The 115,343-nt window shown below is 60.8% G+C and carries 88 protein-coding genes, 2 tRNA genes, 1 pseudogene and 1 riboswitch (1 of these 92 only partly in view); of the genes and pseudogenes, 35 read left to right on the top strand and 56 right to left on the bottom strand.

The genetic code is table 11. The features are described 5' to 3' along the window. Positions 1-924, bottom strand: the 5' portion of a protein-coding gene (locus tag RQ593_RS01205) for a metalloregulator ArsR/SmtB family transcription factor (protein ID WP_311449592.1). Its footprint begins 402 nt before the window's first position; 924 of the gene's 1,326 nt are visible here — the first part of the coding sequence; it begins with the start codon at positions 922-924; its stop codon lies off the left edge, out of view. 434 nt (positions 925-1,358) lie between these two features. On the opposite strand from RQ593_RS01205, the gene RQ593_RS01200 reads away from it, so the two are divergent. Next, a complete protein-coding gene (locus tag RQ593_RS01200; RefSeq protein WP_311449591.1) occupies positions 1,359-2,978 on the top strand; it encodes a potassium transporter TrkG in 1,620 nt (539 codons plus the stop codon). Continuing rightward, complete coding sequence (locus tag RQ593_RS01195) at positions 2,971-3,633, top strand: TrkA family potassium uptake protein (RefSeq protein WP_060824354.1); 663 nt, start codon at positions 2,971-2,973, stop codon at positions 3,631-3,633. The genes RQ593_RS01200 and RQ593_RS01195 overlap by 8 nt, the downstream gene beginning before the upstream one ends. A gap of 190 nt (positions 3,634-3,823) precedes the next feature. Here RQ593_RS01195 and proC read toward each other — a convergent pair whose 3' ends face one another. Continuing rightward, a complete protein-coding gene (proC, locus tag RQ593_RS01190) occupies positions 3,824-4,669 on the bottom strand; it encodes a pyrroline-5-carboxylate reductase (RefSeq protein ID WP_303979783.1) in 846 nt (281 codons plus the stop codon). A gap of 322 nt (positions 4,670-4,991) precedes the next feature. Between proC and RQ593_RS01185 the strand changes: the two genes are divergently transcribed. Beyond that, a complete protein-coding gene (locus tag RQ593_RS01185) occupies positions 4,992-6,389 on the top strand; it encodes a chloride channel protein (RefSeq protein ID WP_311449590.1) in 1,398 nt (465 codons plus the stop codon). Between the two features lie 76 nt (positions 6,390-6,465). Here RQ593_RS01185 and RQ593_RS01180 read toward each other — a convergent pair whose 3' ends face one another. From RQ593_RS01180 to RQ593_RS01160, 5 genes are all read right to left on the bottom strand, one after another. Then, the gene (locus tag RQ593_RS01180; RefSeq protein ID WP_311449589.1) at positions 6,466-7,014 is read right to left on the bottom strand and encodes a DUF6609 family protein; all 549 of its coding nucleotides are present in this window, start codon (positions 7,012-7,014) and stop codon (positions 6,466-6,468) included. A gap of 408 nt (positions 7,015-7,422) precedes the next feature. Next, a complete protein-coding gene (locus RQ593_RS01175) occupies positions 7,423-9,024 on the bottom strand; it encodes a hypothetical protein (protein ID WP_070688638.1) in 1,602 nt (533 codons plus the stop codon). 111 nt (positions 9,025-9,135) lie between these two features. Continuing rightward, positions 9,136-10,107, bottom strand: a complete 972-nt coding sequence (locus RQ593_RS01170) for a Ppx/GppA family phosphatase (protein ID WP_311449588.1) — start codon at positions 10,105-10,107, stop codon at positions 9,136-9,138. A gap of 267 nt (positions 10,108-10,374) precedes the next feature. Beyond that, positions 10,375-13,191, bottom strand: coding sequence for a type I DNA topoisomerase (gene topA / locus RQ593_RS01165; protein ID WP_311449587.1), 2,817 nt, complete (start codon positions 13,189-13,191; stop codon positions 10,375-10,377). Between the two features lie 341 nt (positions 13,192-13,532). Continuing rightward, the gene (locus RQ593_RS01160) at positions 13,533-13,991 is read right to left on the bottom strand and encodes a pyridoxamine 5'-phosphate oxidase family protein (protein WP_311449586.1); all 459 of its coding nucleotides are present in this window, start codon (positions 13,989-13,991) and stop codon (positions 13,533-13,535) included. A gap of 144 nt (positions 13,992-14,135) precedes the next feature. Between RQ593_RS01160 and RQ593_RS01155 the strand changes: the two genes are divergently transcribed. After that, positions 14,136-15,887, top strand: coding sequence for a methyltransferase (locus tag RQ593_RS01155; RefSeq protein WP_311449585.1), 1,752 nt, complete (start codon positions 14,136-14,138; stop codon positions 15,885-15,887). Positions 15,888-15,889: 2 nt separating this feature from the next. Then, positions 15,890-16,393 carry a pyrimidine dimer DNA glycosylase/endonuclease V gene (locus RQ593_RS01150; RefSeq protein WP_311449584.1) on the top strand — a complete coding sequence of 168 codons (504 nt, stop codon included), beginning with the start codon at positions 15,890-15,892 and terminating at the stop codon, positions 16,391-16,393. A 235-nt stretch (positions 16,394-16,628) separates the two neighbouring features. Here RQ593_RS01150 and RQ593_RS01145 read toward each other — a convergent pair. The 6 genes and pseudogenes from RQ593_RS01145 to RQ593_RS01120 all read right to left on the bottom strand — a co-directional run. Then, positions 16,629-16,715, bottom strand: a pseudogene (locus tag RQ593_RS01145) (luciferase); the annotation flags it as partial. Between the two features lie 38 nt (positions 16,716-16,753). Beyond that, positions 16,754-17,404: a cation diffusion facilitator family transporter gene (locus tag RQ593_RS01140; protein WP_005508275.1), complete on the bottom strand. Its 651-nt coding sequence runs from the start codon at positions 17,402-17,404 to the stop codon at positions 16,754-16,756. Further along, positions 17,401-17,760, bottom strand: a complete 360-nt coding sequence (locus RQ593_RS01135; protein ID WP_311449583.1) for a metalloregulator ArsR/SmtB family transcription factor — start codon at positions 17,758-17,760, stop codon at positions 17,401-17,403. Before RQ593_RS01135 ends, RQ593_RS01140 begins: the two co-directional genes overlap by 4 nt. A 195-nt stretch (positions 17,761-17,955) precedes the next feature. After that, positions 17,956-19,044: an LLM class flavin-dependent oxidoreductase gene (locus RQ593_RS01130; RefSeq protein WP_049358941.1), complete on the bottom strand. Its 1,089-nt coding sequence runs from the start codon at positions 19,042-19,044 to the stop codon at positions 17,956-17,958. Between the two features lie 315 nt (positions 19,045-19,359). Next, a complete protein-coding gene (locus RQ593_RS01125; RefSeq protein ID WP_296548107.1) occupies positions 19,360-19,857 on the bottom strand; it encodes a GyrI-like domain-containing protein in 498 nt (165 codons plus the stop codon). After that, entirely contained in the window at positions 19,857-20,768 is a 912-nt protein-coding gene (locus RQ593_RS01120) for a rhodanese-related sulfurtransferase (RefSeq protein WP_005504694.1), read from the bottom strand. The genes RQ593_RS01125 and RQ593_RS01120 overlap by 1 nt, the downstream gene beginning before the upstream one ends. Positions 20,769-20,979: 211 nt before the next feature. Between RQ593_RS01120 and RQ593_RS01115 the strand changes: the two genes are divergently transcribed. Next, the gene (locus RQ593_RS01115) at positions 20,980-23,739 is read left to right on the top strand and encodes a DEAD/DEAH box helicase (RefSeq protein WP_311449582.1); all 2,760 of its coding nucleotides are present in this window, start codon (positions 20,980-20,982) and stop codon (positions 23,737-23,739) included. A gap of 51 nt (positions 23,740-23,790) precedes the next feature. Here RQ593_RS01115 and RQ593_RS01110 read toward each other — a convergent pair whose 3' ends face one another. The 5 genes from RQ593_RS01110 to RQ593_RS01090 form a co-directional block, all read right to left on the bottom strand. Then, on the bottom strand, positions 23,791-24,423 hold the full coding sequence (locus RQ593_RS01110) for an Rv3654c family TadE-like protein (protein ID WP_311449581.1): 633 nt from the start codon (positions 24,421-24,423) through the stop codon (positions 23,791-23,793). Then, entirely contained in the window at positions 24,410-24,925 is a 516-nt protein-coding gene (locus tag RQ593_RS01105; RefSeq protein ID WP_311449580.1) for a TadE family type IV pilus minor pilin, read from the bottom strand. Before RQ593_RS01105 ends, RQ593_RS01110 begins: the two co-directional genes overlap by 14 nt. Before the next feature lie 81 nt (positions 24,926-25,006). Continuing rightward, entirely contained in the window at positions 25,007-25,648 is a 642-nt protein-coding gene (locus tag RQ593_RS01100; RefSeq protein WP_311449579.1) for a DUF4244 domain-containing protein, read from the bottom strand. A 128-nt stretch (positions 25,649-25,776) separates the two neighbouring features. Next, positions 25,777-27,003, bottom strand: coding sequence for a type II secretion system F family protein (locus RQ593_RS01095; protein ID WP_311449578.1), 1,227 nt, complete (start codon positions 27,001-27,003; stop codon positions 25,777-25,779). Positions 27,004-27,044: 41 nt separating this feature from the next. Then, positions 27,045-28,658 (bottom strand): ATPase, T2SS/T4P/T4SS family, encoded by a 1,614-nt coding sequence (locus tag RQ593_RS01090; RefSeq protein WP_311449577.1) that lies wholly within the window; start codon positions 28,656-28,658, stop codon positions 27,045-27,047. A gap of 220 nt (positions 28,659-28,878) precedes the next feature. Between RQ593_RS01090 and RQ593_RS01085 the strand changes: the two genes are divergently transcribed. Beyond that, positions 28,879-30,885 (top strand): bifunctional 3'-5' exonuclease/DNA polymerase, encoded by a 2,007-nt coding sequence (locus tag RQ593_RS01085; RefSeq protein WP_311449576.1) that lies wholly within the window; start codon positions 28,879-28,881, stop codon positions 30,883-30,885. Between the two features lie 138 nt (positions 30,886-31,023). Here RQ593_RS01085 and RQ593_RS01080 read toward each other — a convergent pair whose 3' ends face one another. Next, entirely contained in the window at positions 31,024-31,788 is a 765-nt protein-coding gene (locus RQ593_RS01080) for a CoA pyrophosphatase (protein ID WP_311449575.1), read from the bottom strand. Between the two features lie 46 nt (positions 31,789-31,834). Then, entirely contained in the window at positions 31,835-32,746 is a 912-nt protein-coding gene (gene nth, locus RQ593_RS01075) for an endonuclease III (RefSeq protein WP_294644974.1), read from the bottom strand. Positions 32,747-32,891: 145 nt separating this feature from the next. Between nth and aroQ the strand changes: the two genes are divergently transcribed. After that, entirely contained in the window at positions 32,892-33,332 is a 441-nt protein-coding gene (aroQ, locus tag RQ593_RS01070; RefSeq protein ID WP_049353885.1) for a type II 3-dehydroquinate dehydratase, read from the top strand. Positions 33,333-33,472: 140 nt separating this feature from the next. Here aroQ and RQ593_RS01065 read toward each other — a convergent pair whose 3' ends face one another. Continuing rightward, on the bottom strand, positions 33,473-34,651 hold the full coding sequence (locus tag RQ593_RS01065) for a MarP family serine protease (protein WP_311449574.1): 1,179 nt from the start codon (positions 34,649-34,651) through the stop codon (positions 33,473-33,475). A 363-nt stretch (positions 34,652-35,014) separates the two neighbouring features. Between RQ593_RS01065 and RQ593_RS01060 the strand changes: the two genes are divergently transcribed. Further along, a complete protein-coding gene (locus RQ593_RS01060; RefSeq protein ID WP_012902921.1) occupies positions 35,015-35,692 on the top strand; it encodes a Crp/Fnr family transcriptional regulator in 678 nt (225 codons plus the stop codon). Positions 35,693-35,806: 114 nt separating this feature from the next. On the opposite strand, the gene RQ593_RS01055 is transcribed toward RQ593_RS01060, so the two are convergent. From RQ593_RS01055 to RQ593_RS01045, 3 genes are all read right to left on the bottom strand, one after another. Beyond that, on the bottom strand, positions 35,807-36,982 hold the full coding sequence (locus tag RQ593_RS01055) for an NUDIX hydrolase (protein ID WP_311449573.1): 1,176 nt from the start codon (positions 36,980-36,982) through the stop codon (positions 35,807-35,809). Continuing rightward, the gene (locus RQ593_RS01050; RefSeq protein WP_049338331.1) at positions 36,975-37,457 is read right to left on the bottom strand and encodes a RidA family protein; all 483 of its coding nucleotides are present in this window, start codon (positions 37,455-37,457) and stop codon (positions 36,975-36,977) included. The genes RQ593_RS01055 and RQ593_RS01050 overlap by 8 nt, the downstream gene beginning before the upstream one ends. Positions 37,458-37,641: 184 nt before the next feature. Next, positions 37,642-37,845, bottom strand: coding sequence for a hypothetical protein (locus RQ593_RS01045; RefSeq protein ID WP_005504647.1), 204 nt, complete (start codon positions 37,843-37,845; stop codon positions 37,642-37,644). A gap of 166 nt (positions 37,846-38,011) precedes the next feature. On the opposite strand from RQ593_RS01045, the gene RQ593_RS01040 reads away from it, so the two are divergent. The 5 genes from RQ593_RS01040 to RQ593_RS01020 all read left to right on the top strand — a co-directional run bounded on the left by RQ593_RS01040 (position 38,012) and on the right by RQ593_RS01020 (position 45,312). After that, positions 38,012-40,156, top strand: coding sequence for a transglycosylase domain-containing protein (locus RQ593_RS01040; protein ID WP_311449572.1), 2,145 nt, complete (start codon positions 38,012-38,014; stop codon positions 40,154-40,156). A gap of 40 nt (positions 40,157-40,196) precedes the next feature. Then, positions 40,197-41,216, top strand: a complete 1,020-nt coding sequence (locus RQ593_RS01035) for a metallophosphoesterase (RefSeq protein ID WP_311449571.1) — start codon at positions 40,197-40,199, stop codon at positions 41,214-41,216. Then, positions 41,216-43,243, top strand: a complete 2,028-nt coding sequence (locus tag RQ593_RS01030; RefSeq protein ID WP_311449570.1) for an ABC transporter ATP-binding protein — start codon at positions 41,216-41,218, stop codon at positions 43,241-43,243. Before RQ593_RS01035 ends, RQ593_RS01030 begins: the two co-directional genes overlap by 1 nt. Next, positions 43,243-45,129, top strand: coding sequence for an ABC transporter ATP-binding protein (locus RQ593_RS01025; RefSeq protein WP_311449569.1), 1,887 nt, complete (start codon positions 43,243-43,245; stop codon positions 45,127-45,129). The genes RQ593_RS01030 and RQ593_RS01025 overlap by 1 nt, the downstream gene beginning before the upstream one ends. 109 nt (positions 45,130-45,238) lie before the next feature. Next, positions 45,239-45,312: transfer RNA gene (locus tag RQ593_RS01020), tRNA-Pro, on the top strand. Between the two features lie 167 nt (positions 45,313-45,479). Here RQ593_RS01020 and RQ593_RS01015 read toward each other — a convergent pair. After that, the gene (locus RQ593_RS01015; protein ID WP_311449568.1) at positions 45,480-46,613 is read right to left on the bottom strand and encodes a hypothetical protein; all 1,134 of its coding nucleotides are present in this window, start codon (positions 46,611-46,613) and stop codon (positions 45,480-45,482) included. A 488-nt stretch (positions 46,614-47,101) separates the two neighbouring features. Between RQ593_RS01015 and RQ593_RS01010 the strand changes: the two genes are divergently transcribed. Together RQ593_RS01010 and RQ593_RS01005 are read left to right on the top strand one after the other, a co-directional pair. Beyond that, a complete protein-coding gene (locus tag RQ593_RS01010; protein ID WP_399525225.1) occupies positions 47,102-48,487 on the top strand; it encodes a cation:proton antiporter in 1,386 nt (461 codons plus the stop codon). A 610-nt stretch (positions 48,488-49,097) separates the two neighbouring features. Further along, positions 49,098-50,657, top strand: a complete 1,560-nt coding sequence (locus RQ593_RS01005; RefSeq protein ID WP_060824325.1) for a molybdopterin-dependent oxidoreductase — start codon at positions 49,098-49,100, stop codon at positions 50,655-50,657. Between the two features lie 253 nt (positions 50,658-50,910). Here the strand turns inward: RQ593_RS01005 and RQ593_RS01000 are convergent, their stop codons facing one another. From RQ593_RS01000 to RQ593_RS00990, 3 genes are read right to left on the bottom strand one after another with little or no spacing between them, the layout of a single operon-like run. Beyond that, the gene (locus RQ593_RS01000) at positions 50,911-51,555 is read right to left on the bottom strand and encodes an LUD domain-containing protein (protein ID WP_311449567.1); all 645 of its coding nucleotides are present in this window, start codon (positions 51,553-51,555) and stop codon (positions 50,911-50,913) included. Continuing rightward, positions 51,555-53,192 (bottom strand): LutB/LldF family L-lactate oxidation iron-sulfur protein, encoded by a 1,638-nt coding sequence (locus tag RQ593_RS00995; RefSeq protein ID WP_311449566.1) that lies wholly within the window; start codon positions 53,190-53,192, stop codon positions 51,555-51,557. The genes RQ593_RS01000 and RQ593_RS00995 overlap by 1 nt, the downstream gene beginning before the upstream one ends. A gap of 16 nt (positions 53,193-53,208) precedes the next feature. After that, positions 53,209-54,003: a (Fe-S)-binding protein gene (locus RQ593_RS00990; protein ID WP_049327463.1), complete on the bottom strand. Its 795-nt coding sequence runs from the start codon at positions 54,001-54,003 to the stop codon at positions 53,209-53,211. 844 nt (positions 54,004-54,847) lie between these two features. Between RQ593_RS00990 and RQ593_RS00985 the strand changes: the two genes are divergently transcribed. Next, positions 54,848-56,521, top strand: a complete 1,674-nt coding sequence (locus tag RQ593_RS00985) for an L-lactate permease (protein WP_311449565.1) — start codon at positions 54,848-54,850, stop codon at positions 56,519-56,521. 234 nt (positions 56,522-56,755) lie between these two features. Then, entirely contained in the window at positions 56,756-57,619 is an 864-nt protein-coding gene (locus RQ593_RS00980; RefSeq protein ID WP_311449564.1) for an FCD domain-containing protein, read from the top strand. A gap of 109 nt (positions 57,620-57,728) precedes the next feature. On the opposite strand, the gene RQ593_RS00975 is transcribed toward RQ593_RS00980, so the two are convergent. From RQ593_RS00975 to RQ593_RS00945, 7 genes are all read right to left on the bottom strand, one after another. Further along, the gene (locus RQ593_RS00975) at positions 57,729-58,886 is read right to left on the bottom strand and encodes an ABC transporter permease (protein WP_311449563.1); all 1,158 of its coding nucleotides are present in this window, start codon (positions 58,884-58,886) and stop codon (positions 57,729-57,731) included. Further along, positions 58,887-59,663 carry an ABC transporter ATP-binding protein gene (locus tag RQ593_RS00970; RefSeq protein WP_311449562.1) on the bottom strand — a complete coding sequence of 259 codons (777 nt, stop codon included), beginning with the start codon at positions 59,661-59,663 and terminating at the stop codon, positions 58,887-58,889. Between the two features lies 1 nt (position 59,664). After that, entirely contained in the window at positions 59,665-60,879 is a 1,215-nt protein-coding gene (locus RQ593_RS00965; RefSeq protein ID WP_311449561.1) for a peptidoglycan-binding domain-containing protein, read from the bottom strand. Positions 60,880-61,075: 196 nt separating this feature from the next. Next, the gene (locus RQ593_RS00960) at positions 61,076-61,978 is read right to left on the bottom strand and encodes an adenylate cyclase (protein ID WP_311449560.1); all 903 of its coding nucleotides are present in this window, start codon (positions 61,976-61,978) and stop codon (positions 61,076-61,078) included. A gap of 322 nt (positions 61,979-62,300) precedes the next feature. After that, a complete protein-coding gene (locus RQ593_RS00955; protein WP_049351957.1) occupies positions 62,301-63,227 on the bottom strand; it encodes a phosphoribosylaminoimidazolesuccinocarboxamide synthase in 927 nt (308 codons plus the stop codon). A gap of 176 nt (positions 63,228-63,403) precedes the next feature. Then, positions 63,404-64,687, bottom strand: coding sequence for a phosphoribosylamine--glycine ligase (purD, locus tag RQ593_RS00950; RefSeq protein WP_049327455.1), 1,284 nt, complete (start codon positions 64,685-64,687; stop codon positions 63,404-63,406). Between the two features lie 151 nt (positions 64,688-64,838). Beyond that, the gene (locus RQ593_RS00945) at positions 64,839-65,180 is read right to left on the bottom strand and encodes a hypothetical protein (protein WP_070819322.1); all 342 of its coding nucleotides are present in this window, start codon (positions 65,178-65,180) and stop codon (positions 64,839-64,841) included. Between the two features lie 571 nt (positions 65,181-65,751). Between RQ593_RS00945 and RQ593_RS00940 the strand changes: the two genes are divergently transcribed. From RQ593_RS00940 to RQ593_RS00920, 5 genes are all read left to right on the top strand, one after another. After that, positions 65,752-66,879: an asparaginase gene (locus RQ593_RS00940; RefSeq protein ID WP_311449559.1), complete on the top strand. Its 1,128-nt coding sequence runs from the start codon at positions 65,752-65,754 to the stop codon at positions 66,877-66,879. Positions 66,880-66,881: 2 nt separating this feature from the next. Next, positions 66,882-67,325, top strand: coding sequence for a sterol carrier family protein (locus tag RQ593_RS00935; protein ID WP_311449558.1), 444 nt, complete (start codon positions 66,882-66,884; stop codon positions 67,323-67,325). A gap of 259 nt (positions 67,326-67,584) precedes the next feature. Beyond that, positions 67,585-69,339 (top strand): amidophosphoribosyltransferase, encoded by a 1,755-nt coding sequence (purF, locus tag RQ593_RS00930; protein WP_311449557.1) that lies wholly within the window; start codon positions 67,585-67,587, stop codon positions 69,337-69,339. Next, positions 69,339-70,484, top strand: a complete 1,146-nt coding sequence (gene purM / locus RQ593_RS00925; protein ID WP_005504604.1) for a phosphoribosylformylglycinamidine cyclo-ligase — start codon at positions 69,339-69,341, stop codon at positions 70,482-70,484. Before purF ends, purM begins: the two co-directional genes overlap by 1 nt. Before the next feature lie 657 nt (positions 70,485-71,141). Further along, positions 71,142-73,058 (top strand): S8 family peptidase, encoded by a 1,917-nt coding sequence (locus tag RQ593_RS00920; RefSeq protein ID WP_311449556.1) that lies wholly within the window; start codon positions 71,142-71,144, stop codon positions 73,056-73,058. A 114-nt stretch (positions 73,059-73,172) separates the two neighbouring features. Here the strand turns inward: RQ593_RS00920 and RQ593_RS00915 are convergent, their stop codons facing one another. Continuing rightward, positions 73,173-75,125, bottom strand: a complete 1,953-nt coding sequence (locus tag RQ593_RS00915) for a S8 family peptidase (RefSeq protein ID WP_311449555.1) — start codon at positions 75,123-75,125, stop codon at positions 73,173-73,175. 612 nt (positions 75,126-75,737) lie between these two features. On the opposite strand from RQ593_RS00915, the gene RQ593_RS00910 reads away from it, so the two are divergent. Further along, positions 75,738-77,456 (top strand): S8 family peptidase, encoded by a 1,719-nt coding sequence (locus RQ593_RS00910; protein ID WP_070832010.1) that lies wholly within the window; start codon positions 75,738-75,740, stop codon positions 77,454-77,456. 220 nt (positions 77,457-77,676) lie between these two features. Here RQ593_RS00910 and RQ593_RS00905 read toward each other — a convergent pair whose 3' ends face one another. From RQ593_RS00905 to clpB, 10 genes are all read right to left on the bottom strand, one after another. Beyond that, positions 77,677-78,873: a bifunctional glycosyltransferase family 2/GtrA family protein gene (locus RQ593_RS00905; protein ID WP_311449554.1), complete on the bottom strand. Its 1,197-nt coding sequence runs from the start codon at positions 78,871-78,873 to the stop codon at positions 77,677-77,679. Continuing rightward, entirely contained in the window at positions 78,870-79,940 is a 1,071-nt protein-coding gene (locus RQ593_RS00900; protein ID WP_311449553.1) for a phosphodiester glycosidase family protein, read from the bottom strand. Before RQ593_RS00900 ends, RQ593_RS00905 begins: the two co-directional genes overlap by 4 nt. A 359-nt stretch (positions 79,941-80,299) precedes the next feature. Further along, on the bottom strand, positions 80,300-80,509 hold the full coding sequence (locus tag RQ593_RS00895) for a DUF3073 domain-containing protein (RefSeq protein WP_005504588.1): 210 nt from the start codon (positions 80,507-80,509) through the stop codon (positions 80,300-80,302). A 351-nt stretch (positions 80,510-80,860) separates the two neighbouring features. Beyond that, a complete protein-coding gene (locus RQ593_RS00890; RefSeq protein WP_311449552.1) occupies positions 80,861-82,597 on the bottom strand; it encodes a carbohydrate-binding domain-containing protein in 1,737 nt (578 codons plus the stop codon). Positions 82,598-82,818: 221 nt separating this feature from the next. Continuing rightward, positions 82,819-83,739, bottom strand: coding sequence for a polyphosphate polymerase domain-containing protein (locus tag RQ593_RS00885; RefSeq protein ID WP_311449551.1), 921 nt, complete (start codon positions 83,737-83,739; stop codon positions 82,819-82,821). 122 nt (positions 83,740-83,861) lie between these two features. Next, the gene (locus RQ593_RS00880) at positions 83,862-84,584 is read right to left on the bottom strand and encodes a DUF4956 domain-containing protein (protein ID WP_303950946.1); all 723 of its coding nucleotides are present in this window, start codon (positions 84,582-84,584) and stop codon (positions 83,862-83,864) included. Positions 84,585-84,899: 315 nt separating this feature from the next. Next, the gene (locus tag RQ593_RS00875; protein ID WP_311449550.1) at positions 84,900-85,958 is read right to left on the bottom strand and encodes an excalibur calcium-binding domain-containing protein; all 1,059 of its coding nucleotides are present in this window, start codon (positions 85,956-85,958) and stop codon (positions 84,900-84,902) included. Positions 85,959-86,273: 315 nt separating this feature from the next. Continuing rightward, positions 86,274-87,491 carry an excalibur calcium-binding domain-containing protein gene (locus tag RQ593_RS00870; protein WP_311449549.1) on the bottom strand — a complete coding sequence of 406 codons (1,218 nt, stop codon included), beginning with the start codon at positions 87,489-87,491 and terminating at the stop codon, positions 86,274-86,276. A gap of 174 nt (positions 87,492-87,665) precedes the next feature. Continuing rightward, on the bottom strand, positions 87,666-88,634 hold the full coding sequence (locus RQ593_RS00865; RefSeq protein WP_311449548.1) for a Sir2 family NAD-dependent protein deacetylase: 969 nt from the start codon (positions 88,632-88,634) through the stop codon (positions 87,666-87,668). 175 nt (positions 88,635-88,809) lie between these two features. Next, a complete protein-coding gene (gene clpB, locus RQ593_RS00860; RefSeq protein ID WP_311449547.1) occupies positions 88,810-91,419 on the bottom strand; it encodes an ATP-dependent chaperone ClpB in 2,610 nt (869 codons plus the stop codon). Between the two features lie 283 nt (positions 91,420-91,702). Here clpB and RQ593_RS00855 point away from each other — a divergent pair, with 283 nt between their 5' ends. From RQ593_RS00855 to RQ593_RS00840, 4 genes are all read left to right on the top strand, one after another. Then, entirely contained in the window at positions 91,703-92,386 is a 684-nt protein-coding gene (locus RQ593_RS00855) for an NAD(P)-binding oxidoreductase (RefSeq protein ID WP_311449546.1), read from the top strand. Between the two features lie 18 nt (positions 92,387-92,404). Continuing rightward, positions 92,405-93,061, top strand: a complete 657-nt coding sequence (locus tag RQ593_RS00850) for an HAD family phosphatase (RefSeq protein WP_311449545.1) — start codon at positions 92,405-92,407, stop codon at positions 93,059-93,061. 310 nt (positions 93,062-93,371) lie between these two features. After that, positions 93,372-93,869 (top strand): DNA starvation/stationary phase protection protein Dps, encoded by a 498-nt coding sequence (gene dps, locus RQ593_RS00845; protein WP_049338363.1) that lies wholly within the window; start codon positions 93,372-93,374, stop codon positions 93,867-93,869. 377 nt (positions 93,870-94,246) lie between these two features. Continuing rightward, positions 94,247-95,407, top strand: a complete 1,161-nt coding sequence (locus tag RQ593_RS00840; protein ID WP_390896013.1) for a VIT1/CCC1 transporter family protein — start codon at positions 94,247-94,249, stop codon at positions 95,405-95,407. A gap of 160 nt (positions 95,408-95,567) precedes the next feature. On the opposite strand, the gene RQ593_RS00835 is transcribed toward RQ593_RS00840, so the two are convergent. The 4 genes from RQ593_RS00835 to RQ593_RS00820 form a co-directional block, all read right to left on the bottom strand. After that, entirely contained in the window at positions 95,568-96,494 is a 927-nt protein-coding gene (locus RQ593_RS00835; RefSeq protein WP_294627812.1) for an amino acid oxidase, read from the bottom strand. A 233-nt stretch (positions 96,495-96,727) separates the two neighbouring features. Then, positions 96,728-97,645 (bottom strand): succinate--CoA ligase subunit alpha, encoded by a 918-nt coding sequence (gene sucD, locus RQ593_RS00830; RefSeq protein ID WP_005504562.1) that lies wholly within the window; start codon positions 97,643-97,645, stop codon positions 96,728-96,730. Between the two features lie 29 nt (positions 97,646-97,674). Then, the gene (sucC, locus tag RQ593_RS00825) at positions 97,675-98,841 is read right to left on the bottom strand and encodes an ADP-forming succinate--CoA ligase subunit beta (RefSeq protein ID WP_005504561.1); all 1,167 of its coding nucleotides are present in this window, start codon (positions 98,839-98,841) and stop codon (positions 97,675-97,677) included. A 459-nt stretch (positions 98,842-99,300) separates the two neighbouring features. Beyond that, on the bottom strand, positions 99,301-102,264 hold the full coding sequence (locus RQ593_RS00820; protein WP_311449544.1) for a UvrD-helicase domain-containing protein: 2,964 nt from the start codon (positions 102,262-102,264) through the stop codon (positions 99,301-99,303). A 144-nt stretch (positions 102,265-102,408) separates the two neighbouring features. Between RQ593_RS00820 and RQ593_RS00815 the strand changes: the two genes are divergently transcribed. Continuing rightward, positions 102,409-103,269: a VOC family protein gene (locus tag RQ593_RS00815; RefSeq protein WP_311449543.1), complete on the top strand. Its 861-nt coding sequence runs from the start codon at positions 102,409-102,411 to the stop codon at positions 103,267-103,269. A gap of 110 nt (positions 103,270-103,379) precedes the next feature. Here the strand turns inward: RQ593_RS00815 and RQ593_RS00810 are convergent. Further along, positions 103,380-103,452, bottom strand: a tRNA-Arg gene (locus RQ593_RS00810). 175 nt (positions 103,453-103,627) lie between these two features. Between RQ593_RS00810 and RQ593_RS00805 the strand changes: the two genes are divergently transcribed. Next, positions 103,628-104,641, top strand: a complete 1,014-nt coding sequence (locus RQ593_RS00805; RefSeq protein WP_311449542.1) for a DUF4031 domain-containing protein — start codon at positions 103,628-103,630, stop codon at positions 104,639-104,641. Positions 104,642-104,808: 167 nt separating this feature from the next. Here RQ593_RS00805 and RQ593_RS00800 read toward each other — a convergent pair whose 3' ends face one another. The 3 genes from RQ593_RS00800 to RQ593_RS00790 all read right to left on the bottom strand — a co-directional run bounded on the left by RQ593_RS00800 (position 104,809) and on the right by RQ593_RS00790 (position 107,933). Next, positions 104,809-105,507, bottom strand: coding sequence for a C40 family peptidase (locus RQ593_RS00800; protein WP_296545177.1), 699 nt, complete (start codon positions 105,505-105,507; stop codon positions 104,809-104,811). Next, a riboswitch (cyclic di-AMP (ydaO/yuaA leader) is annotated at positions 105,508-105,667 on the bottom strand. It abuts the gene before it with no gap. A 604-nt stretch (positions 105,668-106,271) separates the two neighbouring features. After that, positions 106,272-106,976 (bottom strand): metal-dependent transcriptional regulator, encoded by a 705-nt coding sequence (locus RQ593_RS00795; RefSeq protein ID WP_005504532.1) that lies wholly within the window; start codon positions 106,974-106,976, stop codon positions 106,272-106,274. Positions 106,977-107,186: 210 nt separating this feature from the next. Beyond that, complete coding sequence (locus RQ593_RS00790; protein WP_294643879.1) at positions 107,187-107,933, bottom strand: DUF3027 domain-containing protein; 747 nt, start codon at positions 107,931-107,933, stop codon at positions 107,187-107,189. 141 nt (positions 107,934-108,074) lie between these two features. Between RQ593_RS00790 and RQ593_RS00785 the strand changes: the two genes are divergently transcribed. The 4 genes from RQ593_RS00785 (at position 108,075) to RQ593_RS00770 (ending at position 111,221) form a co-directional block, all read left to right on the top strand. Next, the gene (locus tag RQ593_RS00785; protein ID WP_102033530.1) at positions 108,075-108,347 is read left to right on the top strand and encodes a hypothetical protein; all 273 of its coding nucleotides are present in this window, start codon (positions 108,075-108,077) and stop codon (positions 108,345-108,347) included. 76 nt (positions 108,348-108,423) lie between these two features. Continuing rightward, positions 108,424-109,128 carry a response regulator transcription factor gene (locus RQ593_RS00780; RefSeq protein WP_005504528.1) on the top strand — a complete coding sequence of 235 codons (705 nt, stop codon included), beginning with the start codon at positions 108,424-108,426 and terminating at the stop codon, positions 109,126-109,128. Between the two features lies 1 nt (position 109,129). Further along, on the top strand, positions 109,130-110,629 hold the full coding sequence (locus tag RQ593_RS00775) for a sensor histidine kinase (RefSeq protein ID WP_294458811.1): 1,500 nt from the start codon (positions 109,130-109,132) through the stop codon (positions 110,627-110,629). A gap of 301 nt (positions 110,630-110,930) precedes the next feature. Then, a complete protein-coding gene (locus RQ593_RS00770; protein WP_298594507.1) occupies positions 110,931-111,221 on the top strand; it encodes a WXG100 family type VII secretion target in 291 nt (96 codons plus the stop codon). A gap of 219 nt (positions 111,222-111,440) precedes the next feature. Here RQ593_RS00770 and RQ593_RS00765 read toward each other — a convergent pair whose 3' ends face one another. Further along, a complete protein-coding gene (locus RQ593_RS00765; protein WP_311449541.1) occupies positions 111,441-112,817 on the bottom strand; it encodes an RNase H family protein in 1,377 nt (458 codons plus the stop codon). 175 nt (positions 112,818-112,992) lie between these two features. Between RQ593_RS00765 and RQ593_RS00760 the strand changes: the two genes are divergently transcribed. After that, positions 112,993-114,021: a 4'-phosphopantetheinyl transferase superfamily protein gene (locus RQ593_RS00760; RefSeq protein ID WP_311449540.1), complete on the top strand. Its 1,029-nt coding sequence runs from the start codon at positions 112,993-112,995 to the stop codon at positions 114,019-114,021. 156 nt (positions 114,022-114,177) lie between these two features. Here RQ593_RS00760 and RQ593_RS00755 read toward each other — a convergent pair whose 3' ends face one another. Then, entirely contained in the window at positions 114,178-115,281 is a 1,104-nt protein-coding gene (locus RQ593_RS00755) for an isochorismate synthase (protein WP_311449539.1), read from the bottom strand. Between the last annotated feature and the right edge of the window lie 62 nt (positions 115,282-115,343).

Here is a 115,343-nt window from a genome sequence, read left to right as displayed (position 1 = left end):
TTCCTTGACGGACTCAGCGGGTGCAACAGGCTTCTCAGCTGCGCCCTTTTCGTCGGTAGCCTTTTCCTCGGCGATCTTTTCAAGCACAACAGCCTCGGGAATCACAGCGATAGGCTGAATCGAGCCACCCACAACCGCAGCGGGGTCGATACCATAAGGCACCACAGCCGCAGGCTGAGGGAATGCCACCGGCTTCTGCGCTACGACAGGCTTAGCCTCAGCAGGTGCCGCGGGGGTAGCGGGCTGAGCGGGGGGTGCCGACGCCGCGGGGGTCACCCCAGCGTCGTAACCGTAGGATGCGGGAGTGAAGGGACGCATCGGGGTGCTATCCACAGCCTCTTCCTGCGGGGTAGGCTCAGCAGCTCCCACCTTCTCAGCGACAGCTTCGGAAGCGGTGCTATCAGCAGCCTGCTCCGCAGGGCGCGAGTAGATGCGCGCGCTGGGGGTCATGTGCTGTGCGCGGGCGCGCTGAATGCGAGCCTGCTCGATTTCCTCGGGGGTAGGTGCCTCAACGGTGAGAGTCTCAGAGTCGGTCGCCTCGGGCTTCGGAGCGCTCTTTTCGAAGGTCTTCTCGACCGGCTTCTCAGCCGTCGCCTTATCGGAGGCAGATACAGTCACGCCACCGGGCAGTGCCACGGGTACGTGCGCCTCATTGGACTGGCGCGCAATCTGAACGGTCTCGTTAATCCACTCGGTCACGGTGGCGAATACATCCGGGTTCAGGGAGTAGAGGCGACGCTGCCCCTCCACGGTCACGGAGACCACATCTGCATCGCGAAGGACTTTCAGGTGCTTCGAAATGGTCGGCTGGCTCATGCCCAGCTTTTCAACCACTGCACCCACCGTGTGGGTTTGCTCAGCGAGAATACGCACAATTCGGCGGCGAGTTGGATCCGCGATGACAGAAAAAACATCAGAATGCATATAGCGATTATGACATATAAAGTGGCACCTCAAGCTTAGAATGAGGCTGATACAGAAAATACCTTCAAAAATTCTGAAAGACTACTGAGTACTAGCTCAATATGGAGCGCTGAAGGGGAGAAAAGCATGAAGTGCCTATCACATCTCATGGTGGTTTCCTGTATCTCATCCTAGGCATATGCGACCCAGCAAACCCCTCAATACTTATATAACCAATACAGAATATATAGTTTTCGTGGCTCCACCCCACAAAACCAGCCACACGTCTTCTCCGAACTCACATATTTACCCCCGAACCACCAGAGCCTCAACCCCCTCAGCAGGCACCCGGCGCGATACACTAGAAGGCGTTAAACACAGGCTCAAACCGCCACCCAACATACCAACACCCAAACACCCGCTGAAGAACACCCAGACACCGCTGAAGGAGGCGCATGGGACGCATAATCCGCCGCACCCGGCGCCGACACCACCACCCCCAGGGCCAGCTCAACCGCCGCTGGGACACCCTCAGCGGTGCCACCTCCGAACCGCAAAAGCAGCAGGTTCGCCGAAGCCGCCGCGACCGCCTCGAAGCTGAAAAGCTCAGCATCCTCACCAGCGTGCCCGGCATCGATCTTGACCGTCTGCCTACCCTACGTGACCACGAAGACCCCAAGACTCAGCGCAAACGAACCCCACTAGAGTTCAACCAGAAGACTCTCGAACGCTTCCGCGACTTCATTGATTCCTCAGTTCTGGCGTCTCCCTCACGCACCGCAATCGGTGCCTTCTTTCTAGTCATCATCTTCTTCACCATCATGCTGTCCCTGCCGATTTCTTCGGCAGACGGGCAGCGCGTCGCGCTACACCACGCGGTCTTCACCTCAACCAGCGCGGTCACCGTGACCGGTCTGACCACCGTCTCCACAGCAGATCAGTGGTCAACCTTCGGTCAGGCAATGATTCTTCTCGCCTGCCAGGTGGGTGGCCTGGGCACGCTGACCATCACCTCCCTGCTGGCGCTGGCTATCGGCCGCAAAATGGGTCTGCGCACCAAACTCATCGCCCAGGAAGACCTGAATATTAGCCGACTCGGCGAGGTCGGCGGCATCGTCAAAGCGGTGGCGTACGCGTCTTTCTCCATCGAAGCGTTCATTGCAATGCTCCTCACCCCGCGATTCCTCGCGCTCGGTGAAGCACCACACGAGGCCCTGTGGCACGGCATTTTCTACGCCGTCTCTGCCTTCAACAACGCCGGATTCACCCCGCACTCAGACGGTATCGTGCCCTACGGCCACGATCTCTTCCTGCTCGTGCCCATCTGCATCGCGGTGTTCCTCGGCTCGCTCGGCTTCCCCGTGTTCATTGCGATTCAGCGCAACCCTTTCCGCCCATCGCACTGGCAGCTCACCGCAAAACTGACCATAGTCACCACCCTCTTCTTCTTCGGTTTCGGTGCCTTCTTCTGGGGTCTTTTCGAATGGAATAACCCCGCAACCATCGGTTCCTACTCTCCCGGCGATAAAATCCTCAACGCCATTTTTGCCTCCGTGATGATGCGTTCGGGCGGGTTCAACCTGGTTGACATGGACGCCATCACCCCCGTCTCCACGCTGCTGACGGATACGCTCATGTTCATTGGTGGCGGCTCCGGCTCGACCGCAGGCGGCGTGAAGGTCACCACCATCGCCGTGATTGCCCTATCGATTCTTGCCGAGGCGCGAGGTGACCAGAAGGTCGTAGCGTTCAATCGCACCATCCCCGAATCCTCTCTGCGCATTGCCATCTCTGTGATTGTTATGGGTGCTACCGTGGTAGCTGTTGGCGCCGCATCGATTCTTATCATCAGCGGCGCAGATCTCAAAGAAGTCATCTTCGAGGTCATCTCCGCCTTCGCGACCTGCGGCCTCTCGAACGGCCTCTCCGCCAGCCTACCTCCGGCAGGCGTATACGTGCTCAGCGTTCTGATGCTCATTGGTCGTGTGGGTACAACAACCGCCGCAACCGGCCTGGCGATGCGTTCACGCCGCCGCCTCTACAAGTTCCCCGAAGAAAGGCCCACCATTGGCTAGTGCACATAACGCCCCCGTCCTCGTCATCGGCCTGGGACGCTTCGGTTCGGCTGTGGCTGCCCAGCTGCGCCTGCAGAATAAAGAGGTTCTTGCGATTGAGAAGGACCCCGAGCTGGTGCAGAAATGGTCCGGCGTGCTGACCCACGTGGTCTCCGCCGATGCGACCGATATCGACACCCTGCACCAGTTGGGTGCGGACGAGTTCGGCTCCGCTGTGGTGGGTGTGGGCACCTCCGTGGAAGCGTCCGTGCTGATTACCGCGAACCTCGTAGACATTGGCGTGGAGCGTATCTGGGCGAAGGCTATCACTCCCGCGCACGGCAAGATTCTGGAGCGTATTGGCGCGCACCACGTGGTCTACCCGGAGGCGGACGCCGGCCGCCGCGCCGCGCACCTCGTCTCGGGTCGACTGCTGGACTACATTGAGTTTGATGACGACTTCGCAATTGCGAAGATGCGCCCGCCGAAGGAAACCCACGGTTTCACCCTCGCAGAGTCGGATATCCGCTCCAAGTACGGCGTGTCTGTGGTCGGCATTAAGTCCCCCGGTGAGGACTTCACCTACGCGGACGCGACCACCCGCATTCACTCGCGTGACATTCTGATTGTGTCCGGTCAGGTGGATTTGATTGAGCGTTTCGCGGCGCGCCCCTAAGTGCAGTTTTCCTTGCTATCTTGAGGAACCCACGCCTTAGGAGCCCGCGCATAGACATAGAAAAACAGCCTCTTCCCGTTCTGCCGGGAAGAGGCTGTTTTTCTGTAGTTTTACCCAGTTTTCTGTAGTTTCACCTAGTCAGAGCGGCGCTACTGAGCGGCATTAGTCCCCACTGGTTAGTCCCCGCTGATTAGTCCTCGTCAGCGGTGTACAGCTGGCTCATTTCTGCCGAACGCGCTGCGCAGGCGCGCATCGCGTCCTCGGTCAGCTGGAAGAGGCCGCCCTCCACGAAGGTATTCAGCGCACGCTCGGTGGTGCCGTTCGGGCTGGTCACGGCGCGGCGCAGGGCGGGCGCATCCGGGTTGGTATCCAGCAGGAAGCCCGCGCCGGCAACGGTTGCGCTGGCAAGCTTGAGCGCGGTGTCTGCATCCAGGCCGAGCTTCTCGCCGGCGGCGGCCATCGCCTCCGCAAGCAGGAACGCGTATGCCGGGCCAGAACCGGAGACAGCGGTGACCGCATCCATCTGGTCCTCGCGGACCTCAACGACCAGACCGACGGTGCCCAGGACCTCTTCGACGAGCTTCTTCTGCTCGTCCTTCACGGTGTCGGTGGTGGAGATGGCGAGCACGCCCTTGCCCACGGAGGAGGGGGTGTTCGGCATGCAGCGAACAATGGGCTGACCTGCGGGAAGGCACTCGGCGAGGGTTTCGAGGGTCACGCCAGCAGCAACGGACACCACAACAGCATTCGGGGCGAGGGCGGGTGCGATATCGCGGGCGAGTTCGACGATGCCGTAGGGCTTCACGCCGAGTAGCACGACGTCTGCGTGGGCGGTTGCCTTGTGGTTGCCGTCAGCTTCGCCGCCGGTGGTGATGATTTCTACCTTGTCGCCGAGGCGCTGGGCGAGGGCGGCGCGAGATTCTTCGCTACGTACGGTGGCGCGGATGTGGGCGGGGTCGTGGCCTGCAGCGAGCAGACCTGCGGCGATGGAGCCGTTCATGGAGCCGGTGCCGAGAAAAGCAATAGTTGCGGTCATCGTTGATCCTTCCTAATGGGGTGCCTGCGCCCTGCGGGTGCGCGGTGTGCTGTGTGCGGCGGGCGTGTGGAGGCGTACCCTTCCAGCATAGCGGGTGCGGCTACGGGCATGTGACCTGGCTCGTGTTTCATGTGCTTTTCTGGGGTGGCGGCTTCACTCTGCGCACGGCGTTGCTTCTCATCTTTGGCACTCTCGTTCTTTGGCACACCGCTGAGAGGTAAATAAGTGCGGGCGTAGAATTAAATTGGCTTTGTTTGCCCGGTTTTCGCCGGGTATGGAGCCTCCAACACCACACAGCACGCAACACACAAACCCCTTTTCTATGTCTTCTCATACTGAATCTTCTCTAAATAGCCCGCAGAATCCTGCGGGTTCCCGTTCTTTTTCGTTTCGTCTCCTGCTGGGGCTGACCCTTGCCGCGCTGGTCACGGGCGTGTTCAGCGGTCTGGGTGCGATTGCCCTGCACTACGTTCTGGACTTCATGCAGGAGTTGGCGTTCGGTCATTCTGAGGGGCATCACCCGATGGTGACTGACGGTGCTGACCCGGCGCGTCGTGCCCTGGTTTTTGCGGCTCTGGGCCCGTTCGTGGCGCTGGTTTGGTATTACCTGCAGTCGGGTGGTCGGCGCGTGGTGAGCGTGAAGGCGCAGATTGCGGGCGCTACCGAGGAGGACCTTAAGCCTTCGCTGTGGCGGCAGATTTCCCATTCGGTCATTCAGATTGTTGCGGTGGGTGCGGGCTCCCCGGTGGGCAAGGAGGTCGCGCCTCGTGAGCTGGGCGCCCTGGCTGCGGGTCGATGCGCGCGCCTGCTGGAGCGCATTGGTGGCACTCGCCCGGATGGTTCGCTGCTGCTGGGTGATCGCGAGCGTCGCCTGCTGGTGGCGGCGGGCGCGGCGTCCGGTCTGGCGGCGGTGTATCAGGTGCCGATTGGTGGCCTGGTGTACCTTATCGAGGCGATGGCCGCGGGTCTGAGCCTGTGGTCGCTGTATGTGGGTGCGGTGACGGTATGGACGGCTACGGTCACGGCGAATCTGGTGATTTCGAGTGCGCCGACGTACCCGGTGCCGCAGCTTCCGTTGGATGCGACGACGCTGACGGTGGCGGCGTTGACGGGTGTGGTGTTGGCTCCGCTGGCTCTGGGTTTTAGGGCGCTGTCGCAGCGTGCGGAGAAGATTAAGGCGAAGGACCGTTCTCTGTTGTGGCGTATTCCGGTGGCGTTTGTGCTGGTCGCGGTGGTTTCGCTGTGGCTTCCGGAGATTCTGGGTAATGGTCGTCTGCTGACTCAGCACACGTTTAATGTGTCGCTGGATGCGGCTGCGGGCGGTTTGTCTGCGGCGGCTGCCGGGTATGTGTTGGCTCTGTGCGTGGCGAAGGCCGCTGTGGTGTTGTTGAGTCTGCGTTCGGGTTCGTATGGCGGTACATTGACGCCGGGTTTGGCGTTGGGTGCGGCGGCTGCGTTTTGTGTGGCGGCGCTGGTGCTGTGGGCATTCCCGGCTTTGGACGGGGTGCCGGGTGGCGCGTCGATGGTGTTGTATGCGGCGGCATTGACGGGTACGGCGGCGTTTTTGGGTATTTCGATGAATGCGCCGCTGTCTGCGTTGACGTTGTTGATTGGTTTTACGGGTCAGGGTGCGAGTGCGTGGCTGCCGATGGCGGTTGCGGTGGGCACGGCGGTGCTGACCCGCTGGGTGTGGACGCGTGTGTTCGGCTCTAAGAAGTAGCTTTCAGAAGTAAGGGGGCGGCCCCGGATGCGTGTGCGTCCGGGGCCGCCTTGTTTTGCTATGCCGAAGAATTGCCTTACTTTTGTTTTGACGGCTTTGAAAGGAATAGCAGATAAATTCCGAATACGATCTTAATTGCCGCGTCAATATATGCAATGACCTCTAACGGAATGTTGGTAAAAATATATCCCGCAAACACGTTAATGGCACAGATAAGACCCAGGTATATCATTGACTTTCCATGCACAAAATAGTATGGGAAGAAGTGCAGTGCAGTTGCCATCAGCGCTCCCAGCCAAATCAGTCTCCAATTTTCTGTTGCGAAGAATGGGCCGCCCAGCAAAACCATTAAGACAAATAATAGAATAACGGCACGCGAAGATACTTTCTTTTGAAATTCACTCGAAGGGCCATCGGCTAGTCTATTCAGCACCTTTTTATTCATGTTGATTGAGAAAAAGCTGACGACATAGCCGATACTGAATACTTGCATGTTTATTATTTGCTTTCCTCCGGCCATGATGGCTATTGCGATAACTACCGCCACCGTAATTAGCCACAACCCGCAGGCCCTCTTGTAATTAAATTCTAACTTTTCGTCTTTGTTGTAGCTTAGAAAAGCCATCGATGCCTCCAATAGTCTCTCGTGAAATTAATTCTCTTGTCGCGCCACTAAATTTTATTGTGAAAAGTTCTGCCATATATTAATATACTCCAACCCTTCTGTGTGCTAATTGCACCCTCTGTGATTGTATCAAGATGGCGATAAAATCCCCCTAAGAAACGAGGGGCGGCCCCGGATGCGTGCGCGTCCGGGGCAACTTTTGTTTTATCGTGCTGCACTGAAAGTTGTGCCATAGGTTAGCGTCTTTGGTCGTAGTTAAAAACCATGGCAGAAGACGCTAACCTATGGCACAAACTCTGGAGGAGGTTATAGCCCCACATAGTGAGAAGCCACATATGTTTCCAGAAGCCACATTATAAGTTGCTATTCGAAACACATGTGGCTCCTCAATATTTACCTTTGGCCAGACTACTTATGACTAGGGCTTTTCAATTCCTTATATATAGCCGGCCTGGAATACCTGATTCTAATCAATTCAGATTGGTTCGGCGATAAGTCAACATGTCCCACTTCAGCTTTATAATCCATATAGTATTTATTCACTTCAAGCATTAAACAATAGATATAAGCAACCATCAAAAAGTCGATTTTCCCCTTATCCTCTTCCAAAAGTTCAGAATATTTTATATTTTTCTCCAGAGCAACAGCAGAGCGCTCTCCTATGATCCGCCTCATTGACAGATAGACAAACTTTTCCACCACATAAACAATAACAACTGTTGATCCTATAGAAATCACCAAGAAAACTATGAGAAAAAGTGCAGAAGCTGCCCCATCCGAAAGGCCAAGAAATTCAAATACATTAGCTAAATCACCCTGATACTCCACCAATACAAACATAAACACAAGGCTACTAGATATATAAGCAGCCAATCTATTCATCCAATTTTTCCAATAAAACGATACATATTCAAAAACCCTGCGATACCCCTTATTCAACCGCAAAACATTTAATTTATATATATTCGAGTCAAGATTAACACTAGACTGGATAACCATAGATAAATATGTGCCATAAAAAACACTTCCGATGATCACAAGGATAAAACCGTTAATCCACATGGTAGCTATCGCCAAAATACTCACAAAAATCCATGAAATAAAAATGTTCCGAAATTGCCGGTGGAAAACATAAGACTTCACACCCACATTAACACCAAACCCCATGTATCTTACACCGGAGTAGAACATCCCAGAGTAAGCACCTTCTCTACGAGAAAGAGATCTGCCAGGGATAAATAAATCATTTCCCCCTATTTGCTTCCCAAAAAATTCTTCTTCGAACTCACACTTCGCTATGTCGTATTCTTTAGAATATGACATACTTCCGTTTCCATTCGCATTCTTTAACCTGTCAAGATAAATTGAGCTTCTAACCAATATATCTTTTTCACTATAAGTAAGCATTCGAGAAGAGACCATGGTAAACCAGGCAAAAAATAACAGAACCCATAAAGGAATTTCTTGATAGCGAGTAAGGTTGATATGCTCGGAAACGATGAGCTTGCCCCACCCCGGACCAACACTCCAGGGCCCAAGCGGCACAAGAGACGTACCTTGAAGATACCCAGCAATAAGTCCATACCAAAAATTAATTACAAACACCACAAAGACAATTTCACCAACAATACGGGCAAACTTTCTATACGTGGCTCGACGCGCATCACCACTAACTCCTTCTACCCCATCAGCAAATTTACCCACACTCACATATAAGCTCAATAGAATGCTGGCAAGTGAAACAATAATTCCAGCCCTTATATCCAGCAAATAGTATGGTATGTTAATCCAAAATTGCGCCAAAGGCAGTGGAAGATTTCCAGTTTTTTCAGACGAAATAAATAAAGCAGGAAGTAGAATAATTAATGGTGATAAATAAACTAACGTCCACAGAAAAAATTCCCAACATGGGATACGGACGAGGTTATCCCAAAATATTTTTCTACTTTTTTCTTCGTGCTCTTCACCCCAGGCTTCGTTGACCTCGTCAATAATGTCTTCGATTTTCATCGGTGATTGTTCCTTTCCTACATCTTTGTCGGCGGGATATACACGTTATAAGCGGTGACCCCGCAGGCCGGTGCCCGTTACGCACCAGCCTGCGGGGTTCATCATCATGTTCTACTCACCCAGGAGGGTCTTCGGGTTGACCGGAGTACCCGTACCCTCCGCCAGGTGCTCAATACGCTTCAGAATCAGGCCCTCACGCAGCGCCCACGGGCACACGCGCATCGTCTCAACCCCGAACGCCTCCATCGCCGCCTCCGCAGCGATAGCGCCCGCCAGCATCTGCTCCGCGCGCGCCTTCGAAACACCCGGCAAATCGCTACGCTCAGACACCGTCATCGCCTCCATACGACGAGTCCACAGGCGCAAATCCTGCAAATGCATCTCACGCTTCACATGCGGGCCCGCCGAATACGGCGCCGCACCACAAATACGCGCCAACGAACGGAACGTCTTCGACGTACCCACCGTCATATCCGGCGCACCATAACGCAACAGATTCTCCGCCACCGGGGCGATCTGCTCACGCACATACTTACGCAGACGCTTCACCTGCTTCGGGCTCGGCGGCTGCTCATCAAAAAACTCACGCGTCAGACGGCCCGCACCCAACGGCACGCTCATCGCCGCATCCGGCAACGCATTCGTACCCGTCGAAAACTCAAACGAGCCGCCACCAATATCAAAATCAAGGATGCGGCCCGCGCCCCAGCCCTGCCAGCGGCGCACCGCAAAGTACGTAATTGCCGCCTCCTGATCACCCGAAATACCGTTCAGGCTCACGCCGGTCTGCTCACGCACCTGCTGCAGCACTGACGCACCATTACCCGCCTCACGGATAGCGCTCGTGGAGAACGCCAGCAGGTCCTCCGCCTCATTCTCAATCGCGAAGTCGCGGGCACTGGTCACGAAGCGGGTCAGCGCGTCCGCACCCTCCTGCGAAATGTTGCCCTCAGCATCGAGGTACTGCACGAGCTGCAGCGGAATCTTATGGGATGCGTACGGTTCGGGGCGCGCTCCAGGGCTACCGTCAATCAGCAGCAGGTGGACCGTATTCGACCCGACATCCAGAACTCCCAGGCGCATGGTGCGCTCCCCTCCCCCGCCCCGCGGCGGGATACTATCTGTGTGCGGTACCGCAGGTGCGGCGCCTCTCCCAGTCTGTCAGAGGCGCGGCTCACTCCGCAAACAATCCGGGCAGATGCCCAGCATCAGCACAGCGCAAGCCTAAGAAACACAGCACGCGCACAAAACGCGCACCCGGCTTCAAAAGCTAGGGCACGCAAAAGGCGCAGGAGGCGCCCCACCCCGCTAAGGGGTTCGGGACGCATCCTGCGCCTTCAAGTAGAAATGCTACTCGGCGGTCTTCTTTGCCGCGGTCTTACGAGTGGTCGTCTTCTTCGCGGTAGTAGACTTTGCAGTCGTCTTCTTAGCAGTCGTCTTCTTAGCCGTGGTGGTCTTCTTCGCGGCGGTCTTACGCTTGACCGGGCCCTTCGCGCGCTTGTCAGCCAGCAGCTGCACCGCACGCTCGTGGGTCAGCGACTCGACCGACTCCGCACGCGGAACCGTAATGTTCGTAATACCGTCGGTGATGTACGGGCCAAAGCGGCCGTCCTTCACCACGATCTTCTTCTCGCTGACCGGGTCCACGCCCAGCTCAGCCAGCGGAGGCTTAGCCGCCGCACGACCGCGCTGCTTCGGCTGGGAGTAAATCTCCAGTGCCTGCTCCAGCGTAATCGTGAAAATCTCGTCCTCGCTGCCAATCGAGCGGGAGTCCGTGCCCTTCTTCAGGTACGGGCCAAAGCGGCCGTTCTGCACGGTGATCTCCACGCCCTCAGCGTCGGTACCGAGCACGCGCGGCAGGCTCATCAGCTGCAGAGCCTGCTCCAGGGTCACGGTCGCCAGGTCCATGGACTTGAACAGGGACGCGGTGCGCGGCTTCTCGGGCTTCGGCTTCTTCTTCGGCTTGGGCTTGCCGTTCTTGTAGTACTCGGTCGGCTGAGCGTCCAGGTACGCCTGAATCTGCTCCTCGGTCATCTCCTCGATCACCTCGGTGACGTAGGGGCCGAAGCGGCCGTCACGAGCCACAATCTGGCGGCCGGTGGCGGGGTCCACGCCGAGCACACGGCCGTCGGACTTGCCCTGTTCGAGCAGTTCACGTGCCTTCGCTTCGGTCAGTTCGTCCGGTGCCAGGTCGGCGGGTACGTTCGCGCGAACCGGCTCGGTCAGCTCGCCGGTCTCGGTGTCGAGGGTGCCTTCAGCCTCCAGGTAGGGGCCGAACTTGCCCACGCGCAGCACAATGCCGTCCGCAATCGGGATGGAGTTAATGCTGCGGGCGTCAATCTCGCCGAGGTTATCGACAATGGGCTTCAAGCCGCGCTTGGAGCCGCCACCGAAGTAGAACTCGCCCAGCCACTCGACGCGGGACTCCTCGCCGCGTGCGATGCGGTCGAGGTCTTCTTCCATCTGCGCGGTGAACTCGTAGTTCACGTAGGGGCCGAAGCTGGATTCGAGCAGGCGCACCACGGAGAACGCGGTCCAGGACGGAATCAGCGAACCAGAACGAACGTTCACGTATCCGCGGTCCATGATGGTCGAAATAACCGCCGCGTAGGTGGACGGGCGGCCAATGCCCAGCTCGTCCAGGGTCTTCACGAGGGACGCCTCGGTGTAGCGCGGGGGCGGCAGGGTCTCGTGGCCGGCGGGCTCAATAGCCTCGGCGGTCAGTGCCTCGCCGGTGGTCAGGTTCGGCAGGCGCTTCTCAGCGTCCTTCGCCTCACGCTCAGCCACGCGGGATGCGTCAACGCCCTCCTCGTAGGCGGCGAGGAAGCCGCGGAAGGTGATGACGGTGCCGGATGCAGCGAACTCAGCGTCCTGGCCGTTAGACGCCACGGCGCCCAGGCGCACGGAGGCGGTGGAACCGGTCGCGTCAGCCATCTGGGAGGCGACGGTACGCTTCCAGATCAGTTCGTAGAGGCGGAACTCGTCGTTGGACAGCGCGCCGCGCACGGCGTCCGGGGTGCGGAAAGTGTCACCCGCGGGACGGATTGCTTCGTGTGCTTCCTGCGCGTTCTTGCTCTTGGAGGTGTACACGCGCGGTGCGGAGGGCACGAACTCGGCGCCGTACAGCTCGGATGCCTGACGGCGTGCGGCGGAGATAGCCTGCTCGCTCAGTGCCACCGAGTCGGTACGCATGTAGGTGATGTAACCGTTTTCGTAGAGGCGCTGCGCCACCTGCATGGTCACGCGGGAGGAGAAACGCAGCTTACGTGCGGCTTCCTGCTGCAGGGTGGAGGTGGTGAACGGCGCTGCCGGGCGGCGCTTGTACGGCTTGGTCTCAACGGAACGTACCGAGAACGCGGCGGACTGCAGGGCTGCGGCGAGCGCACGGGCGGCTTCCTCGTTCAGGTGGGTGACCTTGGAAGAGTTGAGGGTGCCGTCGTCGGCGAAGTCCTTGCCAGTGGCGATACGCTGACCGTCCACGGCGACCAGCTTGGCGTCGAAGCCTTCGGAGGCAGCGGTCAGGAAGCGTCCGGACAGGTCCCAGTAGTTGGCGGCGACGAATGCCATGCGTTCGCGTTCGCGCTCGACCACGAGGCGGGTTGCGACGGACTGCACGCGACCTGCGGAGAGGCCGCGGCCGACCTTACGCCAGAGCACGGGGGAGATTTCATAACCGTAGATTCGGTCGAGGATGCGGCGGGTTTCCTGCGCGTCGACCAGGTGCAGGTCGATGTCACGCAGTTCGCCGAAGGCACGCTGAATGGCTTCCCGGGTGATTTCGGGGAAGGTCATGCGGTAGACGGGTACCTTGGGCTTGAGGACTTCCTTCAGGTGCCATGCGATGGCTTCACCTTCGCGGTCACCATCGGTTGCCAGGTAGAGCGCGTCTACTTCTTTGAGCTTGCGCTTGAGTTCGGCGACCTTTTTCTTCTTGTCGGGGTTGACCACGTAGTAGGGTTCGAAGTTCTCTTCAACGTTGACAGCGAACTTGCCGACGGGGCTCTTTTTGAGGTTTTCGGGCAGTTCGGAGGGCTGCGGAAGGTCGCGGATATGGCCCATGGACGAGTCGACGAGGTAGTCCTCGCCGAGGTAGCTGCTAATGGTTTTGACCTTGGAGGGAGACTCCACAATCAGCAGGGCTTTTCCGGTCTTTGCCTGAGCGGGCACGGCACTCCTCTATCTGTGTGTTGAAAAGCTACGTATTCAACCATAACCTACGCTGGCGCTTGTGGGCGCCGACAGGGTGTGGTGTACGTGGGGTGAGGTGATCGGTGGGGGTGTAGTTTATGTTGGGTTGATGTGGTGCGCTCGGTGCGTTTCATGCGGCGAGCGCGCGGTGACCCGGCACTGGGCGAGCTGGCACGGTTCTAGTTGATGAGGACCGGGCGTGTTGAGCTTGCACGAGTGCGCAGGGTACTCGGTACATCATACGGTACCGGAGCGGTGGTGTGTGCACGGGATACATGGGGGCGGTTGCTGGGGCGCACCGCACCCGCTCACCTGCGTTTCTAGCTGGTGAGGGTGTCCGAGTCGGGCTGGGTGCCGTCCAGGTATGCGGGCAGCAGCGGGTATTCGCGGCCGTACACGGTCTGCGGCGCAATGCGCACCCATTGCATTTCGTGGGTTTCGGAGTCGGGCAGGTCGAAGGTGCGCACGATCTGCGGGGTCATTTCCGGCGGTAGCCAGTGGGCGATACCGACCACGATGACGGAGCGGATGCCGTCTTCGAGGGTTTCGTCGATTTCGAAGGCAACGCGGCGGCTGACCACCACGGAGGAGAACTTGTTGCCGCGGGTGGTGCGGATGTAGATTTCCTGCTTGTCGTCTTGGCTGGCGACGGCGTAGAGCACGGGCAGCACATCGACGTGCTGTCCGTCAGTGAGGATGAGGCGGCCGAGAGTGTTTGCGTGCAGACGCTCCCAGCACTTGTCGACGCTGATACTTTCATCGGGGTACAGGTTACTCATGGTTTCAGTGTATGCGATGGGGTGGGCGCTCTTGCGTAGATGACGGTTTTGGTCAGGGGGTGGGTCGGGGCCGTGTCATTGCGTTGCCGCCTATACGCGGTGGGCGCGCCCGGGCAGATGCGGCGGGTGCGTAGAATGGTGTGCATGACTATTTCTGCCGCCTCTTTCGCTCCCGAGTACGCCGCCGTTGCGGATGCTCCCCGCAGCGATGATTACGCCCGCCTGATCCGCATCCGTGAACGCCTGTTGGCGTTGAACTACAGCTATGACGCTGTGCAGGAGCTGCTGGGTGTTGAGGCGACTGAGGCGATGGCTCGTGACCAGGTGGTTCCGGGCCTGTGGCGTGTGGAGCACATTCTGCGCGGCGATTACAGCGCGGAGGAGAAGAACCTGGCGCGTCTGCTGGCGTTTTTCCTGCTGGCTCGCCCGCTCACCGAGGCTGAGGCAGCCGAGGTTTTCGGCGATACCCTGGTCGACTTTGAGAATGCCGCGCTGATTGAGCGCGACGCCGCGGATGCCGCCCGCTGGACCGCGAGCGTTGACCTGCGCCCGCACGCCGCCGATGACGGCACCGAAATCTTTGTTGCCGCCGACCTGGGTGCGCATCAGCGCCCCGGCGTGCTCCGTAAGGACCACGTGCTCGGCATTGGCCACGCCTCCCTAACCCTGGCGCAGATTACCGAGCGCACCCCCGTCAAGCGTGCCCTGGATGTGGGCACCGGCTGCGGTATTCAGACCTTCCACCTGCTCGCCCACGCAGAGCACGTGACCGCCACCGATATTTCGGAGCGTGCCCTGGCGTTCACCCGTTTTAACCTGCTGCTGAACGCGCAGGCACTCAATATTGACCCGCAGAACCCGCAGGCGCGCGTGAGCCTGCGTGAAGGTTCCCTGCTGGAGCCAGTCGCCGGTGAGCTTTTCGACCTGGTGGTGTCGAACCCGCCGTTCGTAATTACCCCGCGCGTTGCCGGTGAGAGCGCCGAAGAGCAGTTCACCTACCGTGACGGCGGCCTGCCCGGTGACGAAATTGTGAGCACGATGGTGCGTCAGCTGCCGTCGGTGCTGGTGCCCGGCGGTCGCGCGCAGATGCTGGGCAACTGGGAGATTATTCGCGATTCCGAGGACCCGGAAGCACCGCGTCCGTGGGATGAGCGCCCGCGCACCTGGGTTGCCGACGGCGGCGCGGAGGCGTGGTTTATTCAGCGTGAGGCGCTGAGCCCCGCCTCCTACGCGGAGACCTGGTTGAAGGATGCGAGCGAGAACCGCGACCGCAGCCACTACGAGCAGACCTACGTGGCGTACCTGAACGACTTCGCGTCCCGGAACGTTCATTCTATTGGTTTCGGCATGATTTGGCTACGCCGCCCGACCGAGGCAACCGCGGCAGGCGTGACCGAGCCCCTGCAGCGTTTCGAGGAGATCACCTACCCGATTCAGCAGCCCATCGCCCGCGCCCTCACCGAGTCCGTGCGCCGCTACGACCGCCTCGCCGCCATGGACGATGAGGCGCTCCTCGCCGCGCACCTGGAGGTCGCCGAGGACGTCACCGAGGAACGTCACGGCCGCCCCGGTGCCGAGCATCCCAGCGTCATTTTGTTGCGTGCCGGTTCGGGTTTGTGCCGCACCCAGTTGCTCTCCACCGAGACGGCCGGCTTTGCGTCGGCGAGCGATGGTGAGCTTGCCGTGGGGCAGATTGTGGCGGCTCTTGCCATGCTACTGTCCTGGCCCGAATACGACGAGGCTGCCGCCGCGGCACGCGGTACGCAGGAGCAGTATCCGCGCGACACTCTGCTGCATGCGGTGCGCGAGCTGGTCCTCAAGAGCTTCCTGCACTTTAGCGACGAGCAGGCGGACGCAGAATCAGCTGGCGAAAACACTGCAGAAGAGCAGAGCTAAGGGTGCGCATTTGGTCCCTTCACCCTTCCCTGCTTGATCGCCGCGCCCTGGTCGCTTGCTGGCGTGAAACTCTGCTGGCGCAGAAGGTGCTGCGGGGTCTGACGCGCGGGTATACGAATCATCCGCAGCTGATTCGTTTTCGCGCGCATCCGCAGCCTCTGGAGGCGGTTGCCGCCTACCTGTCGGGGCTGGCGGATGAGGCGGATGCCCGCGGCTATTCTTTCAACCGTGAGCTGATTGGTGCGGGCGAAAATAGCGCTGGCAAAAACTGCGCTGATAAGGCAGAAAACCCGTACGCTTCGGTTGCGCTGATTCCCGTTGCTCTCGGTCAGTTGGAGTACGAGCTCGCCTTCCTGCAGCACAAGGTGGCGGGACGCGACCCGGAATGGGAGCATCGGTTGAGCGAGCGCCTGGCAGCGCGCGGCGGGCTGGCGGCGTGCGCGCATCCGCTTTTTGAGGTGGTTCCGGGCGCTATTGAGCCCTGGGAAAAGACGAAAGATTTCTAGACAGAGGGACTTTTAGACAGAAAGATTTCTAAGAACGTGAGCATAGTAATGCCCCGGCGGTAACCCTTGCGGGTGCCTGCCGGGGCATTACTGCATGTACGGCTCAAGCTGTATGGGAACAAGCATCTCAGCGCGTCATAGAGCGCTAAAAACAGCTTGGCGCAGAATATTACTTGGTGGTCAGCGAGGGCTTAATCTCCTTCACGATTGCCTCAAGCATCTTCAGGTTGAAGTCCACACCCAGCTGCAGTCGGCCCGCCGCAATGAGGTCTGCCATGGCGGCAAGTTCAGCCATGTAGAGCGGGTTTTCGTAGCGCATGTCTGGGTTGCAGCGCTGGCTCTTCATCGTCGGGTGACGGGTCAGTCGTCCTCGTCTTCGAGGTCCTCTAGCACTTCGAACGGCGACTCGACGTCGCCGCGCCAGGCCTCCAGGCCCTCGCGCACCGCGAGCACCGCCACGACCAGCGCCGCGACCGAGTCAGCCCACCACCAGCCGAACAGGCTGTCGAGGACGAGGCCGATGAACACTGCACCGGAGAGGTAGATACACAGGATGAGCTGCTTGGCATCGGCCATCACGCTCTTGGAGCCCAGCTCCCGCCCGGTGCGGACCTCAATCCACGCCAGCAGAGGCATGACGACCAGGCTCAGCGCGGTGATGCCGAGACCCAGCGGGCTGCGGTCGGGGCCCTCCTGGCCGACCAGGGCCAGCACCGCGTCGATCGAGACGTAGGCCGCCAGCGCGAAGAACGCGATGCCGATGGCCTTGACGGTGACCGTTTCCCACCGTTCAGGGTCCTTGCGGGTGAACTGCCAGGTGACAGCCGCGGCCGAGAGTACCTCGACAACCGAGTCGAGCCCGAAGCCAATGAGCGCCGCGGACGAGGCGAGGACGCCTGCCCAGACTGCGACGATTGCCTCGATTACGTTGTACGTGATCGTGAAGCCAACGATGAAGCGGACGCGCCGGTGTAGCATCGCGCGGCGCGCGGTGGTCAGGGTCTCGCTCATGCTCCCGCCGCCGTTCCACAGCAGCCCGACACCGAGCATTCCGGGTCGATGCACGGCGCGGCCTCGTCCACCGCGAGCGTGACGTCGATCAGGGACGTCAGCGCCGCGGCGAGGTGCGGGTCAGCGATCTCGTAGCGCGTCTGGCGGCCCTCGGGCTCGGCGACGACGATTCCGCAATCGCGCAGGCAGGTCAGGTGGTTGGACACGTTCGAGCGGGTCAGCTCCAGCTCGCGCGAGAGCACGGCTGGATAGCTCGGGCCGCCGAGGAGGGTCATCAGAATCCGGGAACGTGTCGGGTCGGCCATGGCGCGGCCGAGCCGGTTCATGACATCGAGGTGTGAAGCAATAGTCAGCATACGATGACTATACAGTGATAACTGACCAATTGTCCACTTGTGCGGGCTGCCGCACGTGCTCCGCGCCCTTGCCCTCGGGAGGCGGCAGAGTTCGCGCTCATCAGCGACCACCGCCCATCACGGAAGCGACGGCGGCACGCTGGCGCGAAACCCTGCTAGCGCAGAAGGTTCTGCGGAGTCTTCACCTCAGGGCCTTTACTTGGTGGTCAGCGCGGGCTTAATCTCCTTGACGATGGCGTCAAGCATCTTCAGGTTGAAGTCCACGCCCAGCTGGTTCGGAATGGTCAGCAGCACGGTGTCCGCCGCCTGAACCGCCTCATCACGGGCGAGCTCTTCGGCAATATCCACCGGATCGCCAATGTAGCTGCGACCAAAGCGGGAAAAGCTGTTGTCAATAATGCCGGTGTAATCCTGCGAGTCCTCCGCGGCGCGGCGACCGAAGTAGCGTGCCGAGGTTTCGTCGATAACGGGCAGCACCGAACGGGACACCGAAACACGCGGAACACCCGAATTGCCCGCCTTCACCCACTCGGAGCGGAAGAGGCGAATCTGCTGCGCCTGCTGCTGATCGAACGGAATGCCCTTATCTTCCAGCATCAGGGTTGAGGACATGAGGTTCAGACCCTTCTGCGCGGTCCACACGGCGGTACTGTCGGTGCCTGCACCCCACCAGATGCGCTCACGCAGACCCGGCGACTGCGGCTGGACGGGGGCGTACTTGCCGGGAACGCGAGCGCTGGGTGCCATACCCTCACCCTCGATTGCCTTGAGGAAAATGTCGAGGTGACGGCGCGCCATGTCGCTCTCGTTTTCACCCTCTGCCGGGTAATAGCCGAAGCTCTCAAAGCCGCGGATAACGGATTCGGGCGAGCCGCGAGAGACACCCAGCTGCAGTCGGCCCGCCGCAATGAGGTCTGCCATGGCGGCAAGTTCAGCCATGTAGAGCGGGTTTTCGTAGCGCATATCAATCACGCCAGTGCCGAGCTCGATGCGTTCGGTCTTGGCGGCAATTGCGGAAAGTAGCGGGTAGGGGGTCGCCTGCTGCTGATCGAAGTGGTGCACGCGGAAGAACGCGCCGTCCAGTCCGGTGTCTTCGGCACCTACGGCAAGGTCGATTGCCTGGTGCAGAGATTCTGCGGCGGAGGGTACGCGGGAGCCAGGGACCTCAGCCCAGTGGCCAAAGGAGAGAAAGCCGAGCTTCTTCTCCTCACCGCGCATGGGTTCGAGGTGGCTGATGCGGATGGATTCGTCGAGCTGCGGGGTGCTGTTCAGGTTGGTGCTCATGGTTTTTTCCTTAGCGAGTTGTGCTCGGGTTCGTGTAGTGCCGGGCTGGTGGTTTAAATCTAAACCCAGATACTTTACAAGTCAAGTATTCGTTTCGGAGTATTACGCACAGAGCACCACTCCCCCCCTTCGCCGCCCGCCGCACGCCCCACCCGCACGCATCACCCACCCGGCACACACATACCGCCACAAAATGCTGGCGCAAAATACAGCCGAAAAGGACGCAAAAAAGCCCGGCGGCACGAACGCATCGCACCACCGGGCCCTTCTATTCAACAGCTAAACCTGCAACTATAACGACAGAAACAAACTGCCCTAGGAACGCTTCACCAGCGGAACCCACAGCTCCATACGGTAATCAGCCGCCTGCATATCGCCGCGACCGTACACCTCAAGACCACCCACCGGGCGGTACTGCGGATTCTTCGCGAAGAACGCCTCCTCAAAGCTCGCAAAGCCAGCCGGAATGGACTCCGAAATCGGGCCGACCACCTCAACCACCGCGTAGGTGCTCGCAGGCAACTCCAGCACGCCCAGACCAAGCTTCGCCGCGCTCGCCGGCTCCGACACCAGGAAGCCCGCCGTGTAGCGGACCTGACCCTTCGGGTTCGGCTGAGTGCACACGCCCAGGTACTGGGTCACATTCAGAACATCCAGCATCGCCGGGGACGCCTTCTGATTCAGCTCATCCCACAGCGAGGAGAAGTCGCCATCCAGGGGGAACACCTGCGAAACGCCGGCAACAACCATCGCCGGGTGCTCCTCAATGCGAGGTTCAGAGATCTGAACCGCGCCGCCCTTAGCGGCTGCCATTAGGCGTTCGCCTCAGCTGCTTCGCGGTCCACCGAGCACTCGGGCACGCAGTGGCGCTTCGCGTCATCAGCTGCGCACTCGGGGCAGAGCAGAACCAGCTCGCGGCAGGAATCGTTGGAGCAGTTCTCGAACTTGTTCGAGGGGGCGCCGCACTGTTCGCACTTGCCGATGGTGACGGTGTCCGGGGTGAACTCCATGTGCATGCGCTTGTCGAAGACGTAGAGCGAGCCTTCCCAGAGTTCCTTATCGCCGTACTTCTCGCCGTAACGCACGATGCCGCCGTCGATCTGGTAGATTTCCTTGAAGCCGCGGTTCTTCATCAGCGCGGAGAGAATCTCGCAGCGGATACCGCCGGTACAGTAGGTGACGACCGGCTTGTCCTTAATGTGATCGTACTTGCCGGATTCAATCTCGCGGATGAAGTCATGGGTGGTGCGCACGTCGGGAACGATAGCGTTCTTGAACTTGCCAATCTTAGCTTCGAAAGCGTTACGGCCATCAAAGAAGACCACCTCGTCACCGCGTTCTTCGACGAGCTTATTTACCTCTTCGGGCTTCAGGTGTACGCCGCCGCCAACGACGCCATTCTCGTCCACCTGCAGCTCGTCGGGAGCACCGAAAGCCACAATCTCGTCGCGAGCCTTCACGGACAGGCGGGGGAAGTCCTCCGCGCCACCCTCGGACCACTTGAACTCCATGTTCTTGAAGCCGGGGTACTTGCGGGTTTCCTTGGTGTACGCCTTGACCGCGTTAATCTCGCCGCCGAGGGTGCCGTTAATGCCGTGCTTGGAAATGAGGATGCGCCCGCGCAGGCCGAGCTTCTCACAGAGGGCACGCTGCCAGAGCATGACCGCCTGCGGGTCGGCGATGGGGGCGAACTGGTAATACAGAATAATCTTATTTTGAGCCACGAAACTATTTTATCGTCATATACGCCTAAAGCATGCAGATTTTTTGATATGTGCGCGCTGACTACGGGGTCGGCGGTCCAGGAGCGGTGCTGGGGCGGGTTCGGAGGCGAGGTTGGGGCAAGTTCAGGGTGCGCGCCCGCGAAGGTTCAGGGCGCGGATTGAGCGCGGCGCATGACCGGCGGCAAGTCGGGTTTTAGCCCGCCGCTCTACAATGGAACCCATGCCGCACAGCACCTCCCCGCAGAACGCCAGCCAGCACCCCGAACAGCAGCCCACACACCAGTCTGTACACCAGCCCGAACAGCCGCAGGGGCAGTTTGCGGCGCGCCCAAAAACGTTGCGCTACCGCGAGCTGCCCGCGAGCGCACAGCAGGTGCTGGCATCCCTGTTGCCGGAGGCAGAACGCACCGGAACCCTGCCCGAGCAGGTGACCCATATTCACACCATTGCCGCTAGGGAGGCGAGCTACGCGCCCTGGCCGCAATGGCTGCATCCGCGCGTGGTGGAGGCCTTTGAATCGCTCGGCATTGCCGAGCCCTACGCCCACCAGGTGCAGGCGGCAGACGCCGCCCATGCGGGTCTTGATGCGGCGCTGGCGGCGAGCGCGGCGCGCTACGGCTGGCAGGCGGGGCGTGTTGAGACTGAGCGCTCTGAGGCATCAGCGAAGAGCACCGGCAGCGGCGGTCACGTGATTGTGGCGACTGGTACCGCCTCGGGCAAGACCCTGAGCTACCTGATGCCCACCCTGGACGCTATCTACCGCGCATCCTGTGGCGAGCCGGTAAGCTCAACTTCCGCGTATTCCGGGGCGGAAAACCTCAATAATAGAGCGAACGTTCTCTATATTTCCCCGGCGAAAGCACTCTCCGCCGACCAGCTCACCGCCCTCACCTCCTACAACCTGCCCGGACTGCACGCGGCAAGCTACGACGGCGACACCCCCGTCAGCGAACGCCGCTGGATCCGCGAACACGCCAACTTCATCCTCACCACCCCGGACATGCTCAACTACTCGATTCTGAGCAACCACCGGCAGTGGGCGTCCTTCCTGCGCGGGCTGCGCTACGTGGTGCTCGACGAGGCGCACAGCTACCGCGGCGTCTTCGGCGCGCACATCGCCAACCTGCTGCGTCGCCTGCGCCGCGTCTGCGCGCTCTACCGCACCGTGCCCGTGTTCTACGGCGCTTCGGCGACCAGCTCCAACCCGGTCGAGTCTTTCTCCAAGCTCATTGGCGTGCCGCAGCAGGCGGTTACCGCTGTTACCGAGTCCACCTCCGCGCGCGGTGAAACCACCGTCGTGCTCTGGGAGCCCGAGTTCATGCCGCCCAAGGCTCAGGATCAGCTCGCCAAGGGCGCCCGCAGCACCCAGCAGCAGGCGGTCCAGTCGAAGGCTGAGCAGGAGGCGCCGCGCCGCGTCTCACCCGTGGAGCAGGGCTCGCAAATGCTCACCGACCTGGTACTTTCCCGCACCCGATCCCTGGTGTTCGCCGGGTCGCGCCGCAGCGTAGAAATCCTCTCGCAGAAGACCCAACGCTACCTCGACGAAGTGGAGGCGGGCCTCGCCCACCGCGTCGCCGCATACCGCGCCGGATACACCCCCGAAGAACGCCGCGAACTCGAACGCAAGCTCCGCAACGGCGAACTGCTCGGCCTGGCAAGCACCTCCGCCCTAGAACTGGGCATCGACATCTCCGGACTGGACGCCGTACTCGTGGCGGGCTGGCCGGGTACCCGCGCCTCCTTCATGCAGCGCGTAGGCCGCGCAGGTCGAAGCGGTCAGGACGCGCTCGCCGTGCTCATTGCCGACGACAACCCGCTCGACACCTACCTGGTGCACCACCCGGAGGCAATTTTCGGGCGGGAGGTTGAGGCGACCGTTTTCGACCCGACCAACCCGTACGTGCTCTCGCCGCAGCTGTGCGCCGCCGCGCAGGAGGCACCCATCCGTGCCGAAGAGCTGAGCCTGTTCGGCCCGCATACCGCCGCTCTGCTGGATCGGCTGGTGCAGCAGGGATACCTGCGTCGCCGCCCGGACGGCTGGTACTGGACGCACGCCGAATCAGCCGCCGACCTGGTCGATATCCGCGGCACCGGCGGCGGACCCTACCAGCTCATCGACGCCGAAGATGGCACCCTGGTTGGCACCATGGACGCCGCGCACGCCATGAGCCAGGGGCACCCGGGCGCAATCTACATTCACCAGAACGCGCAGTACGTGGTCGAGTCCCTCAGCGAGGGCGAGCGCGTGATTCTGCTCAGCCGCGTCTACCCGGACTACTACACGCGCGCCATTGAGAGCACCGAGGTGCGTATTCTCGCGGAGCGGGCGCGGGTCAGTTACGGTATGCCGGCTGGCACTGCTGGGCAGGGCACCAAGGGCACCATTCCCGGCGAGCCCGCCCCTAGCGAGCAACAGCTCGCCCCGCTCACCATGCACCGCGGGCAGGTTCAGGTCACCGACCAGGTCACCGGCTACCGGCGATTCTCCGTCTACGGCGGCGAATACCTGGGCGAAGAGGCACAACCCATGCCACCGGAGGTGCTCATGACCGAGGCGGTCTGGTTCACTTTCGAGCCCAGCTACCTGTTCGGCGCGGGCGTGACCGAAGAGGACGGACCGGGCACCCTGCACGCCGCCGAACACGCCGCCATCGGGCTGCTGCCGCTCATTGCAACCAGCGACCGCTGGGACCTGGGCGGACTCTCCACACTGCTTCACATGGACACCGGCAGGCCCACCATTTTCGTCTACGACGCCGCACCCGGCGGCGCGGGCATCAGCGAGCGCGGTTTCAACGCGGTTGCGCAGTGGCTGGGCGCCACCCTCGAAGCCATCGAAAGCTGCGGATGCGACAATGGCTGCCCCTCCTGCGTACACTCGCCCAAGTGCGGTAACCGCAACGAGCCGCTCAGCAAGCACGGCGCGCGGGCGCTACTGACGGCAATGCTGAGGAGCATGGCGGAGGCGTAGGAACACAGGTCACGCAAGCTGGGATGGCAACTCCCGGTGAGCGTAAATAGCCTAGTCGGTGAGGTTTTCCGGTTCTGCTGGACTTTCTGACCCAGTTGGGTTTTCTGGGTCAGCGGGGCTTTCGGCTTCTGCTGGGCTTTCTAGGTCAGCGGGGCTTTCCGGCTCGGGAGATTCGGGCACCGAGTCCCGCTCGGCTCCCAGCTCTTCCTCCAGCTCGGCAACCTCATCGGGGCTCAGCTCCTCCGCATTCCCCGCCGCCGCGCGCTCTTCTTCGGGACGCTCTTCTTCGGGGTGTTCAGCTCCCGCGCGGGCACGCACCCTCGCCGGGCCCAGCACACCCATGGGCCCTGAGACGGGGACGGCGACCGTCACCTCCACCGTTTCGGGGCGATCCGGGAACGTGCAGGATTCCAGGTGCGCGCCGTGGCGTTCGGCAAGGTCCGCCGCCACCGCGCACGGGTCCCCCTCGGTGAGCCCACGGTATGCATCCGCCGCGGCGAGCGCACTCAAATCTGCGGCGGCGGACGCCCTGCGGTTCGCGGAAACCACCCCGATGAGCCCGGCAATCACCACGGTTAGCACCAGTAGCGCGGCAATAATGGTCAGGGCGAGAACGGTGCCGCTACCCTCTTCGGAACATTCTTCCGCGGGGCAGACAAGAACTGCGCTTTTATTCACCATCATTGTCGGCGCTTTCTTCACTGTCAGCCCCTGCTTGAGTGCCAGCGTCACCTTCAACGCGAGCGTGAGCATCCGCCCGCAGCACCCAGCCGGTCGCCGAGCCAATCACGCCGGGGGCGGGGCGGCTCACCCGCACGTGCACCTGCCGGGCGTGCCCCTCCCCTGCATCAACTGTGCTATCAGGAGAAACGGAAATCTGCACGCTCTGCGCCGGGTCGATGCGGCTAACGGCGGAGCGAATGTGCGCCTCGGAGTCTCCACGGGCGGCGGCTCGTGCAGCCGTCCGGGCGGACTCCTCCACCTTGAGTTGCGCAACCCCTGTGGAGGCGGCGCCCAGGCAGAGGGCGAGCACTACCGTGACGGCGGGTAGTGCAACCGCAAATTCGGCGGTAATCACGCCCTCCTCAGCGGGACTCTTACGCGGGGTCGAGGGCGCCGGTTCCGACTCGGTTTTGTCTGCGAGTCGAGCGCACCGACAAGCACCCAAATTCACATGAGCGTTCATTCTTTATTCCTCCTTTCTTGCCTCATTTTTCGGGGTGCATAGCACCTAGAGCCAAACTCCACGGCGGGATTTACAAAGGCGCTAGAGCAGTCCCGTATTGCCCGCAATGGACAGCGCATTACGCACAATATCCAGGAGCATGGAACGCACCTCATCGGACTTGAGAATCAGCACCAGCAGACCAGCAAAGCCGACCGCCGCAAGCATCACAATGCCGTACTCCGCGGTGGAGGCGCCCTCCTCCGGATCACCCGCCGGGGCATACTCAGCGGGCGTCTTTTCATCGCCTTCAGCAAGCACGTATTCGGCACAGCCGGGCGCGTGCTCACCCAGGCTGCGGCAGGTGGCGCCGCATTCGTCCAGGGTGCAGCCCTCGGCGAGCGCTCGGGCAATGGTCAGCGCCTGCTCGGGGCTCAGGCGGTCAGTGTTCATATCCATCTCCATTTCGGCGGGGTCAATCCTAGGGCCGGCATGCTTCTGCTCAGCGCCGGTGAAAAGTTCAACATCGGTAAAAAGCTCGGGGCATTCTTCGCGCAGCTGCTTCATGGTGGTTGCAATGGCAACGGACAGCGGTACGGGACCCAGAATGGTCTGCGTTTCAGCGCCCTGCACGGCATCGAGCGCGGCGGGCTGAATTTCACGCGGAGCGCCGACCGGGGTAGTAACCGGAGCACCGCCCGGGTGCAGGTCGTGGCGGATTGCTTCGCAGAGGGTGTTCGTCATTGGTTTTCCTTTCATTACGCCCTGTTCGTTCGGGGCGGGGTGGGTGCTCGTCTGCGTTCTTGGCAGATGGGCGAGGGTCTAAACTTTCGGCATTTCAGCTAGTCAACAGCGCTTATGGGCATGGTTCTTTAGCCCGTCAGCGTGGGTAGTAGCGAAATGAGGATGGGCACAATACCCAAACAAATAAAGGCGGGCAGCGAACACAGACCGAGGGGCACCACGAGCGCGACGGAGAGCTTTCCGGCGGCGCGTTCTGCCGCGCGGCGTTCACTGAGGCGGTGCGCATCGGCAAGGGAAAGCAGTAGCGCAGTGCTGGGTGCGCCACCCGTATAGGCGGGGGCGAGCGCATCCCGCAGCTCACCGAATGTTCCCGCCGCGGATCCCGACCAGGCACTCCCCCAGCCGCTGCCCATCTGTAGGCGCTGGCAGACCGTGTGTAGCGGTCGGCTATTGAGCGCCTCGGAGAGGGTGCCCAGGGCGGCGAGCGGCGCAAGCCCGGCGCGTAGTTGCGCGGCGAGTAGTTCCAGCACGAGGGCGGTATCAACGGGCGGCACGTTCGAGGTTTGGTCGCCCCCGCTACCTGCCGCGCTTTCCACCTCAGCCCGATGCACGAGCGCAGCGGTCCAGCGGCGCCCGGCGAAGGCGAGCCCCAGCCCCAGCAAGCCGGTGAGCGCACCGAGGATGGAGCCGGTCAGCACGCCCACGGGGTCACTTCCCATGAGCACACCCAGTCCCAGGCCGAGCAGCGGAAGCCAGGAGAGGATTCTGCCGGTGGCACGCGGTGCGGCGAGGGCGCTCTGCCTGCCCAGGAGCGCGTCGATGCGTTCTTCGGCGTGTTCGGCGGCGCGTTCCAGGCTCGTGGCGAGCGGCGCGCCGGCGCTCTCGCTCATGCGCAGGCTCAGCTGCAGGTCGTACAGGCGCTCGTGGCTGTGCGGGCGCATCCGGGTGCCGTTTTCGAGCAGCTGGGTGCAGGCGAGGTGCGCGGGGGCACCCCAGGAGGTGACCGTGGCAAGCGCCTGCGTAAAGCGGCGAATATCTTCGGCGCACCGCTTCTGCCCGTAGTCATCGGAGAGGGGCGAGGAGCCTCGTGTGCGTCGAACCCGGAGGCTTTTCTTTGCGGTTGTTTTCTTCGCGGGCATTTTCTGCGCACCCGACACAGGTTCACTCTCCCCGAGCTGCCCGGAGCCCGGGTTGGTATGCACCGCCTCCTGCAGGGGAATACCTGCACGCAGGTTCAGCGCGAGGGTGCGTAGCATGAGCGGCCACATGCGCATTTCCTCGGCGCTGGCGGGCCCGGCTAGGCACTCAGCCCAGCGCTCGCGAAGGCTTCCGCCGCTCTTCTCTTTCTGCTTCATTGCTTCCTCCTTTCACGTTTTCCGTTCCCCTATCGCGGGGGCTAGTACCCAACATTGGGTTCGGTAGAAATACGCCTGACCTGCAGGTACTCTTCGCTCCCCTGCGTGGCGGGGTGCAGACTGTAGATACCCTCAATGCGGCGGCGACCGTCCCGGTGCTCCAGGTGGATAATGTGTTCAAAAGCCGTCGCCGTATGTAGAGCGACCGTTCTACTATCCAGTCCGGCGAGCGCACCCAGAGCGCACAAACGCAGGGGTACCGCCTGCGCACTATTGGCGTGCAGGGTCGTTCCGGCACCGCGGTGACCGGTATTCATGGCGGTCAGCAGGTGCACCACCTCCGCGCCGCGACACTCACCCACGACGAGCCGATCCGGACCCATGCGCAGTGCCTGCACAATGAGCTCGCCCAGCCCGATTTCGCCGGCGCCTTCGGAGTTGGCGGCGCGGGTTTTGAGGGCGATCACCTGCTCATGCTGCGGCGCGAGTTCCGGGGTGTCCTCAAGCAGAATGAGGCGCTCCTGCGGCGCGCACAGGCCCAGCAGCGCATTGAGCAGAGTGGTTTTGCCGGTGCCGGTACCGCCGCTAATGAGGAACCCGCGGCGTTCGGCAATCATGCGGTGCAGGTAGGCGGCGGTCGCCTCATCGCACAGCCCGGCGGCCTGCAACTGCGCCAGGGTGGGGCGCTCGCGGGCGGGCAGGCGAACGGAGAGCCGGGTGCGTTCGCTCAGCGGCGGGATAATCGCATGGATTCGCCTACCGTACTCGTCGCTGATGTCAGCCGCCGGATGCGCGGCGTCCAGCTGCCCACCGTGCCTGCGAATGAGCCGCTCGGCAAGGTCACGCACACGCCGCTCATTGCCTAGGCTCAGCGCCACGGGGCGAGTGGTGCCGTTGATACCCACCCAGATATCGCAGGGCGAATTCACGTAAATATCGGTAATCGTTCCGGAGCGTTGCCCCTCGTCAAGGAGCAGATCGAGGGCGCCGAGGCCGTAGAGTTCCGCGGCGAGGTAGCGTAGCGCAGTCTGCCGGTTGACGGGCACGTATTCCACGCTGGGGTAGCTCCAGGAGGCGGGCGCGGACGGCGCAGCTTTGGCGCGGAATTTTCGGAGCTTCGTCACATTAGTTCCGTCTACGCCCGTTCCTTCTGCGTTCGCGTTCCCCCAGGCATTCCCCTGGCATCCGCCGTCGATGGCGTAGATTGCCTCGTCCACGGCGTTTTCGAGAATCTCGCGGAGGGGCTGGGATTCTTGGAGTAACCCACCGCCCGCGGCACTCGCGGTGTTTGCACTGCCCGCGACGGTTGCGTCACCTGCGGGCGGCCGCTCCCCTGCCTTCTCGACCGTCTTCTCAACCCCGGCGCTAAATCCAGCACTGAAACCGCCGCTAAAACCGCCCAGGGCGATAGCACTCATCTGCGGCGAGCGCAGAATCAGCTCGCGGGCGTGCAGGGCGACGGCGCGGGCGCGATAGTCTTCGGGAATGAGCAGGGCGGGCAGCGAGTGCGCGCGGGTGTTCTGGACGCCCGTATTCTGTATGCCCGTATTCTGTGCGCCCGACTGATTCACGCCCTGTGCGGCACGCGGCGGGCAGCCGTTGGGGCTGCCGGGATTGTTGGCAGGGTGCCCGGCGGGATTGTTGAAGGGGTTCATGGCGGGGTTCATGACTCTAGGAGAGCATTGCACCCGCCTCGATTTTTAAGAGAATGAGCGTTCTGTGGATAACTCTTCGCGCACCCCCGAAATATCCACGATGCACGCACCTCAAACGAACAAAACGCACGCATCCGGCGCTTTTATGACAAACCACTCGTAAATTCTGGTGATAACCACGCACCACCCGTTCTACCGACACATCCTCGATAATGGAAGAATGTACGTTCTGCTCAGTCCTGCCACCGGCGCGGGTATTACCGCCCAGACCGGCACCCCCGCGCACCCGGTCACGTCGGCTATTGCCGCGGGTGCGTCGTCGCGCGGTGCTCAACCGGTGACCTCGTGGGGTGCTTTTCATTTTTCGGCGCCGACCGCTGAACAGTTGCAGGACCCGACCTTTATTCCGCGGATTACGCGGGCGGATCGGGTGAGCGCGGCGAATCTTCCAGCGTATGTTCGAGAGGTGGAGCGGCAGGCGGCAGATTCGGCGCAGGCGCGTTTCCCCCGCTGGATTTGGGCTGATACCCGCCACGTTGACCCGCTGCTTCTGCGCCGCGGGGTGCGGGTGCATCTGTGCCATGATTTGCGTCTGGTGCAGCGAATTTTGGCGACTGCCGCTACGCATCCGAGTGGTTTTGTGGAGTACAGCCCGGTGCTGGATCTTTCTGATGTGCGTGAGGCGGCCGAGCCTCAGGGGTATCTGCCGGTGGCTCGGCAGATTCAGGGTCAGGAGGAGCTGTTCGGCGCTGATTTTTTGAGTGCGCCCGCTACCTCTTCCGCCGCACTCGCCGGTTCTCCTGATGATTCCTCCCCAGATTTCCTGGAGGCGGCGCCTCATGAGCCTTTTGCCCCGCAGTTGGCGGCGGGCCCGGTGACTCTGCTGCCGGAGCATCCGGTGGTGCGTGTGCTGATACGTGAATGGCTGGCGCAGGCGCGCGCTATTAGCGAGTCGAGGCACCCGGAGCGGCTGCGTCTTTTGGCGGCGGCTGAGTCTGCTGGTGCGTTGGTGGCGGCTGAGATTGGTTATTACGGCATCCCGTTTAATGTGCAGGCGCATCATGAGCATCTGTGCGAGTTGTTGGGTCCGCGTCCGGTGCCTGGGGAGCGCCCGCAGAAGATGCAGGAGTTGGCGGAGCAAATTCAGCGCATGCTGTTTATGCCGTCGTTGAACCCGGATTCGCCGCAGGATCTTTTGCGTGCTTTGCAGTCTTCGGGGGTTTCGGTGAAGTCTACGCGTTCGTGGGAGTTGAAGAGTTGGGCGGAAGCGATTCCGGCTCAGCGGCAGAAGCGTTGGGCGCTGATTGACCCGATTTTGCGCTATAAGAAGCTGTACCGTATTTGGACTGCTAACGGCTGGACGTGGGCTGATACGTGGGTTTCTGAGGGCGCATTCCGCCCGCATCTTGAGGTGGGTGGCGCCGCGACGGGGCGCTGGGGTGCTTCCGGCGGTGGTGCGTTGCAACTGCCTGCGGAGATTCGTCAGGCGGTGCAGGCGCCGGAGGGTCAGGTACTGACGGTGACGGATGGCTCGCAGATTGAGCCGCGTATTTTGGCGGCGTTGAGCCGTGATGAGGCGCTCGCTTCGGCGGGTCGTGGCGCTGACCTGTATGCGGGTATTGCCGAGCTGGCGCGCATGAAGGGTGTGGGTTTGACGGAGCGTTCCTACGCGAAGGTTGGCATGCTGGCGATTATGTATGGCGGCCGCAGCGGTGAGATTGGTGCCCTATTGCCGCATGTGGCGGCGCTTTTTCCGCAGGCGATGGACTTTACGGAGCGCGCCGCGCGCATTGGTGAGGCGGGCGGTCAGGTGACGACTTTTTTGGGTCGTACGTCCCCGCCGGTGGATGAGCGTTTCCGTGAGATCGTGGCTGATCGGTCTTCGCCGGCGGCTGAGTCGCGTGCGGTGTCGACTGCGCGTGCACACGGGCGTATGACCCGCAATTTTATTGTGCAGGGTACGGCAGCTGAGTGGGCTCTGTGTTGGATGGGCGCGGTGCGTTCTCGTCTGTTGTCGGAGCGGATTTTTGGTATGCCGATGCGCACCCGCATTGTGTATTTTTTGCACGATGAGCTTCTGCTGTGCGGCCCCGAGCTGGAGGCAGATCGCGTGGAGCGTATTGTGCGTGAGGGCGCTGCGGAGGCGGCGCGTCTGCTGTTCGGTCGGGTGCCGGTTGATTTTCCGGTGTCGGTGGCGCGGGTGCGCAACTACGCAGACGGTAAGTAATCAGCGGTAAATAATCAGCCGCGCATAAGCGGCACCGTGCAACAAAAAATAGGGGCGGCAGGTAGCTTCCTTCAAGCTACCCGCCGCCCCTATCTGCACCCTATATCCGCTGGTCAGGCGTTTATTCTGCGATGAGCTTTACTCCTCGTAGCCGGGTGCCGGGCGCATCTTTTTCTGATCCCAGGGCACGGTCCAGCCGAGCGAGTCGAAGATTCGGTCCAGCAGAATTGCGGTGAATCCCCAGACGGTGAATTCTTCACCGCCGGGCATGCGCACCTCAAAGGCGGGGGTGCGGTGTGAGGTGCGGCCACGTTTGACGTAGGCGGTGTGCCGGTTGGCGGGGTTGAGCAGGTCGCGCACGGGCACGCGGGCGATGAGCGCGGATTCGTTGTGGTCGACGACCTCGACGGGCACGGGGCTGTTCCACCAGGCAAGCACGGGGGTAACCATGAAGTTGCTGATGGGCAGCGGCAGGGTGCGCAGCTGGCCGAGGATCTGCACGCCGACGGGGTCGAGCCCGGTTTCTTCGACCGCCTCACGCAGGGCGGCGATGTGGGCGACGGGTTCGCCGGTGGTTTCGGCGAGTGCGTAGTCTTCGGGGTCGATTTTGCCGCCGGGGAAGGCGGGCTGACCGGCGTGTGAGCGCAGGGTTGCGGCACGCACGAGCAGGAGTACGTCCAGGTCGGCGCTGACGTTTTCGGGGCAGCCTTCAAAGTCGCCGGTGGAGGGCGAGTCGTCGAGCACGCCGAAGAGAATTAGCACGGCGGCTTCTTTACTCAGGGGGCTGGCGGGTGCGCTGCGCAGTAGGGCTTGGACGTCGAATTCCACGCCGCCTTCTGCGAGAGCCGTCAACGTCTGCTGGGCGGGGTGCTGCGCCTCCTGCTGGGGCGAGTTTTCGCTCATCTGTGTACCTCTTTTCTGCGCGGGCTGCTTTCCGGTTCGGGCGCCGTTAGGCGCTGAGCGGGTAGCCTTCAGCCATGAGTTCGCGGCGGGTTGCGCCCTGCAGGAATCGCAGGTGCAGGTCTTCTCGACCGGGCGCCATTTCGTATTTCATGAGTTTACGTGCTGCCTGTTCGTTCGTCTCCCCGGCGCCGTAGGACGGGCAGAGGTCGGCAACCGGGCATACGCCGCAGGCGGGCTTTTTGGCGTGGCAGATGCGGCGGCCGTGGTAGACCATGCGGTGTGAGAAGAGCGTCCAGTCTTTGCGTTCGATGAGTTCGGCGACGTCTTTTTCGACCGTCTCGGGGGCGTCTGCGGTGGTGAATCCCAAGCGGCGGGCGAGGCGTCCGAAGTGGGTGTCTACGGTCAATCCAGGCACGTCGAAGGCGTTTCCGAGCACAACGTTTGCGGTTTTGCGACCGACTCCGGCGAGTTCTACGAGCTCTTCAAGGGTGGAGGGTACCTGCCCGTTGTGGCGTTCGACAAGCTGCTGGGAGAGGGTGACGATGGAGCGTGCCTTGGCGCGGTAGAAGCCGAGGGACTGAATGTAGGGTTCGACTTCTTCGGGGCGTGCGGAGGCGAGCGCGGCGGCGTCGGGGTAGCGTGCGAAGAGCGCACCGGTGACAGAGTTGACGCGCACGTCGGTGGTTTGCGCCGAGAGCACGGTGGCGATGAGCAGCTCGAAGGGGTTGTCGAAGTCGAGCTCTGCGACGGCGTAGGGGTAGGTTTCACCGAGGATGCGGTTAATCTTGCGGGCGCGGCGCACGGTGGCGAGGTGGCTTTCGGGTGCGCGTGCCTTGAGGCGGCGGGCTGCTGCGGCTGCCTTGAATTCGGGGACGAAGCGAATCTGCAGGAGCGATTCGGCATTCTCTGCCGCGGTGTTCTGTGCGTCTACTTCGGTGCGGATGGCGTTCTCGGTCATAGCGCGAGGTTACCGGGCTTTGGGTGTGTGCGGTAGCGAGGTTCACCGTACTTAGCTCGTGGCGTTTCTCGCCCCTCCCCGTCATTTTCTGGGCAGTTCGCGTCGGCTCCTGCTGTGCGGTCGCTCGCTGTGCCACACTGGTTTTATGTCAGATACGATTTTTGTGCTTAATGGACCGAATTTGAACCTGCTTGGGCAGCGCCGCCCCGAGGTGTACGGCTACACCACTCTGCACGATATTGAGCGTATGGTGCGTGAGCGCGCGGCGGCTCATGGTTTTGATGTTGAGTTTATGCAGTCGAATCATGAGGGTGCGCTGGTGGATGAGATTCAGCGTGCTCGTACCCGTGGTGCGGCGATTATTATCAACCCGGCGGCGTATACGCACACGTCGGTGGCGCTACATGATGCGCTGGAGGCGGCTGAGCTTCCGGTGGTTGAGGTGCATCTGTCGAATGTGCATCGTCGTGAGGAGTTCCGTCATCATTCGTTTGTGTCGCCGCAGGCTACTGCGGTGATTGCCGGTGCGGGCGCATACGGCTACGTTATGGCGGTTGATTTCCTCGCCCAGCATTTGGCGGAATAACCCAGCGCAGCACCTCGCTGAGTAGCAGCACAGCATCTGGGCGGAATAGCCCCGCCTATCCCCCCCTTGTTAAACAGTTCAGGCTCCCGTTCCTCGTGTGAGGGCGGGAGCCTGAACTTTTATCGCTATCTAGCGGCTAGCTACTTGCGGCAGGTGCCGGTGGAGACTGCGGCGGTGTTGTCGCCGCCTTCAGCCAGTGCCTGCTTGAGGGTGCTTGCGGTGATGGCGTAGCCGGTCTGGCCGCTGGTTGCCTTACCGAAGATCATGCCGACCACGTTGCCGTTTTCGTCGAGGACGGGGCCGCCGGAGTTGCCGTGCTGCACGTCGGCTGCCAGCTGGTAGACCTGGCGCATGGCGTTGGCGCGGCCGGTGTCGGCGTCGATGGTCTGGGTGTTGCCGATGCCCTGCACGGTGGCGGGCAGTGCCTTGAACGGGCCGCCCTTGGGGTAGCCCATGAAGGTTACGAGGCTACCTGCGGCGGCGTTGGTGCCGATGTTCAGCGGTTCGAGCGGCAGCTTGGGAACGCTGATGAAGGCGATGTCCTGTTCGCTGTCCATGTAGACGACGGTGCCGGGCCAGGTGCGGCCGCGGGAGTCCTGCACGACCGGGGAGGTCACGCCGGCGACCACGTGGGCGTTGGTGACGACCAGGCCGTTATCTGCCACGAAGCCGGAGCCGGTGGAGGTGTAGCTGCACTGCTCTGCAGCGCCCAGAATCTCAACCACGGAGGCTGCCGCCCGATCCAGCGCCGCGGATTCTACGGTCTGGGTGGGGGCGCTGGTTTCGGGGGCGATGAGCTGGCTGACTTCCGGAATGGTTCCGAAGGCGAGCACGTCATTGCGTACCGTGTTGATGCGGTCCTTGACGACCTCGGGGGTGGCAGCGACCATCCATGAGAGGGTCTTGGAGTCGCTGAGCGCAGTGTTGAGCTGCGGGATGGGTACGGTGCGCATGGAGATGGTCAGCACGACCATGACCAGGGCGCAGGCGGCGAGGTTCAGCACGCCGCCGAAGAAGCGTTCAATGCCCTTGAGTGGGGTGATGTCGGTGACACGGCGGATGGTGCGTCCGGCAAGGAGGCCGAGCCACTGTCCGATGGTCAGGCAGATGATGAGCACACCGACGGCGGTAATGAGGCTCCACTGGGATCCCACGGATGCCACGGCGAGGGGCACGAGCCAGGCTGCGGCGCAGACGCCCAGGCCGAGGCCGAGGAAGGTTCCGAGGGTGGTGAAGAATCCGCTGCGGACTCCGGCGAGGAAGTAGAGCAGCAGGATGATGGGGATAGCAATATCAAGCAGGTTGATGCCAGTCGTCATGACTAATTGCCTCCTTGGTGGGTAGAAGTGGTCACGGTGTGCCCATCGTGGTTGGTGCGGGTTATGCCCGGTGAGTGTGGTGGCGTATGTTGGGCCGATAAAGTACACACCTGAATGCCTGATATTAGGCGGTGAACCTGTGGGGAAGCTTTGAATTTGCCTGAAAGAAATAACTTTTGTTGTAAAGCTCGCTGTATCGGAATGCATAAAGCGCTTTTTTAGGGTACGCTCATATCAGTTGAATATGTCACACTAGCTTGAGCCTTCTCACATTTCAGATGTTGAGATGCATGACACCGGTTCGGGCTCACTCACTGAACATTTACGAGTTTCGGCTCATCACCTCATATCTAGGAGAACTTTATGGATCTCGAGATCCTCCGTCGTACCCCTCTCTTTGCGAACCTCGACGACGCAGCTTTCGCTCTGCTGACCGATGACATTCAGGAGATTGACCTCTCCCGCAACGCCGTCCTCTTCTACGAGGGCGACCAGGACGACCAGCTCTTCGCTGTGCTCTCCGGTAAGGTCAAGCTGGGTCGCACCGCCGCTGACGGCCGCGAGAACATGGTTGCAATCATGGGTCCCGGTGACGTCTTCGGCGAGATGGCTCTCTTCGATCCTTCGCCCCGTTCGACCAACGCTGTGGCTGTCTCTGAGACTCGCCTGGCTGCCATCAAGCACGAGTCCTTCAAGCGTGCACAGCAGCTGGATCCCACGATCTCCGATCAGGTCATTAAGACTCTGGCTCGCCGCCTGCGCCACGCTAACGAGGCGCTGGCTGACCTGGTCTTCTCTGACGTTCCCGGCCGCCTCGCTAAAGCGCTGCTGGACCTGGCTGACCGCTTCGGCCGCCCCGCGACCGACGGCGTGCTCGTTGCTCACGAGCTGACTCAGGAAGAGCTGGCACAGCTGGTTGGTGCATCCCGCGAGACCGTGAACAAGGCTCTTGCCGAGTTCGTTTCCCGCGGCTGGATCCGCCTGGAGGCACGCGCAGTTGTCATTCTGGACCTGCCCCGCCTGCGCCAGCGTTCCCGCTAAAGACGCACGACTTAAAAGATCAGGAGCCGTTTCCCTCTGCATGGGGAAACGGCTCCTGATGTCTTTAACGCTTCATCTCACGAGATCTTACGAGCGAGTGGATGCGGCAGTTCGTTAGAGCGCGCCCATCGCACCGGTGTACATGGAACCGGTTGTAGCCGGAACCACCTCGGTGAAGGAGAGCATGCACGCACCATTGTGGGTCACGAGCACGGGCTTCTTCACCTCAATCTTGCGGCGCTTGGACAGCCACGCCACGGAAGTCTGCGCCTTCGCCAAAGATTCGAGCATGCACATCACGCCGGGGGTAATGAGCTGGTCGAGGGTACGGCCCACCGTGTTGGGCTGGCCGATGCGGTCACCCAGTTCGCTGGTGTCCTTGGCTTCGAGCAGTTCACGCACGTTCAGCCAGTCACCCCACACGCCCTTACCGAGTAGCAGCTTCGGGTCCTGGCCCACGGGCAACGCCGTGGTGAAGTAGGCGATATCGTAGCGCTTGAGGAAGAAGTCCGGGGACTGCCAACGCGCGACCGGGCGCAGCAGGTCAGCGCGCACACTTAAACCGCTGGAGGTCAAGAAGTCAGAGAAGCTCTTATCCTGAGCCGCGACTGCCTCGCGCCAGGCCATGAACTCAGGCGTGCTGGAGTGCTCCACGACGTCCTGGTCGTCCTCGCCGGCAAGCAGAATGCCGGTCTCCTCGAAGGATTCACGCACGGCAGCCATGACGCTGCGGCGTGCCTGCGCAATATCGGAGAAGTGGAATTGATCCTGCCAGTAGTCGGCGCCGGGGCCGACCCAGGAGGCGGACTCATCATCACCGGGAAGAGCCGTGCCGCCCGGGAACGCCACCACGCCCAGCGGAGAGGTGCCCGGGCGGTAGGTCAGAATCGTTTCGAGGCCGTTGTCGCCATCGCGCACAAAAATAACGGATGCCGCCTGGCGCATCGTGCAGCCGGTCGCTCCTTCGTTGCCACCTTCGCGCCAGCTTTCGGCGGCGGTGCGCATGAACTCAGGGACCGCGTAGAGACGCTGAATGCAGGAGGTTCGCGGGTTAGCCGCGGACTGGCGGCCGGTAAACATACGGGGGCGCTCCACGCCCTCAGCCGGGGTAGGAGTACCGAAGCGGCGTTCCTGTACCGGCAGGGGTAGAGTCTTGATGTTTTGGGCGGTGCCGTTGTCCCGTGCGGATTCGGTGCGTGCAGTCTTGTCAGGAGCGTCCTGCGCTGCCCGCTGAGCTTGGGCAGCACGAATAGCAGACAGCGGCAGAGCGCCGGTGTACAGCTTAGACATACTCAACGATGATCTCGACCTCTACGGGCGAATCCAGGGGAAGAACGGGAACACCCACGGCGGAGCGGGCGTGCTGGCCTGCCTCGCCGAAGATTTCGCCGAGCAGTTCGGAGGCGCCGTTAATGACGGCGGGCTGAGCGGTGAAGTTCACCTCGGATGCCACGAAGCCAACGACCTTCACCACACGCTGCACGCGGTCCAGGTCGCCAATAACGGACTTGACTGCTGCCAGGGCGTTGAGCAGGCAGATACCCGCGTACTTCTTAGCGTCCTCGGGGGTCACGAAGCCTTCAGCGCCGGAGTCGGACACCTTACCGGTTTCGGGCAGGGCGCCGTCGACGAAGGGCAGCTGACCGGAGGTGTACACGTAGGAGCCGGAGGTTACCGCGGGAACATAAGCGGCAACGGGGGCGGGTGCTACGGGCAGTTCGTAACCGAGTTCGCGGATACGTGCTTCAATACGGGATTCAGTCATGATTACTCCAGAAGGATGGAGGGTGCGGGCACCCAAACGGTGATAGGGGAAATGCCGTAAACCTAAACGCTACTGATATTCAAGCAGCTGTTAAACGGCTAACCGGCGGCCTGCCTCATCTATTCCCACCCTCCCCTATAGGTAGGGGAAAGTGGGGTTGAGGTGACCGCCGGGTGCGCTGCTTTTAGTCAGCCTTCTCGCGCTTAAAGTAGGCGATAGGGTTGCCCTGAGTCGGAGCGACCATGTTCGACGCGGGGGTTGCACCGGCAGGTGCGGATGCGCCGGGGAGAACAGTTACGAGCTCCCAGCCGTCTTCACCCCAGTTGTCGAGGATTGCCTTGGTCGTGTGGATCATCAGCGGTACAGTTGCGTATTCCCATTTCTTCATACCCTCTAGACTATCGCCCGGTGTTCAATAAGTAAAAGGGATTCACTATGGTTTTGGTCAATATCCGGCGCTTTTGGGGACTTTATTCTCAGGGCTGAGAAACCCGCGTCCCTGTGGGGTGCCGAGACGGGCTATCTCTCACAGCTTCATGGGATAAACTGAATGAATGGCTTCATCTAAGAAAACCCGTTCGCGTCGCCGTCCGGGAGATTTTTTGCAGTTCCTCGCGTTCAGCGTGATTGCCGGTTTCCTCGCGGCAATTATTGTCGTACCCCCTGCCGTGAGCTTGGGTATGGTCACGAACGCGTCGATGTCATGGTTCCAGGACCTTCCTGACGACATTGCCGATGGCATCTCTTCCCGTCCTTCTACTATTTACGCTGCTGACGGTAAGACCGAAATCGCGACCTTCTTCGAAGAGAACCGTGAGCCGGTCAAGCTGGATCAGATTTCTCAGCATATGAAGGACGCTATCGTCTCAGTTGAGGACCGTGATTTCTACAATCACGGCGCTGTCTCTGCTATCGGTATCGGTCGTGCGTTCCTGAACAACATCATTAACTCCAACAGCGGCCGCCGTCAGGGTGCATCCACCCTGACCCAGCAGTACGTTAACAACCTCATTGTTGATGCCGCTGTGGCTCGTGGTGAGGACGCAACCGCAACCCTGAACGGTAACAAGACGTACGCTGCAAAGATTCGCGAAATGAAGCTCGCGATCTCTATGGAGCAGAACAAGTCCAAGGACGAAATCCTCGAAGGCTACCTGAACATCGTGAACCTCGGCGGTTCCAACTACGGTGTTGAGGCTGCGGCACAGTACTACTGGGGTATTTCCGCTAAGGACCTGAACGTGGCGCAGTCCGCGCTTCTTGCCGGTCTGGTGCAGGCACCGAACGTGTACGACCCGACCGTGAACCCCGAGCTGGCTCGTGAACGCCGCGACATCGTTCTGGGCACTATGCTCCGCGACGGCAAGATTACCGACAAGGAATACAGCGACGCCATCGCCAGCGACATTAAGCTCAACGTCCACCCCAAGCCCCAGGGTTGCTCCCTGGCAGGCGATAAGGCGTTCTTCTGCCGCTACGTGGTCAACTACCTGCTGCAGGATGAGTCCCTCGGCGCAACCGCTGAGCTGCGTAACACCGCCATCAAGCGTGGCGGCCTGAAGATTGTGACCACCCTCAACCCCGAGGCTCAGACCGCGGCTAAGCAGGCAGTTGACTCCACCCAGCCGGCTGCAACCAACTGGAATGACATCAACTCCGCGCTGACCAGTGTTGAGCCCGGCACCGGCCGCGTCATCGCGATGGCACAGAACACCGAGCTCGGTAGCCCTGCAGACGCAAACGATCATTCTAAGACCGAGTACAACTACAACGTTGATGTAGCGTACGGTGGTACCCCTGGCTTCCAGCCCGGTTCGACGTTCAAGCCGATTATTCTGGCTCAGTGGCTCATCAGCGGCCGCGGCGCTAACGCTACCGTGAACGGTACCCAGCTGTTCTGGCCCACCAGCTTCGGTTGGAACGCCAAGTGCTACGAGGGCGGTAAGTACTACTACACCGGTCAGCCGAACGGCTGGTCCTACAAGAACGCGTTCAACGGTGGCCTAGGCTACAACACCGCGGCGTACGGTATTCGCCAGTCCTTGAACTCGTACCTGTACGGCATGCTCTCCCAGATTGACCTGTGCGATGTACACGACCTGTCAATCAAGATGCACGCCCTAGACGGTCTCGGCGAGCCGCTACACAGCATCCCCGACCTGGGTACCAACATTGGTGGTACCACGCACGGTATCTCCCCGCTGACCAGCGCATCCATGTACGCTATCTTCGCGTCTGAAGGTAAGTACTGCGCCCCCCGCCCCATTGAGAAGATCACCAAGACCGACGGTGAGACCCTCAAGGAATACCAGAACCAGTGCGAGCAGGTTCTGGATCCGGATATTGCAAACGGTGTCAGCTGGGTTCTGAAGGGCGTTATCCAGCCCGGCGGTTCCGCATCTCAGCGCGGCATTGGTCTGCCGAACGGTTCGGCTGCGAAGACCGGTACGAACGATAACTCCTCCCAGACCTGGCAGGTGGGCTACACTCGTGGCCTGTCTACCGCGTCTTGGGTTGGTTCCAACAACCTTGGCTTCCGCTCCATGAACGGTGTGGGCATTAACGGTCGTGTTCTGAACTATGTGGATGGTGCGACCTACGCCGGTGCTCAGTGGCAGTCGTTCATGAAGACGATCGCTCCGAAGTACAACACGAAGGACTTCACCACCCCCAGCGATAAGATTCTGTCGTACAGCTAGAATCACAGCTCATCAGCTGAAGCCTGAAAGGCGATTGATCATGTGTGAAAACGCAGTCAACGCCCGCGTCCCCGTGGCGGTCCCCGGCGCACGCGGCTCCTCCCCGCTCCTGAAGAAGGTTGCGGGGGCGGTAGCCGCCACTGCAGCCTTGGGGGCCGCCACGGCGGCGTATGGGCACTTTATTGAGCTGAATAATTTTCAGCTCCGCACCGAGTCTCTGCCGGTGCTGCCCGCCGGTAGCCCCGACTTCAGGATTCTGCACATCTCGGACATGCACATGATTCCGGGCCAGCGGAAGAAGACCGAGTTTATGCACTCGCTGACCGCACTCGAGCCGGATCTGGTCATGAACACGGGCGACAACCTCTCTCACGTGGGCGGTATGGAGCCGCTGTTGGAGGCGCTCGACCCGCTGATGGATTTCCCCGGCGTGTTTGTGCCCGGCTCGAATTGCTATTTCGCGCCCATTTTCAAGAATCCGGCACGTTACCTGTGGCAGCCACGCACCCCGCAGATGATTGAGGAAGGCTCGCGCGTAGCCCTGCCCATTGAGCGGATGCACGACGCCTTCGAGTCGCGCGGCTGGACGGGCCTGATCAACCGCTACGACACGCTGAACCTTAAGGGTCTGCGTCTGGAGTTCTCCGGTGTGGATGATCCGCACCTGCGTTACGATGAGCACCCCGGATTCGCTCCCGGCGCCTTCGATGAGGGGGACGAGCCGAGCGTCCGTATCGGCGTGGCGCACGCCCCCTACATGCGTACCCTGTACCGTTTCGTGCAGGATGGTGCGCAGGCTATTTTTGCCGGCCATACGCACGGCGGTCAGGTCTGTCTGCCCGGCGGTCATGCCCTGGTCAGTAACTGCGATTTGCCGCCTTCGCGTGCGAAGGGTGTCAGTGAGCAGTCCGGTATTCCGGTTCAGGTTTCTGCCGGTTTGGGCACCTCTCGTTTTGCTCCGGTGCGTCTGTTCTGCCCGCCGGAGGCAATCCTGGTGACCCTCACGGCTCGCGATAAGGAGCAGCCTACCGCCGCCGCTTCGGCAGGTGGTCGCCGCTAATGTCTGAGGCTTCTACAGCACACACGGCTAAGCGCCGCCGTAATCCTTTCCTGGAGACGGCGAGCGAACCGACCCCCGACCCAATCGACTACGCACACGGTCAGCGTGCCCCGCGCACCCTCGCCGCGTATGCGCGTCCGATTCGTGTGCGCTGGGGCGTGGGTCTGCTCGTGGCGTTCGGTGCCGGTGCCCTTGAGATTTCCATCCCGCAGGTACTGCAGATTATTGTGGATCATCTCTCGCAGAGCACCACCGAGAGCGCCATCTGGGTTGCCGGCGGCATGGTGCTTCTGCTGGGTATTGCGCACGCTTCCTTCATGTATTGGAGGCGCTGGCTGATTGTGGACCCGACCTCCACGATTGAGCTGTCCATGCGCATGAACTTCTTTGACCGCCTGCTCAGCGCCCCGCTTTCTCTGCTGGACCGCTGGCCGTCCGGTCAGTTGCTGACCCGCTCCATGAGCGATTTGGGCACGATTCGCCGCTGGTTGTCCTTCGGTATTGTGCAGTTGCTGACTGTTGCGGTGATGTTCCTGGTCGGTGGCTTCTTCATGCTGCGTTCCTCGCCGTCCCTGGCGCTGGTGTTCGTGGTGACCGTGCCGATTCTGGTGCTGTCGCTGGTGAACTTCACCCGCAAGTACTACCGCGCCTCGCATGAGATTCAGCAGATGACGGGCGATCTCTCAACTCGTATTGAGGAGTCGGTGCGCGGTATCCGCGTGATTAAGGCGCTGGGCCGCTCCCCCGAGCAGATTCAGGAATATTCCGAGTCCGTGGATGCCCTGCAGGTGCGCGAGTACGGCAGGTCGATGCTGGTGGCTCGCGTTGCCCTGTACCAGGGTCTGATTGTGGGTGTCTCTACGGCGGTGGCGCTGGCTGTGGGCGCTTCGCAGGTTGCGGCGGGCACCCTGAGTCTGGGCGCGATGACCGCCTACTTTGCGGTGCAGACAACCGTGCTCAGCCACGTGACGCGCTCGACCGCGCTGATGTCTGCCTATTTGAGCTATAAGGTGGCGCTCGAACGCCACAACGAGGTCATGGACGAGCCCGGCTTTGAGGCCGTGCCGCTGGTCCGTGGCTCCGGGGCTGTGTCTGAGCCCGAGCATCCGCTGGGTGCTTCTGATTCGTCAACAGTAGCTGGAGTGTCTGCCGAGGGCGGCTCCGGGAAGGAAACTATGCAGTACCCCAGCGGTGGCGCAGTATCTGTCGCTTTCGATCACGTTCAGTTCAGCTACGACGCAGCCGAGGTCCCTGCCAAGCCTGCTGTTGAGGCAAACTCTGCGGTTAAGGCACCCGAGGTGTCTGTTCTGAAGGACGTAGACTTCAAGGTCTTCCCGGGCGAGATTCTGGCACTGGTCGGTGCAACCGGTAGCGGCAAGTCCACCGTGCTCTCGCTGGTTCCGCGTTTCTACGAGCCGACCTCCGGCTCCCTGCGTTTTGGCACCCGAGATACCGCCGACATGTCCGTTGAGGAGGTACGCGCCCAGACCGCGTTCGTCTTTGAGGAGGCGGTGCTCTTCTCCGGCACGGTCCGTGAGAACGTGCTGATGGGCGTTGCCGAGCAGTACGAGCGCGGCACCGAGGATGAGGACTACCCGAGCCAGGAAGAGCTGGAGGCGACCCTGAACACCGCGCTGCAGCTGGCTGCGTGCGATTTCGTGGCGGAGCTTCCGCAGGGTCTGGATACCGTCATTGGTGAGGAAGGCATGAGCCTGTCCGGTGGTCAGCGTCAGCGCCTGTCCTTGGCGCGCGCCCTAGCGAAGCGCCCCTCCGTGCTACTGCTGGATGACCCGTTCTCGGCGCTGGATGTGAACACCGAGGAGCGTATTATTACCGGCCTGCGTGAGGGCTTGGAGGGTCTGGGCGGCGCTACGACCCTGCTGACGGCGCACCGCCCCTCCACCGTCGCGTTGGCGGACCGTGTGCTACTGATGGTTGATGGTGCCGTGGTCGCTGAGGGCACTCACGCTGAGCTGATGGACTCTTCGGAACAGTACCGCCAGCTAATGACGATGGAGGAGGGCTAATGGCCCATCATCGTCCGGCGGAACGGCGGGAGGAGTTGAGCCCGCAGGAGCGTGCGGAAACTCGAGAGCGCTCGATGGCTCTGCTGCGCCAGATGTTGCGCCCGCACCGTGGGGCGTTGGCTCTGTCGATTATTTCGGTGCTTTTGGTGTCGGGTTCCTCGGCGATTGCGCCGATTCTGATTGCCCGCGTTTTGGATAGTTCCATTGAGCCGCTCAAGCAGGGTAACGTTTCTCCCCTGCTAACCCTGCTGGCGTTCTTCGTGGCGGCTACCGCGGTGACCGCGATTTTCTCGTGGGTCAACGTGGCGTACACGGTGCGCGTGTCGCTGGGCGTGGTGGTGTACCTGCGTAAGCGGGTGTTCCGTCACGCGCAGTCGCTGAGCGTGTCGTTCCATGAGCGGTACACTTCAGGCAAGGTCATTTCGCGTCTGACGAGCGACATTGATACGGTCCGCAGTTTCTTGGATAGCGGCATCAGCCAGTTGGCGATCACGTTGCTGTCCATGGTGATTTCTGCGGTCGCTATTTTCCTTCTGGATTGGCGTATTGGTTTGCTCATGCTGGCGATGGGCGTGCCGATTTACTTTTTGACGCGCTGGTTCCAGAAGGCGGCGGTGCCGGTTTTCCGCACGATGCGTACCGAGTCTGCGCATTTGACGAGCCGTTTTGTGGAGACGTTTACGGGTATCCGCGCGGTGAAGGCGTTTGGTGCGGAGGCGCGGATGCGCACCGAGTACGCTCAGGCGGCGGAGCGTTACCGCCTGGCGGTGATGGATTCGATTAAGATTTTCGGTGTTTATGCCCCAACCCTAACGTTATTGGGCAATCTATTTATTGCCGGTGCGCTGGTGCTGGGTGGTTATGCGGTGCTGGGCGGCACCATGCAGATCGGTACCCTGCTGGCGCTGGTGATTTACGCGAACCGCGTGTTTGAGCCGGTCATGCAGCTCTCTGAGTTCTACAACATGTTCCAGTCGGCAATGTCTGCGCTGGAGAAGCTGTCGTCGTTCTTGGCTGAGGAGCCGGAGGTTGCCGAGCCGGAGCATCCGCATGAGCGCGCTGTAGAGCCCGCAACCGAGTCTGCAACTGAGTCTGTTACTGGCGTTTCTGGCAGCGTGACCGGCACGGTTCGCGGCGCCCTGGTGGAGCTGGATTCGGCGGTCTTTGGGTACACCTCGGATCGTCACGCTCTGAAGGAGACGAGCCTGCGCATTGAGCCGGGTACGACCGTGGCACTGGTGGGTGCTACGGGTGCCGGCAAGTCGACGATTGCTAAGCTGGTGGCTCGTTTCTACGATGTTTCATCCGGTCAGGTGCGTATTGATGGCGTGGATGTTCGCCAGCTGGCGGATGTGCAGCTGCGCCGTGAGGTGCTCATGCTGACCCAGGAGGTGTTCTTATTCTCCGCGTCGATTCTGGAGAATATCCGTATGGGTAACCCGCAGGCGACCGATGAGCAGGTGAAGGCTGCCGCGAAGGCGGTGGGTGCTGATGCGTTCATTGAGCGTCTGCGTGACGGCTACGAGTCGCAGCTGGGTCGCGGCGGTATTACCCTGTCTGCGGGTCAGCGTCAGCTGGTGTCCTTTGCTCGCGTGTTCTTGGCGAATCCGCGGGTGCTGATTCTGGATGAGGCGACGGCTTCGCTGGACATTCCGAGTGAGCGCGCGGTGCAGGCGGCGCTGCGGACCGTGTTGGCGGGGCGTACGGCGCTGGTGATTGCGCATCGCCTCTCGACGGTTCTGGGCGCTGATCGTGTGCTGGTGATCCATGAGGGCTCCGTGGTGGAGGATGACTCCCCGCAGCAGCTGATTGCCTCCGGTGGTCGTTTTGCGGCGATGTACGCCTCCTGGGATGAGCTGAATCAGGTTCAGGAGGCTGAAGCCTAGAACCTTTATGTGCCTCTCCCCGACCGGCGGCGTACCGCGGTGTTGCGTTCTGATTTTTTTTGGGTTATCCTAGGTGAGTTGCCTACGGTATTCGCTGATAGGTCAACATCGGGATGTGGCGCAGCTTGGTAGCGCGCGTCGTTCGGGACGACGAGGTCGCAGGTTCAAATCCTGTCATCCCGACAGCTAGCCCCGGTCCACTGGATCGGGGCTTTGTCGTACCCGCAGTATTTCTGGCGCAGATTCTGGCGCAGATGTTGAGTACATAGAAGCGGCCCTCTACCTGTTCGGATACGCAGGTAAAGGGCCGCTTTCTAGGTTGTGGCTCTAGGTTATGTTCTTCAGCCCGCTTAGCCGCGCCCGGAAATGAGGGCGAGAATCGCCTCCAGGGGGCCGCGTCCGGCAACGGAGCGCGCCACGCGCGACCAGAGGGTGCAGAAGCCCAGGGCGATAGCGGCGCCGAGCAGCAGGAAGACGCTCCAGTACACGGCGGTGCCCCAGCCTCCGGTGGCGACGTAGTGCTCGCCCGCGGTGAGAGCCTTAACGGTGGGACCTGTGTAGATGATGATTCCGCTCAGCACAATGGATGCGCTCAGCGACATCTGGCCCAGGCGAGCGATCGGGGTGAGCATTCCCGCCTGCGCGGAGAGCAGGCGCGCGCATTCTGCCCAGAAGTACAGGGTTGCCGCCAGGTTCAGGGTCAGTAGCACCTGCGGGCTGTTGAGGAATCCCAGCTCGGTGTAGGGGTTGAAGGTGCGGTAGACGGCGAGCGCCAGCACGGCGAGTACCACGGGGATTGCGAGCTTCGCCTGCAGACTGTCGTAGAGGCGCACGAGCACGATGCCCAGGCACATGACCCAGATGAGCTGTGCACTCTGCGCGTGGTTGACGCCGTGGGTTGCGAGGAAGGGCAGCTGCACGGCGGTCCACTGGTCGGCCCGAGCAGCTACGTCCATGAGGAGGGTGTAGGTCCAGGTGATGAAGGGGCTGGTGACGACCGCCAGCGCGGCGACCGCCCACAGGGGCAGGTGCACGACGAATAGGGTGAGCAGGGTGAGCAGCGCCAGGTGCACGAGTATGTCGAAGGGTAGCGTGTAGCTGAAGCCCTGTGCCGGTACGGTTACTCCGGCTTGCGGCAGGTAGGTGATGCCCTGCATGAGCGCCACGCCGAGCAGAAGCAGGGCGAGGAATCGCACGATGGTTCCGGCGAAGAGTTGCGGGAAGTTCGCGGTGCGTGCGTACCGCCAGGCGGCTGCGCCCAGGATCGCGGCGAAGAGCGGTTCGGCGGGTACGAGGGTCTGCGGGATCCAGAACTTCCAGGAGACCGGGATTAGCTGCAGCCAGTATCCGAAGGGGATGAGCAGGCTGAGCACGGCGAAGGCACGGGCGAGGTCGAGCCCGAGGTCGCGTCGGGTGCCTCCGAGGGAGGCGGCGCGTGCCCCGCTGCTGACGGTGGGGATGGGTTGAGTGCGCCCTGCTGCCATGTCCTCGCTCCTTGTAGTGCCGTGTTTGAGAGTCTGTGCGCCGTGCCAGGGGTGTACTCTGCTAGGGGTGTGCGCCCTGCCAGGGTATCTGCCGCACCCGGTAGTGTGTGCCGGATGCGCTGGCATAGGTGTTAAGTGTAACGGTGGAAGCTGTGTCTGTTCGGGCGATGGCGCGGAGGTTTTGCTCTCATGCCACTTCCGTCCCGGCTGTTGGCGAGAGCCTCTTGCCCCTAGTGAGTGCTGTTCAAGTGTTGTTGCACGAGGTTGGGTGTGTACCATTGATACGTTCTTATACGGTGGGACGATCCCGCGAATGCTTCGCCCCGGATTACTTTTCTGTACGCGCCCCACCTGTACATACACCACGTTGAGGTTTTATGTTTTCGACTTTATCCCCTCTTTTTCTGACGGATTTGGGGACTTCTGGTGCTCTTCTTGCTTCGGGCACGACTCTTTCGGAAGGGTCGAGCCACGATAGCGGCCAGTTTGTGTCCATTTTCTGGATTACGTTGGTTGCGTTGCTGTCGCCGATTCTTTCGCGGCTGACGGGTAAGAAGATCCCTGATGTGGTTTTCCTGCTCATTTTTGGTCTGCTGATTGGCCCGAATATGCTCAACCTTGCCAGCAGCGAGGGCGGTATCCCGCTGCTGAAGGAGCTGGGCTTGGGCATGCTCTTTTTGATTGCGGGCTTTGAGATTAACGTGTCCTCGCTGCGTAGCCGCCAGGGTTATAGCGCTATTGCCACATGGTTTGTGTGCTTTGCTTTGGGTATGGCGGGTGCGGCGGTGATTACGTCGTTCTCGCATGAGCTGAATACGTATATTGCGGTGGGTGTGGCGTTGAGTTCCACGGCGTTGGGTACTCTGCTGCCGATGTTGAAGTCTCACGGTGCCGCCGGTACGCCGGTGGGTAATGCGGTGCTGGTGCACGGTGCTGTGGGTGAGCTTCTGCCGATTTTCGCTATTTCACTGTTGTTGTCTTCGCGTTCGCCGGGCATGGCGTTTGTGGTGCTACTGGCATTTATGGTGGTTGCGGTTGTTACGGCGCTGATTCCTCACCGTCTGTTTGCGCATGTGCCGGGTCTACGTCAGATTATGGCTGCGGAGGCGAATACGACCGGCCAGACGGTTCTGCGTCTTGCGATGTTCCTGCTGGCGACCCTGATCATGTGTACTGCCCTTTTTGATTTGGATGCGGTGCTGGGCGCCTTTGCGGCGGGCCTAATTCTGCGTACGCTGACCCCTCCGGCGGCTCTGCATATGATAACTCACCGCCTTGAGGTGGTTGGCTTTACGTTCATGATTCCGCTGTTCTTTGTGGTCAGCGGTATGGGCATTGATGTGTCTGCCGTGGTGGCTAATCCTTTGGGTCTGCTTGCCGTGGTGGTGGGTATTCTGCTGTGCCGTGGTGTTCCGGTGCTGTTGGCGGAGCATTTCTTCGATACCCGTTCGGGGTTGGCCACTCGCGCGCAGAAGGTGCAGTTGGCGTTGTATTCGGCTGCGGGTCTGCCGATTATTGTGGCGGTGACGGAGGTTGCGACCAGTTCGGGTCTTCTGGAGAAGTCCACGGCGTCGCTGCTGGTTGCCGGTGGCGCGCTGACGGTTCTGCTGTTCCCGCTGTGGGCGTTGGGTATTCGTCAGGCGTTTGGTTCTGCTGAACCATCTGCGCAGGCGCCGAGCCGTAAGGAGCAGATGAATGCGCTGAAGGCTCAGCGTAATGCTCAGACAAAGCTTGCCACGGGCGTGGTTCCGGTGGTTCGTCTAAAGTCGCAGGCTGATGCTGCCTCCAATGCCGCTACCGCCCCTGAATCATCTGAGGCTGCCGCCGAGGCGAAGAAGGATAAGGGCTCGGCAGGGGGTTCTGCGCAGAAGTAGCTGCGGCTACGCTGTGGTTTTTCGGCCTTTCATGGGCGGGTCAATAAGCCGGTGTGAGGGGGGTATCCCGCTTACAGTCACCTCAACCCTATGTGGGATTGGGTTTACAAAACCACACACAATGCCAGACAGTCAAAGCCCTGTAAACCAACATGCATCCCACATATAGAGTCAAAGCCCGCCGCATCCTCCATAGAGGCTGCGGCGGGCTTTTTGCGCCCGAATGCCCCGATAAATCGGGGGAAAATGAGAATCTTCCTTAAATTCGGATTTTTAATGCAAATATTACAGAACATGACGTGTCTTAGCTTTCTCAACTGACACCTTGTCCTATAAAATTGAAAGCGGACAGGGAATTTCCCTGAAACACACATAAACCAACATACATACACAGAGTCGCTTCCGCCCCAGCGGGAGCTGGCGCACCTCCCCTCTCACACACGGGAGGTGCTCCTTTCGGGAGTATCCACGACGATACCCCCGGCGGCTCCCAACCACGGAGGAGGATCATATGGGTCAGAAAGGTAATTATTTCTAACCTCACATCTCAAGGCCTCGCACTGAATCCTAACGATTGTCTGCACACACAGTCATTTCCGAAGGAAATATCATGCACCAACTACTCCTCACCGCGAGCACTGGTGGCGTAGAGCTGGACTTCCCGGCCTGGCTCCGAATTACGCACTTCATCAATTTCATTATGATGGGCTTCCTGATTCGTTCAGGTTGGGAAGTTCTCGCCTCTCACCCCCGCCTGTACTGGAACAACCACTGCACCCCGGGTTCCGAGTGGCTCAAGTTCACCAAGGACAAGGTCCCTACCACCCCCGGCGCATTTACTGCGCGCGATGACCAGCGCACCCTGTCTCCCCTGATTTCTCTGCCCGGTAAAGCCCAGATTGGTCTGGGCCGCGCATGGCACGCGCTGGTGACCGTCATCTGGATCGTTAACGGTCTGGTATATGTCTCCCTGTTGTTCCTGACCGGTCAGTGGCGCCGTATCGTCCCGACCAGCTGGGATATCATCCCGCAGGCGTGGGAATCCATCCAGATTTACGCTGGCTTCCAGATTCCCTCGATTGAGCATTTCCAGCCGTACGACGCTCTGCAGCAGATTATGTACTTCACCGTGGTGTTCATCGTGGCACCGCTGATGATTGCAACCGGCCCGATCATGAGCCCGGCATTCTGCGGCCGCTTCCCCGGCTACGTGCGTCTCTTCCGTAACCGCCAGACCGCGCGTTCCATCCACTTCCTGGGCATGGCGTTCTACTGCGTCTTCACCGTCATTCACGTGGCGCTGGTATTCGTGGTTCACCCCCAGTACAACATCGCCCACATGATGCTGAACAAGCCCTACAACGAGGTGGACGCAGCACAGTTTGCTCAGGCAGTCACCATGCTCATTGGTGGCATTGTCTTCGCTGTGGCTCTGTGGATTTTCGCTTCGTACTGGTCCCTGCGCGACCTGCGATTCACCCAGACCTTCATTTGGGGTCTGACCCAGCCGATTCGTAACGTCCTGCTGGACCGTATCACCTCGCGTCAGGTGCAGAAGAAGACCTTCACCGATGCGGATATCTCCCCCTTCCACTGGGTTAACACTCGCCCGCCGACAGAGCGTGAGAGCACCGAGTGGAACCGCCTGAAGGAACACGAGTTCGTCGACTACCGCCTGGAGCTGGGTGGTCTGGTGAAGGAATCCAAGTCCCTGAGCATTGATGACCTCAAGAAGCTGGGCAAGGAAGTTAACATCACCATGCACACCTGCATGCAGGGTTGGACCGGCATCGCCAAGTGGGAGGGTGTGCGCCTGCGCGACGTCCTCGCACTGGTCGAGAAGACTGACGACGCCCGCTACGTTATGGTGACCTCCTTCGGCCACGTGGGCCACACCTACGACGGCCGCCCGACCGAACCCTACTACGAATGCCTGGACATCTCCATGGCAATGGAAGATGAGACCATCCTGGCGTGGGGCATGAACGACAAGCCCCTGCCGGATGTGTACGGTGGCCCGCTCCGTCTGCGTGCGGACTCCATGCACGGCTACAAGATGGTCAAGTGGGTTCAGAAGATCGAGTGGATCAAGGATTACCGCGATGTTGGCGATGGCCAGGGCGGTAGCCGCGAGGACTCCGGTCTGCAGCACTTCGACGCACGCGCCTAAGCACCCACACGGGGCGCTACGACGCTAACCGCCGATACACCACAAGATACTACTCCACAGAACGGTGGCGGGAACATGGGCCCGCCACCGTTTTTGTGCCCTCACAACTAGCGCCTGCGCTTCTGAAAACTAGAGCTGCGAGGGCATAAGAACATCAAGAAGAGGAGAAACCGCCCGGGAGCCTTAGCTCTCGGGCGGTTTCTTTAGAGGTTTGCCGTCTGGCGGCTGTACCTTAGCCGTCTGGCGCTATACCTTAGGCGTCGTAGATGATGACGTCCAGGGTACGGGGGCCGTGCACGCCCTCCACGCGGATCAGCTCGATATCACTGGTTGCCGACGGACCGGAAATCATGGTCACGGGGCGGGTGTAGGTGATACGCTCGATCGACTCGGGAACCAGCTCCACCACGGTGGAACGGGGCACCACGCAGATGTGATGGTCGGGCACCAGGCTGATGGCGCGGCGACCCTCATCGGGGTTGGTGTTCAAGAAGATCGTGCCGGTCTCTGCACAGGAGACGGTCGAACCGGTGACCACAGCGTCAACTGCGTCCAGTTCTTCCAGGCTCAGGCAACCGGGCTTGAGGGTGCTACCGGAGTCGGTGACGTGCTTGCGGTCAGCGGTGTCAGCCGGCAGCCACTCCATGTTCAGGCCCTCGGGAACCACGTAGGTGGACTTTTCACCCAGGCGCTCTGCGATGACCTCGGAGATGTTCTCCTTGTTCGCGTGGAACACGTTTGCCTTGTAGTCAATGAGGCGGTCGACGAGCATCTCAATGGTCTGCTCTTCGTTCAGCTCGCTGACGCGGCGGTAGTTACGTACGGGCTCGGGGGCGACGGGTGCGTCAGCCAGGGACGAGCGGATACGTGCGAGGATATCTTCCTTAGCAGAGGACATTAGTTGTTCTCCTTAGCTTCACGGGCTGCCTGGGCGTCCATAGCGGCCTTGGCGTTTGCTGCCGCCTCAGCGACCTTACCCTTGTTTGCCTCGATGAGGGCCTGAATGTCAACGCGCTGTGCGTTATCGCGTGCCGGAGCCTTGCCCTTCTCCTTCTTCCACCAGTTGCGGAAGGATTCCTTGGGGGGCTCGGGGATGTCGCGGTAAGCGGTCCAGCCGCCGACGATACCGGGAACAGCGGTGATCTTGTGCTTGCGGCCGCTGATCAGGCGGGACATGGGCAGACCACGCTCTGCAATCGACATCATCTTGCCGGAGGTGAAGAGCTTCTTCGCGCCGAGCATCATGCCGTCCATCTGCGAGAAGGGAGCCTTCTTGTTGCCTTCGAACTCGCGGACAGCGTGCTTGGACTCGACATCCTTAGCGCGCAGGTGCACGAGGACCTCGGGGAAGTTAATCTTCACGGGGCAAACCTCGTAGCATGCGCCACAGAGGGAGGATGCGTACGGCAGAGAGTTGTTGTGCGCAGCCTCAATACCGGAGAGCTGCGGGGACAGAATCGCACCAATGGGACCCGGGTAGGTGGAGCCGTAGGCGTGACCGCCTGCGCGCTCGTACACGGGGCACACGTTCATGCAAGCGGAGCAGCGGATGCAACGCAGTGCCTGGCGGCCCAGCTCATCAGCCAGAACGGCGGTACGGCCGTTGTCGATGAGGATGACGTGCATGTTCTGCGGGCCGTCACCGGGGGTCACACCGGTCCACATGGAGGTGTAGGGGTTCATGCGCTCACCGGTAGAGGAGCGGGGCAGCAGCTGCAGGAATGCCTCGTAGTCCTGGAAGGTGGGCAGGATCTTCTCAATACCCATGAAGGTAATGAGGGTGTCGGGCAGGGTCAGGCACATACGGCCGTTACCTTCGGACTCCACGATGGTCAGGGTACCGGTCTCGGCAATACCGAAGTTGGTACCGGAGACTGCCACGGTGGTGTTCAGGAACTTGTTGCGCAGGCGGTTACGCGATGCCTCTGCCAGTTCTGCCGGCTCATCGGTGATGTCCGGGTTGATACCCTCAATTTCGCGCAGGAAGATGTCGCGGATTTCGCGGCGGTTGCGGTGAATTGCGGGCACCAGAATGTGGGAGGGGCGGTCGTGGCCAAGCTGGACGATTTCTTCCGCGAGGTCGGTCTCAATAGCGTTGATGCCGTTTTCCTCGAGGAATTCGTTCAGGCCGGTCTCTGCGGTTGCCATGGACTTGATCTTGATGATTTCGTCCACGCCCTGCTCGCGAATCAGGTCCAGAGCGATCTGGTTTGCCTCGGTGGCGTTGCGTGCCCAGTGCACGTGGCCGCCTGCGGCGGTGAAGTTACGCTCGAACTGCTCGAGCAGCTCGGGGAGGTTTGCCAGAACGTAGTTCTTGACGGACTCACCGGTGTTGCGCAGTTCCTGCCAGTCGGGCAGTTCGCCGGTGACCTTGGCGCGCTTGTTACGGATCGCGTGGGTCACGAAGCGCAGGTTGGAGCGCAGCTGCTCGTTCTTGAGCTCTTCCTTCGCGTACTTGGGGAAGGGGGTTTCTTCGAAAATGTTGCCCTCGCCGTAGTGAACGACCTTGGGCATACCAAGCTGAATAGCGGTCATGAGGTCTTATCTTTCCTTAGGCGATTGAGAGCTCGAGGTGCTCGGCATCAATCTTGAGCGGGTTTTCCTTGGTGGAGGCGAGGATCTCAGCGAAGTGGATGGTCTTCACGTCGGAGCCGCGACGGGAGAGTGCGCCACCGATGTTCATCAGGCAGGAGCAGTCGCCACCGGTGCAGACGGATGCGCCGGTTGCCTCGACGTTGTCGGCCTTGTCGTTGACCATTGCGCCGGAGACGTCAGCGTTCTTGAAGGAGAAGGTACCGCCGAAGCCACAGCACTGATCCATGCCCTCGATCTGGGTGTACTTGATGCCTTCAACGGTGCGGACCAGGTCCTGCTGGCGGGTGCCCAGGCCGAGCATGCGCATACCGTGGCAGGAGCTGTGGTAGGTGACGTGCTCGGGGAAGTAGGAGCCGAGCTGCTCAGCAGCGTTGGTGATACCGAGGATGTCGATCAGCAGCTGGGAGAGCTCGAAGGTGCGGGAAGCGATCTGCTCTGCCTTCAGAGCCAGTGCCTCGTCGCCGCGGCTACGTGCGACCATTGCCTGCTGGTGACGCAGGGAGCCGACGCAGGAGCCGGAGGGTGCAACAGCAACGTCCCAGTCCCAGGAGTCGAATGCCTCGACGTGGTTCTTGATGACTTCGTAGCCGTCATCGAAGTAACCGGAGTTGACGTGCATCTGAGAGCAGCAGGTCTGGTTCGGGGGGAAGACAACCTCGTGGCCCAGGCGCTCAAGAATTTCGACGGTGGCGCGTGCTACGCGGGGGTACATGCCGTCAACGATGCACGTGGAGAAGAGTGCAATGCGCATGACTTGTCCGTCCTTTCCTCTGTGTTCAGAGTTTCTCGGTCTCACCGCCTGCGTCTGGGGCAGGCGGGGCACAGTCCGAACAAGTTCGGTCTTCCAAAGAAGCGACTCAGATGTATTGAGTCGGGGAAGCTGGGCCGGATGATTCCGGCTAATGTGCGCGCCCCAAGTGGAGGTGGGATGCGGTGGGATCAGAAACCGTGGTGATGTCTTTTATCTTTCTAGCCATTTAACACCGTTGGGCGGCTTTTCTCTAGTTGGAATAGCACATACTTTCCTTGTTAAATAACCGGTTAGGTCGACCTGACCTTAAGGTATATTTCCCTACCTTCCGGTACATGTGACCTCATCTCCCATGCACCCCCCGTAAGACCCCTATATTCTTTTCGCAGATTGAACATTTATCAAACACACAGAAGTGGACCATAAACCCCCTAGAAATCCGCCGTTCTGAAGATTTTATGATTGTTTTATGGGGCTTTTCCTTTTTAAAACAACATTCTTTTCGGGTATATGCGTCCAAATGAAGACTCTCCCCTGGGTAAACCAATGACCCATACACCCAACTCGTGATGTATCTGAAAATATTCGAGTTTCAGAACCTGGAATTAACTATCAGAACCGCAATATTTCGGCAGTTTCACTGGAAGCGAGCCCAGGTTCCGGTCGCCTTCCACAAAAATGAGTCAGGTCACTTTTGGTGAAACACCACATTATCCGGTACTCTTCTAAACATGCGATCAATGGTCTGACCACATCCCCATGCAGGGAACAATGACCCGTTCCCCAGCGGGATTATCTATGGTCTGACCACACACAAAACACACCCTGAACCAAAGGAGTTCCAGTGGAAACTTATACCGCTGTAACCAATGCAGTGGGAGGTAGCCTCGGCCTCAGCGCACTCGTGGCAACCATTCCCCTCCTCACCTTCTTTGTGATGCTACTGGGCGTTAAGGCACGCGCTCACTGGTCCGCACTCGTGGCACTGGCAGCATCCATCCTCGTAGCAGTCCTGGGCTTCCACATGCCCGCTGATCTCGCCGGTCTGAGCGCCGTCCGCGGTGGCATCTACGGCCTGGTCATCTGCTGGGTTATCCTCGGTGCAATCTGGTTCTACCAGCTCACCGTTCTCTCCGGCCGCTTTGAAGATCTGCGCCGCGTCTTCGACCGCCTCGGCGGCGGCGACCTGCGCATCCAGGCTATCCTCATCGCATTCTGCTTCGGCGGTCTGCTCGAGGCACTGGCTGGCTTCGGCGCTCCCGTTGCAATTACCGCAACCATGATTCTCTCCCTGGGCGTTAAGCCCCTTAAGGCTGCTGTCACCGTTCTGATCGCTAACACCGCACCCGTGGCATTCGGCGCAGTTGCTGTCCCGATTACCACCGCAGCTGACGTTGGCGGCAAGGACGCACACGTTATCGCAACCATCGTTGGTCACCAGGCTCCGTTCCTGGCAATGCTCGTTCCGCTCATCCTGCTCGTCATCCTTGACGGTATGAAGGGTCTGAAGGACGCATGGCTGCCCGCACTGATCATCGGTGTCTCCTTCGCAATTGCACAGTGGGTCACCGCTGCTACCCCCGCATACAACCTGACCGACGTTGTTGCTTGCATCGTCTCCATGGGTGTTGCTGTTGTCTTCCTGCAGTTCTGGAAGCCGCGCGGCGTCGCAGGCGTTCGTGAACGCTACGGCCTGCCCGCACAGGCTGAAGAGAAGGAAGCTCTGCCCGCCGTTCGCGTCTGGATGGCACTGCTGCCCTACGTCATCGTCGTTGCAATCTTCGGTGTTGCTAACCTGCACGCTGGCCTGAAGGCATGGCTGAAGAGCTTCGTCATCAAGATTGATATCCAGGCTCTGAGCTCCCGCCTCGTCACCGCTGACGGCAAGCCCGTCAAGGACGCTGTCTACAACTTCGCGTGGATGTCCAACCCCGGCACCCTGCTGATCATCTCCGGTCTGGTTGTTGCGGTCGTCTACTTCTTCTTCAACGAGAAGGGCCGCTACGCCTTCAACTTCCCGGCAATCTTCACCGAGTTCGGTTCCGTTGTCTACCGCATGCGTTGGTCCATCCTGACCATTGCTTCGGTTCTGGCACTGGCATACGTCATGAACTTCTCCGGTCAGACCATTGCTATGGGTACCTTCCTGGCAGGCCTGGGCACCGTCTACGCGTTCCTCGCACCGGCTCTGGGCTGGATCGGTACCGCTGTGACCGGTTCGGACACCAGTGCGAACGCACTGTTCGCCAAGCTGCAGGTGTCTGCTGCTGAGAACCTGCAGCACGCAGGTATCCACGGCGCAACCCCCGAGCTCATGCTGGCTGCTAACACCACCGGTGGTGTGGTCGGTAAGATGATCTCCCCGCAGTCGCTGGCTATTGCTGCTACCTCTGTGGACATGGAAGGCAAGGAATCCGACATCCTCAAGGCTGTCCTCCCCTGGTCCTTCGCTATGCTCCTGTTCGTCTGCGTCCTGGTCTTCCTGCAGACCAACGTTCTGTCCTTCATGATTCCCTAATCTGAGGCTCACCCCTTAGAGAGTTCTTGAGGTGAAAGCCTCAAGGGCCGTAGGACATTCGCCCCGGTATTTTCCGGTGGCCACGGCGGGGCGGCGAACCTTCTCGGTTCCGCCGCCCCGCTTTTTATGTCCTGACCACTCAACGAATAGCCCGAAATATCTCTGAATTAACTCTGAGATATCTCAGGCGCAGAGTATTTCTTTTCGTTATCCGCCTCGTTATCAGGAGAGATTATGCCTCGTTCTTATGACGATACCCAGCCTGCTGAGGCGCCCCCTGCGGTTGACCGCCAGCCGATTCTGGCGGACCGCAGCTACAGCATCATCCTGGAGAACTTTGAGCGGCGCCTGCGCCTGGGTGAGCTGCGTGTGGGCGATAAGCTCCCCTCCGAGCGTGAGCTGGCGGCGCGGCACGGTATTTCCCGCCCTTCGGTGCGTGAGGGCCTGCGCGTTCTGAACGCGCTGGGTCTGATTCGTTCCAGTACCGGTTCGGGGCCGAAGTCGGGCGCGATTATCATTTCTGAGCCGTCGGATGCGCTCAGCTGGGCGCTGCGCATGCACATTGCGACCCGTAGCCTGCCGGTGAAGGACGTTGTCTCAACCCGTCTGCTACTGGAGGGCCCTGCGGCGCGTGCGGCGGCTGCCGCGCCGGACACCCCGGAGCGTGCGGCAGCGTTGGAGCGGGCGCGCGTACATCTGGCGGAGATGGATGAGCAGATCAGCGATGAGCGTTTCCATTTCTGCGATACGCGTTTTCACTATGAGCTGTCGAAGCTCGGCGGCAATATTGTGCTTGATACAGTGATTGACTCTCTGCACATGGCGACGATGAGTTATGTGCAGGAGGCGGTTCCTTTCCTAAAGGATTGGGAGGCGGTCAAGCGCACGTTGCAGCAGCAGCATTACGGCATTATTGAGGCGATTGCCTCTCACGATGAGCAGGCAGCCTATGAGCGGGTGTGCGAGCACATTACGTGGTTTTATTCGCTGTCTGACCGTGCTGCGGAGGAGCGGGCGCGGCAGCATCCGGCGCGGGATATTCTGCACGAGGATTTGTGCCACGAGAACGTACATGACGAAGACGTTCACGCCGGCTAGGCTTCGCCCCTCAATCGCATAAACCCACATAGCTAAAGGGCGGTGCCCCGGAAGAATGACCTTCCGGGGCACCACCCTTATGCGCCGAGCAATTATTTCAGCGGGGCAGTTATTGCAGCAGCTCAAGCGGCTGAACCTTCGTTGCCGCGTAGGCGGGCAATGCACCCGCCACGATGCCCACACCCAAGCCGAGGAAAGGAATCCCTAGGATAAGGGGCGGCAGAGATAGCGCCCAGCCGTTGAGAAGGCACACAACCCAGGAACCGAGAATACCGAGGATGAAGCCTCCAAGAGCGCCCAAGGCACCGAGGAGAGCCGCCTCCGCAAGGAAGCTGACCGCCACATCTCGCCGCCCCAACCCTAATGCACGGTTAATGCCGATTTCCCTGCGGCGTTCCCAGACCGAAATCTGCATGGTCATCACAATGCCGAAGCTTGTCGAGACGATAAGAACCACCAGAATAATGGTCGTAAGGGTTCGACTGTCTTTCGTCAAGGAAGCACGAAGAGTCACCGGTGAAGGCGGAATCTCAATGTTTGTATCAACAGGGGCGCGCTGCGGATCGAGTACCTGCTTGAGCTGTTCCGCGACCGTATCTGCACTTCCTGGATTCACGATAACGTCCATACCGCGTTGCAGGGTGTGGGCTTGCGGCAAGAAAGTGGAGGTGGTCGGCAGGATAAGAGCGCTACTGAGAGCAGCGTTTTTGCCGCCGTCACGGATAATGCCGAGCACGTAAGCTCGCATTCCGTTGACCTCAATCATGTTCCGCCCGGGCTCAGTACTGACCCCTAGCTCTTTCGCGAGGGCAACACCCAGATAGACGGTAGGCTCACCGGGGCGTTCGCGGGCAGGCTCCGAAAAGTGCCCTTCGACAATGTGCGCGCCTCGTGCTTTCAAACCTGCTTCTGAAACAATTGCGAGGGGTGTCTGTTGGCCCTCATACCCCGGCCTGTTGACCTGCGGACGCGTTGTCTGCGTATCGATGGTGACTGTACCGGCAGCTTTGACCTCTGGAACTTGGTTAACGCGCCAGAGCAGTTCATCCTCCGGTATATCCCAGGTCTGCGGCTGGAGGCGCACACCGAGCCGGGTGGAATCGTAACTGGCCAGCTGCGAGCTCGTGTTGAGCGCTGACGACTCGCTGACGCCCACCAGCATAATGATGGTGGTTGTTCCCGCGAGCATCGCCAATACCGTGAGCAGGTTGCGGCGCCAACGGTGAACAACTGCAAGGAGAGCGTAGTGAAGGTTGTTCCTTAGCATCTATCCTCCCCTGACAACGGGTTCTTTGAGCGTTTGGTGGGCCGGTTCTTCGGGGCTAGCGAGTTCGGGGCTAACGAGCATCCCATCGACCATGTGCAACTGCCGGTCGCAGCGAGCCGCGATATCGGGTTCATGGGTGATGATGACCAGGCTTTGCTTCTCCGCACGGCCGGCGAGGAGCAGATCCAACACCTTGTGAGAGTTTTCAGTATCGAGGTTTCCTGTAGGCTCATCGCACAGCAGGATGCGCGGGGCGCAGGCTAACGCACGCGCAACCGCGACTCTTTGCTGTTCACCACCGGACATATTGCGTGGAAGAACCTCCAAACGGTGCCCTAAACCCACCTGTTCGAGTGCCTGCAACGCACGCTGATGTGCTTGACGGCCCGGTACGCCGCGCATCCGGAGGGTGTGAGAAATGTTCTCGGTGGCGTTCAGATGAGCAATGAGGTGGTACGCCTGGAAGACGAAGGCAATATGCTCACGGCGCGCCACAGTTCGTTCGGCGTCGCTGGCGGTGCCCATGTTTTGGCCCAATATTTTCAGCTCACCCTCAGAGGGCTGATCGAGTAGCCCGATGATAGAGAGGAGCGTAGATTTTCCGCTTCCGGAGGCGCCGGTAATGGCCACCGATTCGCCTTCATGAATGCTGAGGGTCGCGTTTTTTAGCGCCCAGGTGGCGGGCGGGAAGAAACGCGCAATATTGTGGCACTCGATATTAGGTTTTGAGGCGGTAGCGCTCGCGGGGAGGGCACGTTCTGTCTCGTGATGAGGCATTTTAGCGCTCCTTCAGCTTTACGACGGTGCCTGCCTTGAGTTCTGCTGCGGGGTTGACGAGCTCGCAGATTCCGGCGGAGCATACACCGAGGGTGACGGGAACGCTCTGACCGTTCTCCAGGGTGATGGAGTGCGTTCCGTTTTCTTCGGTTTTGACGGCGGCTTCAAGCACTGCGAGGGCGTTTTCAGCGCCTCGGTTGAGGGTGACGGTTGCCTGAAAATGCGTTGATGCCGTCGTGTTTTCCGGCAGGTCGATTTTGATGGGGTAGCGTTTCCGTGCGGTAGCTCCCGGTGCGGAGGTATCGCTGTTAGGTCGCGCGCTGTTCTGCGCACCGTTGGAGGCACCTGCGTTAGCGCCGCCGTCAGCGTTAGTTGAGCCTTCGGGTGTGAGGGCCGCACCCAGGGTGCCTTCGAGCGGACTTCCGTTATCGCTAAGAATCTGGACTTTCTGTCCCTCAGCGAGTTCATTGCTGAGAGCGCTACCGTCCGCGGAGAGCACCAGACGGTACCCACCTGCAGATAGGGTGCACAGCGCCGGAGTTGAGGTTTGGCCTTTGGTGCCGCAGCTGTTGTCTACGGTGTATTCATTGCCGTCAGCGAAGAGGTATTCAGAGAGCGGCAGTGCGGTGCTGTAGCGTCCTTCTTCGGTTCGGTCAGTATCCCCGGGAGGGTAGTAGCCACGATCCAGGTAGAAACGGTAGACAGCGTTGGCGGTTGCTTCGCCGTAGTTTCCTTCCTCATCCCAGATACTGTAGCCGAGCGATTCTAGAGCTTCTTGGAGCTGTTTAACGTCATCGCCGCGAGCGCCTACGGCAAGGTCGCGGTAGGCGGGGATGCTACCTTTGAACGCAATGATGGGACGCTCGTTGATAGTAGTGATAATTGAGCCGTTACTCAGCTGGGTACCCGCCTTGGCGCCGTCCCTGGTCACCACTCCTTGAGGGGTTCCTACGGTGTAGCTTCGGGCGGGTGACACACTGACTTCTCCCGAGTATGTGCGGGTAACAGTCTGCGTGCTGATTCGGGTTGTTAGTTGCGCGGCGCGGGATGGCTGCGCATTGGACTCAACATTGGTGCGTAGCCCCGTATTAAGCGCGTAGATGGAGAACCCGCCGGTGATGACGAGCAGAATGACGAGCACCGGAAGCAGGTAGGCGCGTACGGTTGCCGTCATGGCGGCGCGGCGGGGGTTTTCTGAACTCTGCTGCGTGTTCATGGGTTCACCTTTCTACGGTGAAATATGGGGCGGGACTAGGGGTAATTGCTGAGGGTAACAACGTGGCGGGGGCTGAATAAAAGGGTGTATCCTCTGCTCTCATCCGCGGGTGAAAGCGGTTGAGAGCAGAGGACCGATAGAAAAATCTCGCTAGAAAATGTCCAACGAGGAATCAGCGTTTACTATTTGCCGTTGGCTAGTTGCCGTTGAGTAGAGCTGCGGCGCGCTCCTGGGCCTGACGCTCGATATCGCGTACTTCAAGGATGAGCGGCTCATGCTCATTGAGCCAGGTCGCCGCCTTTTCGTAGTAGATATTCTGTGCCTTAGTCAGAATCCCAGTGGATTTCTGGCAGTTGTAGTCGGCGTGAGCTAGGGCCTGCTCTTCCGCATTGGCGGCTACATTGGCTGCCTTGTACTTACCCCAGGTTTTCTCTGCGTAGCTGGGAGCATCTCCGAAGTGCTGGATATCGGTGTATCCGCTTTCTTTCATGCATGCACCGTAGGTGGTGTCATTACGGTAGTATTTCCCCATTTCTTCTACTGCGTTATTTTTGGATCCACCCACGATGAGCTCGTTAATGAAGTTGATGTATTTGAGGTAGTTTTCTGCTGAGCCAAAGACAGCCTCTGCCGCACGTCCCAGGCATGAATCTGTTGCCATGCCGGTCTGGGAACCGTTACTCATCGTGATGGTAACGGTTTTGCTGTCTGCGGCTTGGGGGTCGCCTTGAAATGCTTTCCGATATGCCGGGTTTTCCATCGCGGGTGCATTGCTGGAGCTAGCGTTGCCCTGCCGGGTGGATAAGTACCCTTGGGTGGCCGCTTCTTCGTTGGCGAAGTGGGCGTCACTCATCGCAAGTTCATGAACGGAGCTGCCGTCAATAATGTTCTGGCTACCGGAGTAGGTGAAGGACTTCTCACTCATGCACTTTTTGACTTCGTTAACGAGGGCCACGTTAATGTCCGGGGAGGGATTCTCGTAGCTTGCCAGGACATTGCGAATGTCTTGCTTAACTTCAACGGTGGTGGAGCAACTCGATACGCCCAGGCAACAGGCAATACCGATAAGGGCGAGGGGTGTGAAGGGCTTCTTTGCCATGGACTTCACCTTTCTCAAACATCATTGATGGGCGAGAATCGGCAGTGATACGGGCGTATCGTGGATGCTACCTACAGACCTGCTATATGGTGTGAACCTGCATTTTGTGGAGTAGAAGCGTAGTGAGCCGATTACTAACATGATAGAGTGCTACCTCCCCCCCCGTACAACAGATACACAACATATATTTATGACGTATAGCACCTATAAGAATGCATGTAATAGGGCTTATGAGTTAAAGGGCGGTGCCCCGGAAGAATGACCTTCCGGGGCACCGCCCTTTAGCTATCTCTAAGACTTATTTCAGCCCGAAATATAGAGTTTAGAACTTCGTGCCGGTCAGACGCTCATACGCCTCAACGTAACGGGCACGAGTCTTCTCCACAACCTCCTCAGGCAGGTGCGGCACGTTATCCGAACCGTCCCAACCCGCTTCCGGGGAACGCAGCCAGTCACGCACATACTGCTTATCGAAGCTCGGCTGTGCACGACCCGGCTCGTACTGGGTCGCATCCCAGAAACGCGAAGAATCCGGAGTCAGAACCTCATCACCCAGGGTGATCTCGCCGCGGTACGAATCAGTACCGAACTCCATCTTGGTATCCGCCAGAATAATGCCCTGCTCGCGAGCAATCTTCTCGGCAGTGGTGTACAGGCTCAGGCTCAGCTCCTCCAGGCGCTCACCCACCGGCTGACCCACCTCAGCGTACAGCTCCTCACGGGTCACCAGCTCATCATGCTCACCCACCTCAGCCTTACCGGTCGGAGTGAAAATCGGGGTGTCCAGGCGGGAACCATCCACCAGACCCGCAGGCAACTTTACACCAGCAATCTCACCGGTCTCGTTATACGCCGCCAAGCCCGAACCAGTCAGGTAACCGCGCACAATGCACTCCACCGGGAACATGTTCAGGGAGCGGCAAATCATTGCTCGACCAGCCACAACATCCGGAACGTCAGTGGACAGCACGTGGTTCGGAACCTGCTTAAGCTGCTCAAACCACCACAGGGACATCTGAGTCAGAATCTTGCCCTTATCCGGGATCTCGGTGGGCAGAATACGGTCAAAAGCGCTAATACGGTCCGAGGCAACAACCATGACCGAACCGGCACGCAGCTCAGCGTCATCATTGACGGTCAAGCCGGTAGCGTCAAAACGTTCCTCATTCGGAACATACAGGTCGCGGACCTTGCCGGAATAAATGTGAGTCCAGCCCGGGATTTCCACGGGGTTAGAACGAGAAGTCATGAGAATTTCTCCTGATGAGGTGGTGTGATGTGGATGCAAAAAGTCTGTGTAATTACAATACCGCGACAGGCGCGGCTCCCGATAGTGCCAATCAGGCATCAATACGGCACAATCTTGAGGCAAAGAAGCGACCGGCTCCCCCACCCTCAAGCGGGAAAGCCGGTCATATTAAGGTTTTAACCGCGCGGAGCGGGAATGTGGATGCGGTTCTCCACAGCCTTCAACGCGATATCGGTACGGTACTGCGCGCCAGCCCAAGAGATAGCGCGAACACCCTCGTAGGCGGCGTTACGGGCAGCAGCCAGGTCATCGCCGAGAGCAACAACAGCCAGCACACGACCGCCAGCAGTCAGCACACCCTCCTCGGATGCGGCAGTACCCGCGTGAATCACGTGCACGCCCTCCAGAGCATTCGCCTCGTCCAGACCGGAGATAACATCACCCTTGCGGGGAGTGTCAGGGTAGTTCTCAGCAGCCATAACCACGTCCACTGCGGTGCGGGGATCCCAATCCAGCTCGGTACCCTCAGAAATTTCACCGCGAGCAGCCGCACGCAGCAGCTGACCCAGCGGGGTGCGCAGACGCGCCAGAACCGCCTGGGTTTCCGGGTCGCCAAAGCGGGCGTTGAACTCGATAACGCGCACGCCGCGGCTGGTCACAGCCAGGCCGCAGAAGAGCACACCCACGAACGGGGTGCCGCGCTCAGCCATACGAGCCACGGTCGGGCGGGCAACCTTCTCCACGACCTCCTGCACGAAGCCCTCGGGCAGCCAGGGAAGCGGGGTGTAGGCGCCCATACCGCCGGTATTCGGGCCCTCATCGTTGTCAAAAATGCGCTTGAAGTCCTGAGCCGGGGACAGCGGCAGAACGTTCTTACCGTCAGAAATGACGAAGAGGGACACCTCGGGGCCGTCCAGGAACTCTTCGATGACCACGGTACCGCCAGCGTTGAAGCAAGCCTGAGCGTGCTCCAGTGCTGCGGTGCGGTCCTCGGTCACCACAACGCCCTTACCTGCTGCCAGGCCGTCGTCCTTCACCACATAGGGTGCACCGAACTCGTCCAGTGCCGCCTGAGCCTCAGCGGCGTTCGTTGCCACGTAAGCGCGGGCAGTCGGCACGGAAGCCTCTTCCATGACCTGCTTAGCGAAAGCCTTAGAACCCTCCAGCTGTGCAGCAGCTGCGGAGGGGCCGAAAACATCAAAACCCGCCTCACGCAGCGCGTCAGAAACACCGGCGACCAGGGGCGCCTCCGGGCCAATAACGACCAGGTCGGCGTTCAGTTCGCGTGCCAGGGCGGTTGCCTGAGCGGGATCATTTGCGTCAATTGCGTGGACGGGAACATCCTGGGCAATGCCGGCGTTGCCGGGGGCGCTGTGCACCTCGGTTACCTCAGGGTCGCGCAGAAGCGCACGGATAATAGCGTGTTCGCGGCCGCCGGGGCCCAGTACCAAAACCTTCATAGTATTTAGGGTACCCGGTACCCTCTCAAAAATGTGAGCTGAGCACACTAAAAATGCGGCCCTTCTCATGTAGCGGCACATTCGCAAGAATGCACGCTAGAGAAGAGCCGCACAGCGCGGTAACCGAAGCTACCGAATCAAGCTAAAAGCACTAGATGAGGGCGGTAATAGCTGCCAGGCCGCCGAAAAGAATACCGGGAGCGTTCGCGATGATAATCGGAACATCCTTCTTGGGGCGCCACAGACCGTACAGAACCCACAGGGTGCAGTTCACAGCAGCAACCAGAGGCTGGATCCAGTCACCCTTGTGACCGTTCAGGTTACCGATAATCTGCGGGAAGTAGAACACGTACATGAGCACTGCAGTCACAGAAGCAACGCGAGCCAGGATGGGGAAGAACTTTGCGTGGAATTCAGATTCTGCGCTCAAACCGCCCTTGGGGGAGGTGTTCTGTGCGGAGGTGTTTGCGGAGGTGTTGTTCTGCTCTGCCATGGATGTACTCCTTTACATGGTTTGCCTCTCACCGATCAAGAGTAAGTTGAGGGGTGAGGGGCATTAAGCGATGCATATTCGTACCGGGTCGCGTCTAACTAGTTTCGCCTAGATATAGGACCCCGGGGCCGCATCATTTTCCTAACTGGATACATACGCCCGTTCTCAGACTGCATATTGGGGCATGTCAGAGATGATAAACCGTGGATACACTCATAGCTCATCGATTGACGGGGTGGGGTTTTGCTCATCTGCCGCTGCCTTGGTCATCGCCGTATTCATGAGGCGGTACGTCGAGGCGCCGGAATGGTTCATCGGGGCGTCGATCGTGGTCGGTCCTATGCGGTGCTGGGTTTTTCGGTTCGTGCGGGCTGTGCCTCGCTCACTTACCTTAGTCTTACCCGCTGCGCTTGAGCACCCTTCAATTATAAAAATGAATTACTCATAGCTTCAACTCGCAGTAAACGTGAATCTCTTCACAGGGCTCTCCCTCGACCGTGCCAGCCCATCCTAGCTCCGCGCCACCAGAGACAAATAGGGTCAAGCCGCACGCCCCGTTTAAACTAGAAGAATGACCAACAGCACCACCCCACAGGCAACCACTCACACCACCGACCACAGCAGCGCCTTCGACGTAGAACTCGCGCAGCTCACCCGCAACAACTTCATTGAGGCACGCCACCGCGGCCGCCTCATCCTGCTGGGCCCCGACGGCGAAATTCAGCTTGCCCTCGGCGACATTCACGAGCCCTTCTACCTGCGCTCCGCCGCCAAACCGCTGCAGGCCATCGGATCCATGAAGGCGGGCGCGCCCCTGCGCGGCTCCCAGGTCGCCATCGCCTGCGGCTCGCACCGCGGCACCTTCGAGCAGATGCGCGCCGTGCAGGACGTACTCACCCAGGGCAGCACCGAAGCCAACCCGCTCACCCCGGCAAACCTGGCGCTCAAGCCCACGCTCCCCTCCGACAAGCAGGCACGCCAGGCAATGATTCAGGCGAACCTTGCCGCTACTGCCCTGGCGCACCCCTGCTCCGGCAAGCACGCCGCATTCCTGTGGGCGTGCACCGCCAAGCTTGAGCGCGGCGATCTCGAAGAAGGCTCGCAGAACTGGACCCTGCACAACTACCTCGACCCCGCACACCCGCTGCAGCAGGTCATCACCGAAGAAATTGAGGCGTTCACCGGCGAGCCCGTAGCCGCTATCGGCGTTGACGGCTGCGGTGCGCCCGTGCACGCCGTCTCCCTGGCCGGTGCTGCACGCGCCTACTCGACCCTGGGCGCGGCAATCCGCAACCTCGGGGCGGATGCGCGCGCCTCCACGGTCGCCACCGCCATGGTGGACTACCCCGAACTGATTCAGGCACCCGGCTCCCCCGACACCGTGCTCAGCGAAGAACTGGACGCAATCGTCAAGAGCGGCGCGGAAGGTGTGCTCTGCATCGGCCTGCGTTCGGGCGCGTCCGTGGTGGTGAAGATGAGCGACGGCACCCACCGCGCTATGTATGCTGTGGCTCTGCGTGCGCTGGTTGCTGGCGGATACCTGAGCGCCGAAGAATGCGAGCGCCTGCTCGCACTGGTGGTACGCCCGGTAACCGGCGGATACGCTGACGGTCAACCGGTCGAGGTTGGCGAGCTGCGCGTGCACGAGGAGCTCTTCACCACTGGGGAGCTCAATACCGGCGCCCCGGAAGGAAAGTAGCCGTGGCAATTCGACGCAAAACCAGCGAAGAGGCGGGCATGGCTGCGGTGCGTGAGGTGCGTGCGCTCTTCGCCTCGTTCGAAGATAGTTCTGCAGTACCTGCTGAGCCTGTACCCGCCGAGCCTGTGACCTCTGAGGTAGCGCAGGCGTTTGCCGCGCTCCCCCGCTCCGTGCGCGCCACTTTCGTCCGTTTCACCCTTGAAGAGCTGGCGACCCTCGCCCCCGGCAATAGCGTGGAGGTGCGCGTGCCCCCGCTGGGCGTGACCCAGTGCGTGGCGGGCCCCCGCCACACGCGAGGCACCCCTCCCTCGGTCGTGGAAACCTCACCGGTTGTTTGGGCGGCACTGGTGCTGGGCGCCTGCTCGTGGGAGCAGGCGGTCGCCGCCGGGATGCTTGACGCCTCCGGCGAGCGCAGCAACCTCTCTACACTGCTGCCACTTTTTTAGGTGCTGCCGCTCTTTTAAGCACTGCTTAAGACCCCAAGTTTTCGCGGCTTCTGTAGCCTTCTGCCGCCAGAAGCCGCTAATAGCCGTCCATACTGAGGTATTTAGCGTATCCTTCACCACGTCTAGACTGAAACCCGGTACACTTTTAAGGGTCTGGTGTATGCTACCGCACACACAGGCAGGTGCGAGCACAGAAACACACATCCGTCTTGCGCCCGCGCAGACGCATCCGCAGTCCCATCGTCGAAAAGACAGTGAATTGATTCGCCCCGACGGAAAACTCACTCACGACCTCGATCCGATTGACCACGGCCCCAAGGACGCCTGCGGCGTCTTCGGCGTCTGGGCACCCGGCGAGGACGTGGCAAAGCTAACCTACTACGGCCTGTACGCACTCCAGCACCGCGGCCAGGAATCAGCAGGTATCGCAACCAGCAACGGCAAACGTATCCACGTGTACAAAGATATGGGACTCGTCTCCCAGGTCTTTGACGAAGCCACCCTCAGCTCCATGCCCGGCGACCATGCTATCGGCCACGCCCGATACTCCACCACCGGCGCATCCCACTGGGCTAACGCACAGCCCACCCTCGGTACCACCCCGCACGGCACACTCTGCCTGGCGCACAACGGTAACCTCACCAACTCGGCAGACCTCTACGAGCGTCTGATTGAAAAGAACGGCGGCAAGCCCCCCAAGCACGGCGAACTCGCCCAGGGCAACACCACCGACACCGCGCTCGTTACCGCCCTGCTGGCGGAGCACGACTTCGATTCCCTCGAAGAAGCAGCACTTGACCTGCTGCCCACCCTGCGCGGTGCTTTCTGCCTCACCTTCATGGATGAGCACACCCTCTACGCCGCACGCGACCCGCAGGGCGTTCGCCCCCTCGTGCTCGGTCGCCTGGAGCGCGGCTGGGTTGTCGCCTCCGAAACCGCGGCACTCGATATTGTCGGCGCGTCCTTCGTGCGCGAAGTTGAACCCGGCGAATTCCTCACCATTGACGAGAACGGCCTGCGCTCCCAGCGCTTCGCAGAAGCTAAGCCCGCAGGTTGCGTCTTCGAGTACGTTTACCTCGCTCGCCCGGACACCACCATCTCCGGCCGTAGCGTCTACGAATCCCGCGTAGAAATGGGCCGTCAGCTCGCCCGCGAGCACGCTGTTGAAGCTGACCTGGTCATGCCCACCCCCGAATCCGGTGTTCCCGCCGCAATCGGTTACGCCGAAGAATCCGGCATTCCCTACGGTAACGGCCTGGTCAAGAACGCTTACGTGGGTCGAACCTTCATTCAGCCCTCGCAGACGATTCGCCAGCTCGGTATCCGTCTGAAGCTGAACCCGCTCAAGTCTGTGGTTGCGGGCAAGCGCCTCGTCGTCATTGACGACTCCATCGTTCGCGGTAACACCCAGCGCGCCCTCGTGCGTATGCTCCGCGAAGCCGGCGCGAAGGAAGTGCACGTACGCATCTCCTCCCCGCCCGTAAAGTGGCCCTGCTTCTACGGTATTGACTTCGCCTCACGCGCGGAGCTGATCGCTAACGGCCTGTCCGTGGACGAAATTGCTTCCTCCCTGGGTGCCGATTCGCTCGGCTTCATCTCCCAGGACGGCATGATGGCAGCCACCGAGCAGCCCGCCGAAAACATGTGTACCGCATGCTTCACCGGCGAATACCCGATTGAACTGCCCAGCGAGGAACGACGAGGCAAGTCCCTCTTTGACGCTGAGGAAAAGGGCAAGGGTGGCCGCCCCCTCGCCGGTAAGGCGGCTGAGGTGACCGTGGAGCGTCCCGTTCCCTCCAAGCCCGAGCACGCCGAGGCTATCTCCATTGAGACCCGCGAAGGCACCGAAACTCTCGAAACGAAGTTCGACCCCTCCGCAGTACAGATTGCCGCAGACGACGCCGGCATGGGCATGTGCAACCCCGGCCCCGACGCTGACCTCGAGGCACTGCTCACCGAGCAGGACCGCACCCCCGCAAACTCCTCCGCTACCACTACCCCGAAGGAATCCTAATGAGCGAGAACACCACCACCGTAACCTACGCAAGCGCAGGTGTTGACGTAGAGGCTGGCGATCGCGCCGTTGAGCTGATGAAGGGCGCTATCAAGGCGACCCACAACTCCTCCGTCGTTGGTGGCGTGGGCGGCTTCGCGGGCCTGTACGACGTCTCCGAGCTCGTCAAGTACCGCAAGCCCTACCTGGCTACCTCCACCGACGGCGTGGGCACCAAGGTCGCCATTGCGCAGGCACTCGATATTCACGACACCATCGGCTACGACCTGGTCGGCATGGTCGTGGACGACATCGTCGTGTGCGGTGCGAAGCCGCTGTTCATGACCGACTACATTGCCACCGGCAAGGTCGTTCCCGAGCGTATCGCTGACATTGTGCGCGGTATCGCTGGCGCATGTGCACAGGCTGGTACCGCCCTGGTTGGCGGCGAAACCGCTGAGCACCCCGGCCTGCTCGCAGAAGACGAGTACGACGTTGCGGGCGCGGCAACCGGCCTGGTTGAGGCTGACGAGCTGCTCGGCCCCGAGCGCGTGCGTGAGGGCGACGTGCTGATTGCTATGGCGTCCTCCGGTATTCACTCCAACGGCTACTCCCTGGTCCGCAAGGTCCTGAACGTTGCCGGTTGGGGTCTGGAGCGCCAGGTGGACGAGCTGGGCCGCACCATCGGTGAAGAGCTGCTCGAACCCACCCGCGTGTACGCGGCAGACTGCCTGGACCTGGCGGCGGCATTCCCCGTCAACGGCGAAGACGGCACCACCGGCAGCGGTGTACGCGGCTTCTCCCACGTAACCGGCGGCGGCCTGGCTGCTAACCTGGCTCGCGTTCTGCCCCAGGGCCTCGAGGGTCGCGTGGACCGCTCCACCTGGCAGATTCCCGCCATCTTCTCCCTGATCGGTTCGCTGGGCAACGTGCCCCTGGCTGACCTGGAGCGCACCCTGAACCTGGGTGTGGGCATGATTGCTATCGTTGACCCCTCCGTGGCTGAGGCCGCTACCAAGCGCCTGAACGACCGCGGTATCCCCTCCTGGATTATGGGTGACGTTGTTGCCGCTGGCGAGCCCGAGGCTAACAACCCCGATTACGTTCAGGGCGCTAAGGGCGTGGACGGCGGCGCAGTTCGACTGCTGGGCTCCTACGCTTCCTAAGGACGCTTTCTTCGGTAGACAGCGAGCGCCAGCTTGCTGGTGCTGATGATTCTATAGACCGGGGCGGTCACCAATGCGGTGGCCGCCCCGGTCTTTTGTGTGTCTGCCGGCAGGGGCACTGCCCGGCGCGCTGCCCGGTGTTTTTACTACCGGGTTTTTATTTAATTTCGCGTGTATTTCAGGCTATTTTTATTTTTTGCTATCAACTGCATTTTTAATGCATTCCAGTGCTTACACCACGGTGTTAAAACATTTACTTTTCTCCCCGACTCGCAAGAGGCACCGCACAGCCCGCATCGCATACCCTAACCCTCAAGCTTTACCTACATAAACTCTCAACTATCGGGCACTATTCAGCCTGCACAGGTTGATTTTCTGCACATTAACCCGTGAAAAGCACCTCAAAAATCCCTCAAGCTCACCTTGAAGTGATACCTTAGAAACGTACGTTGCACACCGTCCAAAAAAGAGTTCTTCCGGTACGAAAAAAGGGTCCACAAAACACTATTCCCTCACCCCATTTATTACTTCAGCGCGCCCAAAAACAGGCCCCTTTTGTCGCCCCGTAAAAACCCTATCCGCACCCCCGTGCGCCTGCAGGCGGAAACACCAGTACACATCACACAGTCCGCATACCACCTACATCAGGAGAACCAGATGAGGCTTCCATACATCGGCGCGCAGCGCACCGAAACACCTCCTCGCCCCTGCACCGATAACCGCCACCGCAAGCGCCCCGCACGCGCGGCACTGAGCCTGCTCGCCGCCGGCGCCATCCTCTTCGGAGGCGACTTGCCCGCAGTCCTCGCGCAGGCCCCCAGCGACGAAGCCATCCTGGCAGCAGCCCAGGCGGCACCCCAGATCGAAGGGCCCGTCAGCCCCCTCAATCTGATGCGCAATGGCGCAGCACGCCCTAACACCCCCACCGCGCCTGCTCCAGGTACGCTCCCTCAGCAGGCGTTCGACCGCTTCATCGTCACCTACACCGACGAAGCCAAGCAGCGTAAGCAGCAGGACGAAGGCAATCGGGATGCAATCCAAGACATTGCTAATGACGTTAAAGACACCGTTGATGTTGCCAGTGAATCTCTGAACGTTGACACTCAAATCCTGCGCAGTACCTCCACCAATGACGCCGTCATCCAGACCTCCAAGAGCCTGACCAAAAACGAGGCGAAGGAGTTCATGGCGAAGGTCGCCTCCGACCCGGACGTAGCCTCCGTCGAACCCGACTACATCAACTACCCCGCCGCAGAAGGCGACATCACCTTCCAGTACAACGACCCGCAGTACAGCAAGCAGTGGAACCTCACCAACCCCACCACCGGCGTTCAGAACACCGGTAACGCACGCCTGCGCCGCGGCGCATACGTGAAAGTCGCCGTACTCGACACCGGCTACGTACCGCACCCCGACCTGGTCACCGGCATGGCGAACGGCTACGACTTCGTCAGCGACCCGCTCAGTGCCCGCGACGGCGACGGCCGCGACCCCAACCCCAGGGATGAAGGCGACTACGCGCCCTACAACCTCTGTAAGGACCAGGCGAACGCCCACACTTCCACCTGGCACGGCACCAGTGTTGCCGGCATCATCGGTGCCCGCGGCAACAACGGCATGGGCATGGTTGGTGCCGCCGACCTCGCCCGCGTGCAGCCCGTGCGCGTGCTGGGCCGATGCGGTGGCCGCACCTCCGACATTGCCGACGCCATCATCTGGGCTGCCGGCGGACACGTTGACGGGGTGCCTGATAACACCTACCCCGCCAAGATCATCAACATGTCTATCGGCACTGTGACCCGCTGCCCCGCCGCTTACCAGCGCGCGATCGACATTGCCCGCTCCAAGGGCGCACTCGTGGTCGCCGCGGCTGGTAACGGCAACACGGAAGCCTCCAAGTACGCGCCCGCCAACTGCATGGGCGTTATCACGGTTGGCGCAACCACCAAGGCTGGCACGCGAGCGTCGTTCTCGAACTACGGCACGAGGGTTAACATCTCGGCGCCGGGTGAGGACATTCTCACCCTGTCCATGAAGAGCCTCAACCGCCCGGATTACACTAAGTTCAGCTACGACTACGAGAGCGGCACCTCCATGGCGGCACCGCACGTCTCCGCTCTGCTGGCGCAGCAGCTGGTCAACGGCACTTCCATAACCACCAAGCAGGTTGAGGAGGCGTTCACCCTCGCGGGGGGAAACCGCATCAAGTGCGATAAGTATTTCTGCAGCCGAGGCATTATCAACAGCTTCAACCTGGCTAAAAAGGCGGGAAACCTGGACGCAAACGGCAAGGTGACCTTCCTGCGGCCGCGCAAGGTCATTTCTAAGGGTCTGAGCGCCGGCGCGTCTCACACCAAGATTGCGGACGACACCGGGGCCGTAGCCCCCACCGAGGAGAACCGCACCGATGCCCACAGCCAGATTCCTGACGACCGGATTCCCGGCGCCCCCGCCACGGAAATCCCCGAAGATGCCCAGGTCTATGACCTGAACGGTGACGCCGAACCCATCACCCAGGACGAGCCGCTGGTCACCAACCCCGCGCAGAAGCCCCGCGAGGTCAATGAACAATAAGCTATCCGCTACGGACGCCTCACCAGGCCCAGCCGACAGCGCATAGCGAAGCCCCCGATGAGAACTCATCGGGGGCTTTTCACGTCTACAACGAGGTTCGGCTAGTGGAGATAACTAGCGGTGGTTACCGGTCGCGAAACCCAGGTATCCGGTGTTCGGATAGCCGCTGCTCGGGTAGGTATTCGCAGAAGCACCGTACCACGAGCGGTAACGGGGAGTGTGGCCGTGACGCGGACGCGACGGGTACGAGGGGCGAGTGACCGGGCGGGACGGGCGAGTCACCGGACGGGTAGCTTTAGGAGCAGGGGTCACCTTAGGTGCCGGAGTTACCTTAGGCGCGGGGGCCTGCTGACGCTTGGCGTCCTCTTCAGCCTTCTTGCGTGCCGCCTCTTCAGCTGCCTTCTTACGTGCGGCCTCCTCCTCAGCCTTCTTGCGTGCCGCCTCAGCCGCAGCGGCATCGGCAGCCTCACGGTCGGAGCGGACCTGCTGAACCGCACGCGCCGCGTTCACAATGCCGGAACCGCACGCGGACTGGTCACACTCAACACTCTGAGAGGTGGACTGCAGAGCCTTCTTCGCCTGAGCGTAGGTCAGCTTCGGGTCGACCGCCTTCATGAGCGCCACAATACCGGCAACATGCGGTGCCGCCATGGAAGTGCCCTGGTACTCGGCGTAGTCAGCCTTACCGGGAGCGGTCTTGCCAGCGTTAAGGGTGGAGAGAATACCGCCACCCCAGTAGCGGCGGTCGCCACCGGGTGCGCTCACATCCACGCGGGAGCCGTAGTTGGAGAAGTAGGAGCGCTTGCCGTTCTTATCGGTCGCACCAACGTTGATGACGTCCTCACAGTTGCCGGGGCTAGACTTCGAGGCATCAAAGTTGTTGTTGCCCGCCGCGACGACCACGATGGAGCCGCGCTTATTCGCCTGAGCAATCGCCTGGCGGTACGGGGTGGTGCAGGTGCCCTCGCTACCGATGGACATGTTAATGACCTGGGCGGGGTTCTGGTTTGCGGGTACGCCGCGCACGCTACCACCGGCAGCCCAAATAATGCCGTCGGTGATGTCCGAGTCGAAGCCGCCGCAGGCGCCCAGAACGCGCACGGGCACGATCTTCGCCTCGGGTGCCACACCAGCGATGCCCTCATTGTTGTTGGCGATAGCGGCGATAGTACCCGCCACGTGGGTGCCGTGCCAGTCGGAGGCGGTCGCCTTCGAACCGGTGAAGCACTGGTTATCTACGGTCCAGTTACCGGCGTCGGTCGGGTCGGAGTCGCGGCCGTCGCCGTCATTGGAGAACGCCGACTCGGCAATGAAGTCGTAGCCGGGCAGCACGTTAGCGTCCAGGTCCGGGTGGGCGGTAATGCCGGAGTCCAGCACCGCCACGGTCACACCCTTGCCGCGGGTGGTGCCCCACGCCTCCAGCGCGGAGACGCCCTTCTCACCGGTGAGGGACCACATGCGGTTCATCTTCGGGTCGTTGATCTTGACGGTTTCTGCGGTGCTATCCACGGTGGCGTAGCGGCGCATATCGGGCGAGACGGAGGCGACCTTGGAGTTCGCACTCAGGGCGTCCATGTACTGCTGCGCCTGGGCGGGGGTGAGCTCCGCGGAGGTGGTGACCACGCTGGCATCCAGCGCGGTGGAGCGGACGTAGCTGGTCTTAATGTTCAGTAGCTCGTCAATGCTCTGCACCTCGGAGGTGATGCCCGCGTAGAGTGCGTCGGCCCAGGTTGCCTGCTGGGTGCCGGCGGCTGCGGACCAGTCGATCTGGTCTGCGGTGGCATCGGTGGAGGCGGCGTTCTTCGCGTCCTCGGTGTAGGTGATGATGAAGCGGTTGTACGCCACGGGCGCGGACTGGGTTGCCTGTGCGGTGTTAGAAATCTGTGCAGTGTTGGAGGTCTGCGCGGCGTTAGAAGCCTGTGCCGCGTTAGAAGCCTGGTTTGCCTGCGCGGTGGGTACCGCCACGGCGGGGATGACGCTTGCTGAGAGCAGGCAGGTTGCGGTGACGAAGCTCAGCAGGGAACGCTGTGAGGAGCGTGCCTGCGAGGGGCGAGCAATGCGAAGCATGGACGTCCTTGTGTGAGTGGTACCGGGTATGCACGGTTCGGCGCAACATTGCCGATTCGCATTGAGGGCGCGGGTGCGCATTCGGTACGAGTGAATACGGAAGAGTGAGGTGTTGGTGCGTAGTACGGGGTTACGTTGTGGGTTCACAATGTGCATGCACGGGTACGCACCGTGAGATACTCTAGCACCCTTTTTCAGTTACTTTATGAATAAAATATATGATGTGATGCACCTCATTTTATATAAAGATGAGCAAAACTTAAATCACTGCTTTAAGGCATGAGAATATCTCGACTAGGCATTTCTTTATCTGCATTTACATGAAAGAAAAATCTCATTACCTGCGCCACACTATCGAGTTTTAGGCGCTAGATACATAGGAAAAGGTGCTAGGATAGCGATATCTCACCACATAAACTACTTCCGAAGAACTCCCGCACGGGAGTTTAGAGAAAAATACACATCAATGCAGTGATGTGCATTTTCTTTTTCTATTCGCTCCTCACAAGCAAATATGCAAAAGAATGCAAATATTTTCTCAAAAGTGCATTTATGTGAGTGGATGACCAACCCACTTGCCGCTTCCGGCACTCACATACGCAAAGGACCCCGATGTCTTTTACCACTCACCCCTCAGCGCGCCGCATCGCACGCACCGCGCTGAGCCTGGGCACCGCCGCAGCACTCATCGCGACCCTGGGCGCCCCCGCATCCTTCGCGGCACCCGCCAAGGCTAACGGCGCCGAACGCGCCAAGGCGCACACCACTATTTCCTCCCTCAGCTCCGGTCAGCAGAAGGCAGGCTTCAACCGCTTCGTCATCACCTACACCGACAGCGCCCTGAACTCCGGTGGCATCAACTGGGCAAGCCCCGCAGGCACCCAGGTCTCCACCTGGAGCGACTCCCTCTACCAGGGCATCAGCTCCGATGTGAAGAGCATCGACGAGCTGCTGAAGGTCAAGACCAGCTACGTACGCACCACCGCCCAGAAGGCGACCGTGGTGACCCTCTCCTCCAAGCTCACCGCAGAGCAGGCTGAGAAGTACATGGCGGCTCTGAGCTCCAACCCCTCCGTCGCATCCGTTGAGCCCGACCTGCTGCGCCGCTCGAACGCGCGTGCTCGTGGCGCCGCGACCTCCAAGGTGGCTCAGGTCGCCAAGGCTGCGCAGGCATCGGACCAGGTTGTGGCACCGAACGACACCCTCTACCCGCAGCAGTGGAACCTGCACGGCACCAAGGGCCTGGCAGCCCCCGAGGCGTGGAAGACCACCCAGGGTGCTGGCGTGACCGTTGCTGTGATTGACTCCGGCATCGTCAAGCACCCCGACCTGGACGCTAACGTTCTGCCCGGCTACGATTTCATCACCGAGCCTTCCATTGCCCGTGACGGCAACGGCCGCGACTCTGACCCGACCGACCAGGGCAACTGGGAAGAAGCCGGCGTCTGCGACGCGGACTCTGAGGCAAGCGAGTCGAACTGGCACGGCACCCACGTTGCAGGCTCCATCGCCGCAATTATGAACAATAAGCGCGGCATCGTCGGCGTGGCACCGAACTCCAAGATCCTGCCCGTGCGTGCCCTGGGCATGTGCGGCGGCTACGACTCCGACATTGCGGATGCAATGGTCTGGGCAGCCGGCGGCACCGTTGAGGGCGTTCCCGCGAACTCCAACCCCGCCAAGATCATTAACCTCTCCCTCGGCGGCGAGGGCACCTGCCCCGCAACCTACTCCAAGGCTATTGCCGAGGTGAACAAGCGCGGCGCGATCCTCGTGGTCGCAGCTGGTAACGATGGTCAGGACACCTCCAAGGTCGCTCCGGCTAACTGCGGCGGTTCGATCGTGGTGGGCGCTACCGACCAGGAGGGTAAGCGTAGCGACTTCTCGAACTACGGCAAGCTTGTTGATGTGAGCGCCCCCGGCAGCAGCATCATGTCCACCGTGGATCTGGGTACCACCGTTTCCAAGGGTGCGGGCTACACCGAGTACGACGGCACCTCCATGGCAGCACCCCAGGTTGCTGGCGTGATTGCCCTGATGAAGTCCGTTGACCCCTCCCTGACCGCTGAGCGTGCAAAGCAGATTCTGAAGCAGAGCTCCAAGCCGCTCACCTGCGATGTGAACGCTTGCGGTTCCGGCATTGTGAACGCTGCGAGCGCGCTGGCTATGGTGCAGGGCAAGAAGGACCCGAACCCGCAGGTGAAGCCCTGGCCGAAGCGTGCTCCTAAGCACCCGACCCGTGCGGCTCGTGTTGGTTACGTGACTAACCCGGCTGTTAACCACAACCCGCCGTTCCTGATTACTCCCGGCGGTCTGATTCCCGGTCAGTAATCGGTATGTTGCCAGCTCGGAAGCCGGTGAGCCAATAGGCTTCTGAAAGGCCAAATATATACAAAAAGCCCCCGTTGAGTTTTCTCAGCGGGGGCTTTTCGTGAACAGAACGCTGCCGCATCTGATGCGGCAGCTTGCTTCTCCCACCCACCCTCACGACTGACGGGTGGGAGAAATCTTGGGGTACGCCCCTAGCGAGCTGGACGCTAGGTAGAAAGCGCTAGGGACGTACCTGGGAGGCGCGCACACCGGTACGGATACCGGCTGCCTCCATGCGAGCGGACTCGTAGCTGCTCACCGCACGCAGACCCGAAGGCGCGTTGGTTGCCACCGCCTTTTCTCGCGGCTTTTCCTGACTCTGGGCGGGTAGAAAAACCCAGCGGCGCTGGACCGCGAAGCTGACCGGAATGAGGATCAGCTCGGTCAGGATCTTGGCAACCAGCAGGGATACTCCCAGGCCGGTCAGGGTTTCCATCAGAGCCGCATTGGCTGCGAGGATACCCACCGCCAGCACGGCGTACCGCACCAGCGAGGAGGATGCCGAGGGGCGTGCGCCTCCGTCGTGCATGAGCATTCGGTTGACGGTGAAGTTCGTCAGCGCCGAGATGATACGTGCACCGACTACGGCTGCCAGGAGCGGAGCACCCAAGCCCACCAGGATGAAGAGGGCGATAGCATCCACGAGGAAGCCGGTCAGGAAAGACGAGGCCAGGAAGGCGAGCAGCGGTGCGTAGATGAGCGCCGAGTCCTGCAGGGGCCTAAAGTGGCTGGTCGGGTTGCCCGGCTCGTAGACCTTCACGATGGGTACCTGTACCAGGTCCACGTCTGCGCGGGTTGCGCGCAGCAGCATGGAGAACTCGTACTCGTACTTATCGCCAGGGATCTGCAGTAGCCAGTCCAGGATCTGCGGGGTGAAGCCGCGCAGGCCGGTCTGGGTGTCTGCCACGCGGGCGCCGGTCGCCAGGGCGAAGAAGCCTACGGTTGCGCTGTTGCCAATCTTGGAGCGTAGCGGCACCTTGGTGCCTTCTTCGCCGGCGTTGGGGTCGGGCTTGGTACGCACACCGAGCACGATGCTCTTCTGGCCTGCCGACGCCGCGGTTTCGGTGCGCACACCCACGCGGAAGATGTCCTGGGGTAGGTGCTGGCCGTCCGCATCGGCGGTGACGATGACCTCGCCGGGGCGGTTTGCTTTCGCCCAGGCGATGCCGGTGCGCAGTGCCGCACCCTTGCCCCTATTGGCGGGGTGGGTCTGCACGGTCACGCCGTCAATGCGCAGTTCGGTGAAGATCGGTGCGTAGGTGCTGCCGGAGCCGTCGTCAATCACGAGGATTTCGGTGCTAGGGTCCTGTTCGCGCAGGGCCCGGGCAAGGCGGACCAGCGATTGGTCCGGCTTGTAGGCGGGTATCAGGATAATCACGATGCGCTCCCTGCAATGTAGAGGATGTCGCTGGTGCCGCGTTCCTTGGTGCCACCCTGGGGGCGGTTGACCAGCTGGTTGTTGAAGACCATGGCGGAGGAGCCACCACCGTCCAGGTTGTAAGCGGTCACGCAGCCGAGGTCCTTGAACATCTGGGCGAACTCGGGCATGGTCACACCGCGCGAGTAGTTGGTGGAGCGGCCGTCGACCACGATGAAGACCAGGTGGTTGGTGCCGAGCACGCCCACGCCGGTTCGCGGCTGGTTGCCCTGGATGGAGTGGTTACCGAAGTTGGTATCCACCTCGACGCTGTCGATGCCGTCGACGACTGCGGAGTCCTTGACCAGTGCCGGGCCGAAGGAGAGGGTGTTCCACACGCCCTCGCTGACGAGGGTCTGGGCATTGGTGGCGGTTTCGTCGTAGAGCTTGACGGAGCCGTCGCGGTAGAATGCGAGACCCTCGCGAGCGCCGGAGTCACGGTAGACCACACCGTTTCGGATCACGATGCCGGTGGTACGGAAGCCGTAGTAGTCACCGTTGATCGCCCAGATGCCGTTGTGTTCGGAGGCAATGTTCGAGGGGGTGTCGATGATGTTCTGGCCGAACTTGTTGTTGGCGAAGGCGCTTCGCAGCAGGGTTGCGTTGTCGAGCTTGATGTCTGCCACGAAGGAGACGACCGCATCCGAGCCGCTGCCGGTGGTGTTGGAGGTGATGGTGATCGAGCCTTCGTTAGCGGTGAGGCTCTGACCGTTGACCTTCACGCCGGTCAGTTCGGTGGGGTCTGCGGTGGCGGAGCCGGAGGCGCTTGCATTTGCCTGCTGTGCCGCCGCCTCGTAGGCGGTGGTGTCTTCGATTTCGGTGTGCTCTGCCAGGTAGCGGTTGTATGCCCAGCCTGCGCCGCCGCCGACTACTGCGAGTGCGCCGAGGCCGCCGCCGATGAAGATTCGACGGGTGAGCTTCTTCTTGGCTAGCTTCTGCTCTGCGGCGGTTTGCACTGCGTTAGCTTGTTCTGCTGCGGTCTGGGTGGCCTGGTCAATGTTCTGAGTCATGTTCTGTTCGTTGTTCATGTCTCTAGAATGCCGGGCTAGTCTCTGTGCCAGGCATGACTAAGCTGTGCAGAAGCTATGTATGCTTATTCATTTCAAACTTTTTTATTACTGACTATGTTCTATTACCAGATAGAGTTATGCACATCTATGTATAAACATGTGTATTGGCTTTGTGCTCCGCACAGTTACAACCACCATGAGCTGCCCGTCCTCGCGCATCCACCCGGGTGAATCCGCCCGGGTGAATCCGTCTGGGTGCATCCGCACAAACTGCAGGCACGAAAAAACCGGCTGAGCACCCCGTGCGGGGCCTCAAGCCGGTTCATCATCTGTCGAATACGCTCGGTCGATATGCACCGAATCAATCCGCGTATTCTTTATGCCTCATCCTCGTAGGACGCGTACTTTTCTGCGTATGCCGAGTAGTCGTCCTCGTCGTCATAGCGACGGCGGGACGAATCGGAGGACTTCGTTTTCTTCGCGCTACTGAGCTCGCGCTCGAGTGCGCTGTAGTCGGTCTCGGGGCTGAAGTACTTCATCTCCCGAGCCTGCCTTGTTGCTTTAGCCTTCTGACGGCCGCGCCCCATGGCGTGACCCCCTCTTTCATCCTGTCCGAGGCGAACAGCACGCGCGGCGCATCGCTCTCGGATCGTTCAACAGTCTTTACTACACTATAGAGTACCCTGTTTCAGCCCTGAATGTCTCGCTGGACGGCACCTATTTTGCGTATCAGAGCACTTCTTCGCACCGGAACAACCGTTTTATTTTGCACCCGCGACTTTTTTACCCCAGAGGCCACAGAGCCCCGCACCGGACGTATCGCTACATCCAATGCGGGGCTAGGGTCTCCCCTACCGGCTCACTCACAAGACCGGGTTCAGAGAGGGTACCGTGCCGGTCATGACATCCAGCACGGGGCTTGAGGGGCTACCTGCCGCCTAGCTTGCGGTGAAGGAACCCAGCGAGGTGGCGTTGGACGCCAGGGTGGCGCTGGAGGCATCCACGCTATCGGTGGTGGTGTACACGGTGTAGCTCTCGCCCTTGGTGATCTTGGAGCTGGAGACCAGGATCAGTGCGGTGTTGGAGTTCGTGACCTTGTAGTTTGCCACCACGTTACCGGAGGAGTCTGCCACCTGTACGGTGGTGCCTGCGCTCAGGTTCGATACATTGCTAATCTTCACGTAGCCGCTGGTGGAGTTGGTCGAGGGAGCCTCGAACATGTCACCGGAGTTACCCGCGGCCACGGTCGTGCCGTTGAGCAGCAGGTCGCCATTGGTGTCCAGGGAGGCGTTACCACCGGTGAAGGGGCCGTTCACAACCAGGGTGCCACCGGAGAGGGTCGCAGTACCGTTGGAGTCGATGCCGTCACCGTTCGCGTTCACGGTGACGGTACCGCCGGTGATGTTGATGGTCGCGTCGACCACCTCGAAGGTGCCGCCGCCACCGCCCATACCACCAGCTGCACCGCCGCCACCTGCGCCACCACCAGCCGGGGGCTGACCCATAGTGCCCGAGGGAGCCTGACCGCCACCTGCAGGTGCCTGACCCGCGCTACCGCTGGGCGCCTGGGGTGCTGAGTTCTGGCCGCCCTGCGCGCTCTGCTTAGTCGAGGTTGCAGTAGTCGAGGTTGCAGTAGCCGACTCAGTGCTGGTCGAGCTAGTGCTGGTCGAGGTGGTGCTGTACGAGGCGTTGATACCGTCATCGGAGCTGGTCACGTTCACGGTGCCGTCCAGGATGTTGATGTACTGCGCCTCAATACCCTCGTTCGCCTGGGTAATGTTCAGGGTACCGCCGGAGATTTCAAGCACGCGCTCAGCCTTGAAACCATCATCACCTGCAGAGATGTTCACGGTACCGCCGCTCAGGCGTACCCAGCCGCGGTTGCCGTCGGTGTCATTGGTTGCCTTGATGCCGTCCTTGGTTGCGGTCACGGTGATGGTGCCGTCCAGAATATCGACGTAATCCTTACCCTTGATGCCGGTGTTTGCCGCGTTCACTTCCAGGGTGCCGGAGGCAATGACCAGGCCGTCAGAGGTGTGGATACCCTCTTCGTACTTACCTTCAACCTTCAGGGTACCTTCGCCCGCCAGGGTCAGGTCACTCTTGGAGTAGATAGCTGCGTCGGGGCTACCGCTGGCGGTATCCGAGTAGGAGGAGCCGTCAGAGACGGTGTTGGTGGTACCCGAGGCGGTGTAGATAACGACCTCGTCCGCCTCAACAACGTTGATAGCTGCACCGGTGGAGTTGGTGATCGTCGCGTTGTTCAGGATCAGGCGGACCATGTCGCTGTCGGCTGCCTCAACCTTGATCTGGCCCTCGTAGGTGCCGGTGAGCTTGTAGTTGCCCGCCTTGGTGATGGTGATGACGCCGTCGCTGACGGTCACGCCGTCGGTCGCGGTCGGGTTAGAAAGATCGATAGTAACTTCGCTGGAGGAATCCCAGGTGACGTCCTTTGCGGAGTAGTGGGTGTCCTCGGCGAGCTTCGCGCCGCTCTTCACGTCTGTGGAGAAGGAGTCTGCCACCTTCGACGTGGTGCCCGAAGTGCTCGAAGCGGAGGTACTGATTGCGCTCGATGCGCTGGCATTCGATGCCGAGGTTGCTGAGCAGCCGGTCAACGCCAGGGCTGCCAGGAGGGTAATGGAGGTTGCGCTCTTAATCATATTGCTCTTTTTCACGGGTTTTCCTTTGTGTTTGGGTGACCACTCGCGTAGAGCCAGCGCCACAGGGGTAAGACGTATGTGAAATGTGAATATGTGTGAGAGCGGTTATTGCCTGTGTGGGGCGAATAAAGCCGATGTTGTGCTTGGTTCGGGGGATATAGATTGGGGGTGCGGGTAAGGTAGGTGCACTACCCTACCCGCGCATCCCAGATCGCCGTTTTAGCCAGATTGCCGTTTTAGGCGGCTGCGAAACGCTCGGTCAGCAGCTTCTGGTAATCCTCTTCGGTCATGTCATCCACGTTCAGGCGGGTGCCCTCAACCGGTTCCAGGTGCATCCAGTTCTTCAGGGTTTCTGCCCACTTGTTGCTTGCCAGCTGCGGGTTCAACGCCGCCATACCGGTTGCAAACTTGGAAATCTTCGCGGGGGTGATGCCCGCATCCCAGAGGTGCTGGTCTGCCGCGGAGGGCTCCACGCCGGACTTGGTTTCGATGATGACCGCGTTCGGCAGGCCGTAGGTGGTGCCAACCAGGTTGCCGTGGAAGTTGCGGTAGTTCACGCCCGCCATGAGGATGTTCTCGGACAGAGGAGTCCAGGTCAGGGCATTATCTACGGTCATACGGGAGGCGACCGGGTTCTTCTCACTCTGCGGCAGGAAGACCGTGGTACGGCGGTAGCCGGTAGTCAGGACCGCCTCCAGCTTGTGCACAGGGCCGGCGAGGATATCGCCGAGTGCTGCGGTGATGTACTCGTGACCTTCCGCAGTGAGCGTATCGCGGTTCTCGAAGGTGTACGGGATACGCTTCTTGACGGTCATATCCTGCTCACCGTCGGTCTTGACCTCCAGGAAGGTCAGCTTCGAGTCCAGGTAGCTACGGGTACGAATCTTGAAGGTGTCCTCGCGGCTGTAGGCTGCCGAGTGGTAGCTCTGCATCTGCGGGGTGTCGAAGTAGACCGAGTCGTAGGCGAAGTCGCGCTGGCCCTTGATTTCCATGACGGAGGCGTCTGCGTCGAGCGTGGAGAGTACCTTGGCGGCGGTTTCTGCGTCGACAATGTACTTGCGGTCCACACGGGTCTGCATGGCTGCCTTCTCGTTCATGGCTTCCAGGCTGATGCTCTTCCACTCTGCGGGGATGATGTTTGCGGCTACATTAGTCATGGGTCTTCGTCCTTCTGGGGTGCTGCCCCTGCGTTTTGGGCTGTGCGCTGGGGCGGCGTGTCGTGGGTATCGGAGATGTTTGTGCGGTTGGAGTGAATCGGAGGCTTTTATACCGGTTGGTCTTACTTGCCTACCGGGGTGCGCTGGAGCGGAACCATCCGGGTGTCCAGGGTGGTGTGCGCCTCGGCGGTGGGAACCTGAGGTGCTGCCGGGTAAGCCGCAGGAGCCTGCGATGCTACCGTCTGAGCGGCTACAGGCTGAGCCGCCTCCACTGCCGCGGGGGTGCCGCCCTCGGGGGTTTCCTTGGGCTGGTAGGTGACGGTGGCGCGGGTCAGGTTGTTCACCATATCCAGCTCGGTAACGCTGACCGAGGTGACGGTGTAACCCAGGCGAGCGCTCAGGTATGCCTTGAGCTCTTCCTCGTCGCTGATCGCACGATCGGCGGTAACGGTCTGAGTCTTTTCAGTAGAGACCGGGGCGCTGCGCGAGTCGAGGACCGCAATCAGGGCGACCAGGGTAGCCATCAGGGCGAAGGCAATGTACGCCGGGCTGATGTTCACACCTGCGATCATGCCGACCGAGAGGGCGACGAAGTAGTAGCCGACCTCGCGCTGGCTCAGGGCGGTGGAACGCAATCGGATAATCGACAGGACACCGAAGAGGCCCATGCCCATGGCGGATGCGTTCGATCCGGCGGATACCAGCGCCACCGAGACCGTGAAGATGCCGGCGTTGATGACCGCGTAGGAAATCATCAGTTCGCGGTTGCGGTGCCGCACCATGTAGAGGGTGCAGAGGGCTGCGATGGCTATGGCATCGGCAATCGCCATGGTCAAAATATTCATCGGGGTTCTCCAGCTTTGTGTCGTGGTATCCGCTATGCTCTTCGCTGCCTGTTCTTCAGCTCCAAGCTGTGCGTTCTTTGTAGTATCTAGATTCCCGTGCGAGTCTGTGTTTACCCTGTGCTCGCCTTAACTTAGAGATAAGTGTTATGCGTCTCCGATAAACAGCCTTGTCAGTGGTGCTATTTGTCCGTAATTTTTTGCTTCTTTCGCGCCGTTCCCAGCATCCCTAACAGCCTCAAAAGGCACAAAAAATGGGCTCCCTCCGATATGGAGGGAGCCCATCAAAGTAGCTAAAAGCTTAGCGACTAGGCACTATTAAGCCTTCTTGCGCATGCGGGTTGCAACGATGGTCGCGCCACCTGCACCCAGAGCAATCAGGCCCAGACCAGCAGCAGTCATTGCACCGGATGCACCAGTCTTAGCCAGGGAAGAAGAGCTCTTGGAGGATGCGTTCGAGGAACCGGAGCCCAGGTTGTCGCCGGAACCCAGGTTGTCATTCGAGCCGGAGCTCAGGCTGATGCTGTCAGACTTCTTGGAGTTCTCGTAGTCAACGGGCTGCTCGCAACCATAGTCGTCGCCGTCAGCGTTGAACTTCTCGCGGTAATCCGGGTGGCTCTTGTGAATCGGTGCCAGACCTGCAGCCTCAACGTCGGCGCAGTTCTGGAAACGGAAGTGCTGCTCGCTGTCAGACTTCTGCTCAGCGGACTTCTGATCCTCAGACTTCTGCTCTTCGGCAGGCTTCTGGTCCTCAGCGGGCTTGGTTTCCTTAGCGTCCTCAACTGCGGGTGCGGAGGTCTCTTCAGCAGGCTTGGGAGCCTCGGTGGTCGGCTCAGCGGTTGCGTCCTTGGACGGCTCGGGGGTGGGATCCGGGGTCGAATCCTGGGAAGGAGCGGGGGTCGGGTCCTCGGTGGGAGCCGGTGCGGGCTGCTCCGCAACCTTGATGGTCACGGTAGCTGCCTTACCGCCACGGGGAACGTCGCCGTCCTTCAGGGAGCCGGACAGCAGGTAAATGTCAACGGAAACGCTGCCGTGCAGCTCTTCCTGCCAGGGGATGGTGGCGGAGAAGTTACCATCGCTATCAGCGTGGATTTCCAGGTAGTCCTGGCCGTTAATCTTAACGGCGCCCTTGTTCAGCTTCAGAGCCAGAACGGAACCGGAGGTGCCGTCAGCGGTCTTGAAGCCCTCGCCACCAATGTTCAGGCCCTGACCCTCATACCAGGTGTCGGGGGCAATGAACTGTGCAGAGTCTGCGTAGGTGTAGACAGTCTGAGGCGCGCCTTCAACAGCGAAGGTTGCGGGGACGGAAGTAGCAACGAGACCACAGCCAATGAGGGCGGTGGCACCGATGCGTGCAATGTTGTTTCGAATGTTCATGCCCCCCATTCTAACGAGCGAAGCTTGGGATACCGGCTCCCAAGACGCCAATTTGCCATGACCTGACTCACAAACCGGGGTTTTCTTGAAGGTTTATTGAAGGCATGGTTGAACCATAGAGACCTTTTGCACCGCCGTGCACCCCTAAAGTCTCAATTGAGACTTGAAGAAACTAACAGGTACATACCCCATCCCATCAGCACAACCCAATAGCAAAAACCACCCCGTTAAACGCGAAAATCCCCTCCGCCCGAACGCTCGAAAGCATTCAGGAGAGGGGACTCTCACGCACCGCACCGGGCGGCGGCAATAGTTTTAGGAGTTCTTGCGGTTGCGCACAGCAGACACGCCAGCAACACCCAGGCCCAGAGCCACCAGGCCCATACCAGCAATGGTGAAGGCGTTAGAAGCACCGGTGTTAGCCAGGGAAGAGCGCTGAGCACGGCTCGAGGTGTAGCTACTCGAAGAGGAGGAGCCGCCACCCAGGTTATCCAGACCGCCGGAGTTACGGGAAGAAGAACCCGAGGAACCGTTGGAGGAGGAACCGTCAGTGACCTCGCTGTTAATGACCTCGCAGCCCAGGCCGTTACCATCGTTGTCGAACTTCTTGCGGAAATCCGGGTGGCTCGAGGGCATGGGTGCCAGGCCAGCAGCCGCAACCTCTGCACAGTTCGCAAAGCGAGTGCTCTCAGCCGAAGCGGTCACCTGCTCGGTAGCGGAGGCGGAATCACCCAGCTGATCCTTCGCATCGTTCGCAACAGATGCGTGCTGATCAGCAGCTGCCGAAGCCGAAGCGCTCGCAGAAGCAGTTGCCGAAGCGGAGGGGGTCGCCACCACAGAAGCAGAAGCCGATGCGGTAGCCGAGGGGCTCACCGAAGCGGTAGCGGACGCCTTCTCATCGGCGCGGTTCTTGATCTTTGCATCCACGGAGGCAACAACCTCATCAGCGGCAGTAGCCGAAGCAGAAGCCGAGGGGGTAGCAGATGCGGAAGGCGCCATAGAAGCGGAGGGGGTAGCCACCACGGAAGCGGTTGCCGAAGCAGTTGCCGAAGCGCTCGCAGAAGCGGAGGGGGTTGCTTCCTGAACGGAACGAGCCTCAATCTTCACGGTTGCAGCCTTACCGCCGCGGGAGGTGTCGTTGTCCTTCAGGGAGCCGGAGAGCAGGTAGACGTCCACGGAGATGCGATCGTCCAGGTCGCTCTGCCAGGGAATGGAGACGGAGAAGTTGCCCTTCTCGTCAGCCTGAACTTCCAGGTAGTCCTTGCCGTCAATCTTGACGGAGCCCTTGTTCAGCTTAATAGCGATGATGGAGCCGGAGGCGCCGTCCTGAGTCAGGAAGCCCTCACCGGTAATCTTCAGGGTTTCGCCCTTGTACCAGACCTCAGAGATGTGGGAAGCAGCCTTGTCAGAGTAAACGTGGGTGACGGACTCTTCGCTGTTCTGAGCGAACGTTGCGGGGATTGCGGTGACCACCAGGCCGCAACCAATCAGGGCGGTGGCACCGAAGCGAGTGATAGTGTGTCGAATGTCCATCCCATCATTTTATCCTCGAGTGATGGGTGTATCCGCCTGTCCAGGGGCTATTTAAAATGAATTACGCCACAAACTAGCACTTTTGTGCACTGAACTACGGATCAATGCACGCACGGCAAAATTCGCCGGGTGCCGGCGTTACCTAGTCGTACCACCTAGTCGTGTCAGCGCTACCTAGCCGTCAATCTCGTCAAGCATGAGCTCAAGCGCCTCACCCACGCCGCTGCGCCACAGGTAGGTCGCCTTCGCATCGGCACGACCCGGACCACCGTTAATGACGGCAACCGGCTTGCCGGCGCGCAGAGCCTCCAGCACAATCTTGTAGCTGCTCATGACCGCTACCGAGGAGCCGACCACCAGCAGCGCCGAGCACTCGGCGAGCATGGCGTCCTTACGCGCCTTGCGCTCGGCGGGCACGGATTCGCCAAAGTACACCACATCCGGCTTGAGGCGAGTCGAACCGCAGGCGAGGCAGGGCACCATCTGAAAATCGCGGATGTAGCGCTCGTCCAGTTCCACGTCGCCGTCGGGGTTCACGCGCAGGTCACGGACTTCCAAGCGGTCCAGGTAGCCGGGGTTCGCGGCATCCAGGCGCGCATCCAAGCTCTCGCGGCCCTCATCTCGCCCGCAGTCCAGGCAGACGATGCGCGATAGGTCGCCATGCAGGGCCAGCAGATTAGAACTCCCGGCGCGGGCGTGCAGGCCGTCCACGTTCTGCGTGATGACGCCACTGATAGCACCCAACTGCTCCAGCTCAGCGAGCGCATAGTGGGCGCGGTTCGGTTCGGCGCGGCGCATGCGGCGCCAACCTACGTAGGAGCGCGCCCAGTAGCGTTGGCGGGCGGCGTCATCGTAGCGGAATTCCTGGTATGTCATGGGTCGGTGATCGTGCAGGGATCCGCCGGGGCCACGATAGTCGGGGATGCCGGATTCGGTGCTCACGCCGGCACCGGTGAGCACGAGAACCTTACCCGCCTTGAGCAGGCGCGCGATACCTTCGGCAGCGTACTCCTCATCGTGCGGGGTGGCGTTCTCGGAGACAACTCGCTGAATGGAGCGGATCGCGGCACGGTGCACGGAGGCGATTTCTTCGCGCTGTTCACCGGCTGCGGCGAAGTTCTGTTGGTCAGTCCAGCGGTCCATTCTTCTCCTATGCTCTGTGCTCAATACTTTAACGTGCTCAATACGTTAAACGGCTGTGGGGCACCCCCATTTCGAGGGTACCCCACAGCCTATTTCTTATGGTTTTGAACTCGCGGAGTCAGCCACGGGCTAAGCCCGCCGAGCCAATCGGCTCCGTCCGGCTAATCGGTTGGGTTTAGTCCTCAGCCTTCTGCTCGCGCTCGGAGGTCACCGACAGACCATCGCTGGCAACGTCCGGGTTCACATCCACGGTCACGGTGTCGCCGTCGTGGATTGCGCCGGAGAGGATGCCGCGAGCCAGGCGGTCGCCAATCTCGCGCTGAACCAGGCGGCGCAGCGGGCGGGCACCAAATGCCGGGTCGTAGCCGGTCTTGCCCAGCCACTCGAGGGCTGCCTCAGTCACGTTCAGGGTGAGGCGGCGGTCCTCCAGGCGCTTAGCCATGCTCTTGACCTGCAGGCCGACAATCTGGCCCAGGTTCTCAGCCGACAGGGGCTGGAACATGATGATGTCGTCCAGTCGGTTGAGGAACTCGGGGCGGAATGCCTGGTGCACAACCTCCATAGCCTTCTCGGAGCGCTCGTCGAAGGGCAGGTCCTGGTTGACCAGGTACTGCGAACCGAGGTTCGAGGTCAGAATCAGAATGACATTGCGGAAGTCCACGGTGCGGCCCTGGCCGTCGGTCAGGCGGCCGTCATCAAGCACCTGCAGCAGGATGTCGAAGACCTCGGGGTGTGCCTTCTCGACCTCGTCGAGCAGGACCACCGAGTAGGGGCGACGGCGTACAGCCTCGGTCAGCTGACCGCCCTCTTCGTGGCCGACGTATCCGGGAGGGGCACCGACCAGGCGGGAAACGGTGTGCTTCTCGGAGTACTCGCTCATGTCGATACGCACCAGGGCGCGCTCGTCATCGAACTGGAACTCAGCCAGTGCCTTAGCCAGCTCGGTCTTACCAACACCGGTCGGGCCCAGGAACAGGAAGGAACCAATCGGGCGGTTCGGGTCGGAAATACCGGCGCGGGCGCGGCGCACGGCGTCAGAGACAGCGACCACTGCGGCTTCCTGACCGATGAGGCGGGCACCGATGCGCTTCTCCATTTCGAGCAGCTTCTCGGACTCACCCTGCATCATGCGGCCTGCGGGAATGCCGGTCCAGGAGGAAATCACCTCGGCAATATCGTCCGCGGTGACCTCTTCGGAGACCATGGACTCGCTCTTGGCGGTGTCCTCGGCGCGCTGTGCCTCTTCCAGCTCAGCCTGCTTTGCGGGAATCTCACCGTACAGCAGGCGGGATGCCTCAGCGAGGTTACCCTCGCGCTGTGCAACCTCTGCGCGGGAACGCAGCTCGTCAATCTGGGTCTTGATGTCACCCACACGGTTCAGGCTAGCCTTCTCGGCCTCCCAACGAGCGTTGAGGGAGTCGAGCTGTTCCTTCTTGTCAGCCATGTCCTTGCGCAGCGCTTCCAGACGCTCAACCGATGCAGGGTCGGTCTCGTCGGCAAGTGCCAGTTCCTCCATGGTGAGGCGGTCCACAGCGCGGCGCAGCTGGTCAATTTCCTCCGGTGCAGAGTCAATTTCCATGCGCAGGCGGGATGCTGCCTCATCAATCAGGTCAATTGCCTTGTCCGGCAGCTGACGGGAAGGAATGTAACGGTTAGACAGGGTTGCTGCGGCAACCAGCGCGGAGTCAGCGATCTGCACCTTGTGGTGTGCCTCGTAGCGTTCCTTCAGGCCGCGCAGAATACCGATGGTGTCATCTACGCTGGGCTCGCCCACGTACACCTGCTGGAAGCGGCGCTCCAGGGCGGGGTCCTTCTCAATGTTCTCGCGGTACTCGTCGAGGGTGGTCGCACCAATCAGGCGCAACTCGCCTCGGGCAAGCATGGGCTTGAGCATGTTGCCCGCGTCCATGGAGCCTTCGGATGCGCCAGCACCGACGACGGTGTGAATCTCGTCGATGAAGGTCACAATCTGGCCCTCGGACTTCTTGATTTCTTCGAGGACTGCCTTCAGGCGCTCCTCGAATTCACCGCGGTACTTTGCGCCTGCGACCATGGAGCCCAGGTCCAGGCTGATGAGGGTCTTGCCGCGCAAGGATTCGGGCACGTCGCCGGAAACCATGCGCTGTGCCAGGCCTTCCACGACGGCGGTCTTACCGACGCCGGGCTCACCAATCAGAACGGGGTTGTTCTTGGTTCGGCGGGAGAGCACCTGCACGACGCGGCGAATCTCAGAGTCACGGCCGATGACCGGGTCGAGCTTGCCCGCGCGGGCAATGGCGGTCAGGTCGGTGCCGTACTTTTCGAGCGCCTGGAAGGTGCCTTCGGGGTCGGGGGTGTCCACGGTGCGGTCTCCTCGGACGTTGGGGATGGTCTGTGCGATGAGCTCTGCGGTAGCGCCGAGCTTGTGCATTGCGGTTGCGGTGCTATCGGTTCCGCTGGCGATGCCGAGCAGAATCATTTCGGTAGAAACGTAGGTATCTCCGAAGCCCTGGGCGCGGGTCTGTGCCGCCTGCAGAGCGGAGAGTGCGGCACGGCTGAGGGAGGCGTTCTGCACGGAGGCACCGGATGCCTTGGGCAGCTTCTTGATTTCAGCGGATGCCGCCTCGGAGATAGCGTCCACATCCAGGCCTGCAGCCTTGAGGACTGCTACGGCGACGCCTTCGCGCTGGTCCATGAGGGCCTTGAGGATGTGCGCGGTTTCAATAGTGGGGTTGCCGGCGGTTTGAGCGTTAGTATTTGCCGCCGAGATGACTTCTTGACTCTTGGTGGTGAACTTGTTGTCCATGGTGTTCCTTTCGTATTTCGAGGGGCTTATCCTATGCGCCCCTGCATTACATAACTTGAGTCTACTACACTCAATTATTCTGCGCAAGGGGTTAATCAGGGTTTTTGAGATTAAAATTTCGGCGACAACCATGGGTTCTCCGAACGAATAAAGCGGCAAAAACACAGACTCCAGCCATAAACTCCACCCAAAAGCCCTATTGTTATAGTGACCACACTGAGTACTTGCGAGGCTGGGCACTTGCGAGTTCCCACAACATTCACAGACACAAATGGGGACCCACATGAAAATACTGGTTCTAGGCGCAACCGGCCGCACCGGCCGCCTCTTCACCCGCAAAGCCCTAGAACAGGGGCACACCGTCACCGCCTACGTGCACAACCCCGACAAAGCACGAAAGCTTTTGGGTACACATCAGAACCTCACTATCACCCCCGGCTCTCTAGAGGATGCCGAGCAGCTCGCCGCCGCATCCTCCGGGCAGGACGTGATGGTTAGCATCCTGGGGCAGAAAGCTACGGTACGGGAGTTTCTGCACACCACATTCATGCAGGAGCGTCTGCCGCTCATTATGGAGACGGTTGTGGGCGCAGGCGTGAAGCACTGCGTTCTGATGAGCGCCTACGGCGTGGGCGATACGGTACGCACCGCCTCATTCCCCATGCGCCTGGTGTGCAAGGTCATCATGCGCGGCATTTTCACCGACCGAGTTAAGGCGGATGCCCTGGTCGCCGAATATCAGCCGTATATTTCGCGCGCGCATCCAGGCAGGCTAACCGACAAACCCGGCAGGGGCGAGGTGAAGGTATATGACATGGCGAGTGTCGAGCGTACTCAGGGTATTCCGACGATTGCCCGTGAAGACGTCGCCGATGCCCTGCTCACCATTGCCGAGAACCCCCGGAACGCGGGTACGGATTTTTTGGTGACGATTGGGGGCGCTACCCTACGCTCGCCCCAGAAATAAACCGGTAGGCTTAATGGCATGACGATTACGAACACCTTCCCCGCCGCCATCCTCTTCGACCACGACGGAACCCTCGTCGACACTGAACCCGTATGGGCCGCCGCCAAGGTAGCCCTTGCCGCAGAATTTGGTGGTACCTGGACCGAGCAGGACACCCTCGATTGCCTGGGCCTATCCATGCAGTTCACCCTGGATCGCCTACGCGAGCGCGGCGTGAACCTGCCGGACGAGGAGATTAACGATCGACTGGTGGCAAAGGTGCGCGAGGCCCTGGCGCAGCAGCCAGTCGAGTTCCTGCCCGGCATTGAGCGCTTCCTCTCGGAGGTTCACGATGCACAGATTCCGGCCGCCATCGTCACGAACGCCACCACCTCCGTGGCTCGGCGCACCGCGAACGCGGCACCCGAGGGCACGTTCTCAGTGGTTATTGGCAACGATGAGACCACCAACCCCAAGCCGGACCCGCAGCCCTATCTTTTGGCGGCAGAGCGTCTGGGTGTTGATCCGACTCGGTGCGTGGCTCTCGAGGATTCCCCTTCGGGCGTGCGCAGCGCAACCGCGGCGGGCATGCGTGTCATTGTTGTGCCGGGCGAGCTGGAGGTTCCGGCGGAGCTGGGCACTGTGCGCCTCAAGCATGAGGAGCTGACCCTACAGGCAGTGCGTGCACTGGCATAGCCGCTTGGTTCGCAGAGTGGAGGCTCTGTAGAAAACTGAATACGCTTCACCGTAAAGGGTGGGATGCGCGACACGAGATACCGCGCATCCCACCCTTTGTGTATACCTGGGCGGTGAGCCGCGGGCGTTTGGGCGGGGCTTTTGAGCGAGGGTTTAAGGTTGGCGCAACACTCAGATGACAATTTATTACGAATTACTCAAAATAACCTTGACAGCGGCTCCTTAAAATGATTTACTCATAATAACGATTCGGCGGGGCGCACAAATCCCACCGAACCAAAAACATCACAGCATCAAGAAGGAGACCATCATGGCATTCGCAAACTACACCGCACCCGGCCTGACCCTCGAAGAAGGCAAGGGCATTTCTGAGGTTCTCCAGGCACGTCTGCACGACCTGAACGACCTGCACCTGCTGCTGAAGCACGCACACTGGAACGTGACCGGCCCCGGCTTCATCGCCGTTCACGAAATGATTGACCCCCAGGTCGACACCGTTCGCGAGTTCGTCGACGCTATTGCAGAGCGTATGGCAACCCTGGGCGCAACCCCCAACGGTCTGGCTGGCGCACTGGTCGCACAGCGCACCGTCGAAGACTACCCCGTTGGCCGCGCCCGCGTTGCTGACCACCTGCACGCCCTGAACGACGTCTACACCCGCGTGATTGAGGCTCACCGCAAGGCGATTGCTTTCGCTGGCGAGTCCGACCCCGTCACCGAGGACCTGCTGATCGGTCAGACCGCTGAGCTGGAGAAGTTCCAGTGGTTCATCCGCGCGTTCCTGGAGAACGGCGAAGGCAACATCTAAGCCGCAACTATCTAAGTCGTAGCATCTAAACTGCAGCCCACTCGGGCGGCAAGCCGTATAGACGCTAGATTTTAGAGTCACGAACCGGGCGGGTGCACTCTTCCTATGGAGGGTGCACCCGCCCGGCTTTTTATACTCGAAGCTGCCCCGCCTCTTCCCTCCTACTTTCGCTGTTCCCCACCCTTGAGTCCTCGTCCGTGCGGTATCACAAAGTACGTTGAGGCGAACAATAACACCGGGTTAGGCCGTCCTAGATTTTCTGTTCGGAGTGCTCTACAGTGGTTCACTGATTAACTCAGAACACGCAGATTTGAACGCATTATCGACGCATGCGGGGCAAGGTACCCCGTGTGCACCGCATCTTGCGGAAGGGATTTATGAGCACGCACGCACCCTACGAGCACGGCGAAGAGACCGAGATGCTCCAAGGCGAGCACCAGCCGACCCGCCACAGCGCAGTCACCGACCCTACGCCCGCGCAGATTAAGCGCTGGCGCCGATACCTGGCTGATGAGGAGTCGGAGGCGCGTATCTACCGCTACCTGGCGCGCCGCGCCGAGGGCACCGACCGCGAAATCTTGTTGCAGGTTGCTGAGGCTGAGAAGCGCCACCAGCAGCATTGGCGTGACATGCTCGGTGAGCATGCTGACGTGCACGTGCGACCCTCTCTGCAGTCCCTGCTTCTGCAGTTCTTGGCGAAGAACTTCGGTTCGGTGTTTATTCTGGCGATGGCACAGCGCGCGGAGTCCCGCTCCCCTTACGCTGAGGACCCCGACGCAACCGAGGAAATGGCGGCTGACGAGGCGATTCACGAGGAGATTATTCGCGCCCTGGCGACCAGCGGCCGCGAGAAGCTCTCGGGCAACTTCCGCGCGGCGGTCTTCGGCGCTAACGACGGTCTAGTATCAAACCTGGCGCTGATTATGGGTATTACCGCCTCGGGTGCGTCCAGCTCGATGGTTCTACTGTCTGGTATTGCTGGCCTGTTGGCGGGTGCGCTGTCGATGGCGGCGGGCGAGTTCGTGTCGGTGCGTTCTCAGCGTGAGCTGCTGGATGCCTCCCAGCCGACTCAGGTGACCCTGCGTGTTGCACACGATTTGGATTTGGACTCGAACGAGCTGGAGCTCATTTACCGTGCCCGCGGCATGGAGCCGGAGGCGGCGCATCACCGCGCGATGGAGCGTTTCGGCTACCTGGATTGCGATTGTGACCCGTCGCTGTCGCACCGTGATGATGAGGAGCGCGAGGAGAACGTGGCGCTGGGCACCGATATTGGTGCCGCGGCGGCTTCCTTCTCGTTCTTCGCTTCGGGTGCGCTGATTCCGATTCTGCCTTATATCTTCGGCCTGTCGGGTGTGGGTGCGATGATCCTGTCCCTGCTGTTCGTGGGTGCGGCTTTGGGCTTCACCGGCGGTGTGGTGGGTCTGCTCTCGGGTGCGTCCCCGCTCAAGCGCGGTATCCGTCAGATTCTGATTGGCTACGGTGCGGCGTTCGTGACCTACCTGCTGGGTCTGGCCTTCGGCACGACGGTCGGCTAATTCCAATTCCTGAATACGCTTTAGACAAGTCTATATAGCCATTACGGCATGCTCTTCGCTCTCCCGTGAGGCCTGCATCCTGGGCATAGAAAACCCCGGCGGGTGAGTTATCCGCCGGGGGTTTTCTACATGCTCTTAGCCCGTATGAGGGGTTGATCTATTACGGGTGAATCTCCGCGGTGGTGGCCTGACCGGAAACGCTCTCCGAGCCGGTCGCACCGTTGCCGGAGTAGGTCAGGTTTGCGACCTGCACGGTGGAGGTCTGCTTGTACGAAACCCAGCCGTCGTTTGCCGGGAAGCGCAGCTGCGCCGGCATGAAGTTAGTCTGGCTGTAGTACTTGGTGCCGGACTGCTTCATGGTGTACGCCTTGCTGGTGGTGTAGACGATACGACCCTTGAAGGTGTAGGTGCCGTCAGAGTTTTTGGTGACGGTCGGTACTTCTGCGGTCCAGGTGCCGGCGGTCTGCGCGACGGACAGGTACTTTGCCTGGCCTGCGGAGGCTACCAGTTCGGTGGTCTTACCGGTCAGCTTGCGGCCGGAGGGGGCCCATGCCTGGCCGTTGATCTTACCGAACTTAAGGAGCGACTGGGCACTGGCGGAGACGGTGTACTCAACCTCGGTTACGAAGGTCGCGCCCGCTGCGAGGGTGACGCTGCTTCCGGGGATGTAGCCGGTGCCGGTTGCGGTGTCCTTGGTCGGTACGGACCACCAGAAGCCGCTGGAGGACATGTACGCGCCGTTTGCGCCGGTCTGGGAGTTGGTGACGGGGGTGAACTTGCCTTCGCCGTTGACGTAGGTTGCGCTCTTGGGCTTGGAGGTTGCGTCGTCCCAGTTGATGTCGGAGTCGGGGGTGCCGGAGGCGGTGAAGTGCGCCTCGGGGGTTGCCGGGTTGATGGTGCCGGTGTTGTTGGAGGATGCGTAGCCGACGTAGCCGCCGTTGTTCTGCACGCTGACGTACACGCCGTACTGTACGCCGGGGGTTTCCTTGGATGCGGCGTATGCGGGAACGGCTGCGGAGGCTGCGACGACGGGTGCGGACCAGACGCCTGCCTTGGCGATGGCGCGGCGAGAGATGGGCTGGGTCATGAGTGTGGTGATCTCCTGTGAGTGTTTGGTGTTTCTTGGAGCCGCTCAGAATGGTTCTGACTAGGCTCAACGTCCTCCAGTATACAAAGGTTCTGGTTATACTTACATATTTTTGTGGCACTGTGTGCACAATCTTACTTTCTAGTGCAATATTTGCGGGCGGTAGCGGGGCGTTAAAAGCACAGATGCCGGTAGCCTCAGGGACTACCGGCATCTGCCGCGTTTTATGCTATTTACTTCGCTGCGAAGATTTCGCGCATCAGGTTTGCAGCCTCGGAGGGGGTCTTACCGACCTTCACGCCTGCTGCTTCCAGAGCTTCCTTCTTCGCCTGAGCGGTACCGGAGGAACCGGAGACAATAGCGCCTGCGTGGCCCATGGTCTTACCCTCAGGAGCGGTGAAGCCTGCAATGTAACCAACAACGGGCTTAGTCACGTTTGCCTTGATGTACTCTGCAGCACGCTCCTCAGCGTCACCACCGATCTCACCAATCATGACGATTGCTTCAGTCTCGGGGTCAGCTTCGAAAGCTTCCAGAGCGTCGATGTGAGTGGTGCCGATGATGGGGTCGCCACCAATACCGATAGCGGTGGTGAAACCAATGTCGGACAGTTCGTACATCAGCTGGTAGGTCAGGGTACCGGACTTGGAGACCAGACCGATCTTGCCCTTGCCGGTGATGTTCGCCGGGATAATACCGACCAGGCACTCCTCGGGGGAGATGATGCCGGGGCAGTTGGGGCCGATGATGCGGGTGATCTGCTTGCCGTTCTCGTCCACGGATGCCTTAGCAGCTGCCCAGAACTCTGCGGAGTCCTGAACCGGAACGCCCTCGGTGATGACGACGACGAGACCGATCTTAGCCTCGATAGCCTCGAGAACTGCTGCCTTGGTGAAGGCCGGGGGAACGAAGACGATGGAGACGTTCGCGCCGGTCTTCTCCATAGCCTCAGCTACAGAACCGAAGACGTTCAGCTCGATGTCGGAGCCGTCCTTCGCCTTGTGGGTGACGGTGGTGCCAGCCTTGCGAGCGTTCACGCCGCCCACAATGTTGGTGCCTGCTGCGAGCATGCGTGCGGTGTGCTTGGTACCCTCGCCACCGGTGATGCCCTGAACGATGACCTTGGAGTCCTTGTTCACAAAGATAGACATATTACTTCCTTGAAATCCTTTGCTGGCGATTACGCCTTGTGAGCGAGCTCTGCTGCCTTGTCAGCGCCGGAGTCCATGGTCTCAGCCAGAACAACCAGCGGGTGGTTCGCCTCGGAGAGGATGCGGCGACCCTCAGCAACGTTGTTGCCGTCCAGGCGCACAACCAGGGGCTTGGTTGCTGCGTCGCCCAGAATCTCCAGAGCCTTCACAATGCCGTCTGCCACTGCGTCACATGCGGTGATGCCGCCGAAGACGTTCACGAAAACGCTCTTGACCTGCTCGTCGCCCAGAATGATTTCCAGGCCAGCAGCCATAACCTCAGCGGATGCGCCGCCACCAATATCAAGGAAGTTTGCGGGCTTGACGTTGCCGTGGTTCTCACCAGCGTATGCAACGACGTCCAGGGTGGACATAACCAGACCTGCACCGTTACCAACGATGCCGACCTCGCCGTCCAGCTTCACGTAGTTCAGGTCGAACTGCTTTGCCTTAGCTTCCAGCGGGTTCTCAGCGGACTTGTCCACGAGAGCCTCGTGCTCGGGCTGGCGGAATTCTGCGTTGTCGTCCAGGGAGACCTTGCCGTCCAGAGCGAGGATGGTGCCCTCGGGGGTCAGAACGAGGGGGTTAACCTCAACCAGGGTTGCGTCTTCCTTGGTGTAGACTTCGCCCAGCTTGACGAGAACGGGAACAACCTTCTCCTGCAGTTCTGCGGAGAAACCTGCTGCCTTAGCAATTTCCTCAGCCTTAGCCTGGTCCAGGCCAACCAGCGGGTCAACCTCGATCTTTGCCAGTGCCTCGGGGCGCTCAGCAGCGAGCTGCTCAATTTCCATACCGCCTTCTACCGAGCACATTGCCAGGTAGGAGCGGTTTGCGCGGTCCAGCAGGAGGGAGAAGTAGTATTCTTCGGCGATGTCTGCGCCGTCAGCGACCAGCACGCGGTGAACGGTGTGGCCCTTGATGTCCATGCCGAGGATTGCCTTAGCGTGCTCGTAAGCTTCTTCGGGGGACTTTGCGAGCTTAACGCCGCCAGCCTTACCGCGGCCGCCGGTCTTAACCTGAGCCTTAATGACGGTCAGGCCGCCAATTTCCTCAGCTGCTGCCTTTGCTTCTTCAGGGGTGGTCGCAACAATGCCCTTGAGCACGGGTACACCGTGCTTTGCGAAGAGCTCGCGCGCCTGGTATTCGAAAAGGTCCACAGGTGTCCTTCTTCTTCGAAGTGGTGCCGAGTACTGGTGCACTCGGCCTGGTCATTAGAGGAGGTTCCCCCGTGTGGCTGGTACGGTGCGATAGGGGTCTCTCGCACCCGGCGCACACGCATCATTGACGCGGGGAATTTCTCTCGTCTCTACTCTATCGGATTCGGCGTGAGCTCGCACTCACAGAGCCCCAAATCTGAGATTTTAGCGACTCAGCTCACAAATATTTTGGGTAGATTCCACCCAAAGGCTGTGCACCGGGTAACTAACCCGAACTCGCGCTCCCCCATCCGCCGCGAAATACCGGCGAAAATGCGGCGTTTACCGCTATGCTCTGCAAAGCCCCGGCCACCTTCTCAGCAGGCGGACAACACGCCCGGCACAGCCCACGAAAGCGGGGCGGGCACCCCCAGGTACCCGCCCCTCCATCGGCGTTGTTAGGCTCTCGCCCCTGACGCGTTAGCTCACCTTCTCCAGCGGCGCGTAACGCAGCAGCAGGCGCTTCTCTTCAGAGCCGAAGCGAACCTTCGCCACGGTCTTATCGCCGCTACCCTCAACGGCGAGCACGCGACCCTCACCGAACTTGGTGTGGCGCACGGTATCGCCGACCGCCAGGGTCGGGATTTCCTTGCTCTGGTGAACGCGGGAACGGTTCGTCACCTTCGAGGAGGCAGCTGCCGCCGCCAGCCCATAGCTTGCCGAGCCGTTAATATCCGCGGTAGACGGCTCAGAACGGCGTGCGGGGCGGGACTCGTAGGGATCGTAGGAGCCGCGCGAGCCACCGGAGCTGTAACCACCCGAGCTATAGCCGCCCGAGTAGCCGCCGGAACCGTAGTCGGAACGAGAACCGCCCGAATAGCCGCCACCGTAAGAACCACCGTAGGAGCTGCCACCGCGAGCGCCATACGCGCCCATACCGGAGGCACCAAAGCCCGAGAAACCGGCGGTGCGCTTCCACTCGATGAGGTCCTCCGGAATCTCTTCCAGGAAGGGCGAGGGCGGGTTGAACTGGCTCTTGCCCCACATGGTGCGGGTCTCGGAGCGGGTCAGGTACAGGCGCTCCATGGCGCGGGTCAGACCCACGTACGCCAGGCGGCGTTCCTCGCTCATTTCCTTCTCGTCGGTCAGGGCACGCTGATGCGGGAACAGGCCGTGCTCCATACCGGTCAGGAACACCACGGGGAACTCCAGACCCTTGGCGGTGTGCAGGGTCATGAGGGTTACCATGCCCTGCGCCTTCGCCTCAGCTGCTTCGGCGGCAATCTGCGCGGCGGAGGCGTTCTCACCCTCCGCGCTGGCGGGACGGTTCGGAATCGAGTCGGCGTCGGCGACCAGAGCCACGTGTTCGAGGAACTGCTCCAGGTCGGCGCCGGGGTTCTCGGTCTCGAACTCGACCATGGCGTCGAGCAGCTCAGAGAGGTTCTCTACGCGCGATTCGTCCTGAATGTCCTTGGAAGCGCGCAGAGCCGCCAGGTACCCGGTCTGCTCCAGGACCGCCTCCAGGCAGGTTGCGGCGGGTTCGGTGCGGGCAATCTGCGCCAGGTCGTCCATGAGGCGCACAAACTCGGCGTATTTCTTCACCGCGGCGGCACCCAGGCCGGGGATGTCGGCTGCCTGGCGTGCGGCGGCGTAGAAGGAGATGCGGTTCGCACTCGCGTACTCCGCCACCACGGACTCAGACTTGGTGCCGATACCGCGCTTGGGCTCGTTGAGGATGCGGCGCACGTTCACGTCGTCATCGGGGTTGCTCAGGGCGCGCAGGTACGCCAGGGCGTCCTTGATTTCCTTACGCTCGTAGAAGCGGGTACCACCAACCACCCGGTAGGGTAGGCCGGCACGCATGAGCATGTCCTCGAGGGTTCGGGACTGCGCGTTGGTGCGGTAGAAGATGGCGACGTCACCGGGCTGCACGCCGTGCTCATCGGCAAGGCGGTCAATCTCGCGGGTGATGTAGCGTGCCTCAGCGTGCTCGGACTCGGCGACGTAACCGATGATCTTCGCGCCCGCACCGGAGGCGGTCCACAGCTTCTTGGGGCGACGGTCGGGGTTGCGTTCAATGACCGCGTTCGCCGCGGAGAGGATATTCTGCGTGGAACGGTAGTTCTGTTCCAGCAGGATCGTGTGGGCGTTCGGGTAGTCCTTCTCGAAGTCCGTGATATTGCGAATATCCGCGCCGCGGAAGGCGTAAATGGACTGGTCGGAGTCACCCACCACGGTCAGCTCGGCGGGGGGCACGGCGTCCGGGTAGGGGCCGCGGTCAGCCGGTGCCTTCGCGTGGGCGCCGACCAGTTCACGCACCAGCTGGTACTGGGCGTGGTTGGTGTCCTGGTACTCGTCCACGAGGATGTGGCGGAACTTGCGGCGGTAGTAGTTCGCGATTTCGGGGAACTTCTTGAGCAAAAAGACGGTGCGGCCAATCAGGTCGTCAAAGTCGAGGGAGTTGGCGGCGCGCAGACGCTGCGTGTAGACGGTGTAGATCTGCGCGATGGTCTTCTCGTACGGGTTATCGCTCGCCACGCGGGATGCGTACGCCTCGGCGCTGACCAGCTCGTTTTTCAGCGCGGAGATGCGGTTGCCCACGGCCTTGGCGGTGAACTTCTTGGTGTCCAGGTTGAGCTCTTTAATAATGAGGCTCAGCAGGCGCTGCGAGTCAGTCGAATCGTAGATGGTGAAGGTGGACTTCAGACCCAGGGCGGCGGCCTCACGGCGCAGCACGCGCACGCAGAAGCTGTGGAAAGTAGAAATCCACATGTGCTTAGCGCGCGGGCCAACCAGCGCCTCAATACGTTCACGCATTTCGGCGGCAGCCTTGTTGGTGAAGGTGATGGCGAGAATCTGGCCGGGGGTCGCGCGGTGGGTTGCGAGCAGGTACGCGATGCGGTGGGTGAGCACGCGGGTCTTGCCGGAGCCGGCGCCCGCGACGATGAGCAGGGGCGAGCCGGAGTGCAGCACGGCCTCTTCCTGGCGTTCGTTGAGCCCAGCGGTGAGGGAGGCGGGGTCCACAGCGTTGAGGCTGTGGGTACGTTCGCCGTAGGGGTCAGCGGGGTCGAAGTCCTCGCCGTAGCCACCGACGCGGTAGGCGGGCGGCATGAAGTCGCCGAGCGGGTCTGCGGCGGTGAAGGACGCGGGTGCGCCGGGGTCAGGAACGGGCGCACTGGTGGCAGGCGCGCTGGTGGCAGAGGCACTGTAGGCGGGCATGCCGGTGGGCAGGGCGGCGGGTGCCTCCATCGTCCCCGCCTCCATCATCGGGGCGTCCATGGGAGGGGCGTAGTAGTCGTCCTCGGCAGGGGGTACGTCGTAGTAGGGGTCGAAGGGCGGCTCATCATCCGCTACCGGTGCTGAGGGGGTGACGAGTTCGGCGGCGAACAGGCCGTCCTGTTCGGTGAAGGGCTGCTTCTGCTGTTCGGGCTTGTCGCTCATCATCTACCTCGCTGCCTAGAATACACGTTCGATATTCCATGCTACCGCATTTGTTGCGCGGCTCCCACCCGTTCGGTCACCCGGCCGCCCATCTCTCACAGGTAGCGGTGCCTCTGTATCCGAGGTTCCCCGTGCTAGGATGACCGCATGACTCAGACCGCAACCCCCACCCTGTCATGCGCCCTGTGGTGCAACGGCACCGCTGATGAAGCCGCGCAATTCTACACCGAGGTTTTCCGCAACGCCTCCATTACCGAGCAGGTTCCCGGGCTCACGGCGACTATCAGCATTCACGGTTTCAAGCTCACGCTCATCAACGGTGACGACCGGTACACCCCGAACCAGTCCATCAGCTGCATTCTGAACTTTGACCCGCTCCTGTTCGGTGGCGAGGAGCAAGCGCGAGCATACCTCGATGAACTCTACGAAAAGCTGAGCAGCGGCGGTGTACTCATGGAATTGGGCGAGTACCCTTTCTCTCCCCGCTACGCCTGGGTCCGTGACCGTTTCGGTATGACCTGGCAGCTGATGCTCACCAACCCCGAGGGCGACCCGCGCCCCTTCGTCATCCCCTCATTCATGTTTGGCGGCAAGAATCACGGCAATGCAGAAGAAGCCACCAACAGTTGGCTTTCTATCTTTGACGATGCCCGCCGCGGAACCCTGTATCACTACCCGGAGGGCGCCCCCTTTGGATCGGATGCGGTCATGTTCACCGACATTAACCTGCAGGGCACTTGGCTGGCAGCTGCTGATTCTGGTGCTTTCCACGATTTCACATTCACGCCGGGGGTTTCGGTCGTTGTTTCCTGCCGCGACCAGGAGGAAATTGACCGCTACTGGGAGCAGCTCTCCGCGGTGCCCGAGGCGGAGCGTTGCGGCTGGTGTGTAGATCGCTGGGGTATTTCTTGGCAGGTTGTCCCGCACAATATTGCTGAGCTGATGACGGACGAGGCCGCCCGCGAGAAGATTCTGCTGATGGGCAAGATTGACCTGTCTCAGCTATAACAACGTGTTTTCTTGAGCGCTCGTTACGTGCAGAAACAGAGAAACCGCCCGCGCCTGCTAATGCAAGCGACGGGCGGTTTTCTCGTACCGGCACGCATGCCAGTTCTGTGTGCCCCCGAGACGATTCGAACGTCCGACACCTTCTTTAGGAGAGAAGTGCTCTATCCCCTGAGCTACGAGGGCGTACCTATCCAGTATAAAGCACCCCGCACGACTGGTCGCACGGGACCCTATAAGCCACCAGGAGCCGCGCTGTGCCCATGTTTCCGCCCGCACACTGCCCGTCCTGCGTCCCAGCCCGTGTTCACCGCATGAGGACACCCGCACCCGGCACCGGAACCGCTCCTACAATGTACGAATGAGCATCTACATTGACCCGCCCGTCTGGCCCGCGCACGGCACCGTCTTCTCGCACCTCATTTCGGATGTGTCCCTGACGGAACTGCACGAGTTCGCCGCGGCAGCGGACATCAGTGAGCGCGCCTTCGACCGCGACCATTACGATGTGCCGGCGCACCTCTACGAGGAGCTGGTGCAGGCGGGCGCGATTGAGCTCAGCGGCGCGGAGCTAACTCGCACGCTCATTGCCAGCGGTATGCGCATCCCGCTCAAGGAGCGTCCCGAGAAGATTCGCCCGCGCCTGCTGCGCGCCTGGGAGGCGGCGTTTACGCCCCGACTCAAGCATGTGAAGGCTCCTGCCGAGCTGCGGGCTCAGCTCACGGCGCAGGTAGCTGAGCTGGGTGAGAGCCTGCTGCAGGCGTGGGAGCAACCGCACCGCGCCTACCACCACAGCGGGCACCTTTCGCAGATGCTCGCCGATCTGGAGCGCCTGTACACACATCGCGCGCAGGGCGCCACTCCCCTGGCGTCGATTCTGGCGGCGTGGTTCCACGACGCAGTCTACGAGGGCGCGCCGGGTGAGGATGAGCGCCGCAGCGAGCAGCTGGCGGGCGCCTCCCTGGAGCCGCTGGTTGCCGCGGGCCTGCTGACCGAGCACGAGCTGCAGATGGTGCGCTGTCTGGTGCGTGCCACGGCAACCCACGAGCTACCCGAGTCCGCCGAACTACCGGCAGGCTACGCGGTAACGGATATTGAGTTCTTCCTTGACGCCGACATGGCAATCCTGGCGGCTGATTCGGCGCGTTACCGCCGCTATCTGCGCGGGGTGCGTAGCGAGTACTCCCATTTTGACGATGAGGCGTTCCGTACCGGCCGCACGACCTTCCTGCGTTCCATCCTGGGCCGTGAGCGTGTCTTCCTCTCGGAGGAGGGCCTGCAGCTCTGGGAGGAGCCCGCACGGACTAACCTGCGGTCTGAGCTGACCGAGTGGGAGCAGGACCCTCAGAAGCTTCTGCAGGTTCTCGCGTCCTAGCCACATACACCTAAAACACATACCGCCGAGAATGCCCCCGTACTAAGGTGCGCTCTCGGCGGTATTTTTGCGGAACTTCTTGGGTACGCAAAAGGCGCCCACCCCGTGCGGGGTGGGCGCCTTTTGTGAAGTATGTTGGGCTAGACCCAGCTCTTATGCGCTAAGGCTTAGAGAGCGGTGTAGTAGCCGTCAACGGACATCCAGGAGGTGGGGTGCACCATGGTACCGTTGGTGGGGTTCAGAGCGGAGATCATCTTGCCGTCGCCCAGGTAGATACCAACGTGGCTGTAGCCGTTCTGGAAGACGATGTCGCCGGGCTGGGGGTTAGAGGTCGGGCGCAGCTCGTTCTTCATTGCGTAGGTGAAAGCGGTCAGCTTGATGCCGTGCTGAGCGAAAACCCAAGAGGTGAAGCCGGAGCAGTCCCATGCACCGAAGGTCTTGCCGCCCCAAACGTATGCGCCACCCAGACCGCTCATTGCGGTTGCAACGATTGCGTCGCGGGATGCGTTACCGGTGGAAGCGGAGGAAGCTGCGGGAGCAGCGGGTGCCTCGGTTGCTACGGGAGCAACGTAAGCCTGCTGTGCCTCAGCCTGGGGTGCTACGTAGGAGGTCTCAACTGCGGGTGCAGCGGGTGCCTCGGTTGCTGCGGGAGCAACGTAGGTCTGCTGTGCCTGAGCCTGGGGTGCAACGTAGGTGGTTGCGGGGGTGTTGTAGCTGGTGTAGTCGAACTCGTAGTTGGTGTAGTCGTAGGACAGATCAGCAGCAGCGGGGATCTGTGCAAATGCGTTCGCGGGAACGGTCGAGCCGAGCAGGATTGCGCCTGCTGCGAGGGTTGCACCTGCGGTACGTACGATCTTGTTAGCCATTGGTAATTCCTCCATTGCCTGACGAGGTGAGCTGTCGGGCTCGAGCATGGATTCGCTCGGCCACCGAAGTGACTTAGCCCCGAGGCTTCTCGATTGAGAAGCCGTATCCCAGCTTGGGGATTGGGTCCCCCGCTTCTGCCATATTGGGTAGACGTTCATCGAAGCGTTGGCAGAACTCAGCGGAACCGCTTCGACGGTGCCCTCTTACGATTAGGATTTGGGCACAGAAAAGAGAATACACAGAAAACTCCCAGTTGTCACCTCTTTCAGCCTTAAATTTTGGACTTTCACCCCCGGCGGAACAGAGCGGATTGGACTGACTAGACACCCGTTTATTTGTGGGAGCTTAAGCGACTTAAGGCGCTTGACTAGGCATTTCACAAGGATGCACATTCGCTTTTAAGGCACCACCACCCCTTAAGGACAGGGTTCAAAACTCTTAAAAATGAGCCTCGTCTCTTAAGCGTCCACTCTCAGAGATTACTCAAATACCGGCGCTTCCCTCAGTTTCAACCTCAGATTTAAGCGAAAAACACGAAAAATGCACTGAAGCGCAGTTGATAAAACTTTGAGAGAGGAGTATATGCGCCCGCGCACGCGACCAAACTCTGAAACGCCCCGCCCGCTAGGCACCTCAACCCGAATCCCAGCGTAAGACCATATAAACCGCCGCAGACACAAAAACGGTGGCACCGCCTCCACCAAGGGAGGCGATACCACCGTTTAAAGCGTGAACTGGGTTAGCGGACTCTCAGAACTAGAGCTTAGAGGTTGCCGCCGCGCTTGACCACAATCGCGTTTGCCACGTCCATGTCCAGGGAGAGAGTGTCCTCTTCACCATCGGCGTGAACAATCACATCATCGTTCTGACCAGCAACCACGGACACCGAAGCGCCGTAGACAATGCCTGCGTCAGCCAGCAGCTTCAGCAGCTCAACATCAGTCTGAATGGACTCGGGGAAGCGAGAAATGGTGAAGCGGTCCTCGGGACCGGAGTCGCGCGCAGCCAGGGACATGGGCACGGTGCGCTCGTCGTTCTTCTCGCTGGTGTGACCCAGATCTTCCAGGCCGGGGATTGCGTTGCCGTACGGGGAGAACTTGGGGTCCTTGAGCATCTCCAGGATGCGCTTCTCCACCTTGTCACTCATGACGTGCTCCCAGCGGCATGCCTCTTCGTGCACGTACTCGAGTTCCAGACCAATAATGTCGGAGAGCAGGCGCTCAGCCAGGCGGTGCTTACGCATCACCTCGACCGCCTTGTGGCGGCCTTCCTCGGTCAGTTCGAGGTGGCGGTCCGGCTCAACGGTGAGCAGGCCGTGCTTCTCCATGCGTGCCACGGTCTGGGAGACGGTCGGGCCGGAGTGCTCGAGTCGTTCAGCGATGCGCGCACGCATGGGGACGATACCCTCTTCCTCCAGTTCGAGGATGGTGCGCAAATACATCTCTGTGGTATCGATGAGGTCTGTCATGTATCTCTCCCAGCTTTCACCGCAACAGTACTTAGATAGCACTGCCTAAGTCGTTACTTAATTCAATAATCTATTATGTACTTTTTTAGCGGCTTTTGCCACGGCTTAAGTCATTGAGTCGCCCAATGAAAACTCATTGGACGACTCAATAACACCTTATATATACGCTTTTGCTAGCCTACCCCTTATTAAGAGGAGTGGCACGTAGGCTTACTCTGCGGACTCAGCCTCAGCAGTTTCTTCTACAGCGGATTCGTTCTCTGCAGATTCGTTCTCAGCGGACTCGACAGACTCAGCAGATTCCTCTGCCTCAGTATCCTCAGCAAAGTCTGCGTTTTCCTCCACGGCGTTCTCCTGCAGGTCCTCGGGGCGAACACGGTCAGCCCACGGCACCCAATCCGGCGCAATGAGCGCGTCGTCACCGGGTAGCAGACCGACCTCGCAAATCGTTGCCACGCGGGAGCGAGGCGCACGCGAGAGGGTCGCAAACCAGAACCAGCCGCGGTAACCAGGCAGGGTGCACTCGAAGAGGTGAGTGCTCAGGCGCTCCTCCTCGGCGCGTACGTGGTGTACCAGTCCGATAGCGTGCGCCGGGGCGATCTCCTGAACGCCCTGCAGCGCCACGTCCTTGGCGGCGGCAAGAATCTCATCCACCTTGGAAGTGCGGCGCAGCTTGTGCGGAACACCCAGGGAGGGGGCGCCCACCTCTTCATCCAGCGGGGTGAAAGGGTCGGGGGTGGAGTCTTCGGTCTTCTCCGCGTTCTCTGCCGGCGCTTCCTCAGCGGCTGCTTCTTCAGCGGCCGCAGGTTCCTCGGCGTTCACGGAGGGCTGAGTCTCAGCAGGTACAGCGCTACCCTCGTTAGTGCTCTCAGGCGCGGCAGAAGGCGCAACGGACTCTGCGGGCGCGTCAGTAGCGGGCGTAGTTTCGGGGAGCAGTTCAATAACCTGTTCAGACATACCCCTATTAAAGCATCTCGCGTGCACAAACAGTGCGGTCGCTCCCCTAAGCTTCACATACGCTGTGAATTTGGGTCTCAAACCGCTAAATCTGGGGCTTCGCCCACGAACAGCTGTGTGTGAGCTGATACCGTTAAATTCATGAGTAATGAACCCGTACAGGACATGCGCAGCACCGCAGACCAGGCGCCCGCGCCCCTTCCCTACGCTGGAGCCATCCGCTGGCTCGGCGCAGGCGGTGCGCTTCTCGCCCTGATTTGCCTGCTCACCGGAGTCGCCATGCTCGTGATGAAGTGGGTTGGGGCAGCGCCGCCCGCCCTCATGAGCCAGATTCCGCTGGTCCTCCTCCCCGTCGCCTTTATTGCCCTCATGGCCGCACTTATTCTGTCGGTCATGCGCCGCAACAAGGCATAAAAATTTGAGCCGCAAGCTCACACACACATCATTCACTTATCAAGTACAGCCTGCCATTCAGAGAGAAAGATAGAGTATGTCTGCTGAAGCAAAACTCCTAGTCGTCGATGACGAGTTCAACATTCTTGAACTGCTCGCCACCTCCCTGCGTTTCGCCGGTTTTGAAGTAGTCACCGCCGGCAACGGCCGCGAAGCCCTCGAAAAGGCACACGCCGAAAACCCCGACCTCATCGTCTTGGACGTCATGATGCCCGGCATGGACGGCTTCGAGGTAACCCGCCGCCTGCGCGAAAACGGCACCACCACCCCCGTGCTCTTCCTGACCGCGAAGGACGCCACCGAGGACAAGGTCACCGGTCTGGGCGCTGGCGGCGACGACTACGTCACCAAGCCCTTCTCCCTCGACGAGGTTATTGCCCGCATCCGCGCCATTCTGCGCCGTAGCCGTAGCGTCCAGGAAGAGGACGACGCCGTACTGCGCGTTGACGCCCTCACCCTGAACGTGGACACCCACGAGGTGTTCCTCGGTGACGAAGAGATTGACCTCTCCCCCACCGAGTTCAACCTGCTGCACTACCTGATGCTCAACGCCAACCGCGTGCTGTCCAAGGCACAGATCCTCGACCATGTGTGGGAGTACGACTTCAACGGCGACTCCTCCATCGTCGAGTCCTACATTTCGTACCTGCGCCGCAAGATTGACAACAACCGCGAAAACCACGAGCCGCTCATCCACACCAAGCGCGGTGTGGGCTACATGATTCGCGGTTCTCGAGGCTAACGTGGCGCTCAAACCCCTCGACCGGATCCCTCAGTCTCTCTCCCTTCGCACCCAGCTAGTGCTCATCACCTCCATGCTCATCGCCCTCTCCATCGCGGTGACGAGCCTGGTGGCAATTTCCGCTCTGCGCGCCCAGATGGTGCACCAGCTGGACGAAGAGATGAAGAACAGCGCCCCCTCGCTCGTGCAGTTGGCGACCGTGCGCCCCTCCGGCAATCAGGAGCAATCCCTGAGCACCTACCGCCTGTACCTGCTCGATAAGGACGGCAACGTACTGTACTCGCTCAAGTCCGAGGACAGTGAACAGTTCAGCGAGCCGGCGCTGCAGGGCTGGACCGAAGAGAAGGTTCGCAAGCAAAACGAGGAGGCGGTCACCGTCAATTCGGTGGGTAGTTCCTCCGATTGGCGTGTGCTCGCCGTACCCATCGAGTCGAATGATTCCTCCGGGCTGACGGAGGCGGCATCCCTGATTATTGCCATGCCGTTGAAGCAGACCAACCAGGTTGTTGCCCTCGTGGGCGTGCTGACCTTCGCGTTTGGTTTGGCGACTCTTGCCTCCGCCATCGCGATGACCTGGGTGATTGTGACCCGCACTTTCGAACCGCTCGCACGTGTGGAGCAGACCGCCGCCAAGATTGCCGCCGGCGACCTCTCACAGCGTATTGAGGACTACAACCCCAGCAACGAGATCGGTAACCTCGCGGTCTCGCTGAACACGATGCTCGCCCAAATTGAAGTGCTCTTCAAAGCCCGCGAGAAGAGCGAGGCGAAAATGCGCCGCTTCGTGGGTGACGCTTCGCATGAGTTGCGTACCCCACTGGTCAGTATTCGAGGCTACTCGGAGCTGTACCGTCAGGGCGCGTTACCGACCGATGAGGCTGTCGCTACCGCAATGAGCCGCATCGAATCAGAGTCCAAGCGTATGGGTCAGCTCGTGGAAGACCTGCTGACCCTGGCGCGTATTGATGAGCGCCGCGAATCCAAGCTGGCGCCCTTCGACCTGTTCAACCTGGCTGTGGACGCTAGTAACGACGCCTACGCTACGGCACCCGATCGTGCGGTGTCCCTGGTGGGTCTGAATGAAGAGGTGGCGCCGACCTCCGCAACCGTGCTCGGCGACGAATCACGCCTGCGTCAGGTCGTGGCGAACCTGCTGACCAACGCCATGCGTTACACCCCCGACGGCTCTCCCCTGGAGATTGCGGTGGGCGTGCGCGAAGAGGTTCCCGGCTTCCCGCTCTCCGTGCTGGAGGTGCGCGACCACGGCCCCGGCATTCACGGCGAGGACCGCGAGCGCGTGTTCGAGCGCTTCTACCGCACCGACACCTCGCGTTCGCGTGAGACCGGCGGTACGGGTCTGGGTCTGTCCATTGTGGCTGCGATTATTGAGCAGCACGAGGGGAGGATCCACATTGAAGAGACCGACGGTGGCGGCGCTACCTTCGTGATTTCTTTGCCGTTCTACCCGCCGCCCGTCTCGGACGATCAGCTGATGAAGTAGCACTGATGCATAAACCCCCGGATTGTGGAACTTGAGTGTTCTACGGTTCGGGGGTTTTGCTGTGCGCGTCATGGCGGCGTCATTTTCAGGCTGGTTTTCGATTTTTTCGAGATGGTGGAGCCAACCTGGCGGTTTTATCCACAGATTTATCAATTCATCATTTTTTAGCTTATTTGATGCATTTTGAAAGATATAGTGATAACAAGCTTCCGGTCAGGAACTCAACCCTTCCCGAGATCCAAACCCCAAGCGCCACCCGGGGCAACCGCCCCACCTCACCTAATCTCAAAGGAGAAAAACCATGGCACAGTTCAATGTCGATTCCGAAGTCATCGCAGCCAAGAGCGCACAGGCACGATCCTACGTCGCATCCATCACCGCAGACGTCAACGGCATGACCGCATCCCTGCACGACCTGCAGAGCTCCTGGACCGGCTCCGCATCCACTAACTTCCAGGGCGTGCTGGACCAGTGGCACGCAACCCAGCGCCAGGTCGAAGCATCCATCACCCAGATCAACGAGGCACTCACCCGCGCAGGTGTGAACTACGCAGACACCGAGCAGGCTAACGCCTCCATGTTCGTCGGCTAAGGGGTCAGGGCAATAAGCCCAGAAGCCCACCTGCAGGCAAGCGGCAGACCGGGCGGTTTAAAGGTCCCGGCCGCACGGCACGCCGCCCGTCGGATTCGCCAGAAGGCGGCGAACATCTATTGAGAAAACCCCCGCCGCATCCTCGAAAGTGAGGATGCGGCGGGGTTTTATTGCACGGAAATCTTTGGGCTCAAGAGCCCGCAAATTAGGAGCTGAGCTTTAGGAGGCGGGAGTCTCCTGGCGGAAACGCAAACGCCACAGGCCGCGCTCAGCGTCGTAATGCCAGATGCTCGAACGGCTCACGCGACCGCGCGCGGTGGCAACCGCCGCCATGACCAGCACACTGGAAGAATCCAGCACCTGCACACCCTGCTTGAGCGGGGCACCCTGCTGGGTGAAGGCGCGTTCGCGGTACTGCAGCACCGAGGAGCGGGACACCGACTTGCCGGTGGCGGTCACCCACACCAGACGATCGTGCAGCAGGGATTCCAGCTGCACCGCCTCCATGACGGAGCCGCGGCTTTCGAGCAGCTGTTCTGCGGCGGCGGCTTCCTCGGGGTTCAGAGTATCGGGTTTCGGGGCAGGCGAGGCGGGAGCAGCAGGCGCGGGTTCAGAAGGCTGAGTATGCGCAACAGGCTGAGCGGGAGCAGAAGCGGGTGCTTCCAGGGCGGGCTCTACCGCCTGCTCTTCTGCCTGTTCTTCCGTCTCGCCCAGAAGTTCCGCCGGGTCAACATCGTTCGGGTCGAGCCCGGCGAACTCTTCCAGACCAGTCAGGTCATCCTCTTCTTCCGACTGGGCGGCGCCGGATGCCTGCTGAGCGCTCTCCTGCTGGCGCGCCAGTGCCTTTGCGTCACGCTCGGCGGCACGCTCCGCCGCGAGCGCCAACTGTTCCTTGCGGGTGCGGACCGCCTCCGGGTCGGGGGTGTTCACTGCGGAGGCGGGGCGCAGCAGACCGGACAGGCGCAGGCTCTCCACGCCGCGCTGGGCGTTCTCAATCTCGGCTGCGGTGAATTCCTGCACGGGCAGGTGGGCGTCCGCGGAAGACTCAGAAAGTGCAGGTTCTGCGGCCGGAGCATTCACAATCGGGACCTCAACAGCCGCAGTAACGGATTCAGCAGAGGCACCGAAGCCGGGGCCGTGCGCGGGTTCACGGCCCTCCTGGTAGGCGCGCGCGGCACCATTCGCCAGGGAGTCCGCCTTCTCGTTGAGCTCGTGACCGGCGTGGCCCTTCACCCAAATAAACTCGTAGTCGCGGCCGGTCAGCGCCCGATCCAGCGCCTCCAGAAGGTCGCGGTTGAGCACGGGCTTGCCGTCAGACTTCTTCCAGCCCTTCTTCTTCCAGCCGGGCATCCACTTGGTTAGCGAGTTAATGACGTACTGGCTATCGCAGTACACGCGTAGCTTCGCCTCCGGGCGGGATGCGGTCGCCTCGAACAGGTCCAGGACAGCCTTGAGCTCACCCATATTGTTGGTACCGTGCGCCCAGCCGCCGCTCGCCCAGTGGTCGTCGTCGATATACCATGCCCAGCCCGCCGGTCCGGGGTTGCCCAGCGCCGAGCCGTCTGCGGCGGCAATGATCTCTTGCGTGCTGTTCACGGTACCTTCTTTCTGTGCCGCCCCTCTGTTGTGCGGGCGGCTGTCCGTAATGATGTCTGTGATGACTTTACCGCACCGGCGGCGAGGGTGCGTAGCGCGCGGTCAGCGCTGTGGATAACCTCAAGGAGCCTCGCACGCGCGAATTACCGTAATGCCGGGCGGGTACACTAAACCTATGAGCTATTCTGCCCCCGAAACACCCAGCGCACAGCGCCCGGAGCGCCCTACCGCCCGTCCGAGCGAGCGCGTGCAGATTTTCGCTCTTCCCACCCGCACGATGTACGGTTCCCTGCGTTTTAGCTGGTTGAGCTACCTGGGGCTTGCTGAGCAGCAGCATGCGGCGCAGTTGCCGACCTCCACGGCGGCGGTCAGCTACCTGAGCACTCAGGCACTCATGCGTGCCATGGCGGCGGCGCGTCTGGATGTGCCGTCGAGCGCCGCTTCTGAGATTGAGGTGGATCGTTCCTGCACCCTGTGCACCAGCGGTAAGAAGCACGGTAAGCCGCGTATTGCGGGCGTGAACTTCAATATGTCGCAGGTGAACCCGCTGGTGGTGGGTGCGTTTAGTCGTAATTCCTCGGCGGTTCTTGGCGTGGATGTTGAGACTCTGGATGCGCGCCTGTTCTCCGGTTTTGCGCGCCTGGCGCTCTCCAATGAAGAACGTACGTTCTATGAGCGGGTGGCGCAGGAACGCCCCGCGCCCGTACTGCATCTGCTCTCGGTGGCGCTGTGGACCGCTAAGGAGGCGGTGCTCAAGGCGACCGGCCACGGTCTGAGCGTGGTGCCCTCCCTGGTTCGGGTGCAGCTCACCGATGAGCTGCTGGATGCGCTCGAACTTGCCATGAACGAGGAGGTTCCGGGTGACCTTCTGGACAGCAATATTCCCGAGCCGACCGCCCTGCGTATACTGGCTCAGGACAGGTTGGCCGTCCGTGCGACCTTTAGCGCGCCTCTTGGCAGTGGTCAGAACGGTAATCAGGGCGGCGAAGCTATCGAGCGAAGCTTCAGCCTGCAATGGGTACCCGTGGCGCTGCCCGACGCGGAGAACCCCGAGCACGCGCAGAAGATGCTCATCGCCCTGGCTGTGGAGAACCCGGCCGGGGGTGAGCCTGAGGGTGAGTACGGGGGTGAGCCCGCACAGGTTGAGGCTCAGCTTCTGCCGGTGGCTACTCCCCTGGAACTCAAGCGCCTGCTCACCGATTAGCCACGCTCAATCCCTCAACAACTCAGACAACAGCTCATAAAACGGCTGAACGCGCCCGCCATGCCAGCGAGCGCGTTCAGCCGTTTTATTCTGCTGTTTCATTCAGCCGTTGTATTCCGCCTCGTCAAGGCGTTCAAGACAGTACCTACACAGAGCCTAAGGGGTATCCTCACCCAGGGTATCCACGCCCAGGGCGCGGCCAAAGCTACCGAGCTTCGTACCGGTCTCCGTATGCTCCAGCTCCGGGTCGGACTCAGCCACAATACCCGCGCCGGCGTACAGCACCGCCTCATCCGGGCTGACCTGGGCGCAACGCAGCACCAGCGCCCACTCGCCGTTACCCTCGGCATCCATGTAGCCGACCAGACCGCCAAAGTAGCGGCGCTCAAAAGACTCCAGCTCACGAATCAGCTGCAGAGCCTTCTCGGTGGGTGCGCCACAAATCGCGGGGGTCGGGTGAATCGCGCGGGCACCGTCCAGGCAGGTCAAGCCCTCCTTCAGCACGCCGTCGATGGGGGTCGCCAGGTGCCAAAGCTGCGGGGTCTTCAGCAGCGAGGGCACCTGCGGCACGTTCAGCTCCTCGGCGATGGGTGCCAGGCGCTCGGCAATATCGTTGATGACGTAGGCGTGCTCGTGGCGGTCCTTCGGTGAGGCGAACAGGCGGTCACGAATCGCCTCGTCCTCGGCGCTACCGGGCTCGGCAATGCGCGGGGCGCTACCGGCAAGCGGGTGGGTCTTGAAGGCGCGGCCCTCGGTGCGGAACACCAGCTCCGGGGAGGCACCCATCAGGTAGCTGCCGTTCATTCCGCGCTCGCCATCGGGCAGGCGCACCGCAAAGTTGAAGGCGGAACGCTGCTGGGCGCGCAGGTTGTTATACAGCGCCTCCAGGTTGAGGGCGCCGGGTGCGTAGCGGGCGGTGAGCACGCGCGAGAGCACAATCTTGCTCAGCTCACCCACCTTCATGCGCTCCACGGCGGTGGCCACGGCGGCACGGAACCGGTCGTTCTGACGGCCGGTGACCGATACCGGTTCGGCAAGTTCGGCGGTCTGTTCGGGGACCGATACCTGCTGCTCCTCCAGGCGTTCGGGCACGAAGAGGTAGGCGGGCATGTCCGGGTCAAAAGGAATCAGACCCACGACGGCGGTGCCGGCGCGTTTTGCCTCGTCCAGGGCGTTATCAAAGGTGACAGGGGTCATCGCACCGGCGGCGCGGAGTACGCGGGTGCCGGTGGCAAAGATAAAGTCAGGAAGGTTCGTCATCGTACTTCTATCAGTGGTGTGTAGGTTCGCGCCGGGCATCTAAACGCCGGACGCGGAGTGCC

Source organism: uncultured Rothia sp. (genome assembly GCF_963507905.1).
Lineage (GTDB): Bacteria > Actinomycetota > Actinomycetes > Actinomycetales > Micrococcaceae > Rothia.
This window is presented reverse-complemented; position numbering and strand designations above follow the sequence as displayed.

Bases quoted from the DNA above. Each gene is read 5' to 3' on its own strand.
- RQ593_RS01005 (WP_060824325.1), top strand. From the start codon at position 49,098: ATGCACCAACTACTCCTCACCGCGAGCACTGGTGGCGTAGAGCTGGAC.
- RQ593_RS01025 (WP_311449569.1), top strand. From the start codon at position 43,243: ATGGCCCATCATCGTCCGGCGGAACGGCGGGAGGAGTTGAGCCCGCAG.
- RQ593_RS00790 (WP_294643879.1), bottom strand. From the start codon at position 107,933: ATGTCTGAACAGGTTATTGAACTGCTCCCCGAAACTACGCCCGCTACT.
- RQ593_RS01065 (WP_311449574.1), bottom strand. From the start codon at position 34,651: ATGACGACTGGCATCAACCTGCTTGATATTGCTATCCCCATCATCCTG.
- RQ593_RS01095 (WP_311449578.1), bottom strand. From the start codon at position 27,003: ATGAAGCAGAAAGAGAAGAGCGGCGGAAGCCTTCGCGAGCGCTGGGCT.
- RQ593_RS00835 (WP_294627812.1), bottom strand. From the start codon at position 96,494: ATGACCCAGCCCATCTCTCGCCGCGCCATCGCCAAGGCAGGCGTCTGG.
- RQ593_RS00850 (WP_311449545.1), top strand. From the start codon at position 92,405: ATGACGATTACGAACACCTTCCCCGCCGCCATCCTCTTCGACCACGAC.
- RQ593_RS01200 (WP_311449591.1), top strand. From the start codon at position 1,359: ATGGGACGCATAATCCGCCGCACCCGGCGCCGACACCACCACCCCCAG.
- RQ593_RS01000 (WP_311449567.1), bottom strand. From the start codon at position 51,555: ATGTCCTCTGCTAAGGAAGATATCCTCGCACGTATCCGCTCGTCCCTG.
- RQ593_RS01110 (WP_311449581.1), bottom strand. From the start codon at position 24,423: ATGATGGTGAATAAAAGCGCAGTTCTTGTCTGCCCCGCGGAAGAATGT.
- RQ593_RS00900 (WP_311449553.1), bottom strand. From the start codon at position 79,940: ATGAACAACGAACAGAACATGACTCAGAACATTGACCAGGCCACCCAG.
- RQ593_RS00910 (WP_070832010.1), top strand. From the start codon at position 75,738: ATGTCTTTTACCACTCACCCCTCAGCGCGCCGCATCGCACGCACCGCG.
- RQ593_RS01050 (WP_049338331.1), bottom strand. From the start codon at position 37,457: ATGACTGAATCCCGTATTGAAGCACGTATCCGCGAACTCGGTTACGAA.
- RQ593_RS00880 (WP_303950946.1), bottom strand. From the start codon at position 84,584: ATGAATATTTTGACCATGGCGATTGCCGATGCCATAGCCATCGCAGCC.
- RQ593_RS00875 (WP_311449550.1), bottom strand. From the start codon at position 85,958: ATGAACATTCGAAACAACATTGCACGCATCGGTGCCACCGCCCTCATT.
- RQ593_RS00755 (WP_311449539.1), bottom strand. From the start codon at position 115,281: ATGACGAACCTTCCTGACTTTATCTTTGCCACCGGCACCCGCGTACTC.
- RQ593_RS01135 (WP_311449583.1), bottom strand. From the start codon at position 17,760: ATGCTGACTATTGCTTCACACCTCGATGTCATGAACCGGCTCGGCCGC.
- proC (WP_303979783.1), bottom strand. From the start codon at position 4,669: ATGACCGCAACTATTGCTTTTCTCGGCACCGGCTCCATGAACGGCTCC.
- RQ593_RS00955 (WP_049351957.1), bottom strand. From the start codon at position 63,227: ATGACTTCTCGTTCTAACCCCGTGGAAATCCCGGGCTGGACTCACATT.
- RQ593_RS00795 (WP_005504532.1), bottom strand. From the start codon at position 106,976: ATGACAGACCTCATCGATACCACAGAGATGTATTTGCGCACCATCCTC.
- RQ593_RS00995 (WP_311449566.1), bottom strand. From the start codon at position 53,192: ATGACCGCTATTCAGCTTGGTATGCCCAAGGTCGTTCACTACGGCGAG.
- RQ593_RS01040 (WP_311449572.1), top strand. From the start codon at position 38,012: ATGGCTTCATCTAAGAAAACCCGTTCGCGTCGCCGTCCGGGAGATTTT.
- RQ593_RS00945 (WP_070819322.1), bottom strand. From the start codon at position 65,180: ATGGCAGAGCAGAACAACACCTCCGCAAACACCTCCGCACAGAACACC.
- RQ593_RS00870 (WP_311449549.1), bottom strand. From the start codon at position 87,491: ATGGACATTCGACACACTATCACTCGCTTCGGTGCCACCGCCCTGATT.
- RQ593_RS00940 (WP_311449559.1), top strand. From the start codon at position 65,752: ATGACCAACAGCACCACCCCACAGGCAACCACTCACACCACCGACCAC.
- RQ593_RS01170 (WP_311449588.1), bottom strand. From the start codon at position 10,107: ATGCGCCTGGGAGTTCTGGATGTCGGGTCGAATACGGTCCACCTGCTG.
- sucD (WP_005504562.1), bottom strand. From the start codon at position 97,645: ATGTCTATCTTTGTGAACAAGGACTCCAAGGTCATCGTTCAGGGCATC.
- RQ593_RS00895 (WP_005504588.1), bottom strand. From the start codon at position 80,509: ATGGGGCGCGGCCGTCAGAAGGCTAAAGCAACAAGGCAGGCTCGGGAG.
- RQ593_RS01180 (WP_311449589.1), bottom strand. From the start codon at position 7,014: ATGGCTTTTCTAAGCTACAACAAAGACGAAAAGTTAGAATTTAATTAC.
- RQ593_RS01055 (WP_311449573.1), bottom strand. From the start codon at position 36,982: ATGTCTAAGCTGTACACCGGCGCTCTGCCGCTGTCTGCTATTCGTGCT.
- RQ593_RS00975 (WP_311449563.1), bottom strand. From the start codon at position 58,886: ATGCTAAGGAACAACCTTCACTACGCTCTCCTTGCAGTTGTTCACCGT.
- RQ593_RS00980 (WP_311449564.1), top strand. From the start codon at position 56,756: ATGCCTCGTTCTTATGACGATACCCAGCCTGCTGAGGCGCCCCCTGCG.
- RQ593_RS00815 (WP_311449543.1), top strand. From the start codon at position 102,409: ATGACTCAGACCGCAACCCCCACCCTGTCATGCGCCCTGTGGTGCAAC.
- RQ593_RS00800 (WP_296545177.1), bottom strand. From the start codon at position 105,507: ATGGCTAACAAGATCGTACGTACCGCAGGTGCAACCCTCGCAGCAGGC.
- RQ593_RS01015 (WP_311449568.1), bottom strand. From the start codon at position 46,613: ATGGCAGCAGGGCGCACTCAACCCATCCCCACCGTCAGCAGCGGGGCA.
- RQ593_RS00780 (WP_005504528.1), top strand. From the start codon at position 108,424: ATGTCTGCTGAAGCAAAACTCCTAGTCGTCGATGACGAGTTCAACATT.
- RQ593_RS00960 (WP_311449560.1), bottom strand. From the start codon at position 61,978: ATGGCAAAGAAGCCCTTCACACCCCTCGCCCTTATCGGTATTGCCTGT.
- RQ593_RS00770 (WP_298594507.1), top strand. From the start codon at position 110,931: ATGGCACAGTTCAATGTCGATTCCGAAGTCATCGCAGCCAAGAGCGCA.
- RQ593_RS00855 (WP_311449546.1), top strand. From the start codon at position 91,703: ATGAAAATACTGGTTCTAGGCGCAACCGGCCGCACCGGCCGCCTCTTC.
- RQ593_RS01125 (WP_296548107.1), bottom strand. From the start codon at position 19,857: ATGGCAGCCGCTAAGGGCGGCGCGGTTCAGATCTCTGAACCTCGCATT.
- dps (WP_049338363.1), top strand. From the start codon at position 93,372: ATGGCATTCGCAAACTACACCGCACCCGGCCTGACCCTCGAAGAAGGC.
- purD (WP_049327455.1), bottom strand. From the start codon at position 64,687: ATGAAGGTTTTGGTACTGGGCCCCGGCGGCCGCGAACACGCTATTATC.
- nth (WP_294644974.1), bottom strand. From the start codon at position 32,746: ATGACCGAGAACGCCATCCGCACCGAAGTAGACGCACAGAACACCGCG.
- RQ593_RS01175 (WP_070688638.1), bottom strand. From the start codon at position 9,024: ATGAAAATCGAAGACATTATTGACGAGGTCAACGAAGCCTGGGGTGAA.
- RQ593_RS01130 (WP_049358941.1), bottom strand. From the start codon at position 19,044: ATGAGCACCAACCTGAACAGCACCCCGCAGCTCGACGAATCCATCCGC.
- RQ593_RS00805 (WP_311449542.1), top strand. From the start codon at position 103,628: ATGAGCATCTACATTGACCCGCCCGTCTGGCCCGCGCACGGCACCGTC.
- RQ593_RS01045 (WP_005504647.1), bottom strand. From the start codon at position 37,845: ATGAAGAAATGGGAATACGCAACTGTACCGCTGATGATCCACACGACC.
- RQ593_RS00885 (WP_311449551.1), bottom strand. From the start codon at position 83,739: ATGACTAATGTAGCCGCAAACATCATCCCCGCAGAGTGGAAGAGCATC.
- RQ593_RS00965 (WP_311449561.1), bottom strand. From the start codon at position 60,879: ATGAACACGCAGCAGAGTTCAGAAAACCCCCGCCGCGCCGCCATGACG.
- RQ593_RS01100 (WP_311449579.1), bottom strand. From the start codon at position 25,648: ATGACGAACACCCTCTGCGAAGCAATCCGCCACGACCTGCACCCGGGC.
- RQ593_RS01160 (WP_311449586.1), bottom strand. From the start codon at position 13,991: ATGAGTAACCTGTACCCCGATGAAAGTATCAGCGTCGACAAGTGCTGG.
- RQ593_RS00785 (WP_102033530.1), top strand. From the start codon at position 108,075: ATGAGTAATGAACCCGTACAGGACATGCGCAGCACCGCAGACCAGGCG.
- RQ593_RS01085 (WP_311449576.1), top strand. From the start codon at position 28,879: ATGTACGTTCTGCTCAGTCCTGCCACCGGCGCGGGTATTACCGCCCAG.
- RQ593_RS00820 (WP_311449544.1), bottom strand. From the start codon at position 102,264: ATGATGAGCGACAAGCCCGAACAGCAGAAGCAGCCCTTCACCGAACAG.
- RQ593_RS01185 (WP_311449590.1), top strand. From the start codon at position 4,992: ATGTCTTCTCATACTGAATCTTCTCTAAATAGCCCGCAGAATCCTGCG.
- RQ593_RS01115 (WP_311449582.1), top strand. From the start codon at position 20,980: ATGGAACCCATGCCGCACAGCACCTCCCCGCAGAACGCCAGCCAGCAC.
- RQ593_RS00760 (WP_311449540.1), top strand. From the start codon at position 112,993: ATGAGCTATTCTGCCCCCGAAACACCCAGCGCACAGCGCCCGGAGCGC.
- RQ593_RS00865 (WP_311449548.1), bottom strand. From the start codon at position 88,634: ATGGACCGCTGGACTGACCAACAGAACTTCGCCGCAGCCGGTGAACAG.
- purM (WP_005504604.1), top strand. From the start codon at position 69,339: ATGAGCGAGAACACCACCACCGTAACCTACGCAAGCGCAGGTGTTGAC.
- RQ593_RS01030 (WP_311449570.1), top strand. From the start codon at position 41,216: ATGTCTGAGGCTTCTACAGCACACACGGCTAAGCGCCGCCGTAATCCT.
- RQ593_RS00970 (WP_311449562.1), bottom strand. From the start codon at position 59,663: ATGCCTCATCACGAGACAGAACGTGCCCTCCCCGCGAGCGCTACCGCC.
- RQ593_RS01080 (WP_311449575.1), bottom strand. From the start codon at position 31,788: ATGAGCGAAAACTCGCCCCAGCAGGAGGCGCAGCACCCCGCCCAGCAG.
- RQ593_RS00840 (WP_390896013.1), top strand. From the start codon at position 94,247: ATGAGCACGCACGCACCCTACGAGCACGGCGAAGAGACCGAGATGCTC.
- clpB (WP_311449547.1), bottom strand. From the start codon at position 91,419: ATGGACAACAAGTTCACCACCAAGAGTCAAGAAGTCATCTCGGCGGCA.
- RQ593_RS01090 (WP_311449577.1), bottom strand. From the start codon at position 28,658: ATGAACCCCTTCAACAATCCCGCCGGGCACCCTGCCAACAATCCCGGC.
- RQ593_RS00990 (WP_049327463.1), bottom strand. From the start codon at position 54,003: ATGCGCATTGCACTCTTCTCCACGTGCATCGTTGACGGCATGTACCCC.
- RQ593_RS01105 (WP_311449580.1), bottom strand. From the start codon at position 24,925: ATGAACGCTCATGTGAATTTGGGTGCTTGTCGGTGCGCTCGACTCGCA.
- RQ593_RS01140 (WP_005508275.1), bottom strand. From the start codon at position 17,404: ATGAGCGAGACCCTGACCACCGCGCGCCGCGCGATGCTACACCGGCGC.
- aroQ (WP_049353885.1), top strand. From the start codon at position 32,892: ATGTCAGATACGATTTTTGTGCTTAATGGACCGAATTTGAACCTGCTT.
- RQ593_RS01035 (WP_311449571.1), top strand. From the start codon at position 40,197: ATGTGTGAAAACGCAGTCAACGCCCGCGTCCCCGTGGCGGTCCCCGGC.
- RQ593_RS01155 (WP_311449585.1), top strand. From the start codon at position 14,136: ATGACTATTTCTGCCGCCTCTTTCGCTCCCGAGTACGCCGCCGTTGCG.
- RQ593_RS00915 (WP_311449555.1), bottom strand. From the start codon at position 75,125: ATGCTTCGCATTGCTCGCCCCTCGCAGGCACGCTCCTCACAGCGTTCC.
- RQ593_RS00920 (WP_311449556.1), top strand. From the start codon at position 71,142: ATGAGGCTTCCATACATCGGCGCGCAGCGCACCGAAACACCTCCTCGC.
- RQ593_RS01060 (WP_012902921.1), top strand. From the start codon at position 35,015: ATGGATCTCGAGATCCTCCGTCGTACCCCTCTCTTTGCGAACCTCGAC.